The 112531-nt window shown below is 76.1% G+C and carries 114 protein-coding genes (2 of these 114 only partly in view); 61 read left to right on the top strand and 53 right to left on the bottom strand.

Annotated elements, in window-relative coordinates:
• Positions 1–195: the 3' portion of a helix-turn-helix domain-containing protein gene (locus tag ACYVOF_RS02445; RefSeq protein WP_460863919.1), read on the top strand. Its footprint begins 111 nt before the window's first position; only the last 195 of its 306 coding nucleotides appear in the window; the start codon falls outside the window, past its left edge; its stop codon occupies positions 193–195.
• Between the two features lie 9 nt (positions 196–204).
• On the opposite strand, the gene ACYVOF_RS02440 is transcribed toward ACYVOF_RS02445, so the two are convergent.
• The 7 genes from ACYVOF_RS02440 to ACYVOF_RS02410 form a co-directional block, all read right to left on the bottom strand.
• Positions 205–1761 (bottom strand): MFS transporter, encoded by a 1557-nt coding sequence (locus tag ACYVOF_RS02440; protein WP_460863918.1) that lies wholly within the window; start codon positions 1759–1761, stop codon positions 205–207.
• Between the two features lie 90 nt (positions 1762–1851).
• A complete protein-coding gene (locus ACYVOF_RS02435; RefSeq protein WP_460863917.1) occupies positions 1852–2679 on the bottom strand; it encodes an adenylate/guanylate cyclase domain-containing protein in 828 nt (275 codons plus the stop codon).
• Between the two features lie 68 nt (positions 2680–2747).
• Entirely contained in the window at positions 2748–3179 is a 432-nt protein-coding gene (locus ACYVOF_RS02430) for a GlcG/HbpS family heme-binding protein (protein ID WP_460863916.1), read from the bottom strand.
• On the bottom strand, positions 3176–5344 hold the full coding sequence (locus tag ACYVOF_RS02425) for a malate synthase G (RefSeq protein WP_460863915.1): 2169 nt from the start codon (positions 5342–5344) through the stop codon (positions 3176–3178). The genes ACYVOF_RS02430 and ACYVOF_RS02425 overlap by 4 nt, the downstream gene beginning before the upstream one ends.
• A gap of 167 nt (positions 5345–5511) precedes the next feature.
• On the bottom strand, positions 5512–5895 hold the full coding sequence (locus tag ACYVOF_RS02420) for a hypothetical protein (RefSeq protein ID WP_460863914.1): 384 nt from the start codon (positions 5893–5895) through the stop codon (positions 5512–5514).
• Between the two features lie 42 nt (positions 5896–5937).
• Positions 5938–6180: a hypothetical protein gene (locus tag ACYVOF_RS02415; protein WP_460863913.1), complete on the bottom strand. Its 243-nt coding sequence runs from the start codon at positions 6178–6180 to the stop codon at positions 5938–5940.
• Between the two features lie 173 nt (positions 6181–6353).
• The gene (locus ACYVOF_RS02410; protein WP_460863912.1) at positions 6354–6932 is read right to left on the bottom strand and encodes a TetR/AcrR family transcriptional regulator; all 579 of its coding nucleotides are present in this window, start codon (positions 6930–6932) and stop codon (positions 6354–6356) included.
• Positions 6933–7041: 109 nt separating this feature from the next.
• Here ACYVOF_RS02410 and ACYVOF_RS02405 point away from each other — a divergent pair, with 109 nt between their 5' ends.
• The 3 genes from ACYVOF_RS02405 to ACYVOF_RS02395 all read left to right on the top strand — a co-directional run bounded on the left by ACYVOF_RS02405 (position 7042) and on the right by ACYVOF_RS02395 (position 10123).
• The gene (locus tag ACYVOF_RS02405; RefSeq protein ID WP_460863911.1) at positions 7042–7923 is read left to right on the top strand and encodes an SDR family oxidoreductase; all 882 of its coding nucleotides are present in this window, start codon (positions 7042–7044) and stop codon (positions 7921–7923) included.
• Positions 7924–7952: 29 nt separating this feature from the next.
• Positions 7953–9122 (top strand): alkaline phosphatase family protein, encoded by a 1170-nt coding sequence (locus tag ACYVOF_RS02400; protein WP_460863910.1) that lies wholly within the window; start codon positions 7953–7955, stop codon positions 9120–9122.
• A gap of 62 nt (positions 9123–9184) precedes the next feature.
• A complete protein-coding gene (locus ACYVOF_RS02395) occupies positions 9185–10123 on the top strand; it encodes a DUF389 domain-containing protein (protein ID WP_460863909.1) in 939 nt (312 codons plus the stop codon).
• Between the two features lie 12 nt (positions 10124–10135).
• On the opposite strand, the gene soxR is transcribed toward ACYVOF_RS02395, so the two are convergent.
• Positions 10136–10591: a redox-sensitive transcriptional activator SoxR gene (gene soxR / locus ACYVOF_RS02390; protein ID WP_460863908.1), complete on the bottom strand. Its 456-nt coding sequence runs from the start codon at positions 10589–10591 to the stop codon at positions 10136–10138.
• A gap of 46 nt (positions 10592–10637) precedes the next feature.
• Between soxR and ACYVOF_RS02385 the strand changes: the two genes are divergently transcribed.
• Positions 10638–10877: a hypothetical protein gene (locus tag ACYVOF_RS02385; RefSeq protein WP_460863907.1), complete on the top strand. Its 240-nt coding sequence runs from the start codon at positions 10638–10640 to the stop codon at positions 10875–10877.
• 27 nt (positions 10878–10904) lie between these two features.
• Here the strand turns inward: ACYVOF_RS02385 and ACYVOF_RS02380 are convergent, their stop codons facing one another.
• The gene (locus ACYVOF_RS02380) at positions 10905–12779 is read right to left on the bottom strand and encodes an outer membrane protein assembly factor BamB family protein (protein ID WP_460863906.1); all 1875 of its coding nucleotides are present in this window, start codon (positions 12777–12779) and stop codon (positions 10905–10907) included.
• 105 nt (positions 12780–12884) lie between these two features.
• Positions 12885–14213, bottom strand: a complete 1329-nt coding sequence (locus ACYVOF_RS02375) for a glycosyltransferase family 2 protein (protein WP_460863905.1) — start codon at positions 14211–14213, stop codon at positions 12885–12887.
• 89 nt (positions 14214–14302) lie between these two features.
• Between ACYVOF_RS02375 and ACYVOF_RS02370 the strand changes: the two genes are divergently transcribed.
• The 8 genes from ACYVOF_RS02370 to ACYVOF_RS02335 all read left to right on the top strand — a co-directional run bounded on the left by ACYVOF_RS02370 (position 14303) and on the right by ACYVOF_RS02335 (position 21441).
• On the top strand, positions 14303–15067 hold the full coding sequence (locus ACYVOF_RS02370; protein ID WP_460863904.1) for a glycosyltransferase family 2 protein: 765 nt from the start codon (positions 14303–14305) through the stop codon (positions 15065–15067).
• On the top strand, positions 15064–15993 hold the full coding sequence (locus tag ACYVOF_RS02365) for an acyl-CoA dehydrogenase family protein (protein ID WP_460863903.1): 930 nt from the start codon (positions 15064–15066) through the stop codon (positions 15991–15993). Before ACYVOF_RS02370 ends, ACYVOF_RS02365 begins: the two co-directional genes overlap by 4 nt.
• Positions 15994–15997: 4 nt before the next feature.
• Complete coding sequence (locus tag ACYVOF_RS02360) at positions 15998–16744, top strand: PIG-L deacetylase family protein (RefSeq protein WP_460863902.1); 747 nt, start codon at positions 15998–16000, stop codon at positions 16742–16744.
• A gap of 10 nt (positions 16745–16754) precedes the next feature.
• Entirely contained in the window at positions 16755–17399 is a 645-nt protein-coding gene (locus ACYVOF_RS02355; protein ID WP_460863901.1) for a methyltransferase, read from the top strand.
• A gap of 296 nt (positions 17400–17695) precedes the next feature.
• Positions 17696–19054, top strand: coding sequence for a DUF2254 domain-containing protein (locus tag ACYVOF_RS02350; protein ID WP_460863900.1), 1359 nt, complete (start codon positions 17696–17698; stop codon positions 19052–19054).
• Positions 19051–20028, top strand: a complete 978-nt coding sequence (locus ACYVOF_RS02345) for a mechanosensitive ion channel family protein (protein ID WP_460863899.1) — start codon at positions 19051–19053, stop codon at positions 20026–20028. The genes ACYVOF_RS02350 and ACYVOF_RS02345 overlap by 4 nt, the downstream gene beginning before the upstream one ends.
• A 100-nt stretch (positions 20029–20128) precedes the next feature.
• On the top strand, positions 20129–20749 hold the full coding sequence (locus tag ACYVOF_RS02340; RefSeq protein ID WP_460863898.1) for a hypothetical protein: 621 nt from the start codon (positions 20129–20131) through the stop codon (positions 20747–20749).
• 29 nt (positions 20750–20778) lie between these two features.
• Positions 20779–21441 (top strand): Pr6Pr family membrane protein, encoded by a 663-nt coding sequence (locus ACYVOF_RS02335; protein WP_460863897.1) that lies wholly within the window; start codon positions 20779–20781, stop codon positions 21439–21441.
• A 56-nt stretch (positions 21442–21497) separates the two neighbouring features.
• Here the strand turns inward: ACYVOF_RS02335 and ACYVOF_RS02330 are convergent, their stop codons facing one another.
• Together ACYVOF_RS02330 and ACYVOF_RS02325 are read right to left on the bottom strand one after the other, a co-directional pair.
• The gene (locus ACYVOF_RS02330; protein WP_460863896.1) at positions 21498–22763 is read right to left on the bottom strand and encodes an MFS transporter; all 1266 of its coding nucleotides are present in this window, start codon (positions 22761–22763) and stop codon (positions 21498–21500) included.
• Positions 22760–23362, bottom strand: coding sequence for a TetR/AcrR family transcriptional regulator (locus ACYVOF_RS02325; protein ID WP_460863895.1), 603 nt, complete (start codon positions 23360–23362; stop codon positions 22760–22762). The genes ACYVOF_RS02330 and ACYVOF_RS02325 overlap by 4 nt, the downstream gene beginning before the upstream one ends.
• A 107-nt stretch (positions 23363–23469) precedes the next feature.
• Between ACYVOF_RS02325 and ACYVOF_RS02320 the strand changes: the two genes are divergently transcribed.
• Both ACYVOF_RS02320 and ACYVOF_RS02315 read left to right on the top strand, forming a co-directional pair.
• The gene (locus tag ACYVOF_RS02320; RefSeq protein ID WP_460863894.1) at positions 23470–24984 is read left to right on the top strand and encodes an MFS transporter; all 1515 of its coding nucleotides are present in this window, start codon (positions 23470–23472) and stop codon (positions 24982–24984) included.
• Between the two features lie 11 nt (positions 24985–24995).
• The gene (locus ACYVOF_RS02315) at positions 24996–26345 is read left to right on the top strand and encodes an NAD(P)/FAD-dependent oxidoreductase (RefSeq protein WP_460863893.1); all 1350 of its coding nucleotides are present in this window, start codon (positions 24996–24998) and stop codon (positions 26343–26345) included.
• 122 nt (positions 26346–26467) lie between these two features.
• Here the strand turns inward: ACYVOF_RS02315 and ACYVOF_RS02310 are convergent, their stop codons facing one another.
• Together ACYVOF_RS02310 and ACYVOF_RS02305 are read right to left on the bottom strand one after the other, a co-directional pair.
• Positions 26468–27451 carry a hypothetical protein gene (locus ACYVOF_RS02310; RefSeq protein ID WP_460863892.1) on the bottom strand — a complete coding sequence of 328 codons (984 nt, stop codon included), beginning with the start codon at positions 27449–27451 and terminating at the stop codon, positions 26468–26470.
• An 11-nt stretch (positions 27452–27462) separates the two neighbouring features.
• Positions 27463–28470: a glycosyltransferase family 1 protein gene (locus ACYVOF_RS02305; RefSeq protein ID WP_460863891.1), complete on the bottom strand. Its 1008-nt coding sequence runs from the start codon at positions 28468–28470 to the stop codon at positions 27463–27465.
• Between the two features lie 185 nt (positions 28471–28655).
• On the opposite strand from ACYVOF_RS02305, the gene ACYVOF_RS02300 reads away from it, so the two are divergent.
• From ACYVOF_RS02300 to ACYVOF_RS02270, 7 genes are all read left to right on the top strand, one after another.
• Positions 28656–29765, top strand: a complete 1110-nt coding sequence (locus ACYVOF_RS02300) for a glycosyltransferase (protein ID WP_460863890.1) — start codon at positions 28656–28658, stop codon at positions 29763–29765.
• Complete coding sequence (locus tag ACYVOF_RS02295; RefSeq protein ID WP_460863889.1) at positions 29762–30820, top strand: glycosyltransferase; 1059 nt, start codon at positions 29762–29764, stop codon at positions 30818–30820. Before ACYVOF_RS02300 ends, ACYVOF_RS02295 begins: the two co-directional genes overlap by 4 nt.
• On the top strand, positions 30817–31671 hold the full coding sequence (locus ACYVOF_RS02290; protein ID WP_460863888.1) for a glycosyltransferase family 2 protein: 855 nt from the start codon (positions 30817–30819) through the stop codon (positions 31669–31671). The genes ACYVOF_RS02295 and ACYVOF_RS02290 overlap by 4 nt, the downstream gene beginning before the upstream one ends.
• Positions 31668–32936, top strand: a complete 1269-nt coding sequence (locus ACYVOF_RS02285) for an EAL domain-containing protein (RefSeq protein WP_460863887.1) — start codon at positions 31668–31670, stop codon at positions 32934–32936. Before ACYVOF_RS02290 ends, ACYVOF_RS02285 begins: the two co-directional genes overlap by 4 nt.
• Positions 32937–32996: 60 nt before the next feature.
• On the top strand, positions 32997–33749 hold the full coding sequence (locus ACYVOF_RS02280; protein ID WP_460863886.1) for a GAF and ANTAR domain-containing protein: 753 nt from the start codon (positions 32997–32999) through the stop codon (positions 33747–33749).
• Positions 33733–34509, top strand: a complete 777-nt coding sequence (locus tag ACYVOF_RS02275) for an ANTAR domain-containing protein (RefSeq protein WP_460863885.1) — start codon at positions 33733–33735, stop codon at positions 34507–34509. Before ACYVOF_RS02280 ends, ACYVOF_RS02275 begins: the two co-directional genes overlap by 17 nt.
• 121 nt (positions 34510–34630) lie before the next feature.
• On the top strand, positions 34631–35530 hold the full coding sequence (locus tag ACYVOF_RS02270; RefSeq protein ID WP_460863883.1) for a diguanylate cyclase domain-containing protein: 900 nt from the start codon (positions 34631–34633) through the stop codon (positions 35528–35530).
• Here the strand turns inward: ACYVOF_RS02270 and ACYVOF_RS02265 are convergent.
• Positions 35502–36476 (bottom strand): WcbI family polysaccharide biosynthesis putative acetyltransferase, encoded by a 975-nt coding sequence (locus ACYVOF_RS02265; protein WP_460863881.1) that lies wholly within the window; start codon positions 36474–36476, stop codon positions 35502–35504. The genes ACYVOF_RS02270 and ACYVOF_RS02265 overlap by 29 nt on opposite strands.
• A gap of 50 nt (positions 36477–36526) precedes the next feature.
• On the opposite strand from ACYVOF_RS02265, the gene ACYVOF_RS02260 reads away from it, so the two are divergent.
• Positions 36527–37159 carry a hypothetical protein gene (locus ACYVOF_RS02260; protein WP_460863879.1) on the top strand — a complete coding sequence of 211 codons (633 nt, stop codon included), beginning with the start codon at positions 36527–36529 and terminating at the stop codon, positions 37157–37159.
• A 1-nt stretch (position 37160) separates the two neighbouring features.
• On the opposite strand, the gene ACYVOF_RS02255 is transcribed toward ACYVOF_RS02260, so the two are convergent.
• A complete protein-coding gene (locus ACYVOF_RS02255; protein WP_460863878.1) occupies positions 37161–38075 on the bottom strand; it encodes a hypothetical protein in 915 nt (304 codons plus the stop codon).
• Between the two features lie 158 nt (positions 38076–38233).
• On the opposite strand from ACYVOF_RS02255, the gene ACYVOF_RS02250 reads away from it, so the two are divergent.
• Entirely contained in the window at positions 38234–38599 is a 366-nt protein-coding gene (locus ACYVOF_RS02250) for a hypothetical protein (protein WP_460863876.1), read from the top strand.
• Between the two features lie 41 nt (positions 38600–38640).
• Here ACYVOF_RS02250 and ACYVOF_RS02245 read toward each other — a convergent pair whose 3' ends face one another.
• Both ACYVOF_RS02245 and ACYVOF_RS02240 read right to left on the bottom strand, forming a co-directional pair.
• A complete protein-coding gene (locus tag ACYVOF_RS02245; RefSeq protein WP_460863875.1) occupies positions 38641–39390 on the bottom strand; it encodes a class F sortase in 750 nt (249 codons plus the stop codon).
• Positions 39391–39405: 15 nt separating this feature from the next.
• On the bottom strand, positions 39406–40575 hold the full coding sequence (locus tag ACYVOF_RS02240; protein WP_460863873.1) for an ice-binding family protein: 1170 nt from the start codon (positions 40573–40575) through the stop codon (positions 39406–39408).
• Between the two features lie 440 nt (positions 40576–41015).
• On the opposite strand from ACYVOF_RS02240, the gene ACYVOF_RS02235 reads away from it, so the two are divergent.
• Positions 41016–42950 carry a S9 family peptidase gene (locus ACYVOF_RS02235; RefSeq protein ID WP_460863871.1) on the top strand — a complete coding sequence of 645 codons (1935 nt, stop codon included), beginning with the start codon at positions 41016–41018 and terminating at the stop codon, positions 42948–42950.
• A gap of 89 nt (positions 42951–43039) precedes the next feature.
• Here the strand turns inward: ACYVOF_RS02235 and ACYVOF_RS02230 are convergent, their stop codons facing one another.
• From ACYVOF_RS02230 to ACYVOF_RS02220, 3 genes are all read right to left on the bottom strand, one after another.
• A complete protein-coding gene (locus ACYVOF_RS02230) occupies positions 43040–44272 on the bottom strand; it encodes a lipase family protein (RefSeq protein WP_460863869.1) in 1233 nt (410 codons plus the stop codon).
• 147 nt (positions 44273–44419) lie between these two features.
• Entirely contained in the window at positions 44420–45301 is an 882-nt protein-coding gene (locus ACYVOF_RS02225) for a DUF6764 family protein (RefSeq protein WP_460863866.1), read from the bottom strand.
• 385 nt (positions 45302–45686) lie between these two features.
• Positions 45687–46715: an ATP-grasp domain-containing protein gene (locus tag ACYVOF_RS02220; RefSeq protein WP_460863864.1), complete on the bottom strand. Its 1029-nt coding sequence runs from the start codon at positions 46713–46715 to the stop codon at positions 45687–45689.
• Between the two features lie 83 nt (positions 46716–46798).
• On the opposite strand from ACYVOF_RS02220, the gene ACYVOF_RS02215 reads away from it, so the two are divergent.
• Complete coding sequence (locus tag ACYVOF_RS02215) at positions 46799–47632, top strand: HAD family hydrolase (protein ID WP_460863862.1); 834 nt, start codon at positions 46799–46801, stop codon at positions 47630–47632.
• A complete protein-coding gene (locus tag ACYVOF_RS02210; RefSeq protein ID WP_460863859.1) occupies positions 47629–48504 on the top strand; it encodes a GGDEF domain-containing protein in 876 nt (291 codons plus the stop codon). The genes ACYVOF_RS02215 and ACYVOF_RS02210 overlap by 4 nt, the downstream gene beginning before the upstream one ends.
• 23 nt (positions 48505–48527) lie before the next feature.
• Here the strand turns inward: ACYVOF_RS02210 and ACYVOF_RS02205 are convergent, their stop codons facing one another.
• Together ACYVOF_RS02205 and ACYVOF_RS02200 are read right to left on the bottom strand one after the other, a co-directional pair.
• Positions 48528–49616 carry a M23 family metallopeptidase gene (locus tag ACYVOF_RS02205; protein WP_460863857.1) on the bottom strand — a complete coding sequence of 363 codons (1089 nt, stop codon included), beginning with the start codon at positions 49614–49616 and terminating at the stop codon, positions 48528–48530.
• A gap of 72 nt (positions 49617–49688) precedes the next feature.
• A complete protein-coding gene (locus ACYVOF_RS02200) occupies positions 49689–51077 on the bottom strand; it encodes a glutamate decarboxylase (RefSeq protein ID WP_460863856.1) in 1389 nt (462 codons plus the stop codon).
• An 85-nt stretch (positions 51078–51162) separates the two neighbouring features.
• Between ACYVOF_RS02200 and ACYVOF_RS02195 the strand changes: the two genes are divergently transcribed.
• Positions 51163–51732: a YqgE/AlgH family protein gene (locus ACYVOF_RS02195; protein WP_460863854.1), complete on the top strand. Its 570-nt coding sequence runs from the start codon at positions 51163–51165 to the stop codon at positions 51730–51732.
• 40 nt (positions 51733–51772) lie between these two features.
• On the opposite strand, the gene ACYVOF_RS02190 is transcribed toward ACYVOF_RS02195, so the two are convergent.
• Entirely contained in the window at positions 51773–53293 is a 1521-nt protein-coding gene (locus tag ACYVOF_RS02190; protein ID WP_460863852.1) for a phytoene desaturase family protein, read from the bottom strand.
• Positions 53290–54030 carry a PAS domain-containing protein gene (locus ACYVOF_RS02185; protein ID WP_460863848.1) on the bottom strand — a complete coding sequence of 247 codons (741 nt, stop codon included), beginning with the start codon at positions 54028–54030 and terminating at the stop codon, positions 53290–53292. The genes ACYVOF_RS02190 and ACYVOF_RS02185 overlap by 4 nt, the downstream gene beginning before the upstream one ends.
• A 122-nt stretch (positions 54031–54152) precedes the next feature.
• Here ACYVOF_RS02185 and ACYVOF_RS02180 point away from each other — a divergent pair, with 122 nt between their 5' ends.
• The 3 genes from ACYVOF_RS02180 (at position 54153) to ACYVOF_RS02170 (ending at position 58743) form a co-directional block, all read left to right on the top strand.
• Entirely contained in the window at positions 54153–57593 is a 3441-nt protein-coding gene (locus ACYVOF_RS02180; RefSeq protein WP_460863847.1) for a proline dehydrogenase family protein, read from the top strand.
• Between the two features lie 128 nt (positions 57594–57721).
• Positions 57722–58345, top strand: coding sequence for a hypothetical protein (locus ACYVOF_RS02175; protein WP_460863846.1), 624 nt, complete (start codon positions 57722–57724; stop codon positions 58343–58345).
• The gene (locus ACYVOF_RS02170; protein WP_460863844.1) at positions 58342–58743 is read left to right on the top strand and encodes a RidA family protein; all 402 of its coding nucleotides are present in this window, start codon (positions 58342–58344) and stop codon (positions 58741–58743) included. Before ACYVOF_RS02175 ends, ACYVOF_RS02170 begins: the two co-directional genes overlap by 4 nt.
• Before the next feature lie 17 nt (positions 58744–58760).
• Here the strand turns inward: ACYVOF_RS02170 and ACYVOF_RS02165 are convergent, their stop codons facing one another.
• Genes ACYVOF_RS02165 through ACYVOF_RS02155 form a run of 3 tightly spaced genes read right to left on the bottom strand, consistent with a single transcriptional unit; the run spans position 58761 to position 59943 of the window.
• Positions 58761–59189: an SdpI family protein gene (locus tag ACYVOF_RS02165; RefSeq protein ID WP_460863843.1), complete on the bottom strand. Its 429-nt coding sequence runs from the start codon at positions 59187–59189 to the stop codon at positions 58761–58763.
• Between the two features lie 20 nt (positions 59190–59209).
• The gene (locus ACYVOF_RS02160) at positions 59210–59473 is read right to left on the bottom strand and encodes a DUF2568 domain-containing protein (RefSeq protein WP_460863841.1); all 264 of its coding nucleotides are present in this window, start codon (positions 59471–59473) and stop codon (positions 59210–59212) included.
• A gap of 26 nt (positions 59474–59499) precedes the next feature.
• Positions 59500–59943: a nitroreductase family deazaflavin-dependent oxidoreductase gene (locus ACYVOF_RS02155; RefSeq protein ID WP_460863840.1), complete on the bottom strand. Its 444-nt coding sequence runs from the start codon at positions 59941–59943 to the stop codon at positions 59500–59502.
• Between the two features lie 157 nt (positions 59944–60100).
• Between ACYVOF_RS02155 and ACYVOF_RS02150 the strand changes: the two genes are divergently transcribed.
• Positions 60101–61699 carry a phospholipase D family protein gene (locus tag ACYVOF_RS02150; protein WP_460863839.1) on the top strand — a complete coding sequence of 533 codons (1599 nt, stop codon included), beginning with the start codon at positions 60101–60103 and terminating at the stop codon, positions 61697–61699.
• 90 nt (positions 61700–61789) lie between these two features.
• Here ACYVOF_RS02150 and ACYVOF_RS02145 read toward each other — a convergent pair whose 3' ends face one another.
• Together ACYVOF_RS02145 and ACYVOF_RS02140 are read right to left on the bottom strand one after the other, a co-directional pair.
• Positions 61790–63826, bottom strand: coding sequence for a hypothetical protein (locus ACYVOF_RS02145; RefSeq protein WP_460863837.1), 2037 nt, complete (start codon positions 63824–63826; stop codon positions 61790–61792).
• Between the two features lie 302 nt (positions 63827–64128).
• Positions 64129–64674 carry a DinB family protein gene (locus ACYVOF_RS02140; protein ID WP_460863836.1) on the bottom strand — a complete coding sequence of 182 codons (546 nt, stop codon included), beginning with the start codon at positions 64672–64674 and terminating at the stop codon, positions 64129–64131.
• A gap of 249 nt (positions 64675–64923) precedes the next feature.
• Between ACYVOF_RS02140 and leuS the strand changes: the two genes are divergently transcribed.
• The 3 genes from leuS (at position 64924) to ACYVOF_RS02125 (ending at position 69381) form a co-directional block, all read left to right on the top strand.
• Complete coding sequence (gene leuS / locus ACYVOF_RS02135; RefSeq protein WP_460863835.1) at positions 64924–67791, top strand: leucine--tRNA ligase; 2868 nt, start codon at positions 64924–64926, stop codon at positions 67789–67791.
• A gap of 359 nt (positions 67792–68150) precedes the next feature.
• Positions 68151–68762, top strand: coding sequence for a hypothetical protein (locus tag ACYVOF_RS02130; RefSeq protein WP_460863833.1), 612 nt, complete (start codon positions 68151–68153; stop codon positions 68760–68762).
• A 19-nt stretch (positions 68763–68781) separates the two neighbouring features.
• Positions 68782–69381, top strand: coding sequence for an isochorismatase family protein (locus ACYVOF_RS02125; RefSeq protein ID WP_460863831.1), 600 nt, complete (start codon positions 68782–68784; stop codon positions 69379–69381).
• A gap of 28 nt (positions 69382–69409) precedes the next feature.
• Here the strand turns inward: ACYVOF_RS02125 and ACYVOF_RS02120 are convergent, their stop codons facing one another.
• The 5 genes from ACYVOF_RS02120 to cynS all read right to left on the bottom strand — a co-directional run bounded on the left by ACYVOF_RS02120 (position 69410) and on the right by cynS (position 73244).
• A complete protein-coding gene (locus ACYVOF_RS02120; protein ID WP_460863830.1) occupies positions 69410–69886 on the bottom strand; it encodes a group I truncated hemoglobin in 477 nt (158 codons plus the stop codon).
• Positions 69887–69986: 100 nt separating this feature from the next.
• Positions 69987–71351, bottom strand: coding sequence for an acetamidase/formamidase family protein (locus ACYVOF_RS02115; RefSeq protein ID WP_460864092.1), 1365 nt, complete (start codon positions 71349–71351; stop codon positions 69987–69989).
• Between the two features lie 300 nt (positions 71352–71651).
• A complete protein-coding gene (locus ACYVOF_RS02110) occupies positions 71652–72080 on the bottom strand; it encodes a type II toxin-antitoxin system Rv0910 family toxin (RefSeq protein WP_460863828.1) in 429 nt (142 codons plus the stop codon).
• A 31-nt stretch (positions 72081–72111) separates the two neighbouring features.
• Positions 72112–72795: an SDR family oxidoreductase gene (locus tag ACYVOF_RS02105; protein ID WP_460864091.1), complete on the bottom strand. Its 684-nt coding sequence runs from the start codon at positions 72793–72795 to the stop codon at positions 72112–72114.
• A 2-nt stretch (positions 72796–72797) separates the two neighbouring features.
• Positions 72798–73244, bottom strand: a complete 447-nt coding sequence (gene cynS / locus ACYVOF_RS02100) for a cyanase (RefSeq protein WP_460863826.1) — start codon at positions 73242–73244, stop codon at positions 72798–72800.
• 223 nt (positions 73245–73467) lie between these two features.
• On the opposite strand from cynS, the gene ACYVOF_RS02095 reads away from it, so the two are divergent.
• Complete coding sequence (locus tag ACYVOF_RS02095) at positions 73468–74514, top strand: NAD(P)-dependent alcohol dehydrogenase (RefSeq protein WP_460863824.1); 1047 nt, start codon at positions 73468–73470, stop codon at positions 74512–74514.
• A 194-nt stretch (positions 74515–74708) separates the two neighbouring features.
• Here ACYVOF_RS02095 and ACYVOF_RS02090 read toward each other — a convergent pair whose 3' ends face one another.
• Positions 74709–76187: a carboxyl transferase domain-containing protein gene (locus tag ACYVOF_RS02090; protein ID WP_460864090.1), complete on the bottom strand. Its 1479-nt coding sequence runs from the start codon at positions 76185–76187 to the stop codon at positions 74709–74711.
• Positions 76188–76222: 35 nt separating this feature from the next.
• Positions 76223–77002, bottom strand: coding sequence for an LLM class F420-dependent oxidoreductase (locus ACYVOF_RS02085; protein WP_460863822.1), 780 nt, complete (start codon positions 77000–77002; stop codon positions 76223–76225).
• An 87-nt stretch (positions 77003–77089) separates the two neighbouring features.
• On the opposite strand from ACYVOF_RS02085, the gene ACYVOF_RS02080 reads away from it, so the two are divergent.
• Positions 77090–77674: a beta-class carbonic anhydrase gene (locus ACYVOF_RS02080; protein WP_460863821.1), complete on the top strand. Its 585-nt coding sequence runs from the start codon at positions 77090–77092 to the stop codon at positions 77672–77674.
• Between the two features lie 88 nt (positions 77675–77762).
• Here ACYVOF_RS02080 and ACYVOF_RS02075 read toward each other — a convergent pair whose 3' ends face one another.
• Together ACYVOF_RS02075 and ACYVOF_RS02070 are read right to left on the bottom strand one after the other, a co-directional pair.
• Positions 77763–78845 (bottom strand): inositol-3-phosphate synthase, encoded by a 1083-nt coding sequence (locus tag ACYVOF_RS02075; protein ID WP_460863819.1) that lies wholly within the window; start codon positions 78843–78845, stop codon positions 77763–77765.
• Positions 78838–79512, bottom strand: a complete 675-nt coding sequence (locus ACYVOF_RS02070; RefSeq protein ID WP_460863817.1) for a PadR family transcriptional regulator — start codon at positions 79510–79512, stop codon at positions 78838–78840. Before ACYVOF_RS02070 ends, ACYVOF_RS02075 begins: the two co-directional genes overlap by 8 nt.
• A gap of 435 nt (positions 79513–79947) precedes the next feature.
• Here ACYVOF_RS02070 and ACYVOF_RS02065 point away from each other — a divergent pair, with 435 nt between their 5' ends.
• The 4 genes from ACYVOF_RS02065 to ACYVOF_RS02050 all read left to right on the top strand — a co-directional run bounded on the left by ACYVOF_RS02065 (position 79948) and on the right by ACYVOF_RS02050 (position 86763).
• Complete coding sequence (locus ACYVOF_RS02065; RefSeq protein ID WP_460864089.1) at positions 79948–82377, top strand: amino acid permease; 2430 nt, start codon at positions 79948–79950, stop codon at positions 82375–82377.
• A 44-nt stretch (positions 82378–82421) separates the two neighbouring features.
• Complete coding sequence (locus ACYVOF_RS02060; RefSeq protein ID WP_460863815.1) at positions 82422–82859, top strand: DUF5318 family protein; 438 nt, start codon at positions 82422–82424, stop codon at positions 82857–82859.
• A gap of 72 nt (positions 82860–82931) precedes the next feature.
• Positions 82932–85136: a transglycosylase domain-containing protein gene (locus ACYVOF_RS02055; protein WP_460863814.1), complete on the top strand. Its 2205-nt coding sequence runs from the start codon at positions 82932–82934 to the stop codon at positions 85134–85136.
• A gap of 7 nt (positions 85137–85143) precedes the next feature.
• Complete coding sequence (locus tag ACYVOF_RS02050; RefSeq protein WP_460863811.1) at positions 85144–86763, top strand: glycosyltransferase family 87 protein; 1620 nt, start codon at positions 85144–85146, stop codon at positions 86761–86763.
• A 32-nt stretch (positions 86764–86795) separates the two neighbouring features.
• Here ACYVOF_RS02050 and ACYVOF_RS02045 read toward each other — a convergent pair whose 3' ends face one another.
• The 5 genes from ACYVOF_RS02045 to ACYVOF_RS02025 all read right to left on the bottom strand — a co-directional run bounded on the left by ACYVOF_RS02045 (position 86796) and on the right by ACYVOF_RS02025 (position 91301).
• On the bottom strand, positions 86796–88016 hold the full coding sequence (locus tag ACYVOF_RS02045) for an O-succinylhomoserine sulfhydrylase (RefSeq protein ID WP_460864088.1): 1221 nt from the start codon (positions 88014–88016) through the stop codon (positions 86796–86798).
• Complete coding sequence (locus ACYVOF_RS02040) at positions 87980–88405, bottom strand: rhodanese-like domain-containing protein (RefSeq protein ID WP_460863810.1); 426 nt, start codon at positions 88403–88405, stop codon at positions 87980–87982. The genes ACYVOF_RS02045 and ACYVOF_RS02040 overlap by 37 nt, the downstream gene beginning before the upstream one ends.
• On the bottom strand, positions 88402–88635 hold the full coding sequence (locus ACYVOF_RS02035) for a DUF1737 domain-containing protein (RefSeq protein WP_460863808.1): 234 nt from the start codon (positions 88633–88635) through the stop codon (positions 88402–88404). Before ACYVOF_RS02035 ends, ACYVOF_RS02040 begins: the two co-directional genes overlap by 4 nt.
• Positions 88636–88735: 100 nt before the next feature.
• Complete coding sequence (locus tag ACYVOF_RS02030) at positions 88736–89512, bottom strand: deoxyribonuclease IV (protein WP_460863806.1); 777 nt, start codon at positions 89510–89512, stop codon at positions 88736–88738.
• Positions 89513–89561: 49 nt separating this feature from the next.
• Entirely contained in the window at positions 89562–91301 is a 1740-nt protein-coding gene (locus ACYVOF_RS02025) for a putative bifunctional diguanylate cyclase/phosphodiesterase (protein WP_460863804.1), read from the bottom strand.
• Positions 91302–91449: 148 nt separating this feature from the next.
• Here ACYVOF_RS02025 and rpsF point away from each other — a divergent pair, with 148 nt between their 5' ends.
• The 7 genes from rpsF (at position 91450) to ACYVOF_RS01990 (ending at position 95567) form a co-directional block, all read left to right on the top strand.
• On the top strand, positions 91450–91740 hold the full coding sequence (rpsF, locus tag ACYVOF_RS02020; protein ID WP_460863802.1) for a 30S ribosomal protein S6: 291 nt from the start codon (positions 91450–91452) through the stop codon (positions 91738–91740).
• Between the two features lie 40 nt (positions 91741–91780).
• Complete coding sequence (locus ACYVOF_RS02015) at positions 91781–92332, top strand: single-stranded DNA-binding protein (protein ID WP_460863800.1); 552 nt, start codon at positions 91781–91783, stop codon at positions 92330–92332.
• Between the two features lie 48 nt (positions 92333–92380).
• Entirely contained in the window at positions 92381–92617 is a 237-nt protein-coding gene (rpsR, locus tag ACYVOF_RS02010) for a 30S ribosomal protein S18 (RefSeq protein ID WP_460863799.1), read from the top strand.
• Positions 92618–92633: 16 nt separating this feature from the next.
• A complete protein-coding gene (gene rplI, locus ACYVOF_RS02005; RefSeq protein ID WP_460863798.1) occupies positions 92634–93092 on the top strand; it encodes a 50S ribosomal protein L9 in 459 nt (152 codons plus the stop codon).
• Positions 93093–93223: 131 nt separating this feature from the next.
• Positions 93224–93469 (top strand): DUF2630 family protein, encoded by a 246-nt coding sequence (locus ACYVOF_RS02000; RefSeq protein WP_460863796.1) that lies wholly within the window; start codon positions 93224–93226, stop codon positions 93467–93469.
• A 347-nt stretch (positions 93470–93816) separates the two neighbouring features.
• Positions 93817–95205, top strand: a complete 1389-nt coding sequence (gene dnaB, locus ACYVOF_RS01995) for a replicative DNA helicase (protein ID WP_460863794.1) — start codon at positions 93817–93819, stop codon at positions 95203–95205.
• 26 nt (positions 95206–95231) lie between these two features.
• Entirely contained in the window at positions 95232–95567 is a 336-nt protein-coding gene (locus tag ACYVOF_RS01990; protein WP_460864087.1) for a DUF2200 domain-containing protein, read from the top strand.
• A 6-nt stretch (positions 95568–95573) separates the two neighbouring features.
• On the opposite strand, the gene ACYVOF_RS01985 is transcribed toward ACYVOF_RS01990, so the two are convergent.
• A complete protein-coding gene (locus ACYVOF_RS01985) occupies positions 95574–96176 on the bottom strand; it encodes a LysE/ArgO family amino acid transporter (RefSeq protein WP_460863792.1) in 603 nt (200 codons plus the stop codon).
• An 85-nt stretch (positions 96177–96261) separates the two neighbouring features.
• Here ACYVOF_RS01985 and ACYVOF_RS01980 point away from each other — a divergent pair, with 85 nt between their 5' ends.
• Together ACYVOF_RS01980 and ACYVOF_RS01975 are read left to right on the top strand one after the other, a co-directional pair.
• Positions 96262–97164, top strand: coding sequence for a LysR family transcriptional regulator ArgP (locus tag ACYVOF_RS01980; protein WP_460863791.1), 903 nt, complete (start codon positions 96262–96264; stop codon positions 97162–97164).
• A 97-nt stretch (positions 97165–97261) separates the two neighbouring features.
• Positions 97262–97822, top strand: a complete 561-nt coding sequence (locus ACYVOF_RS01975) for a hypothetical protein (protein WP_460863789.1) — start codon at positions 97262–97264, stop codon at positions 97820–97822.
• Between the two features lie 129 nt (positions 97823–97951).
• Here ACYVOF_RS01975 and ACYVOF_RS01970 read toward each other — a convergent pair whose 3' ends face one another.
• Genes ACYVOF_RS01970 through ACYVOF_RS01960 form a run of 3 tightly spaced genes read right to left on the bottom strand, consistent with a single transcriptional unit; the run spans position 97952 to position 100526 of the window.
• Entirely contained in the window at positions 97952–99343 is a 1392-nt protein-coding gene (locus tag ACYVOF_RS01970; RefSeq protein ID WP_460863787.1) for an HNH endonuclease signature motif containing protein, read from the bottom strand.
• Between the two features lie 7 nt (positions 99344–99350).
• On the bottom strand, positions 99351–100001 hold the full coding sequence (locus tag ACYVOF_RS01965; RefSeq protein WP_460863785.1) for a class I SAM-dependent methyltransferase: 651 nt from the start codon (positions 99999–100001) through the stop codon (positions 99351–99353).
• Positions 100002–100049: 48 nt separating this feature from the next.
• On the bottom strand, positions 100050–100526 hold the full coding sequence (locus ACYVOF_RS01960) for a DUF3224 domain-containing protein (RefSeq protein WP_460863784.1): 477 nt from the start codon (positions 100524–100526) through the stop codon (positions 100050–100052).
• A gap of 19 nt (positions 100527–100545) precedes the next feature.
• Here ACYVOF_RS01960 and ACYVOF_RS01955 point away from each other — a divergent pair, with 19 nt between their 5' ends.
• A complete protein-coding gene (locus ACYVOF_RS01955; protein WP_460863782.1) occupies positions 100546–101376 on the top strand; it encodes an AraC family transcriptional regulator in 831 nt (276 codons plus the stop codon).
• Complete coding sequence (locus ACYVOF_RS01950; protein ID WP_460863780.1) at positions 101373–102020, top strand: nitroreductase family protein; 648 nt, start codon at positions 101373–101375, stop codon at positions 102018–102020. The genes ACYVOF_RS01955 and ACYVOF_RS01950 overlap by 4 nt, the downstream gene beginning before the upstream one ends.
• On the opposite strand, the gene ACYVOF_RS01945 is transcribed toward ACYVOF_RS01950, so the two are convergent.
• Positions 101965–102270: a helix-turn-helix domain-containing protein gene (locus tag ACYVOF_RS01945; RefSeq protein WP_460863778.1), complete on the bottom strand. Its 306-nt coding sequence runs from the start codon at positions 102268–102270 to the stop codon at positions 101965–101967. The genes ACYVOF_RS01950 and ACYVOF_RS01945 overlap by 56 nt on opposite strands.
• A gap of 64 nt (positions 102271–102334) precedes the next feature.
• Here ACYVOF_RS01945 and map point away from each other — a divergent pair, with 64 nt between their 5' ends.
• Positions 102335–103117, top strand: a complete 783-nt coding sequence (map, locus tag ACYVOF_RS01940; RefSeq protein WP_460863776.1) for a type I methionyl aminopeptidase — start codon at positions 102335–102337, stop codon at positions 103115–103117.
• Between the two features lie 9 nt (positions 103118–103126).
• Here map and ACYVOF_RS01935 read toward each other — a convergent pair whose 3' ends face one another.
• Positions 103127–103771, bottom strand: a complete 645-nt coding sequence (locus tag ACYVOF_RS01935) for a dihydrofolate reductase family protein (RefSeq protein ID WP_460863775.1) — start codon at positions 103769–103771, stop codon at positions 103127–103129.
• Positions 103772–103877: 106 nt separating this feature from the next.
• On the opposite strand from ACYVOF_RS01935, the gene ACYVOF_RS01930 reads away from it, so the two are divergent.
• Positions 103878–104861 carry an SMP-30/gluconolactonase/LRE family protein gene (locus ACYVOF_RS01930; protein WP_460863773.1) on the top strand — a complete coding sequence of 328 codons (984 nt, stop codon included), beginning with the start codon at positions 103878–103880 and terminating at the stop codon, positions 104859–104861.
• Between the two features lie 67 nt (positions 104862–104928).
• On the top strand, positions 104929–105282 hold the full coding sequence (locus ACYVOF_RS01925) for a VOC family protein (protein ID WP_460863772.1): 354 nt from the start codon (positions 104929–104931) through the stop codon (positions 105280–105282).
• Here ACYVOF_RS01925 and ACYVOF_RS01920 read toward each other — a convergent pair.
• Positions 105279–106046, bottom strand: a complete 768-nt coding sequence (locus tag ACYVOF_RS01920) for an SDR family NAD(P)-dependent oxidoreductase (RefSeq protein WP_460863771.1) — start codon at positions 106044–106046, stop codon at positions 105279–105281. The genes ACYVOF_RS01925 and ACYVOF_RS01920 overlap by 4 nt on opposite strands.
• A gap of 18 nt (positions 106047–106064) precedes the next feature.
• Here ACYVOF_RS01920 and ACYVOF_RS01915 point away from each other — a divergent pair, with 18 nt between their 5' ends.
• The 5 genes from ACYVOF_RS01915 (at position 106065) to dhaM (ending at position 110084) form a co-directional block, all read left to right on the top strand.
• The gene (locus tag ACYVOF_RS01915; RefSeq protein WP_460863769.1) at positions 106065–107000 is read left to right on the top strand and encodes a polysaccharide deacetylase family protein; all 936 of its coding nucleotides are present in this window, start codon (positions 106065–106067) and stop codon (positions 106998–107000) included.
• Positions 106997–107923 carry a D-2-hydroxyacid dehydrogenase gene (locus tag ACYVOF_RS01910; protein WP_460863768.1) on the top strand — a complete coding sequence of 309 codons (927 nt, stop codon included), beginning with the start codon at positions 106997–106999 and terminating at the stop codon, positions 107921–107923. The genes ACYVOF_RS01915 and ACYVOF_RS01910 overlap by 4 nt, the downstream gene beginning before the upstream one ends.
• Before the next feature lie 132 nt (positions 107924–108055).
• The gene (gene dhaK / locus ACYVOF_RS01905; RefSeq protein WP_460863766.1) at positions 108056–109054 is read left to right on the top strand and encodes a dihydroxyacetone kinase subunit DhaK; all 999 of its coding nucleotides are present in this window, start codon (positions 108056–108058) and stop codon (positions 109052–109054) included.
• A 2-nt stretch (positions 109055–109056) separates the two neighbouring features.
• Positions 109057–109680, top strand: coding sequence for a dihydroxyacetone kinase subunit DhaL (dhaL, locus tag ACYVOF_RS01900; RefSeq protein WP_460863765.1), 624 nt, complete (start codon positions 109057–109059; stop codon positions 109678–109680).
• Entirely contained in the window at positions 109677–110084 is a 408-nt protein-coding gene (gene dhaM / locus ACYVOF_RS01895) for a dihydroxyacetone kinase phosphoryl donor subunit DhaM (RefSeq protein ID WP_460863762.1), read from the top strand. Before dhaL ends, dhaM begins: the two co-directional genes overlap by 4 nt.
• A gap of 93 nt (positions 110085–110177) precedes the next feature.
• Here the strand turns inward: dhaM and ACYVOF_RS01890 are convergent, their stop codons facing one another.
• A complete protein-coding gene (locus ACYVOF_RS01890; RefSeq protein ID WP_460864086.1) occupies positions 110178–111551 on the bottom strand; it encodes a WS/DGAT/MGAT family O-acyltransferase in 1374 nt (457 codons plus the stop codon).
• 127 nt (positions 111552–111678) lie between these two features.
• Between ACYVOF_RS01890 and ACYVOF_RS01885 the strand changes: the two genes are divergently transcribed.
• Positions 111679–112491 (top strand): enoyl-CoA hydratase/isomerase family protein, encoded by an 813-nt coding sequence (locus tag ACYVOF_RS01885; protein ID WP_460863761.1) that lies wholly within the window; start codon positions 111679–111681, stop codon positions 112489–112491.
• Positions 112492–112504: 13 nt separating this feature from the next.
• Here ACYVOF_RS01885 and ACYVOF_RS01880 read toward each other — a convergent pair whose 3' ends face one another.
• Positions 112505–112531: the 3' portion of a cytochrome c oxidase assembly protein gene (locus ACYVOF_RS01880; RefSeq protein WP_460864085.1), read on the bottom strand. 975 nt of this gene lie beyond the right edge of the window; only the last 27 of its 1002 coding nucleotides appear in the window; the start codon falls outside the window, past its right edge; its stop codon occupies positions 112505–112507.

Below are 112531 nucleotides of genomic sequence, written 5' to 3'. Positions count from 1 at the left end.
GAGGTGGAGCGGGGGGTCAAGGAGCCGTCCTCGGAGGTGCTGGCCGCGGTGTGCCGCGCGCTCGACCTCGAGCTGGCCGACCTGCTCGGCGGCGTGCTGGTGCAGCTGCGACCCGTGCCCGCGGTGGTGGCGGCCCCCGCCCCGTCGCCCCTCGCCGCCCCGCGGCCCCACGAGGGGCTCGTGCGCGCCGCCTGACTCCCCGCGTCAGGCCTCGTGGCGCCCGGTCGGCTGCTCGTGGCGGCCCGGGTGGGTCTCGGGCGTGCCCGCGTGCGCCCCGGTGCGGCTGTCCTGCCACGCCTCGGCGCCCGCGAGCAGCGCGGTGAGCACGCCGAAGCCGGCCGAGAGCGCCACGCCGTACTCGAACGACCGGGCGAAGTCGCCCCGGGTGCTGGCCAGCTGGCCGTAGAACACCGAGCCGACGACGGCGATGCCGAGCGCCGTGCCGGTGCGCTGGAAGACCTGGTAGACGGCCCCGGCCGAGCCGCCCTCGGCCACCGGCACCTCGGAGACCGCGCGGGTCTGGTTGGCCGGCAGCACCAGGCCGTTGCCGAAGCCGGCGATCGCCAGCGGCAGGGCCATCCACCAGCCGACCATGGGCCCGGACTCGATGCGCACGGCGACGATGGCCAGCGCGAGGCCCAGGGAGAACAGCAGCGCCCCGGTCGCCACCAGGCCGATGGGGTGCTTCGGCCCGAGCTTGCCGGAGAGCCGGGAGCCGGGGATGGTCGCGGCCGCGAAGGCCGTCACGGTCAGCCCGGCCTGCCACGCCGCGTAGCCCTGGCCGGCCTGCAGGTAGACGGTGAGGACGAAGAAGATCGAGGTGAAGGCCCCGAAGTAGAGCAGGCCGGTGAGCGAGCCGAAGCTGAAGCTGCGCAGCGAGAACAGCCGCAGGTCGACCACCGGCGCGTCACCCCGCGAGACCACGCGGCGCTCCCAGAGCACGAACAGCACGAGGAAGACGACGGCGACGACGTAGAGCGGGTAGCGCACCGAGCCGGACCACTCGCGCTGCTCCACCAGCGGCAGCAGCAGCGAGACCACGCCGATGCCGAGCAGCACCGAGCCCACCGGGTCGAGCTGGGGGCGCGCCCCGGACCCGCGGTTGCTGGTCACCCCGGCCTGGGTGAGCAGCTTCGCGGCGAACGGGATGGCGACCAGGCCGATGGGCAGGTTGACGAAGAACACCGCCCGCCAGCCGAGGTCGGTGCCGAACGCGGCGATGAGGCCGCCGCCCAGCAGCGGGCCGACGGCGGTGGACACCCCGGCGACGGCGCCGAAGTAGCCGAACGCCTGGCCCCGCTCCGCGCCGCGGAACAGCTCCTGGATGATCCCGGTGACCTGCGGGGTGAGGAACCCGGCGAACACGCCCTGCAGCAGCCGGAACACGATGATCGCCAGCGGTGACCAGGCGAGCCCGCACGCGACGCTGGCGGCGACGAACCCGGTGATCCCGATGAGGAACATCGTCCGCCGCGAGTACGCGTCACCCAGCCGGCCGGCGGGGACGAGCACCAGGCCGAAGGTGACGGCGTAGCCGGAGAGCACCCACTGCAGGTCCGACGCGGATGCCCCCAGGCCCTCCTGCATCGAGGGCAGGGCGACGTTGACGATGCTGACGTCGAGCAGGGCCATGAAGATCGCGCCGAGGCAGACGACGAGCGCCCGCCAGCGCATCGGGTTCTGCCCCTCGGCGTGGTCCTCGGCCCCACCTCCCGGGGTGCGGTCGTCGTTGCTGGTCCGGGGGTCCGACGTGGTGCTCACGACCGACATCGTCCGGCACGGGGGGTCGCCCGGCAGCACGAGGGTTCCGTTACCTCACGAAACGGGCGAGGTCAGGCGTGGTGGGCACGGTCAGGAGCCGGCCACGCGCACGGTGTAGGCGGTCAGGCCCTCGGGCACGCCCTTGACCGCGCGCCAGTCGAAGCGGTGGTCCGCCGCGGCGTCGGTGGTGTCGAGGTCGAGGCGGTCCAGCGCGGCCGCGGAGACCAGCAGCTCGCCGTCCCCGGCCTCCTGGCAGAGCCGGGCGGCGACGTTGACGTCGACCCCCAGGTAGTCCCCGCCGAGGGTCCGCGGCCGGCCCAGGTGCAGCCCGGCGCGGGCCAGCGGGCGGTAGCCCTCGACCTCGATCGCGGCGAGCGCGGCCCACGCGTCGGTGACGGCCGCGACCCCCAGCGACGGGGCGGGCAGCACCGCCATGAGCCCGTCACCGAGCCGCTTGACCACGGTGCCGCGGTGCTCGCGCACGGGCGTCTCCCACGCGGTGGCGACCTCGCGGAGCAGCCGCAGCGCGGCCTCATCGCCGGCGCGGGCGGCCCAGGCGGAGAACTCGACGAGGTCGGTGAAGAGGATCGTGACCTCGTCGCCGGCCCCGTCGCGGCGCAGCCGCCGCGACGCGGTCTGCCACACCTGCAGCGCGGCCAGGCCGGCCTCGCGGGAGGCGCGCTGCTCGTCGCCGTAGAGCCGGTCGGCCACCCGGGCCACGACGCCCGCGCTGTCGCGGCCCGCCATCGACAGCGGGTCGCCGAACTCGGGGTCCCCGGGCAGGGCGCGACGCAGCCGGCGGGCCGCGGCGACCCAGCGGTCGTCGAGGTCGGCCTCGCGCGCCCGCCGCCGGGCACGGCCGAGCGCCGCGCGGACCCTGTCCACGCGGCGCTCGGGGTGGTTCTGCTCCAGGCTCACCGGGGGAACCGTAACGGGGCCGGTGACGGTCGCCCGCCGGCCCGGTGGTGCGGGCCCGGGTCGGTGCGCTAGTCGACCTGCGCGGTGAGGCCGGCGGCCTCGATGCCGGCCACGGCGGCGGCCTCGTCGTGGTCGGAGGTGTCCCCGGTGACCCCGACGGCCCCGAGCAGCGCACCCTCGGCGTCGCGGACCAGCACGCCCCCGGGCACGGGCACCAGCGAGCCGCCCACGGCCGCGGTGACGGCGGAGACGAAGTACGCCTGCTGCTCGGCGCGGGCCATGATCGAGCGCGAGCCCATGCCGAGCGAGAGCGCGCCGTGCGCCTTGCCGGTGGCGATCGCGACCCGGCCGATCGACGCCCCGTCCTCCCGCTCCAGGGCGACGACGTGGCCGCCCGGGTCGAGCACGACGACGGTCAGCGGCTTGAGGCCCTGCTCGCGCCCGCTCTGCCGGGTGGCGGCGATGACGGTGCGGGCGGTCTCGAGGTCGAGGGTGCTCACGCGGCGGTCTCCTTCTTCTCGGCCCTGCGGCGGTGCAGGATCGGCTCGGTGTAGCCCGACGGCTGGGTGAGGCCCTCGAAGACGAGGTCGTGCGCGGCCTGGAAGGCCTGCCCGTCGAAGGCCGGGGCCATGGGCGTGTAGCCCGCGTCGCCGCCGTTCTGCTCGTCGACCACGGCGGCCATGCGGCGCAGCGTCTCCTCGACCTGGTCGGCGGTGACGACGCCGTGGTGCATCCAGTTGGCCACGTGCTGGGCGGAGATGCGGCAGGTGGCGCGGTCCTCCATGAGCTTCTCGCCGGTGATGTCGGGGACCTTGGAGCAGCCGATGCCGGCGTCGACCCAACGCACCACGTAGCCCAGCAGGCTCTGCAGGTTGTTCTGGATCTCGTCCTGCCGGTCGTCGTCGGACCAGTCGGCCGGGGCGCCGAGCGGCACCCGCAGCAGGTCCCCGCGGTCGCGGCGACGCCCCCCGGCGGCGAGCTCCTCCTGCCGGGCCCGCACGTCGACCTGGTGGTAGTGCAGCGCGTGGACCGTGGCGGCGGTGGGCGAGGGCACCCAGGCGCAGCTCGCGCCCGCCCTCGGGTGGCCCACCTTGGCCTCGAGCATGGCGGCCATGCTGTCCGGCGCGGCCCACATGCCCTTGCCGATCTGGGCGCGGCCGAGCAGCCCGCACTCCAGGCCGATGTCGACGTTGAGGTCCTCGTAGGCGCCGATCCAGGTCTCGGACTTCATGTCGTTCTTGCGGACGACGGGCCCGGCCTGCATCGAGGTGTGGATCTCGTCGCCGGTGCGGTCGAGGAAGCCGGTGTTGATGAAGGCGAGGCGCTCGCGGGCCTCGGCGATGCAGGCCTTGAGGTTGAGCGTGGTGCGCCGCTCCTCGTCCATGATGCCGACCTTGATGGTCAGCCGGGGCAGGCCCAGGAGCTCCTCGACGCGGCCGAACAGGTCGACGGCGAGGGCGACCTCCTCGGGGCCGTGCATCTTGGGCTTGACCACGTACATCGAGCCCTGGGTGGAGTTGGTCAGCGTCGACTCCCCGCGCAGGCCCGGCACGCTCCCCAGTGCGGTCATGACGGCGTCGAGCACGCCCTCGGGCACCTCGGCGCCGGAGGGGTCGAGCACCGCGTCGGTGGTCATGAGGTGACCGACCTGGCGGATGAACAGCAGCGAGCGGCCCTTGCGGGTGACCTCCTCGCCGGACACCGTCGTGTAGGTGCGGTCGGGGTTCATCGACCGGGTGAAGGTCTTCCCGCCCTTGGTGACCTCCTCGGCGAGGGTGCCGTCCATGAGGTGCTTCCAGTTGCGGTAGCCGAGCACCTTGTCCTCGGCGTCCACGGCGGCGACGGAGTCCTCGAGGTCCATGATCGTCGACACGGCCGACTCGAGGAGCAGGTCCTTGACCCCGGCGCGGTCGGTGGAGCCGATCGGGTCCTCGGCGTCGACCTGGATCTCGACGTGCAGGTGGTGGTGGACCAGCAGGACGCCCTCGGGGTGCTCGCGGTCGCCGCGGAAGCCGACGAGCTGCGCGGGGTCGGCGAGCCGGACCGTCGCGCCGTCGACGGTGACGGCCACGCCCTCGTCGTCCACGGCGTACGCGGTCGCGTCGGCGTGCGAGCCGGACGCCAGCGGGAAGTGCTCGTCGAGGAAGGCGCGGCCGCGGCGGATGACCTCGTCGCCGCGGGTGCGGTTGTAGCTGTCCCCGGGGGCCAGGTCCCCGTCGGTGGGCACGACGTCGGTGCCGTAGAGCGCGTCGTAGAGCGAGCCCCAGCGGGCGTTGACGGCGTTGGTGGCGAAACGGGCGTTGAGCAGCGGGACGACGAGCTGCGGGCCGGCGATCTCGGCGACCTCGGGGTCGACGCCAGAAGTGGTCACGGCGACGTCGGCGGGCTCGTCGAGCAGGTAGCCCAGCTCGCGCAGGACGTCGGTGTACTTCTCGGCGTCCGGCGTGCCGGGGTTGGTCCGGTGCCAGTCGTCCAGGGCGGCCTGGATCTCCTCGCGGCGGGCCAGCAGCGCGGCGTTGCGGGGGCCGAGGTCCGCGATGATCGAGGCCAGGCCGTCCCAGAAGGCGCCCGGCTCGATGCCGGTGCCCGGCAGGGCCTCCTGCTCGACGAACCGGTGCAGCTCCTCGGCGACGCTGAGCCCGCCGACCTCGACACGCTTGCCCATGCCACTCCTCCGTGCTGTTTCACATCGTGAAATAAAAAATACTGATAGTGGAATTCTCGTGCTTCCCCCGGTGTGGTGTCAACTGTCACACCCGCCGGCCGGGGGCGCCACGGGTGATCACGGGGACGGGCGCACGACCGCGCCGCCGACCCGTCCGGCCGACGGGTCTAGCTGAGCAGGCTCGCGACCGAGGCCGCGCTGAAGGTCAGCCCGAGCCGGCCGTCCGCGGTGCGGACCACCACGTCCCCGGCCGGGCCGAGCTCGGCGGTCGCGTCGGCGGTACCGAAGGGGTCGTCCACCGCGAGGTACCGCCCACCGACGGGCACGCCGCCCTGCACGGCGAGCACCCGCACCTGCTTCAGCCCGGGGACGACCAGCAGCTCGGGCCGTTCCCACCGCTCGACGCAGACGCCGGAGCCCGTCGGCGCGAGGCACACCGAGAACGTCCGCTGCTCGGCCAGCCGGGTGCCCCCCACCACGGTCCGCGCGCCCACGACGACCACGAGCGCCGCGAGGACACCGAGCACCAGTCCGACCACCGCGCCGCGCACCGGCCGATCGTCGCACCCCGGTCGCACCGGTGGGGGCGGGGCTCAGAGGTACGTGCGTCCGTCGCGCTCGTCCCGGCGGCGCCAGCGGTCGACCACCACACCACCGCCGGCGAGCAGCAGCCCGGCCACGACGACGGGCCAGGGTGTGCCGACGCCGAGCAGCCACCCCACCACGCCGATCGCGACGAGCAGCAGGCCGCGGCGCACGGCCGTCAGCGCGGAGACCGTCCGCAGCCAGGACCACGCCGACGGCTGCGCCCCGGGGCCGGGCGTCGGGGCCGTCACCTCGCCCTCGGGACGCCGGCGCCCACCCGATCGTGCTGCGGGGCGCTGTGGTCGGTCGGGGCGCGGCGGAGTGGGCGCAGGCGTCCCGCCGCGGACGTCGGACGCAGCCAGGACCCCACCGGCCGAGCATGGCACCGCGGGCGCCGCCGCGGGCCGGGAACGAGGGGCGCCGCTCAGCCCAGCGCGGCGCTGGCCGCCCGGAGCTCCGCGAGCGCGGCCACGGCCAGCGGGGCCAGCTCGTCTCCCGCCTGCGCCCCGGCGTCGGACCACGCCGCGAACCCGCGCTTGAACGCCAGCACGCCCAGCTCGGCCGCCAGGTGCGCGGTCGCGTCGGGCACCCCCCGGGCCGCGAGGGCGTCGGTCATCGCCGCGGCCATCCCGATGTTCTTCAGCGCGTCGCGCTCCTGCAGCTCCGCGCTGGCGCCGATGGCGGCCTTGAGCCGCGGGCCGAGCTCGCGGTTCTCCGGGCCCATCGCGGTGGCGGCGCGCTCCAGCCCGGACGCGACCGCCTCGAGCGGGGTGGCCGCCGCGTCGGCGTCCCGGATGCCCTCGGCGAGCAGCCGGCTCAGCGTCTCCTGCCCCGCCACGAGCAGCTCGCGCTTGTCGGGGAAGTGCCGGAAGAAGGTGCTCTTGGTGACGCCGGCGCGCTCGGCGATCTGGGCGACGGTGGTCGCGTCGTAGCCCTGCTCGGCGTAGAGGTCCACGGCCGCGACGACGAGCCGCTCCCGCGCCCCCGGCTGCCACCGACCCATGCCTGCACCCTAACGACGGGACCTTTGTCCCATCACTCTGCTACGGTGACGGGACAACAGTCCCATCACCCGCGGCCCACCACCGCACCCACCACCGCAGGAGAGTCCCGTGCACGTCTTCGTCACCGGGGGAACCGGCACCATCGGCCGCCCCGTCGTCACCGAGCTGCTCGACCACGGCCACACCGTCCTGGCCCTCGCCCGCTCCGACCGCTCGGCCCGGGCCCTGCGCGACACGGGGGCCGACGTGCTCCCCGGCGGGCTCACCGACCTCGCCGTCCTGCGCGAGGGCGCGTCCCGGGCGGACGGCGTCGTCTCCCTCGCCTTCGGGCACGCCGACGCCACCGCCGACGGGCTGGCCCGCAGCATCGCCGAGGAGTCGGCCGCGCTGGCCACGCTGGGCGAGACCCTCCTCGGCACCGACCGGCCCGTCGTGACGGTCTCGGGGACGCCGTGGGTGGCGGGCCGGGTGGCGACGGAGGACGACCCGCTGCCCACCGACGGCCCGGTCGCGGGACGGGCCCGCTCCGTCACCGCCCTGCTCGACCTCGCCCCGCAGGGGGTGCGGGCCAGCGCGGTCCGTATGCCGCGGACGGTGCACGAGGACGGCCGGGGCGGGTTCGCCGGGCTGCTCACCGACGCTGCCCGGCGCACCGGGACCGCCGGCTACCCGGGCGACGGCACCCAGCGCTGGCCGGCCGTGCACGCCCGCGACGCCGCGGCCCTGGTCCGGCTCGCCCTCGAGAGCGCCCCCGGGGGCACGGCGTGGCACGCCGTCGCCGACGAGGGGGACGCGGTGCGCGACATCGCCGCCGTCATCGGCCGGCGCCTCGGCCTGCCCGTGGCGTCCGTCCCCGACGACACGTTCGGCCCCTTCGCCCCGATCTTCGCGATGGACCAGCCGGCCTCCAGCGCCCGCACCCGCGAGGCCCTGGGGTGGCGGCCCACCCACCCGGGGCTGCTGGCCGACCTGGAGAGCCTCGCGGCCTGAGGCGGGCGGCGGGGTGCGACAGTGGTCCGATGCCGGCCCCGCCCCCGTCCGCGCCGAGCCTGCCCGACGGTGCCGCGGGCCTGGCCGACGTCCTGCCCGCGGTCCTCGCCGGGCTGGGGGTGCCCGGGGAGCGCGCCGGGCTGGGCCTGACGGACCTGCGGCGCGTCGTCGTCCTGCTCGTCGACGGGATGGGTGAGCGGCTGCTGCGCCGCCACGCCGACGCCGCACCGTTCCTGTCGTCGCTGCGCGGCCCCGCGCTGGCCGCCGGCTTCCCGACGACCACGGCGGCGAGCCTGGCCTCGCTGGGCACGGGCACCGCCGCGGGCGCGCACGGCATCACCGGCTACACCTCCTACGTCGCCGAGGTCGGTTCGGCCGTCAACTGGCTGCGGTGGCGCCCGGTCAGCCGCCGCGACGACCTGCGCCCGACGCTGGTGCCCGAGGTGGTGCAGCCCCGCGCGACGGCGTTCGAGCGCGCGGCGGCGGACGGGGTGGCGGTCGCCAGCGCCGCGTCGTCGTCGTTCGTGGGGTCCGGGCTGACCCGGGCGGTGCTGCGCGGACCGGCCGACGCGAGCTCGATCTCGGCCGGGGACATGGTCTCCCGCGTCGCCGAGGCCGTCACCTCCGGCGACCGCAGCCTCGTCTACTGCTACCTCTCCGAGCTCGACCTCGTCGGCCACGTCCGCGGCCCCGGCACCGACGCGTGGTGCGAGCAGCTGCGGGTGGTCGACCGGGTGGCGCAGCGGCTCGCCGAGCGGCTGCCCGCCGGGACGACCCTGCTCGTCACCGCCGACCACGGGATGGTCGCGGTGCCCGGGGAGGCCAAGGTCGACCTCGACGCGCACGACGGCACGGCCGACGCGCTGCGCGCCGGGGTGGTGGCCGTGGCCGGGGAGCCGCGGGCGCGCCACGTCCACGCCCGGCCGGGCGCCGAGGCGGACGTCCTCGCGACGTGGCGGGAGCTGCTGGCCGGGCGCGCCTGGGTGGGCACCCGCGACGACGTGGTCGGCGCCGGGCTGCTGGGCCCCGTCGTCACCGAGGCCGCGGCGGCGCGCACCGGGGACGTCGTCGCCGTCGCCACCGGGTCCACCGCGCTGGTGCAGTCCCGGGTCGAGCCGGGGATGTCGCGGCTGGCCGGGCAGCACGGGGCGCTGGCCGATGACGAGCTGTGGGTGCCGCTGCTGCGGCACGACGGCTGAGCCGGGTCCCCACCTGCGGGATCGGGCCCGGCGCGGGTGTGATCCCCGCTACCCTCCGGCCCGTGATGCACGTGAGGGTCGTCTGCCCGACGCGGTGCAGCGACGCCGTGCTCGAGATGCTCCGCGAGGACCCCGGCGTCGCCCACCTCACCCGCGCCCCCGGCGCGGCGGTCAAGCCCGAGGGTGACGTCATCGGCGCCGACGTGGCCCGCGAGGCGCTCGACGACCTGCTGGCCAAGCTGTGCGAGCACGGGGTGGACGTCGACGGCGGCATCACCGTCGAGCGCGTCGACACCACCATCTCCCGGCTCGCCGACCAGGCGCAGGCCGACGCCCCCGGCGACCCCACCGACGCCGTGGTGTGGGAGGAGCTGATGGCCCACAGCGGCGACGAGTCGCGCCTCACCGCCACCTTCGTCGCGTTCCTGTGCCTCGCGCTGCTGCTGGCCGCCGTCGGCGTCGTCACCGATTCCCCGGTGACCGTGGTCGGCGCGATGGTCGTCGGCCCGGAGTTCGGCCCCCTCGCCGCCGTCGCCGTGGGGCTGGTGGCGCGCCGCTTCGACCTGGTGCGCCGGGCCGCGGGCACCGTGCTGGTGGGGTTCCCGGTGGCGATGCTGGTGTGCGCGCTGGGCTCCTTCGCCAGCGAGTCCCTGGGCCTGGTCACCGAGGCCACGCTGGGCACCATCACCCAGGTCGACTTCATCTACCAGGTGGGGCCGTTCTCCCTGGTCGTCGCGCTGCTGGCCGGGGCTGCGGGCATGCTCTCGCTGGTCAGCGACCGCTCGGCGGTGCTGGTCGGGGTGTTCATCTCCGTCACGACCGTGCCCGCGGCCGGGTTCGCCGTGGTCGCCGCGACCCTGGGCCAGTGGGGCGTGGCCTCCCAGTCCGCGCTGCAGCTGCTGGTCAACCTCGTCGGCATCGTCGTGGCGGCCACGGTCGTGCTCGCGCTGCGCCAGCGGGCCCGGGGCCCGGCCACCCACCGCGCGCTGGCCAAGGGCTGACGCGGGGCCCCGTCAGCCGCCCGAGCGGGCGTCGCGCAGCCAGCGCGAGCCGGGCCCCTCGGCTGCGGCCTCGTCACCGGGGTTGAACAGCGCGCACCGGCGCAGCGACAGGCACCCGCAGCCGATGCACCCGTCCAGCGAGCCGCGCAGCCGCTCCAGCTCGGCGATCCGCTCGTCGACCAGCCGGCGCCACGGCGCGCTGAGCCGCGTCCAGTCCCGCCGGGTGGGGGCGGCGTCGGTGGGTAGCGTGGCCAGCGCGTCGGCCACCTGGGCCAGGGTGAGCCCGACGTGCCGGGCGGCGGCGACGAACGCGAGCCGCCGCAGCACGTGGCGGGGGTAGCGGCGCTGGTTGCCCGTCGTGCGCGTGGAGCCGATCAGACCCAGCGACTCGTAGTAGCGCACGGTCGCCACCGTCAGCCCGGAGCGCGCGGCCACGTCCCCGATGGGCAGCAGGGTCGGCTCGGACACGCTGCGAGCCTGCCGCACCCGGGCCTTGACCTCAAGTGTGCTTCAGGTGGTCGGCTCTGCCCAGCCGTCGGGGCGGACCCCGCGGCTGACCCGCAGCACCGACCACCCGGAGGACCCGATGACCCACGCCCTGGCCGAGGAGCACGCCCGCGAGCGCGTCCGCACCGCGCTCGCCGACGCCGCGCACCAGCGCGAGGTGGCGGCCGCCCGCCGCGCCCGTGCCGGGCGCGGCCGGCTGCGGGTGTCGGCCCGCGCCCGGTGTCGGGCCGTGCGCCAGCTCGGCTGAACGGACGCGGTCGTGACCCCCGGCGGGTCAGAAGCCGAAGACGTGCACCGCACGGGCGAAGGCGAGGAGGAACCCGAGCAGCAGCTGCGGGAACGACGCGCCGGGCGCCACGTCGACCGTGGCGGTGCCGCTGGACGGCCCGGTCGTGGCGTCCCCGGAGTACGCCGCGGTCACGGTGTGCGCCCCGGCCGTGGCGAAGGTCGTGGCGCAGCTGGCGCGGCCGCCGACGACGGGCCGGGCCTCGCAGCCGGGCACCGCGGCGCCGTCCACGCGGAACCCGACGCTGCCCGTGGCGGACCCGGGCGTGACGTCGGCGAACAGCCCCACGGCCGCGACCCCCACGGCCGTGTTCGGCGTGGTGGAGACCGTGACCGTGCTCGCCACGGGCTCACCGGTGGGCAGCCGGTAGCCGTACAGCTTCCCGTCGTCGGTCGGGTAGTACACCGCGTCGGCGGTGACGATCGGGCTCTGCCAGTGCACCCCGGTGCTGACCCCGTCCGTCCAGAGCTGGGTGCCCGTGGTGGGGTCGAGCGCGCGCAGACCGGAGCCCGTCTCGTAGTAGAGGACGCCGCCGGCGACGACGGGGGTGGTGCCCCCGGTCGTGGACGTCCAGCGGCTGACGAGGCGCGGCTGCCCGTTCTGCAGCACCACCTCGAGCGCGGCGAGGCCGCGGCCGTTGGCCACGAACACCCAGGACCGGCCCGCACCGTCGCGCCATGCGGTGGGCTGGGTGAGCGCCACCGGGCCGCCCTGCGGGAAGGCCACCGTCTGCAGCTCGCCGCCGACGGTGCCGGCAGCGCGGGTGCCGCCCAGCCTGGCGAGGTCCAGCAGGCGCAGCACGCCGTCCTTGCCCGCCTGCACCCCGAGGTTCGCCACCGGGCTGCCCGCGGGCGGGCTGACCACGGCCGGGCTGGAGCTGCCGAGGTCCTGGTCGAGCTGGTCGAGCTGCACGTAGTTGGACGGGGTGTAGCTGTCGACCGGGTCGTTCCCCGCGCCGGCCCCGCTGCCGTCGGGGTTGATCGCGATGACGGTGTCGCCGTAGTGGTGCCGGGCCGGGTCGAAGGTGGCGTTGCCGGTGACCAGGTACACCAGGCCGGTGGCCGGGTCGTGGACCACGCCGGCCCGCGACCACACGGCCGACTGCACCTCGGAGCAGTCGGGGCCCTGCCCGGGCGCGGTGAAGTGCACGGTCTGGTTGCTGCAGACGGTGTTGAACACCTTCTGCGTGCCGGTGCCGAGGTTGATCGTCGTCACGTGGCCCTGGTAGTCACCCCGGTCGCCCGGGTAGCCCCCGTTGGCCACGTAGAGGTAGGTCTGCCCGCCCGAGGTGGCGATGGTCAGGTCCGACGAGCCCTTCTCGTCGTAGGGCTTGAGGGTGGCGACCTGCGGCCAGCCGCCCGTCGTGGTCTCCGCGCCGGTCCCGGTGGCGTACTTGTGGACCTTGCCGTCGAGGCCGTAGGCGTAGACGAACGCACCGCTGGGGTCCACCGCGGGGGCCGAGGTGGTGTAGCAGGGCTGGCTGCCGTTGTTGATGCGGCAGCCGCCCGCGCTGACGTGCTGCTGCCACACCGCGGCCCCGGTCGCGGCGTCCCGGGCCAGGACGTAGCCGTCGAGGGTGTTGAGGAACAGCAGGTCCTTCACCCCCGAGGGGGTGCTGACCCCGGAGCGGCTCACCGGTGGGGCGTCCGCGGTGTCGGGCAGGGTGACCGCGAACGAGCGCTGCAGGCTCGCGACGTTGCTTGGGCCGATCGCGGACACGTCGGGCCCGACGCCGGAGTGGGCGGCGTCGTGGCCGAACTGGGACCAGTCGGGACCCCCGGCGGCCAGGGCGGTGCCGGGGGCGAGGAGCCCGGCGACCACCACGGTCGCGAGGGCGAGCAGACGGGACGGACGACGCAGCACGGGGACCCCCCACGGATCGGACGGGCCGCTGCGGTGCGGGCCTCGTCACGCTGTGAGGCGAAGCATGCGCTCAGCGTGCACGGCTCACAAGGGGGCCGGTGGCCCTCAGGCCCAGCCGCCGAAGACCGCGTCGAGGTCGGGCTCCGGGTCGACCGGCAGCACCCCGGCCTCGGCCGGGTCGAGCTCGACGGCGCCGAACAGCTCGGCCACCACGTCGCCGGCGGCACCGGGGTGCCGGTGCGCCCGGCCGAGCGCCCGCGAGGTGGTCAGGGTCAGCGCCCCGGCGCGCACCCGCCCCACGTCGTCCAGCCGGGCCCGCAGCGCGGCCAGCGCGCCGGCGCGCAGCACCACCGGGCCGGTGAGGTGGAGCCGGTGGCGGGCGCGGGCCAGGGCGTCGGGCGGGGGCTCGCCGGCCTGCACGCGCGGGTCGTCCGGCCACAGCTCTGCCAGCGCCGGCGCACCACCGCCGCGCAGCCACACCCGGGCGTCGGTGCCCCCGGCCAGCACCGAGCGCACCGCCAGCAGCCCGGCGGTGGTCCGGTCGGCGGGCACGTCCACGGTGACCACCAGGTCCGGCACGCGGTGGACCTGGCCGGTGCCGCGCGACGCCGGGTGCGGGACGAGGCGCGCCAGGGCGAGGGTCTCGGCGTTCTTGTCCCGCCGGGCGCGCAGCGGGTCGTCGCTGCGGCCCGCCCAGTCGGGGCCGTCGTGCCAGGCCACCGCCCCGGGCACGTGGGCCAGCACCGCCCCGGCGTGCCAGGCCCGGTGCGCCCACTCCCAGTCCTCCCCGCCGTAGCCGACGAACGACGGGTCGAAGCCGCCCAGCTCGGCGAACAGCGCCGCCGGGCAGCCCAGCACCGCGGAGATGACGTAGCGGTAGGCGCGGTCGTCGGCGTCGAGCAGGCCGTGGGCGAGGCCGTCGCGCAGCCACCCGGGCTCCGCCAGCTCTGCGGGCGCCGGCGCACCGGCCGTCAGCCAGCCCCGCAGCCGGTCCGGCGTCCACCCGGCGAGGTCGGCGTGGCGACGGCGGCCCACGACCACGGCGTCCGGGCACAGCGCGGGCAGCCGCGCCAGGGCGGTGACGTAGCCGGGCTCGGGCACGGTGTCGGCGTCGAGGAAGCAGAGCACGTCCCCGTCGGCGGCGGCGGCCCCGAGCGTGCGGGCGGCCCCGGCGCGGAAGCCGCGGTCGTCCTGGCGCACCACCACCGCGTCGCGGCCCAGCGCCCCGGTGTCCGGCGGGTGCGGGGACCCGTCGTCGGCCACCACCACCTGCAGCCGGGTGGCGGGGTGGGACTGCAGGGCCAGCCCGGTGAGCACCAGGTCGAGGCGGGCCTGGTCGCGGTACCAGGGGACGACGACCGACACGGTCGGCGGCGCGGCGGGGACGAGCCCGTCGAGGGCGTCCCACGCGTTGCCCCGCACCGGCGCCGTCACGGCCGCCACCGTAGGGCCCGGCCGCCCGTTCGGCGGGCCGGGCCACCGAGGTCCACGCTGGGGTGATCACCCGGTCAGGAAGGTCGCCCGTGCCCGCTGTCCCCCCGGTGCGCCTCGCCGTCGTCGTCCCCGCCCACGACGAGGAGGAGCTGCTGCCCGCCTGCCTGGCCTCGCTGCGGGTGGCCCGGTCCCGGGTCGCCGTCGACGTGCTCGTGGTCGTGGTCCTGGACCGGTGCACCGACGGGACCGCCGCCGCCGTGGCCGCCGAGCCGGACGTGGTCGCCGTGGTCGTCGACGCGGGCAACGTCGGGGTGGCGCGCGCGGCCGGGGCCCGCGCCGCGGTGCGGGCGGGGGCGACCTGGCTGGCCTGCACCGACGCCGACGGCACGGTCGCACCGGACTGGCTCGTCGCCCACCTGCGCCACGCCCGCTCCGGGGTGGCCGCCGTGGCCGGCTCGGTGGTGGTGGACCACTTCCGCGGCCACCCGCCCGAGGTGGGGGCGCGCTGGCACGGCGCCTACCGGCCCGGGCCCGGCCACCACCACGAGCACGGCGCCAACCTCGGGGTCCGGGCCGGGGCCTACCGCGCCGTCGGCGGGTTCGCCGGGCTCGCCGAGCACGAGGACGTCGACCTGCTGGCGCGGCTGCGGGCCGCGGGGCACGCGGTGGTGGCGGTGGACGACCTGGGGGTCACCACCTCGGGGCGCGTCCGCGGGCGGGTGGGGGCCGGCTTCGCCGGGCACCTGCGCTCGCTCGCCGACGCTCCCGGTCTCGACGCTGCTGGTCTCGACGCTGCTGGTCTCGACGCTGCTGGTCTCGACGTGGCCGGGATCGACGCGCCGGTGCCGACGTGAGCCCGGCGGAGCGGCTGCGCGAGCTCGTCGCCGCGGGGGACCTGGACCTGCCGCTGCCCGGCTCCGGGGCGACGGCGCAGCGGTGGGACGCGCTCACCGCCCTGGCCCGCGACGACGTGGTGCTGGGCCGGCTCGCCGAGGCCCACCTCGACGCGGACGCGATCCTGGCCGAGCTGACCGGGCGCCGGGTGGGACCGGGCCAGGTCTGGGGGGTGTGGGCGGCCGAGCCGCCGGAGCCGGTGCTGCGCGCCGTGCCGCACGGGGACGGCTGGCGGCTGCACGGCACCAAGGCGTGGTGCTCCGGGGCGTCGTCCAGCACCCACGCCCTGCTCACCGCCCGCACCGACGACGGACCCCGCCTGCTCGATGTCGGCCTCGACCACCCCGGGGTGACGCCGGTGCCCGGCACCTGGCCCGCGGTCGGCATGGCGCGCAGCGACTCCGGGCACGTCGCGTTCGACGACGTCCCCGCCGCCACCGTCGGCGGGCCGCGGGACTACCTCGACCGGCCCGGCTTCTGGCACGGCGCCGCCGGGGTGGCCGCCTGCTGGCTCGGCGGCGCCGCGGGGGTGGCCGACGCCCTGCTGCGCCCGGGGCTGACCGAGCACGGGCTGGCCCACCTCGGTGCCGTCACCGCCGCCCTGGGCTCGGCCCGCGCCCTGCTGCTCGCCGCGGCCGCGGAGGTCGACGCCGACCCGGGCGGGGACGGCCGGGCCCGGGCGCTGGCCGTGCGCGCCGCGGTGGAGGCGGCCGCCATGACCGCCCTGGAGCGGACGGGCCGGGCGCTGGGCGCGGGCCCGCTGTGCGCCGACGCCGCCCACGCCACCCGGGTCGCGGACCTGACGGTGTACCTGCGGCAGAGCCACGCCGAGCGCGACCTGGCCACGCTGGGCACGGCCGTCCTCGACCGGGGTGCCCTGTGGTGACGCCGTGGTGACCTGGGACCACGTGCCCGACGGCGGCACGCCGGAGTCGCAGTGGCGCGGCTGGTCCCGGGACTGGCCCGCGCTCGACCTCGCCGGCTGCGCGCGCGTCGTCGTGGTCGCGCCGCACCCCGACGACGAGGTGCTCGCCGCCGGCGGGCTGCTGGCCCGCCTCGCCGCGGCGGGCGCGACCGTCGAGCTGGTCGCCGTCACCGACGGGGACGCCTCGCACCCCGGCTCCCCCACCCTGTCCCCGGCCGCGCTGGCGGAGCTCCGGCGCGCGGAGTCGGTCGCCGCCCTGGCCGAGCTCGGCCTCGCCCCGGCCACCACCCGGCTCTGCGTGCCCGACGGCCGGGTCGCCGCCCACGAGGACGCCGTCGCCGCCGCGGTCTCCCGGGTGCTGGGCACGGCCGACACCACCACCTGGGTCGTCGCCACCTGGCGCGGCGACGGCCACCCCGACCACGAGTCCGTCGGCAGGGCCGCCCACCGAGCGGCGGTGGCGGCGGGCGCACGGCTGCTGGAGGTGCCGGTGTGGACGTGGCACTGGGCGCACCCGGCCGACCCGCGCGTGCCCTGGGAGCGGGCGCACGTGGTGCCGCTCGACCCCGCGCTGATGGACGCCAAACACGCTGCGGTGCAGCAGTTCCGGACGCAGGTCGAAGCGCTCTCCGCGGACCCGGCCGACGCCCCGGTGCTGCCGGGGTTCGTGCTGGAGCGGCTGCTGCGCGACCACGAGACCGTGCTCGCGTGACGGCGGCCCGGTGAGCCTGCCGCCGGAGTACTTCGACGCCGTCTACGCCGGGGCGGCCGACCCGTGGGGGTTCACCGACCGGTGGTACGAGGCGCGCAAGCGGGCGCTGACCCTCGCGGCCCTGCCCGCCGCCCGCTACGGCCGGGCGCTCGAGCCGGGCTGCTCCATCGGCGTGCTCACCGCTGAGCTCGCGGCCCGCTGCGACGCGGTGCTGGCCACCGACGTCACCGACGCCCCGCTCGCCGCCGCCCGGGAGCGGGTCGACGCCGCCGGGGTGGGCGCCCGGGTCGAGCTGCGCCGCGCCGCGCTGGGCGAGGCGTGGCCGGCCGGCCCGTTCGACCTCGTCGTGCTCAGCGAGGTCCTCTACTACCTCGACGCGGCGACGCTGCGGGCCACGCTCGACGGGCTGCCCGCCGTCCTCGCCCCGGGGGCGACCGTGCTGGGGGTGCACTGGCGCCACCGCGTCGCGGACTACCCGCAGCGCGGCGACGAGGTCCACGCCGCGCTGCGGGCGACCCCCGGCCTGCACCGCCTCGGCGGGTGGTCCGACGAGGACGTGGTCCTCGACGTGCTGCTCGCCGGCGGCGACACGCGCTCGGTCGCCACCCGGGCCGGGCTGACCCCCCGGGGACTGACGCGTCCCGGGGGGTGTTGAGCACGGGGGCAGCGGCGGTGAGCCGGTGCCGTGGTCCTGGTCTTGGTCTTCGGCAGGGCGTCCGCTCGACGGGCCGCGGACGGTCCGCCGTGGTGTGCGCGGTGAGGTGATCATGGTGGGTCGAGCCGCACACATCGGACGATCACCGTGCGTGTGCGGGCACGGACCAGCGGTGGTCGTCGTGACGGCGCCGGCGGGGACGGGCGTCTACGTTGGCCACGTCCGGCGACCGTCGGGGCGGTGACGGGAGGGGACCACGTGGCGTCGAGCGGTGCCGGGCACGAGCGGGGCACCCGGTGAACGGGGTCGTCTCCACCGTCCGGGACACGGTCCGGACCCAGCTGTGGCCGCTGCCCCTGCTCGGGGTGGTCCTGGCGGTCGCCCTCGGCGTGGGACTGCCGCTGGTCGACGAGCAGGTGGACGGCTCGCTGCCGCTGGTGCTCTCCCAGCTCATCTTCGGCGGCGACGCCGACGCCGCACGCTCCGTGCTCTCCGGCGTCTCCGGCTCGCTCATCACCGTCACGTCGCTGACGTTCTCGCTCACGGTGGTCACCCTGCAGCTGGCCAGCAGCCAGTTCTCGCCGCGGCTCCTGCGGACGTTCACCAGCGACCTGTTCGTCCAGGTGACCCTGGCGCTCTTCCTCACCACCTTCACCTACGCGCTGACGGTGCTGCGGACGGTGCGCGGCGGGGGCGACACCTTCGTCCCGCGGATCTCGGTGACCCTGTCGTTCGTCCTCGCCGTGGCGAGCGTCGTCGGCCTGGTGCTGTTCCTGGCCCACCTGGCCGCGCAGATCCGCGTGGAGACGATGCTGCGCGACGTCCACCAGGACGCCACGGCGACCGTGACGGCCGTGCTCGAGGAGCGGCGCGAGCCGCAGGACCGTACCCCGCTGCCCGTGCCGAGCGCCGACGCGGTGTGGGTGTACGCCACGGGCTCGGGGTTCGTCACCGGGCTGCGGCTGTCCGCGCTGCGCTCCGCCGCGCAGGAGGCGGACGTGACGCTGGTGCTCGACAAACACCCCGGCTGCTCGGTGGTCGAGGGCGTGCCCATCGGGCGGGCGTGGTCGGCGCGCGGCCCGCTGGACGACGACGCCGTCGAGACGCTGCGCCGGCGGGTGGGCTCGGCCGTGGGGGTGGGCCCGGAGCGCACCGCGGCGCAGGACATCGCGTACGGGCTGCGCCAGCTGACCGACGTCACCAACAAGGCGCTCTCCCCCGGCATCAACGACCCCACGACGGCCGTCCACGCCCTGGGCCACGTCTCCACGCTGCTGTGCCAGCTCGCCGACCGCGAGACGGGCGCGCAGCTGCTGCGCGACGACGGCGTGGGCGAGCAGCCGGGCCGGGTGCGCGTGGTGGTCCACCGGCCCGAGCTGGCCGAGCTGGTCGACGTGGCGATCGCGCAGCCGCGCCGCTACGGGGCCTCGGACCCGCAGGTGCTCGACCGGCTGTTCGAGCTGCTCGGCGAGCTGGCCTGGCGCGCGCACGACGACCAGACCGACATCGTCCGCCACCAGCTGGCCCGGCTGCGGGAGACGGCCGAGGCGCAGGACTTCGACACCGCCGAGCGGGCGATGCTCCGCGCCTCGGGTCGTCGGGTGGAGGAGGCGCTGGCCCACGTGGGCCACGCGGCCCCGGACGGCCGCTCGTGAGCGTGCTGGCGCAGGTCGTCACCGGGGGGTCCGACGCCGTCCGGGTGTTCGGGGTGACCCTCGTCGGCGTCAGCTCCCGCACCGGGGTCAAGCTGCTGTTCACCGTGGCGCTCGTGCTCGGGGTGCTGCTGCTCCGCGCGGTGTTCATGGCCGGGGTGCGGCGGGCGCTGGGCGGTGACGTGGGGGACGCCCGGCGCTTCTGGGTGCGCCAGGCGGTCCAGGTGCTCATGTCGGTGGTGCTCGTCCTCGGCGTGTTCTCGATCTGGGTCACGCCGGGCACCGACCTCACCACCGGGCTCGGCCTCGTCAGCGCCGGCCTCGCCCTCGCGTTGCAGAAGGTGGTGACGTCGTTCGCCGCGTACGTCGTCATCCTGCGCGGGGACACCTTCGGCATCGGCGACCGCATCACCCTCGGCGGCGTGCGCGGCGACGTCGTCCGGCTCGGCTTCCTCAAGACCACGATCATGGAGATGGGCCAGCCGCCGTCGGTGGCCACGGCCGACCCCGCGGTGTGGGTGAACTCCCGGCAGTACACCGGCCGGCTGGTCACCGTCACCAATGGCGTGATCTTCGACGAGCCCGTCTACAACTACAGCCGCGACTTCCCCTACCTGTGGGAGGAGATCGTGCTGCCCGTGTACTTCCGCGACCGGGCGCGGGTCGAGGAGCTGCTGCTGGCCGCGGCCCGGGCGCACGCCGTCGTCGACGACCCGGCCGCGGAGGCTGCGCTGGCCCGCATGCGGCAGCAGTACGCGATGGCCGACGCATCGCTGGACCCCGCGGTGTACGTCCGCATCACCGACGACTGGCTGGAGCTCTCGCTGCGCTTCCTCGTCGAGCACCGCGGGGTGCGCGAGGTCAAGGACGCGATGAGCCGCGACATCCTGGCCGGGCTGGAGGCGGACGGTATCGAGGTCGCCTCCGCCACCTACGACGTCGTCGGTCTGCCGCCGGTGCGGGTCGTCCACGACTGACCGGGGTGCGGCGAGCGGTCGGTGTGCCCGAAACGCCCGACACGCCGGTCCTGGTCCGGCACACTGGGCGCCCCCTGACGCCCTCGAACCAGGAGCTCCCGTGCGCCACCGCCCCGCCCTGACCCTGATCGCCGCCCCGCTGCTCGCCCTGGGTCTCGCGGCCTGCGGCGGGTCCGACTCCGGGTCCGACGCGGCGGCGACGACCACCGCGGCCTCCGCGCCGTCCTCGTCGTCGGCCCCGTCCTCCTCGGCGTCGTCGTCGTCCACCGCTGCGTCGTCCACCGCCGCGTCGTCCACCGCCCCGTCGTCGGGGGCGTCGGGCTCGGGTGGTTCGTCGGCGCCCGACCCGGGACCCGCCCCGGCCGGCGCCGTCATCAAGCCCGGGGCCGCCAGCGCGCTGCCGGAGCAGGTCGGGGGGTGGACCAAGGACGCGTCCGCCTCCAGCGGCGGACCGGCCACCATCTACGACCGCGACTCGCTCAGCGCGACGGTGACGCAGCTGTCGGCGTCGTCGTCCTACGAGGGGATCTCGACGAGCGTCGCCGAGCAGCGGACCCCGGCGGGGACGGGCGTGTGCGGCACGACCACGGGCGGGAGGTCGAAGGTCTGCTACCTCGCCGGGGCCGACGGGGTCGTGAGCCTGACCGGGGACGACGACCTGCCGGTGGCCGAGCTGGTCACGTTCGCCAACCAGCTCACCGCCGCGCTGGGCACGAGCTGACGTCGCCGGGTCGGGCTGGCGTCGGCGTCGTGGAGCAGACGGCGCGGGTCTGGTCGGGGATCACCGCGCTGTGCGTCGTCGTCGGCGTCGGGATGCAGGTGGCGATCAACGCCACGACCCCGGAGTACTTCGGCGGCAGTCCCGTGGGCCGCGCGCTGAACGTGTTCGCCTTCTTCACGATCCAGTCGAACGTCCTCGTCGGGGTGACGAGCGCGGTGCTGGCGGTCCGTCTCGCGCGCACGTCGACGGTGTTCGCCGTGGCCCGGCTGGTGGGCGTCGTCGCCATCACGGTGACGATGGTGATCTACCACCTGACGCTGTCCGGGCTGGTGGCGCTTAACACCACCGGCCAGGTGGCGAACCAGCTGCAGCACACCGTGGTCCCGCTGCTGTGCCTCGTCGGGTGGCTGGTGCTCGGGCCGCGGGGGCTCACCTCGACGCGGGTGGCCGCGCTGACGGTGATCTTCCCGCTGGCGTACGTGGTGTTCACGGCCGTCCGCGGCCCGCTCGCCTCGGACTGGTACCCCTACCCGTTCGCCGACGTGGCCGAGCTCGGCTACCTGCGGGTGGCGGTGAACGCGGTCGGCATCGGTGTGCTGTTCCTGGCCTTGTCGTTCGGGGCGAGCCTGCTGGACCGCCGGCTGCCCGGGGTGCGGACGCGCGGGCGCTCGGCCGGGGCGACGGTCGGCTGACGTGGCGACGGGGTCCGACGGGAACGGCGGCGTCGGCAGCCGGACGGACCAGCAGGTCAGAGGTCGGCGGGACCCAGCTCGGCCGGCTCCGGCGCGACGTCGTCGAGCCGGACGACCGACGGGGCCCGACGCGCTGCGGCGAGGGCGAGCAGCACCGGGGCCAGCAGCGCGGCCGCCACGAGGTTGACCAGGCGGAAGCCGCCGATCGCCAGCAGCGGCCCGGCGAGGACCGCCGCAGCCGCCCCCGCGTAGCTCATCGTCGCGTCCGCGCCACCCTGCAGCGGCACCCGCACCTCGTCGGACGCGCTGGCCGACACGAGCGCCGCCCCGGAGATGGTGCACGCCGACCAGCCCAGCCCGAGCACGACGAGCGCGGCTGCGGTGAACCCGTCACCGAGGTCCAGCGCCGCCCCGGTGAAGCCGAGCGTGACCGCCGCGGCCAGCGCGCCCAGGCCGACGCCGGCGGCGCGCAGCGGGCCGATCCGGTCGGTGAGCCACCCGAACACCGGGCTCAGCGCGTACATGCCGGCGATGTGCGCGCTGATGACGACGCCCACGACCTCCAGCGTCGCGCCCTCGTGGCGCATGTGGACCGGGGTCATGGCCATGACCATCACCATCACGGCGTGCGCGGCGGCGATGAGCACCACCGCGAACCGCGCCTGCGGGTGGCCCCACGCCCAGCGCAGCGCAGCCAGCGACCCCACCGGCGCCACGGGCAGGCCCACCACCACCGGGGCCTCGGTCGGCCGGGCGCGGTAGCCCAGCCCGAGGACGATCCCGGCCAGGGCGAACGCCGCCACCGAGAACAGGTAGGGCCCGGCCAGGCCCGGCAGACCCAGGGGCTCACCCGCGGCCTGGCCCAGCCCGGTGAGGTTGGGCCCGGCCACCGAGCCGATGGTTGTGGCCCACACCACCAGGGCGATCATCCGGCCGCGGGACGCTGCGGGCACCCCGTCCCCCGCGGCGTAGCGGGCCTGCAGGTTCGTCGCCTGCGCCACCCCGAAGCCGGTGAGCCCGAGCAGCAGGACGAGCAGCATCCCGGTGGCCGCGCCCAGCAGCACCAGCCCCGCGCCCGCCACGGCCACGCCGTAGCCGACCGTGAGCGACCACCGCCGGCCGCGACGGGCGGCCAGCCCGGCCAGCGGGACGGCGGCCACCGCCGCCCCGAGCACGGAGAGGGCCTGGGCGAACCCGGCCAGCGACGTGGCCCCGAGCTGCTCGACGAGCAGCGAGCCGACGGCGATCCCGGACGCGACGCCGACCCCGCCGAGCAGGTTGCTCGTCAGCAGCACCCCGACGCGGCGCCGTTCGCCGCTCACGCCGCGCGTCCGAGGTCGCCGGTGAGGTAGCCCTGCAGCGTGGGGGCCAGGGCGGCGACGACCGCCGAGGCCGGGCGGGACGCGAGGGGCTCGACGGCGACGATGTAGCGGGCCATGGTGAGCCCGACGACCTGGCTCATCAGCAACCCCGCCCGGTACTCCGGGTCGTCCGCCCCGATGCCGGCGGCCAGCGGCAGCAGGATCTCGGCGGTCAGCCGCTCCCGCACCAGCTGCGCGGCCGCCGGCTCGCTCGTCGCCGCCCGGACCAGTCCGAGCAGCGTCGATCGGGCGGCATCGTCCTCCAGCACCCCGACGAGGAACGCCGCCAGCCGCCGGCCCAGCTCGGCCGGGTCGCCCGCCAGCAGCCGCGGCAGCACCGCGGACGGGTCGAACGGCAGCTCGACGACGGCCAGGAACAGCTTGTGCTTGCTGCCGTGGAAGTGGCTGACCAGCGCCGGGTCCACCCCCGCCTCCGCCGCGACGGCCCGCATCGACGTGCGGTCGTACCCGAGCGCGGCGAACTGCCTCCCCGCGGCGGCGAGGATCGCCCCCCGCGTCCCGCTCTCGCCCGGCCTGCGCCCGGTGTGTGCCCGCGTCACGTCGTCCCCCTCGTCGGTCTTGACGCGAGTATTCACCCCGCGTAGAAATCGGCATACGATGAACTCATCAACCGATGAGTTCAGGACCCGGCCCGACGGAGCACGCCATGACCACGACCACCCTGTCGCGGCGTCGCCGCACCGTCCTGCTCGGCGTCATCGCGCTGGCGCTGATGATGGTGGTCAGCGCGGTCAGCGGGCTGAACGTCGCGCTGCCGAGCCTGGCCGCCGACACCGGGGCCAGCCAGACCCAGGTCACGTGGATCGTCGACGCCTACACGCTGGTGTTCGTCGGGCTGCTGCTGCCTGCCGGCGCGGTGGGCGACCGGTTCGGCCGCCGGGGGGTGCTCGCGGGCGGGCTGGTCCTCTTCGGCGTCGCCGCAGGCGCGGCCACCACGGTGGACGACCCGGCCGTGCTCATCGCGCTGCGCGCGCTGATGGGTGCGGGGGCGGCCGGCGTGATGCCGGTGACGCTGTCGATCATCACCACCTCGTTCCCCGAGGACGAGCGCGACACCGCCGTCGGGCTGTGGGTGGGGGTCGCGGGCGGTGGCGCGGTCCTGGGCCTGTTCGCCTCCGGCTTCCTGCTCGAGCACTACGCGTGGAACAGCTTCTTCGCGCTCAACGTCGGTCTCGCCGCGGCGGCGCTGCTCGGCACCCTGCTCGTGGTCCCCGGTTCCCGCGACGCCGACGCCCCGCGGCTCGACCCCGTCGGGGCGCTCCTCTCCCTGGTCGGCCTGACCGGCCTGGTCTACGCGATCATCGAGGGCCCCGAGCGCGGCTGGACCGCACCGCTCACCGTCACCGCGGTGGTGCTCGCCGCCGCCGGCCTCGCCGGGTTCGTGCGGTGGGAGCTGCGGGTGGCGGCGCCGATGCTCGACCCCCGGCTGTTCCGGCTGCGCGGCTTCTCGGCGGGGACGGCCACGCTCACGGCCCAGTTCTTCGGCAGCTTCGGGCTGTTCTTCGTGCTGCTGCAGTACCTCCAGTACGTCGCCGGGTACTCCCCGCTCGGGGCGGCGGCCGCGCTGCTCCCGCTCCCGGTGGTGCTGATCCCGCTGGCGCGCAACGCTCCCCGTCTCGTCGGCACCCTGGGGCGCGCGCGGGTGCTGTCCGGGGGCCTGCTGCTGAGCGCGGCGGGCCTGGCCCTGCTCACCCGCCTGAGCGCGGACCTCGTTTACTGGCAGCTGGCGCTGGGCCTGGTGGTGTTCGCGGCGGGGATGGGCCTGGCCGCGACGCCGGCCACCGCCGCGATCGTGGGTTCGCTGCCCCCGGAGAAGCAGGGAGTCGGGTCCGCGGTCAACGACACCTCGCGCGAGCTCGGGTCCGCCCTGGGGATCGCGGTCCTCGGGTCGGTGCTGAACGCGGCCTACCGCGGCGGTCTGGGACGCGCGCTCGACGCGGTGCCCCCCGAGGTGGCCGAGCAGGTGCGCTCCTCGGTCGCGGTGGTCCGGGTGGGCGCCGACCGGCTCGCCGCGCTGGGACCCCGCGGCGAGGGCGTGCTCGACGCCGCTCGGCAGTCCTTCGTCGCGGCGACGTCGACGACCTTCGCCGTCGCCGCCTGCGTGCTCGCGGTGGCGGCGCTGCTCGTCGCTCTGCGGGCCCGGGAGTCGGCGCAGCCGTAGCCTCGGTCGCCATGGGACGCACGAGGGTTCTGGTCATCGGCGGCGGCTTCGGCGGCCTGTTCTGCGCGCGGCGGCTCGGGGGCGCCGAGGTCGACGTGACCCTGCTCGACCGCGCCGCGAGCCACGTGTTCCAGCCGCTGCTGTACCAGTGCGCCACCGGCACGCTCAGCGTCGGGCAGATCAGCCGCTCGCTGCGCGAGGAGCTGCAGGGCCACCACAACGTCACCACCCTGCTCGGCGACGCCACGCACCTCGACCCCGACGCCCGTCAGGTCACCGCACGCCGGCCCGACGAGACCACCTTCACCCTCGACTACGACGTGCTCGTGCTGGCCGCGGGGATGCGGCAGTCGTACTTCGGCAAGGAGGAGTTCGCGCACTGGGCGCCGGGGATGAAGACCCTGGACGACGCGCTGAGCATCCGGCGCCGGCTGTTCGGCGCGTTCGAGATCGCCGAGACTTTGCCCGCCGGGCCGGAGCGCGACGCCTGGTTGACGTTCGCCGTCTCCGGGGGCGGGCCGACCGGGGTCGAGCTGGCGGGGCAGATCCGCGAGATGGCCACCCGCGCGCTGGCCCACGAGTTCCACAGCATCGACCCCGGCGACGCGCGGGTGCTGCTGTTCGACGGCGGGGACCGCGTGCTGAAGAGCTTCGCGCCCGACCTCTCCGGCAAGGCGACCGCCACCCTGGAGAAGCTGGGCGTCGAGCTGCACCTGGGCGTGCACGTCACCGACGTCCGCCGCGACGGCATCACCGTCACCCCCAAGGGCGACGGCGACCCGCAGGACTGGGCGACCCGCACCGTGCTGTGGACGGCCGGGGTGGAGGCGGTGCCCTTCGCCCGCCACGTCGCCGAGCAGCTCGGGGCGAGCACGGACCACTCCGGGCGGATACCCGTCGAGGACGACCTGACGGTGGCCGGGCACCCGGAGGTGTTCGTCGTCGGAGACCTCGTCGGGCGCAAGGACCTGCCCGGGGTGGCGGAGAACGCGATGCAGGGCGGGCTGCACGCCGCGGCCTGCATCCGGCGCGACCTGTCCGGCGAGCCCCGCAAGGCCTACAAGTACCGCGACCTCGGCTCGGCCGCGTACATCAGCCGCGGGCACGCGCTGCTGCAGGCGGGCCCGGTCAAGCTGGCCGGCTTCCTCGGCTGGCTGGGCTGGGGCCTGATCCACATCGCGTTCCTGACCGGGGTGCAGAACCGGGTCTCGACGCTGGCGACGTGGCTGGGCACGATCGCGCGGGCCAACCGCACCGACCGGGCCTTCCTGCTGGGCAGCCCGACCTCGCCCGAGCAGCCCTACACGTGGAGCGCGCCCCGCTCCGGCCCGCCCGGGGGCGCGGACACCACCGCCGCGTAGCGCGCGCCCCTCCCCGCGCACCGCGGGCAGTGTGCGCACCGGGGGCCGTGCGCGAGGCGAACTGCGGGCAGTGTGCGCACCGGGGGAGGTTCCTGGGCCGAACTGCGGGCAGTGTGCGGGCGTCAGGACCAGCCCGGGCCCCCGACGGCCGCCAGCAGCTCCGCGTAGCGCGCGACGACCTCGCCGGTGGACGGCCCCAGCACGACGTCGGGCCCCAGCCATGTCCGCCCCGGCTCTGCGAGCGCCTGCGCCACCGCGGCCCCGAGCGAGGCGGTGTCGCCGTAGCGCCACAGCGCCCCCGGGCACCGCGCCTCCAGCTCGGCCGTCCACGCCTCGTCCGGCACCAGCGGCCGGCGCCCCGCCGAGAGCCACGACCCGATCGACCCCGACGCCGAGATGCCCCGGTGCGGCGCGACGGGCACGCCCGCGCCGCGCAGCCGGGCGTCGAGGCCCGCGTCGGGCAGGAACCCCGTCACGGCGAACCGTCCCCCCGCGGCCGACCGCAGCACGGCCAGCAGGTCGTCGTGCCCGTCCGCCACCCGGCCCAGCGCCACCAGCGGCACCCCCGCGGGCAGCACCTCCAGCACCTCCGCGTGCCCCTTGCCGGGGTAGACGAAGCCGAGGACGGCGACCTCGTGGCGCGGGGCGGGCCGCGGGCCGGGCGCCGGCGGGTCCACCGGCAACGGCACCACCGCCCGCGGCCGCACCAGTGCCCCCACCCCGTCCAGCAGCACCGCGTCCAGCAGCGACGCCTCGTGCACGCTGTTCACCACCACCCCGGCGGCCGCGGTGGCGACCGCGCGGTAGGTGGCGGCGCGGCGGGCGTACCGCTGCGGCCCGTCCCCGGCGTGCGGCAGGTCGTGCAGCGTCACCGTCACCGGGTGGCCCGCGGCCGCCACCGCCGCGAACCACGCCGCCGCGTCCTCCGTGCTGTCCCCGAGCAGGTGGTCGGAGAAGGGGACGTGCACCACCGCGTCCCCCGCGAGCCCCGCCACCAGGGCGGGCCCCTCGGCCACGGCCCCGCGCAGCACCGGGGCGCCCCCGGCGACGGCGAGCCCGTGGCGGACCACGCCGTGCTCGTCGGGCCCCACCACCAGGTGCGCCACGGCCGCCCGCGTCACGGCGCCGCCACCGCGGCGTAGATCGCGGCGTGCGCGGCCCGGACGTCGTCGCGCTGCGCCGCCCGCCACGCCGGGTCGGCCGGGGCCGGCGGCGGGGTGGCCAGGGCGCGCGCCACCGCGTCCGCCAGCGAGTCCGGGTCGAGGCCGTGGTCCTCGTCCTGGGTGTAGGTGAGCACGTCGTCCCACTGCTGGGCGTAGTAGCCGCAGCTCGGCGCGACCACCCGGGTGCCGAGGTCGCGGCACTGCTCCAGCCAGCCGGAGTGGGTGCCGAAGGCGTGGGGCAGCACGCTGACGTGCAGCCCGGCCAGGTGCCGGTCGAGGGCGGCGTCGTCGCGGCGCTCGTGCACCACGAGCTCCACGCCGTCGAGCGCGGCCAGCGCCCGGCCGACGTCGGTGCCCGCGGCGTCGCGGTGCAGGCTCACCCGGGCCCGGCCGCCCGCCCGGTGCGCGCCCGCGGCGACGGCCGCCGCCACCTCGACCGGGCGCAGCAGGTTGCGCCGCAGCGACTTCAGGTCCACCCCCACCAGCCCCGCCTCGCCGGGGCCGTCCGGCCGCCACGACGTCAGCGACGGGTGGGGCAGCACGACGGGGGTGCGGCCGAACCGGGCGGCCACCTCGGCGGCCGCGCCGGGGGTGAGGGTGGTCACCGCCGCGGCCGCCCCCACCAGCACCGCGAGCGCGTCGTCGTGGGCGGCGCGGTCGTCGTGGTGGGGGTTGCGCAGGTCGTGCACCGTCACCACGAGGGCCACCCCCGCCGCGGCCAGCGCCGCCGTCCACGCCTGCAGCGCAGCGGGTCCCAGGTGGTCGTAGCCGAAGTGGACGTGCACCACGTCGAGCCCCCCGGCCCGCGCGGCGACCTCGGCCGGGTCCCACAGCCGGCTGGGTGACCACGGGTGGGGGCCGTCGACGGGCACCCGGACCCTGTCGACGCTGGTCGGGCGCACGGCGGCCACGTAGGGGTGGTCGTCGGGCAGTCCTGCGAGACGGGGGTGGGGGGGTATCATCAGCACGGCCCTGGAGAGACCCGGGGTCGTACCCACCGCGCTCGCGGGGCCAGCGTCGGCCCGCCGCGAGCCCCCCACGGCGCCGGGGCCCGTCCTGCCCGGCGCACCAGCACTGTCCCCGCTCCAGCAGAGGGTCGCGGCGTGCACCACCAACGCCACGGAGGAGCTGGGTGTCTGCTGTGCCTGTGACCCACCCGGGACGCCCCCGTGCGCTCCGGGTCGCGCTCATCGCGTCGTCGCGCCACCCCATCGCCCAGCCGTTCGCGGGCGGGCTGGAGGCCCACGTCTGGCAGCTGGCCCGGGCGCTCACCGCCCGCGGGCACCACGTCACCCTGTTCGCCGCGCCGGGGTCCGACGCCGCCGTGGCCGCCGAGCTGCTCGAGGCCGCCGGGTTCGGCCCGCAGGACGGCCTCTCCGACGCCGCGGCCGCCGACGTCTCCATGCCCGCCGAGGCGTTCCTGGCCGAGCACCACGCCTACCTCCAGCTGATGATCGGCCTCGGCGGGCCGCTCGCCGAGCGCTTCGACGTGGTCCACAACCACAGCCTGCACCACCTGCCCGTGGCCATGGCCCCCTCGGTCCGGGTGCCCATGGTCTCGACGCTGCACACCCCGCCCACGCCGTGGATCGAGTCGGCCATCACCGTCGGCGGCGGCGCCGGGGTCACGTTCGTCGCCGTCAGCGACCACACCGCGGGCGAGTGGCACCACGCCACCGGCCCGGTGCAGGTGGTGCGCAACGGCGTCGACCTGGCCGACTGGCCCGTCGGCCCCGGCGGCGACGAGCTGATCTGGTCCGGCCGCCTCGTGCCCGAGAAGGGCGCGCACCTGGCCATCGCCGCCGCGCGCGCCGCGGGGATGCGGCTGCGGCTGGCCGGTCCCGTCTCCGACCGCGCCTACTTCGACGCGCAGGTGGCCCCGCTGCTGGGCGAGGACGTCCGCTACCTCGGCCACCTGGGCCGCGCCGACCTCGCCGACGCCGTGGGCCGCTCCGCCGCGGCCCTGGTGACCCCGCTGTGGAACGAGCCCTACGGCCTGGTCGTCGCCGAGGCGCTGGCCTGCGGCACCCCCGTCGCCGCCTTCGCCCGCGGGGCCATCCCCGAGATCGTGACCCCCGCGTGCAGCGCGCTGGCCGAGCCGGGCTCTGTCGCCTCCCTGGCCGCCGCGATCGGGGTGGCAGTGGGCCGCTCCCGGGCCGCGGCCCGGCTGCGCGCCGAGCGGCACTGCTCGGCCGAGCACATGGTCGACGCCTACGAGGACCTCTACGGCGACCTGGCGCAGGCGGTCGCCGCGTGATCGCGTGGTACGTCCACCACCAGGGCCGCGGCCACCGCACGCGCGCCGCGTCGATCGCCGCGCACCTCGCCGAGCCGGTGACGGTGCTCAGCTCGCTGGCCCCGGAGCCGGCCGAGGCGCACCTGGGCTGGGTGGAGCTGGCCCGGGACGACGCCGCGCTCACCGCGCCCGGCGGACCCGTCGACCCGACCGCGCGCGGGCTGCTGCACTGGGTCCCGCAGGGCGACGACGGGCTGCGCGAGCGCATGGCCGCGATCGCCGCGTGGGTCGCCCGGGAGCAGCCCCGCGCCGTGGTCGTCGACGTCTCCGCCGAGGTGACGTGGCTGCTGCGCCTGCTCGGCGTGCCCGTGGTGGTCGTGGCCATGCCGGGCGAGCGGACCGACGCCGCGCACACCGCCGCGTACACCGCGGCCACCGCCGTCGTCGCCCCGTGGGCGGGCGAGGTCTACGCCCCGTCGTGGCTGGCCCCGCACGCCGACCGGACCACGGCCGTCGGCGCCATCTCCCGCTTCGCCGGGCGCACCGACGTCCCCGCCGACCGCGGTCACGGCCTCGGGCTCGTGCTCGGCGGTGCCGGCGGCTCAGCCGTCACCCCCGCCGACCTCGCCGACCTCGCCGCGGCCGTGCCGGGCCTGGACTGGCAGGTGCTCGGTCCCGGCGGGCGCTGGGTGGCCGACCCGTGGCCGCTGCTGCGCCGCGCCGACGTCGTCGTCACCCACGCCGGGCAGAACGCGCTGGCCGACGTGGCCGCCGCGGGCACGCCCGCCGTCGTCGTCCCGCAGGACCGCCCGTTCGGCGAGCAGCACGCCACCGCCGCCGCGCTCGGCGCCGCCGGGCTGGCCGCGACGAGCCCGTCCTGGCCCGCCCGCGACGCCTGGGCCGGCCTCGTCGAGCGCGGCCGCGCGACCGGGGGCGCCGGGTGGTCGCGGTGGGCCCCCGCCGGGGCCGCCGCCCGCGCCGCCGACGTCGTGGCCGGGGTGGCCGGGACCCCTGAGACCCCTGGTACGCCCGGGACCTCGGCCCGCGGCGCGACCCCGGTCGGGGTGCCCGCGTGAGGACGGTCGTCGTCACCATCGTCGCCGGCCGCCGCGAGCACCTGCGCGCCCAGCGCCGCGGCCTGGCCCGCAGCCGGGTGCCCGTCGCCGAGCACGTCGTGGTGAGCATGGGGGACCCCGATGTGGTGGACGACCTGGCCGAGACGCTGACATCCGGGCCGGGAGCGGTCACAGTGGTGGACGTGCAGGTGCCCGGGACCCGGCTGCCGCTGGCCGAGGCCCGCAACGCGGGCGGGGCAGCGGCGCTCGCCCGTGGGGCGGAGCTGGTCGTGTTCCTCGACGTCGACTGCGTCCCCGGGCCCCACCTGGTGGAGCGCTACCAGGCGGCCGCCGCCCGGCCCGGCGCCGACGCGGCGCTGCTGTGCGGCCCGGTCACCTACCTGCCCCCGGCGCCCGACGGCGGTTACCCGTGGGACGCCGTCACCGCCGACGGCGGGCCGTGGACGCGCCCCCACGCCGCGCGGCCCGCGCCCGCCGCGGGCACGGTCGAGACGGGTGGGCGCCCCGAGCTGTTCTGGTCGCTGTCCTTCGCCGCCACCCCGGCGACGTGGCGACGCACCGGCGGCTTCTGCGAGGACTACACCGGCTACGGCGGGGAGGACACCGACTTCGGCCTGGCCGCCCGCGGCGCCGGGGTCGACCTGTGGTGGGTGGGCGGTGCGGACGCGTTCCACCAGCACCACCCGGTGTCCGACCCCCCCGTCGAGCACCTCGAGGACATCCTGGCCAACGCCGCCCTGTTCCACCGCCGGTGGGGGCGCTGGCCGATGCAGGGCTGGCTGGACGGGTTCGCCGCGCGGGGACTGGCCCGCCACGACGCCGAGGAGGACGTGTGGGTGAAGGTCTCGTGACCGGTCCCGGGACCGGGCTGGCGGGTGGGCGCCACGGCGAGCTGGCCGACCTGCTGGGCACCGACGGGCTGCGCGCCCGCTTCCGGCCCGTGGTCGACCTGGCCACCGATGTGGTCGTCGGGCACGAGGCGCTGGTCCTCGGGCCCGCGGGCACCCGGCTGGCCGACCCGCTCGCACTCGCCTCCGTGGCCCGGTCGATGAGCCTGGGCGTGGAGCTCGACGAGGCGCGGTGGGCGGCGGCCCGGGCCGTCGGCGGCGCCAGCGGCCCGCTGCTGCTGCGGGTCGACCCGGCCTCGCTGCCCGCCATGCCCGCACTGCACACCGACGCCGAGGCGCTGCACGGCGCGGTGCTGGCCGTGGACGCCGACGCGGTCGCCGCCGGCCCCGCCGAGGTGCTGCGGGCGGTCTCGCTGGCCCGGGACCTGGGCTGGGCCGTCGCGGTGTGCGGCGTGGGCCGCAGCGCGGCGTCGCTCTCCCTGCTCTCCCTGGTCGAGGCCGACGTCATCGTGCTCGACCCGTCGATGCTGCGCCGCGAGGCGGGACCGCACACCGGCGTCATCACCCACGCCGTCATCGCCCACGTCGAGCGCACCGGCGCCGCCGTCGTCGCCGAGGGGGTCGAGGCGGAGGCCGACCGCTGGGCGGCCATGGCCCTCGGCGCCACCCTGGGCACGGGCCCGCTGCTCGGCAAGGTCAAGGCCCGCCCCGGCACGGCCGCCACCGCGACCGGCGCGCTCGAGGCGCGCCCCCACCTGGCCCGACACCCCGCCATGACCCCGTTCGAGCTGGTCTCGGCCGGGCAGACCCCGCGGCGCACCACCAAGCGGGTGCTCATCGAGATGAGCAAGCACCTCGAGGCCAGCGCGCTCGACGCCACCGGCACCGCCGTCGTGCTGGGCACGTTCCAGGACGCGCACCAGATGACGCCGCGCACCCGGGAGCGGTGGAGCCGGCTGGCCGCCACCGTCGCCCACGCCGGCGCCCTCGCCGTCGGGCTGGACACCGAGCCCGCCCCCGGGGTGCGCGGGGTGTCGCTCGCCGCGGACGACCCGCTGCACCTGGAGTGGGACGTCGCCGTGCTGACCCCCCACGTCGCGGTGGTGCTGTGCGCGCTGGACCTGGGGATGCTCGAGGGCAAGCCGCCGTTCCAGGGCCCGGACTCCGCCCGTGTCTTCGACTACGTCATCTCCCACGACCGCGACCTCGTGGTCCGCACGGTCGGCGTGCTGCTCGAGCGGATGGCCGGTCCGCCACCGCGCCGGTAGGGCCCGCCGCGTTAGGCTGCGCGCAGGCCGTCCACCCCGGTCGTGGACGTGGAGGACGCCGTGACCAGCAGCAGCCCGAGCGGGTCGGTGCGCGACCTGTTCCTCGGCGCGCTCGCCGGTGGTGACTTCCCCACCCCGCTGCAGCTGTGCTGCGCGTGCCTCGACGACCTGCCGGTGGACCGGGCCGCGATCGTGGTCAGCACCGGCACGGGACCGATGCTAGCCGCGGCGTCCGACGCCGACGCCGCGCGCGTCGAGCAGGAGCAGATCACCCTCGGCGCGGGTCCGGCCGTGGACGCCGTGGACCGGGCCGGGCCCGTCCTGGTGCCCGACCTGGCGCGGGAGACGGCGGCCCGCTGGCCCGCGCTGGCCTCGGCCGCCGCCCTGGGCGGGGCCCTGGTGGTGCTGCCCCTGCAGCTCGGTGCCATCCGGCTCGGCGTGCTGGACCTCTACCGCGCCCGGACCGGGTCGTTGGAGCCCGCGGAGCTGGGGCTGGCCCTGGGCGTCGCCGAGCTGGTCACCACCACCCTGCTGCTCTCCAGCGCGGGGTACCTGGCCACCTCGGCCGGCGCGGTCGACGGGGCCGCTTGGCCCGGTGCCGACGACGGGCCGGACGACCGCGAGGTGCACCAGGCCACGGGCATGGTGTCGGTGCAGCTGGCGTGCTCGGCCGCGGAGGCGTACGTGCGGCTGCGGGCCCGGGCCTTCGCCGAGGGCAGGCCCGTGGCGGAGCTGGCGGAGGACGTGGTGTCCCGACGGGTGAGGTTCGGGACCGACCGGAGTGAGGGGATCAATGATGTCGACGCCTCGTGAGGGACTGCTGATCGACGCGTTCGTGCGCGCCGCGGACACCCTCGTCGCCGAGTACGACGTGGTCGACCTGCTGCAGCAGCTGGTGGAGGACTGCACGGCGCTGCTGCCGGTCGACGCGGCCGGGCTGCTGCTGGGCGACGAGCCCGGCGGTGCGCGCCTGGTCGCGGCCACCTCGGAGGACGCCCGGCTGCTCGAGCTGTTCGCCGTCCAGGCCGACGAGGGCCCCTGCCTGGAGGCGATGGCCGGCGCGACCCGGGTGGGGTCGGCCGACCTCGCGGGCGAGCTCGAGCGCTGGCCCCGCTTCGCCCCCGCGGCGCTCGAGGCCGGCTTCGGTGCTGTGCACGCCGTGCCGCTGCGGCTGCGGTCGCAGGTCATCGGGGTGCTCGGCCTGTTCGGCAGCACCGACCGTGCACCGGCCGACGCGCCCACCGGGGGTGACCTCGCCGTCGCCCAGGGCCTGGCCGACGTCGCCACCATCGGGGTGCTGCACCACCAGGTGGTGGCGCGCAGCGAGGCCCTCAACGAGCAGCTGCAGACCGCGCTGAACACCCGCGTCGTCATCGAGCAGGCCAAGGGCGTCCTCGCCGAGCGGGGAGCGATCGGCATGGACGAGGCGTTCCAGCGGCTGCGCCGCCACGCCCGGGGCCAGCAGCTCAAGCTCAGCGAGGTCGCCCGGGGCGTGGTGGACGGCACGGTCGACCGCGGGGCGGTGCTCGACGGCGGCGGGGACGGCCCCGGGCGCGCTCGTCCGCGCTCCTAGCCCACCCCGTCGCGTGCCCGTCGCGTTCCTCCCCACGCGGTGGTGCCCGCCGCTAGCATGATCCCTTCGCCCACCCCGGACCCCGGTGGCGCCGTCCGTGCTGCGCGCCGAGGGGGTCGCCGTGACCAGGGAGCCGGACGACGCCGGGACCACCGCCCGGGCGGCGCGGGCCGCGCTGGACGCCGCCGGCGAGCAGCTGGCGGTGGGGCTGGTCGTCGACGGCCGGTGGGTGCTCGCGACCGCGGCGGTGGCCGACCTGCTGGGCGCCGACCCGGTCGAGCAGCCGGGACGCGTGGGCGACGGGGGCCCGGACCTGCGCCCGCACCTCGACGGCGTGCTCGCGACCGGGCTGGCGGCCGTGGACGTCGACCTCACCGGGGCGGACGGTCGGCGGTGGCGCACCGCGTTCCGGCCCACCGACGTCGACGGGGCCCCGGCCGTGGCGGTGGCGGCGACCGACGTCACCCGGCTGGTCGAGACGGTGGCCGAGCTGCGCCACGACGTGGCCCACGACCCGCTGACCGGGCTGCTGAACCGCCGCGAGCTGGTGGACCGGCTGAGCGCGGCGCTGGCGCGCCGCGACCGCGGCGTGGTCGGCGTCGTGTTCGCCGACATCGACGGGTTCAAGCTCGTCAACGACCGGCTCGGCCACCGGGTGGGGGACGCCGTGCTCGTCGCCGTGGCCCGTCGGCTGCAGGCCGTGGTGCGAAGCAACGACATCCTCGGTCGGCTCGGCGGCGACGAGTTCGTCCTCGTCCGGGAGGACGCCGGGGGTGACGCCGACCTGGCCGGCCTCGTCGACCGGCTGGGGTCGGCGCTGGCGCTGCCCGTCGTCGTCGACGGCCACCGGGTCCCGGTCACCCTCTCCCTCGGGCTGGCCGTGGCGGCCGCGGGCCAGGACGCCCTGCAGACCCTCGAGGTGGCCGACCTGGCCATGTACGAGGGGCGCAGGCGACCGGCGCGCGCGGTGGCGCCGGCGGGCAGCCCGCGGCTCAGCCCAGTCCCAGCGTCTCCATCGTGACGCGGTGGCGCGCGGTCGCCGCGGTGAGCCAGCCCGGGTCGTCCCGGTAGGCCTGCGCCTGCACCGCGTGCACGTGCGCCGGGTCCACGTCCTGCCCGCCGACCACCCAGGTCGGGCGCGGCGGCCCGGGCAGCCCGCGGGCGGCGAGCACCGCGGCCTCGAGCGGGGCCCGGACCCCGCCGAGCAGCACGCGCCCGGGGTCGGTCGTGCCCACGGGGGCGCCCAGCCCGGCCTGGACCCGCTGCGCGAGCACGGCGAGCACGGCGTTGCCCGGGTGGTTCAGGGTGTGGGCGGCGGCGGTCCCGAGGCCGTCGAGCACGTCGGACACCCCGACGTCGGCGTGCGCGGTCTCGCGCCGGGCGAGCTCGGCGACGGCGGCGTCGCCCACCGTCCGGATCCCCTCGGCCGTGGCCGGGAACGCCGCCAGCGGGGCGAGCGCCCCCGGGGTCAGCGCCGCCGCCACGGTGCGCAGGTCGTGGTACGGGACCACCGGCGGGTCCAGGGACCGGTTCGCGGGGTTGCGGATGATGGCCTGCCACGGGTGCAGCCCGGTGAAGCGGACCACCGGCCAGCGCAGCACCCGGGCGCCGGCGGGCAGCAGGGCGGCGAGCTGGTCGGTGCCCAGCGGCAGGTCCCGGTAGTCGTCCCGCACCGGCTGCGAGAGCAGGACGCCGGTGCGGCCGAGCAGCGCGGCGAGGTGGGGCACGTCGTCCGCGGTGAGCTCGTGCACCGGGGGGATGCGGACGGTGCGGTACGGCGCGTCCGGGGCGGTGGCCAGGACCACCCGCAGGGCCTCGGCCTGGCAGTTGCCGTGCACCAGCCACAGCGGCCGGTCGTCGGCGGGGTCGACCCCGTCGGTGCGCAGCGCGGCGGGCACGTCGTAGAAGGTGCCGTAGTGACGGGTCCGCCCGTCCGGGTCGGGGCTGTGACGGGGCTCGGTGGTCACCGGCGTGACGCTAGCGCGCGCCGGCGCCCCGGGCCGGACAGTCTGTCGCGGTGACCCACGAGACCTCGTCCGCCCTGCTCACCGCCCGGATCGGGGCCGTCCGGGCGCGCATCCTGACCGCCGACGTCCTCGTCGTCGTCTGGTGCCTGGTGTGGTGGCGGGTGGCCACGGCGCTGCGGGACGGGGTGGCCGCGCTGGCCGGCCCGGGCGCCCAGGCCGTCGCGGCCGGCGAGCGGTTCAGCGGGACCCTGGGCAGCGCCGGCGGCGCGGCGGCCCGGGTGCCGCTGGTGGGGGACTCGCTGGCCTCCCCGCTGCGGGGCGCGGCCGGCGCGGGCACCGACCTGGCCGACGCGGGGCGCAGCTACCAGGAGGGTGTGGGCACCGTCGCCCACGGCGTGTTCTGGCTGGTGCTGGCGGTCGCGGTCGGCCTGGTCCTGGCGCGCTACCTGCTCTGGCGGGTCGGCCGGGTGCGCACGGTGCTCGCCGCCCGGCGGCTGCGCTCGAGCCCGGACGGGCTGGCCCTGCTCGGGCTGCGGACCGCGGCGGGCGCCCCGCTGCCCCGGCTGGCGCGGCTCACCGCCGGCGCCGCACCCGGTGACCGGGTGGTGCTGGACGAGGTGCTGCTGCGCCGGCTGGGCGAGGCCGAGCTGGTGCGGCTCGGCCTCTCCCCGCGCGGGCGGTAGGTCAGGGCAGCGTCGCCCCGGCCGGGAGGTCGAAGGTGATGACCCGGAACCCGAGGCTGACGCACCCCGTGCCGGTGTCGGTGCTGGCCGCGGCGCTGAGCCCGCCGAGGGCGCAGCTGACCGACCCCGCACCCAGGACGGCGGTGCTGGCGCTGGACGTGCCGCCCGGCCCGGCGAGGGCCACGGCGCCCCCGAGCACGCTCGAGTCGGCGGTGGCGCTGGCCCCGGGCCCGACGGCCCCGGCGACGGCGACGCCCGCGGTCGCGGACGCCTCGGCCGTCCCGCCGAAGGCCGCGGTGGACCGCGCCTGCCCGCCGAGCGAGGCCTCGGCCGTGGCGGAGCCGGAGGTGTAGGTGGTGGCCTGCGCGGTGCCTCCGGTGTCGGTGGTCGCCTCCGCGGTGCCGCCCCGGTTGGTGGTGGCGGTGGCGTCCCCGCCGGTGTTGGTCGACGCGGTCGCGCTGCCGCCGCCGTTGGCCGTGCTCGTCGCGGTGCCACCCAGGACGGCGCTGGACGACGCGGTGCCGGCGTCGGCCGTCGCCGTCGCGGTCCCGGTGGTGAAGACGTAGGCCTCGGCGGTCCCGCCGCCGGTCGCGGTGGCCGAGCCGTCGCCGTTGACGTCGGTGTCCGACGTCGCCGACGAGCCCGCCCCCGTGGCGGTGGCCACCGACGACCCGCCGGTGAGGCCGCGGTCGGCGGAGCACGTGGCCCCGTCGGGGTCGGTCCCCGTCACCGGGTCGCCGTCGGGGTTGATCACGGGGATGGCGGGGAGCCCCGTCCCGACGCAGGTGACCGCGTCCGCCGTCGGGGCGAACGGCCCGGCGAGGGCCGCGGTGGTGACGACGACGCCACCCAGCGAGGCCAGGGCCTGGCGGCGGCGGTCCGGGGCGCGGTGGCGGCCGCGGGCGAGGGTCGACATGGAGCGCTCCTGTGTGAGGTCCGGGTGAGGATGCGCGGAGGGTAACCGGGAAGTGATCTGCATCACCAGACCCGTCCGGGTGGCGTGACCGACCCGGGGACGACACGCTGGGCGGGCGCGTCCGGACGGGTGCGCACCCCCTGAGCGAGGAGCTCCCCGTGGCCGTGCCCCTGCCCCAGATCCTGGGCGGCCTCACCGCCGCCTACAGCGCCGCCGTGCTCGTCAGCCCCAAGGTGCTCGCCGGACCGACCGAGCTCGCACCGGGCGGCAAGGTCACCCGCGGGGTGGGCGCGCTGAGCCGTGGCGTCGCCGCGCGGGACCTGGCGTCCGGCCTGGCCATGGTGCTGGCGCCCACCCCGGAGGCGCTGCGCACGGCCATCGCGGTGCGCGTGCTCTCCGACCTGGGCGACACGCTCGTGTTCGGGACGTCGCTGCCGTCGAAGTCGGCGCGCCGCAAGGCCGCGGCCGTCGGCATCCTGTGGGGCGGGCTGTGCGCCGCGAGCGCGCTGACCATCGAGGACTGAGCCGGACCGAGGACTGAGCCGGGTCGGGGACCGGGCCCGGCTCAGCCCGTCGCGACCTCGTCGGCGAACACCACCACGTCGTCGACGTAGCTGCGGGCCCGCGGGTCGAAGTCGCCGCCGCAGGTGACGAGCCGCAGCGCGGGGTGGTCGACGTCGCCGTACACCGCCGCGGTGGGGAACGCCGTCTTCGGGTAGTGGCCGACCGAGCTGACCCGGAAGGTGCTCACCCGGCCCGCGTCGTCCGTCACGGTGACGACGTCACCGACCGCGGTGCGGGCCAGGCGGGAGAACACCCCGGGCTCGCCGGCCCAGTCGACGTGGCCGGCGAGCACCGCCGGGCCGACGGCGCCCGGCACGGGGCCGCCGGTGTACCACCCGGCGGGGAACCCGGTCGCGGGGACCTCCAGCGTCCCGTCGTCCTGCAGCCCGAGCGGCTGCAGGGCGCTGTCGACCCCGATCGAGGCGACGCCCACCCGCACCGGCGTGCCCGGGCCGGTGGCCGACCGCGCGGGCGCGGGTGCGGACCCGGTGGTCGGCGGTCCCGGGACCGTCTGCGGGACCGGCTGCGCGGCCGGCGCCGGGATGGCCGGGGACGCTGCGGGGGTCGTGTCGGCCCGGCCGTCGGCGGTCGGGACGGGTGTCGACGCCGCGGCCGTGATCTCCGGGGACTGCTGCCCGGCGCGGGCCGCGACGACCAGGGCGAGCACCACGACGCCGCCGGCCACCCACCGGGCCCGCCGCCGGGCGGGCCGCACGGCCGCGTGCCGGGCCCCGGTGCCGTGCCTGCTCACCGGCGGCCCCGTCCGTCAGGACGTGCTGCCGTCACCGGTGTCCACCCCGCCCACGGGTACCTGGCGGACCTGGGTGCCGAGACCGCCGCCCGAGCCGGTGGAGCCGCCCGGGGTGCCCGGGGTGCCGGGTGCCGACGGGCCGGCGGGGGACCCGGGTGTGCCGGACCCGGGTGTGCCGGAGCCGGCGGGCGTCCCGGGGGCTGCGGGTTGGCCGGGGTTCCCGGGCGCGCCCGGGCCGACGGGCGCCTGGGGCCCACCCGGCGTGCCGGGAGCGCCCGGGCTGCCCGGTGTGGTCGTGGCCGGTCCGCCCGCTCCCGGCGCTCCCGGTGCGGAGGCGCCGGGGGTCGTGGTGCCGGCCGGCGCAGAGGTCGTGGTCGTGGGCGCGGTCGTCGTGGTGCCCGTCGGGACGGTCGTGGTCGTCGTGCCCGTCGTGCCCGTCGGGGCGGTCGTGGTGCTGGGCGTGGTGCACGTCGGGGTGGTGATCGTGTCGTGGATGAGGGTGACCGCCCCGGCCCCGGAGTCCTGCTCCCCGCCCAGCAGCCGGCCCTCGACGGTGACGGAGTCGCCGAGCGAGATGTCGTCGTGGGCGAGGACGGTGCCGCGCAGCGTCGACCCGGCGCCGAGGGTCGCGGCCGTGCCGACCTGCCAGAAGATGTTGCAGGCGGAGGCTCCTCGGACCAGGCTCACGTTCGCGGTGCCCGCGGTGATGAGCGTCGTCGAGGTCTGGAAGACGAACACCGAGCTGGGGTCGTCCGCGCCGTCGAGCACCAGCGTGCCGGTCATGCCGAAGGTGCCCGAGGCCGAGCCGTAGACGCCGGCGACGAGGGTCTGCCCGCCCAGCTCGGTGGGGACCTCGGTGGTCGGGCCCTGCCCGGCGGCGTTTGTGTACGCCGTGGTCAGCGCGGCCTTCGCCTGCACCGTCACCGCGTCGTTGGGGTCCGGTGCCGCGTGGTGGGTGCCGGTCTGGGTCACGCAGTCGGCGGCCCCCGGGCACGCGACGAACCCGGTGGCCGACGCGGTGGGCGAGGACCCCGTGTCGCCGGTGATCGTGGTCGCGCCGGTGTTGGTGATGCCCGATCCGGCGAGGACGGCGAACTGGGCGGCCGTGCCGAGCGGGACGGCCGTGGCGGCGGCGGAGGCGTTCCCGGCCCCCGCGACGACCACGCCCCCGGCGACGGCGAGCACGAGGGCACCGGCCCCCGCGGCGAGCGACGCCCGACTCGGACCGCGGCGGCGGTGAGGGGGCTGGACGGGGTGCTGGTGGTGGTGACCCATGGGTGGTCCTCGCTGCTGGTGGTCGGAAGCCCGTCAGCGAGGTCGCCCGGCCCGTACCCGCCGCAGCGTCACGTGGTGGGAACCATCCCGGTCCGCAGCGCCGTACGCCGATCAATGTCCTGCGCCGCCAGGCCGGTGACGCATCGTCACACCCGGCCCCTGCGCGGCGCGCTCGTGCGTGATGGATCGCGTCCCGACGGCCAGGACGGGCCCGAGGACGGCGCGGCGGGGGTCGGTGGACGGCGTGAAGTTCACCCGATCGGCACGACCACCCGGCCCGGACGACCGAGAGTGACACACCCGTCCGGGTGGCGGTCGCGCACCGGCCGCACGCGCCTACGGTCGGGTCCATGACGCGCACGCTCCCGCACGGCAGCTGGCCCACCCCGATCACCTCGGCGCTCGTCGTGCAGGCGGCGGCGACGCTCGGCGAGGTGCACCTCGACGGGGACGACACCTGGTGGTCGGAGGCGCGGCCCGCCGAGGCCGGGCGCAGCGTGCTCGTGCGGCGCGACGCGGCCGGCCGCACCACCGACCTGCTGCCGCCGCCCTGGAACGCGCGCACCCGGGTCCACGAGTACGGCGGCGGTGCCTGGTGCGTCGCCGGCGGCACCGTGTGGTTCGCCGAGTACACCGGGCAGCGGCTGCACCGGGTCGACCCCGGGGGCGAGCCGGTGGCGGTGACGCCGGAGCCGGCGCTCCCGGCCGGGGTGCGCTTCGGCGACCTGGTGCCCGACGGTGACGGGGTGCTCGCGGTGCGGGAGACCCACGCCGCGTCGAGGTCGTCGGCCCAGGTGGTCCACGAGGTGGTGCGCGTCGGGCCCGATGGCGCCGTCGAGGTGCTCGCCGCCGGCTCGGACTTCGTCTCCGACCCGCGCCGCGGGCCCGACGGGTCGCTGGCGTGGCTGCGGTGGGACCACCCGCACATGCCGTGGGACGCCGCCCAGCTCGTGGTCCGGGCCCCCGACGCCACCGAGTCGGTCGTCGCCGGTGGTGACGGCGAGTCGGTCGTGCAGCCGGAGTGGGCCGCCGACGGGACGCTGTGGTTCCTCGCCGACCGCACCGACACCTGGGCGCTGCACCGCCGCACCTCCGACGGCGCCGTCGAGCTGGTCCACGACGCGGGGGTCGACATCGGCGGGCCGGCGTGGCAGCTGGGGAACAGCCGCTACGCCCTGCTCGACGACGGCCGCGTCGTCCTCGCCCGGCCGCGCGACGGTGCCGACCGGCTCGTGGTGCTGGACCCGGACGGCAGCACCCGCGAGCTCGACACCCCCTTCGCCGCGTTCCGCCAGCTCCGTTCCCGCGGCGCCGAGGTCGTCTGCGTCGCCGGCGGTCCGGCGTCGGAGCCCGTCGTCCTGCGGGTCGGGGTGGATGACGGGGCCGTGCGCGTGCTGCGGCCCGCCCGCGAGCTCGGGGTCGACCCGGGGTGGTTCTCCCGGCCGGAGCACGTCACGTTCCCCACCCCCGACGGCGGCAGCGGGGTGGACCACGCGCACGCGAACGTCTACCCGCCCACCAACCCCGACGTCACCGGCCCCGAGGGCGCGCTGCCGCCGCTGGTCGTCGTCGTCCACGGTGGACCGACGGGGGCGGCGTCGCCCGTGCTGAACCTGGCCGTGCAGTACTGGACGTCACGCGGGTTCGCGGTGGCCGACGTGGACTACCGCGGGTCCACCGGTTACGGCCGCCGCTACCGCGACGCGCTGCAGGGCCGCTGGGGCATCGCCGACGTCGACGACGTGGTGGCCTGCGTGCGGTGGCTGGCCGAGCAGGGCCGGGTCGACCCGCGGCGGGCCGTGATCCGGGGCGGGTCCGCGGGTGGGTACACCACCCTGGCCGCGCTCGCGTTCCGGCCCGGGGTGTTCGCCGCCGGGGCCAGCCACTACGGCGTGGCCGACCTCGCCGCGCTCGCGGAGGACACCCACTCCTTCGAGTCGCGCTACCTCGACGGGCTCGTCGCGCCGTGGCCGTCGGGGCGCGCGGTCTACGACGAGCGCTCCCCCATCCACCACGTCGAGGCGATCGACACCCCGCTCGCGGTGTTCCAGGGCGACGAGGACGCGGTGGTGCCGCCCGCGCAGGCGGAGATGATCGTGGCCGCGCTGCGCGAGCGCGGGGTGCCGCACGCGTACCTGCTGTTCCCCGGTGAGCAGCACGGCTTCCGCAAGGCGGAGAACATCCGGGCCGCGCTGGACGGCGAGCTCAGCTTCTACGCCCAGGTGCTCGGCTTCGCCCTGCCCGCGGCCGAGGCCATCACCCCGATCGACGTCGTCCGCCCCTGACGGCCCAGCCCCTGCCTGCATCCCGCGGGCGCGATGCACCGATCCGGGGTCGTGGACGGCATCGAGCCCGCGGGATGCACGGGCTGGGCCTAGGTGGTCGGGGGCAGGGCGGCGCAGCCGTCGGTGGCCGGGGTGCCCAGGTAGCGCTGGTAGAGCCACGCCTGCGCCTCGGGCAGCCCGACGATCGCCGGCAGCGCGTGGCCGAAGCCGTAGCCGGGGAACGTCGGCGCGATGTCGTACCGGCGGAAGGTGACGTCCGCGCCCTTCCCGCACCAGTCCGCGGCGAGCTGCCGGGACTGGGCGTAGGGCACCACGTCGTCGTTGCGGCCCTGCCAGATGTACACCGGCGCAGTGGGGGTCAGGGTCCCGATCTGCTGCGCGGCCACGGCGGAGGCGAACGGCTCCTGCCCGAGGAACGCCGTCAACGGCTGCCCGCTGACCGTGTACTGCGAGGTGCGGTTGAACGCGTAGCGCAGCGCGGTCGCGGCCACGCACTGGGTCGCGGTCTCAGCCAGCACCTGCTGCCCGCGCGCGTTGAGCAGCGGCGGCAGCGCCGTGGCCACCGCGGGGTAGGACGCGGCCAGGCTGTTCACGGCGTAGCCGAGCAGGCCGGTCAGCGCGGTGCCGTCGAGCTGGGCGGCGGTGGCCGCGAGGTCGGCCGGGGGTGCACCCGCTGCGGCGCCGACCAGGTCGAGCTCCGGGGCGTAGGTGGGGGCGAGCTCGGCCGCCGCGGCCACGGCGCCGCCGCCCTGGGAGTAGCCGTAGAGCCCGACGGGGCCGTCGGCGGCCACGTCGACCGCGGGGTCGCGGGTGCCGAGCTGCTGTGCCGCGCGCGCCGCGTCGAGCACGGCGTGGCCCTCGTCGACCCGGTTGACGTAGGTGTGCACGCCCGGCGTGCCGAGGCCGATGTAGTCGGTGACCACCACGGTCTCCCCGGCCAGCAGCAGCGGGGCGATGGTGGCGGCCTCGTACTCCAGGCCCTGCTGGAACAGCGTCGACGGGGCGCACTGGTCGCCCTGGCCGATGGTGCCGACGGCGAACGACGTCAGCGGGCGCGGGCCCGGACCGCGCCACGGGGAGCGGGGGCTCAGCACGGTGCCGGTGACCACCCGGGACGCCCCGGTGGAGTCCGTCGTCGCGTAGCCGATCTTCTGCGCGGCGGCGCCGAGGTAGGCCACCTGGATGGGGGCGGCGCTGAGCAGGGTGCCGTCCGCGGGGGCGGTGGCCTGGGTGGCGACCGGCGCGGCGAGGGCGGGGGCCGCGGCCACGACGGCGGCCGTGGCGGCGAGGACGGCGGTGACGGACAGGCGGCGCAGGCGCACGAGGACCCCTCTTCCCGGTGTGCCCCGGTGCACACCTGTGCCCGGGAGGATGCCACGTCCGGACGCCGGGCAGGCGGGGTTGGACGACACCGGGCCCCGCACGCGGGGCGGCGTGCGGGGCCCGGTGAGCGGTGGTGCGGGGGAGGACTACTGGATGACGACGTCGATCGGCGGCGTCGGCACGGTGCCGGGCGCGGGCAGGGTGAGCCGGAACTGGTAGGTGCGCTCGCCGATGCTGACGCAGCCGCTGTCCGACGCGGTGTCGTAGGCGCCGGACAGGCCTCCGCTGCAGGTGTTGTCCGCCGTCGTGTCGGCGTAGGCCTCGCCGCCGAAGCCGGCAGCGGCGTACGCGCCCTCGCCGTCGTACGCGTAGGCCGTCGCCGACGAGTCGGCGCCGGTGGCGTAGCTGGACGCGACGCCGCCGGTGTCGGCGTCGCTGTAGGCGACCCCCCCGCCCGCTGCCGTGGCCGTGGCCGAGCCGCCGTCGTAGCCGTAGGCCTGGGCGTCGGAGAACCCGTTGACGTCGGCCCGGGCGGTCCCGCCGTCACTGGCGTAGGCGTGGGCGTGGAAGGGGCTGTCGGGGTCGATGTAGCCGTTCGAGGTCGCCGACGCGGTCCCCCCGTCCTCGACCGTGGCGTCCGCGTAGCCCCCGCCCGTCGCTCGCGCCGAGGCGTCGCCCGACCCGTAGCTGTCGGCGGTGGCGTAGCTGCCGAGGGGGTCGGACCCGGGGACGGAACCCTGACCCACCGCCGTCGCCCTCGCGGTGCCGGTGGAGTCCGACGCGTCGGCGGAGCAGTAGGGGTCGGGGTTGGGGAAGCTGGACGAGCCGACCTCCACCGACTCGCCGGCCGCGGCGGTGCACGCGGCGGGGGCGGGTGCGGCGGCGCCGGCCGGGGTCGCCAGGGCGCCGGTCAGGCCGGCGGCGGCGAGGACGGAACCACCAGCACCGAGGACCATGCGGCGGCGCTGGGGGCTCAGGGCGCGGTGGCGGCCGGTGCGGCGGGGCAGCGGCAACGAGGACTGGGACATCGGCGTCTCCTGGGAACGAGGTGCGTGGCGCCCTGGACCGGGCGGACGAAACGTAAGGCAGTCCCGCGAATGGGACACCATTTCGGTAAAAGTGGTGTCGCGTGCACCCGAGTGGGTGAACATGGTGTTCTGCTAACGAATGGTCGAGTCGGTCGTACGGCGGACACGACCATTTCCCGTCACGGCTCCCGACGGCCAGGTCGGGCCTCGTCCGCCGTGTCGGACCCGCCGTGCCGCGGTCAGGACGGCCACGTGCCCCTGGACTCGGTGGTCCACGTCAGCAGCGTCGCGCCGCCCGACCGTGCGGGCGCCGCCGCAGGCACGTCCCGCAGCAGCCGGTCCGCGCCACGGTGCCGCCGTGCTGCTCTGTCCCGCCGGCGAGCCGTCAGAACGGCAGGGTGACCTCGGCCGCCTCGGTCCACGTCAGCACCGTCGCACCGACCCGCGGTGCCGGCACCGGGACCTCCCCGTCGAGCAGCAGCCGCAGCGCCAGGTGCGGCAGGTTGAGCCCGCTGGCCGCGGAGTGGAACAGCCCCGACGCCGCCCGGGTGTTCACCTCGAGCAGCGTCGCCCCCCGTGCCCCGTGGCGGACCTGCACGTTGGACAGGTACCGCAGCCCGAACCCCTCGCTCATCGTCCGGGCGATCGCGACCGCACCGGGATCGTCGACGAGCTGCCGGGTCCACTGCGGGCCGCCCTTGGACCGGGGCACCGCGGCGAGCAGCGCGCCGTCGTGGGAGAGGGTGTCCACGCTGACCTCGTCACCGGTGAGCAGCTCGCACACCAGCACCGGGGCCACCGTGCCGCGCGCGGCGATCCGGGCCTCGACGTCGTCGGGGTGGATGCGCGGGCCGGGCAGCTCCAGCAGGTCGTCGTAGCCGCCCACCGTCTCGTCGAGCACCCGGAACCCCTTCGCGCCGTGGTCGACCGCCGGCTTGAGGCACACCTGGTGCCCGGCCCCGCGCAGCGCCGCGTAGGCAGCCCGGAACCCGCCGGCGTCGGTCACGACGTGCGTCTCCGCCACCGGCACGCCCAGGGCGCGGGCGGCCTCGTGGGCGGCGGCCTTGTCCCCCAGGGTCCGCACCGCGTCACCCGGGGAGACCATCAGCCGGACCCCCGCGGCGGTGAACGCGGCCTCGGCGTCGGCCACCGCGGCGCGCTCCCGGCCCGGGACGAACACGTCGATCCCCCGGTCCCGGCACGTCCGCAGCGCGAGCTCGACCCAGTCGTCCCCGGTGACGTGCTCGGGCTCGCGGAAAGCGACGTCGCACGCCTGCAGGAACGGCGTCGACCGGGCGGTGTGGCTGCCCGTGACGTGCAGCTGCGTGCCGTCGGCGGCCGCGCCCTCGCGCAGCATGCCGATCAGCTGGTAGGTGCCGCGGTAGGCCTGGTTGAACCACAGGCGCAGCGGCACGCACGCTCCTCGGGGGCTGGGTCGCGTCGGGTCGGGTCGGGTCGTCCGGGCGCGGCAGCACCCGTTGCGCGAGGATAACGGGCATGTCGGACGGTGCCGTGACGGCGACGCGGGCCCGGACCGCCGCGCCCCGGCTCGTCGCGACCGACCTCGACGGCACCCTGCTGCGCTCCGACGGCACCATCAGCGCCCGCACCCGGGCCGTGCTGGACGCGGTCGTCGCCGCCGGCGTGCCGCTGGTGCTCGTCACCGGCCGGGCCCCCCGCTCGCTGGGACCCGTCGTGGCGGCCACCGGGCACCGGGCGGTGGCGGTGTGCGCCAACGGCGCCGTGCGGTGGGACCCGGCCGCGGAGCGGGCGCTGCACCAGCAGCTGCTGCCCGCCGCCGTGGCCCGCGCCGTCACCGACGACCTGCGCGCCGCCCTGCCCGGGCTGGTCTTCGCCGTGGAGCGGCCCGACCGCGGGTTCGGCCACGAGCCCGGCTACACCCCGTCGCGGCCGTGGCCCCACCCCCCGCGCCCCGTCGGCGAGCTGGTGGCGGACGGGGCCGTGACCGTGCTGGGCCACCACCCGACGCTGCCGCCCGACGAGCTGCTGGCGCGTGCGCTGCCCGTCGTGGCCGGGCGCGCCGCCGTGACGGCGAGCAGCAGCCGCAGCTTCGTCGAGCTCAACGCCCCCGGGGTGGACAAGGCGACCGGGCTGGCGTCGCTGGCCGCCGAGCTCGGGGTGCCCGCGGCGGACGTGGTGGCCTTCGGTGACATGCCCAACGACCTGCCCATGCTGCGGTGGGCGGGCCGCGCCGTGGCGGTGGCGGGGGCGCACCGCGACGTGCTGGCGGTGGCCGACGAGGTGGCGGCGGGCCACGACGAGGACGGCGTCGCCGAGGTGCTGGCCCGCTGGTTCCCGGCCGCGCCGTGACGACCGGGGACACCGGGGGGACCGCCGGGGACCCGCTGGGCGCCGTGCTGCGCCAGCTGGTGGAGGCCAGCCCGCTGGGCGTGGCGATCGCCGACGATCAGGGTCTGCTGCTGCACGCCAACGACGCCTACTGCGCCCTGGTCGGCCGCCCGCTGGCCGCGCTGGTGGGCCGCTCGTCGCGGGAGTGGACCCACCCGGACCGCCTCGCCGCCCACGCCTCGATGGCGCGCCTGGAGGTCGAGGCCGAGGCGCGGGGCGAGCGGCCGTGGGTGGAGACCTGCTACGTCCGGCCCGACGGGTCGGCCCGGTGGGCGTGGGTGACCACGGCGCGGCTCACCGGCCCCGGCGGGGTGCGGTGGACGGCGGGCTACGTGCAGGACATCACCGTGCGCCGGGACGCCGAGGAGGCGCTGCGCCGGGGCGCGACGACCGACCCGCTGACGGGCCTGCTGAACCGGCGGGGCTGGCGGGAGCGCACCGACGCCCTGCTCGGGGCCGCGACGGGTCCGCTGACGGTGGCGGTGCTCGACCTGGACCACTTCAAGGACTTCAACGACCGGCACGGGCACACGGCCGGTGACGAGCTGCTGCGCGCCTTCGGGACCGCCCTGGCCTCGGTGGTGGACGAGGCGGTGCCGGTGGCGCGCTGGGGCGGCGAGGAGTTCGCGGTCGCCCTGCCCGACGCCCCGTCGGGTCGGGCGGCGGACCTGCTGCAGGCCATCGCCGCGCTGCTGCCGGCGGGGCAGACGCTCTCCGGCGGGCACACCCGGCGCCGGCCGGGCGAGCCGCTCGAGCAGACCCTGGCCCGGGCGGACCAGCTGCTCTACCGGGCCAAGGCCGCCGGCCGGGACCGGCTGGCGACCGACGGCTGACGCGTCACCGAAGGCGGGGGGCCTCAGACGCTGACGCCGCGCTCCGCGAGCCACGCGCGCGGGTCGACCTTGCCGCCGCCGGGCGTCTCGATCTCCAGGTGCAGGTGGGGGCCGGTGGACTGGCCCCGGTTGCCCATGGTCGCGATGAGCTGGCCCGCGGAGACCCGGGCACCCACGCTGGTCTCGAGGGACTCGACGTGGCCGTAGGTGCTGATGGTGCCGTCGTCGTGGCGCACCCGCACCCACTGGCCGAAGCCCTGGGCGGGCCCGGCGTCGACGACGACCCCGTCGGCCACGGCGACGATCGGGGTGCCGACGGCGTTGGCGATGTCGATGCCGTTGTGCGCCGCACCGCCGCGCGGGCCGAAGCCGGAGGTGTACGTGCCGACGGTGGGCTGCGCGACCAGCGCGCTGCGGCCCAGGGCGCGCGAGGCGCGCAGCGCCTGCGCCGAGCGGCTGGCGGACGCCGCGGGGGTGTTGCCGAGGGTGGCGAGCAGGGCGTTCGCCTCGTCGGACTGGCTCTGCAGGGCGGCGCGGCGGGCGACGAGGTCGTCCTGCACGGCCTGCGCGTCGACCTGCGCGGCCTCGGCGGCGGTGCGGGAGGCCTCGGCGCCGGCGAGGACGAGCTGGGCGACCTCCTGCGCGGTGGCGGCGGCGGTGAGCCGGGCGGCGCTGTCGGCCCCCAGCAGGTCCAGCGCCGTCATCCGGTCGAGCAGGTCCTGCGGCCCGTCGGCGGTGAGCATGCCGGAGAGCCGGTTGGTGCGGGCGCCGCCGTGCAGCGCGACGACGAGCCCGTCGACCTGGCTGCGCAGCACCTCGGCGCGCCCGGCCTCGGCCTCGGCGGCCTGCCGGGCGCGGTCGCGCTCCGCGGTGGCGTCCGCGACCTCGGCGCGGCGGGCGGCCAGCGCCTGCTCCGCGGCGGCGAGCCGACCCTCCAGCTCGACGGTGCTGCGGTCGATCTCGGCGAGCCGGCCGAGCGCCCCGGCCTGGTCGGTCGGTGCCGCGGGCTGCGCGGGCGCGGGCTGCGCCGTGGCGGGCGCGACCGCCCCCACCAGCGGGGCTGCGGCGAGCAGGACGACGAGGACGCCGCGGCGCCAGGAGGAGGAAGACATCGGGGCCCAAGGTAACAACGAGGTCAAGGTGCGGTCACGGAAGGGTGGTCGACGTCTCCCCCGCCGGACCGCTCAGTGCGCGAACGACTGCGCCTGCGACCCGGTCGAGCCGTGCCGGCGCAGCACGGTGACCACGGAGCGCAGGTCGTCGAGCAGCAGCCGGCCCAGGTTGCCGGAGAAGCCCTCGCGCACCACCACCCGCAGCACCGCGACCTCGGTGGCGTCCTCCGGCATCGTGTACGCGGGCACCTGCCAGCCGCGGGCCCGCAGCTCGTGGGAGACGTCGAACACGGTGAACCCCGGCTCGCCGACCACCCGGAACGCGAAGACGGGGATGGCGGAGCCGTCGGAGAGCAGCTCGAAGCAGTCCATCGCGCCGATCTCCGCGGAGAGCCGGGTGGCGATCTCCCGCAGCGAGCCCATCACCTGCGTGTAGCCCTCGCGGCCGAGGCGAAGGAAGTTGTAGTACTGCCCGACGACCTGGTTGCCGGGCCGGGAGAAGTTCAGCGTGAACGTGGGCATGTCCCCGCCCAGGTAGTTCACGTGGAACACCAGGTCCTCGGGCAGGTCGTCCGGGGTCCGCCACACCACGAAGCCGATGCCCGGGTAGGTCAGCCCGTACTTGTGGCCGCTGACGTTGATCGAGACCACCCGGGGCAGCCGGAAGTCCCACTCCAGGTCGGGGTCGAGGAACGGCACGACGAACCCGCCGCTGGCCGCGTCGACGTGCACGGGGACGTCCGGCCCGCCGCCCGCGGCCAGCGCGTCGAGGGCGGCGACGACCTCGGCGACGGGCTCGAGCTCGCCGGTGAACGTGGTGCCGAGGATGGCGACCACGCCGATGGTGTCCTCGTCGACGGCGGCGGTGACCTGCTCGGGGGTGATGACGTAGCGGCCGGGCTCGACGGGCAGGTAGCGCGGCTCCACCTCGAAGTAGCGGCAGAACTTCTCCCACACCACCTGCACGTTCGAGCCCAGCACCAGGTTCGGCCGGGGCCGCCCCGTCTGGTCGCGGCGCGCCCGCCACCGCCACTTCAGCGCCAGCCCGGCGAGCATCACCGCCTCGCTGGAGCCGATCGTCGAGACGCCCGTCGCGTCACCGGGGTCGCCCGGGGCGTGGAACAGGTCGGCCACCATCGACACGCAGCGCGACTCGATGGCCGCGGTCTGCGGGTACTCGTCCTTGTCGATCATGTTCTTGTCGAACGTCTCCGCCATGAGCCGGTCGGCCTCGGGCTCCATCCAGGTGGTGACGAACGTGGCCAGGTTCAGCCGCGAGCTGCCGTCGAGCATCAGCTCGTCGTGGATGAACTGGTACGTCGGCGCGGCGGGCATCCCCTGCTCCGGCAGCGTCGTCGCCGGCTGCGCCTGCACCCCCAGCCGCCCGGTGTAGGCCGGGGTCACCTCGTCGTACTCGCCGCGGCGCCGTGCGCCCCCGGGCTGGCTGCTGGGCTCGACCACGGGGTTCCTCCTGGGGTGCGGGGCTGGTCCGGACCCATCCCACCACCGCTGGGGCGAGGAGGGCGTGTGGTGACAGGATCGGCCGGTGGCCGCCGATGCGCCCCGGGTCGCGCCGGGGGACCTGCTCGTCTCCTCGACCGAGCTGGTCGAGCCGACGTTCCGGCGCACCGTGGTCTACCTGGTGGAGCACTCGGGCACGGGCAGCCTCGGGGTGGTGCTGAACCGGCCCAGCGAGGCGCCGGTGTCCGACGTGGTGCCCGCGTGGGGCGGGAAGGCCGCGGACCCGGCCACGATCTTCGTCGGCGGCCCGGTGCGGCGGGACGCGGCGCTGTGCCTGGGCGTGCTGCGGGACTTCGCGCCGCTGCGGGTGGGGCTGCGGCCGGTCGAGGGACGGGTGGTCCTGGTCGACCTCGACGCGGAGCCCGACGAGCTCGTGCCGCGGCTGCGGGGCATCCGGCTGTTCGCGGGCTACTCGGGGTGGTCGGCCGGGCAGCTGGACACCGAGCTGGACCGGCAGGACTGGATCGTCGTGCCGTCGCTGCCCGACGACGTGCTCACCCCGCCCGGGGTCGACCTCTGGGCCCGGGTGCTGCGCCGCCAGCCGATGCCACTGGCCCTGCTGGCCACGCACCCGCTGGAGCTCGACCGCAACTAGCTCCGTGTGTGATTTCTGCAGCCAGGAGGCGAGGTCCCGTTCACAGCTCGCGCAGCGCCCCCACCGCAGCCGCCCCGCCGAGCCCGGACACCGCCCCGCCGCGGTGCGACCCCGCTCCGGCCAGCAGCACCCGCCGCGAGCCCGCCACCTCGACCCCCCACCGCTGCGCGACCGTCGCGGGCTCCTCGTCGAGCCAGGGCCAGCTCAGGTCGCCGTGGAAGATGTGCCCGCCCGGCATCCCCAGGCTCGCCTCCAGGTCCAGCGGGGTGGCCACCTCGACGCAGGGCCGGCCGTCCGCGTCACGGGCCAGGCAGTCCTCGAGCGGCTCGGCCAGGTGCTGCTGCAGCGCGGCCAGCGCGGCGTCGCGGGCGCGGTCACGCAGGCCGTCCGGGTCCGCGCGGAACAGCGACGCCGGGGCGTGCAGGCCGAACAGCGTCAGCGTTGCCCCGCCGTCGGCCCCGAGGATCGACGGGTCGGTCAGCGAGTGGCAGTACACCTCGCCGGGCAGCACCGCGGGCAGCTCCCCCGCGGCCGTGCGGGCGTACGCGTCCTCCAGGGTGGTCAGCTCCTCGGCCAGGTGCGTCGTCCCCGCGAACGCCACCGCCGGGTCCACCCCGCTGCGCAGCCGCGGCAAGCGGGTCAGCAGCAGGTTCTCCTTGAGCTGGGAGCCCTCCGGGGCGGTGGCGTCCCCGCCCAGCCAGCCGCGCACCAGCGACGGGGCCACCGCGGCCAGCACGTGCTCGGCCCGCCAGCTGCGGTCCCCCGCACCGACGTCCACCCCGCGGCCGTCCTCGGCCAGCGCGTCGACCTCGACCCCGGTGTGCACCCGGACCCCGAGGGCGGCCGCGCGGGCGACGAGCGCGTCCGCCAGCGCCCCCATCCCGCCGACGGGCACCAGCCACTCCCCCGTGCCGCGCCCGACGACGTGGTAGAGCAGGCACCGGTTGGCGCGCAACGACTCCGAGTCGACGCTGGCGTGGGTGCCGATGAGGCCGTCGGTGGCGACGACGCCGCGAACGGTGTCGCGGGCGAAGCGTCGGCGCACCGCCGTCCCCAGCGGGGCCTCGACGACGTCCTCCCACACCTGCTCGCCCGCCGCGTCGACCACGGCGCGGCGCACCGCGTCCCGGGTCCACATCGGACCCTGCAGCGCGGGGGCGACGGCGCGCGCCAGCCCCGACAGCTCGGCGCCCCAGGCCAGGTAGGCGGCGTGCTCGTCGTCGGACCCGGTCAGGGCGCGGAAGGACGCGGCCGTCGCGGGCCCGGGCTGCTGCTCGACGAGCAGGCCGCCGTCGCCCACCGGGGTGTACGACGCGACGGCCCGCCGTCGCAGCGCGAGCCGGACGCCCACGCGGCGCAGCAGGTCCTCGGGCAGCAGCGAGACGAGGTAGGAGTAGCGGCTCAGCCGGGCGGTGCGGCCGGCGAAGACCCGGGCCCCGGCGGTGGCGCCGCCCGGGTGCGCTCCCCGCTCCAGCAGCGTGACGTCGTGCCCGTCCTGCGCGGCGAGGATGGCGGCGACGAGCCCGTTGTGGCCGCCGCCGACCACGACGACGCGGCTCACGTGCGCTCCCGAGCGCGGCGGCGGTGCTGCCCGGGTGTCTCCCCGGCGAGGCGGGCGAACTGCCGGGTGAAGGCGGGCTGGTCGTAGAAGCCGGTGGCCGTGGCGATGTCGGCGATGGGCCGGTCGGTGCCGGTGAGCAGGGCGCGGGCGGCGTCGATGCGGGCGCGGAGCACGAACTGGGTGGGGGACAGGCCGTGCACCCGGCGCACCCGGCGCTCCAGCGACGACGTCGAGCAGCCCGCGGCCTCGGCCAGGTCGGCGAGCCGCAGCGGCTCGGCCAGCCGGGCGTGGACCAGCTCGGCCACCCGCGCCAGCGAGACCATGGCGGGGTCGGACTCGTCCGCGCTGCGCAGGTCCTCCGAGACGATCGCGACGCCGGTGACCGCGCCGGCCCCGTCGCGCACCGGCAGCTTCGTCGTCAGGTACCACCCCGGCTCGCCGCCCTCGCCGCGGATCAGCTCGAGCTCGTGGCGCAGCGGCCGGCCGGTGGCGAGCACCTCGGCGTCCTGCTCCTCGTAGCGCTCGGCCAGCTCGGCGACGAAGAGCTCGCGCGCGCGGCGGCCGACGACGGCGTCGCGGCGGGTCTCGCGGGTGCGGCGGACGAACGCGTCGTTGACCTCGGTGTAGCGGCCGTCGACGCCCTTGAGGCAGAACATCACCCCGGAGAGCTCGTCGAACAGGTCGACGAGCACGGCGGCGTCCGGCAGCGCGGGGCCGCGCGCCGGGTCGGGGACCATGCGCCCAGTCTGCTGGGCCGTGGGCCTGTGAACGAAACCTCGCCTTCTGGGTGCAGTTATCACGCACAGACCGGGGGATCCGTACAAGACCGGGCCGGGGGCGGGCGGGCAGGCTCGGGACCATGACCTCCCCGTCGACGCAGACCCCGCCGCCCGCGGTCGCCGCCCCCGACGACCTCACCCCCCTCGTCGAGCGCGCCGTCGCCCAGGCCCGGCGCTGGGTCGAGGCCACCGCGGCCGGGGAGTCGCGTGCCGAGGCCCGCAGCACCGGCCGGCTCGCCGCGCTGGTCCACGACCCCGACGGCGTCGAGTTCACGATGCGCTTCGTCGACCTCGTCGCCCGCCCCGAGGACGACGCCGTCGCCGCCCGCGAGCTGGTCCGCCTCGCCCGGCCCGGCGGACGGGAGGGCACCGTGCCCGTGCCCGCGTTCCTCGGCGGGATCGACAAGGCCCTCATGCTGGCCGGGTCCGTGGCCGCCCCGCTCGCCCCGCCGCTGGTGATGCCCCTGGCCCGGCGCCGCCTGCGCCAGCTCGTCGGCCACCTCGTGCTCGACGCGGCCGACCGCCCGTTGCGCCGCCGCCTGGTCGCGGCCCGGGAGGACGGCTTCCGGCTGAACCTCAACCTGCTCGGCGAGGCCGTGCTCGGCGAGGACGAGGCGCGCCGTCGCTTCCAGCGCACGCTGGACCTGGTGCAGCGCCCGGACGTCGACTACGTCTCGGTGAAGGCCTCCTCGGTGTGCAGCCAGCTCAACCCGTGGGACGTCGAGGGCAGCACCGAGCGCCTCGTCGAGCGGCTGCTGCCGCTCTACCGCGCCGCCGCGGCCCGCTCCCCCCAGGTCTTCGTCAACCTCGACATGGAGGAGTACAAGGACCTGCACCTGACCGTCGAGGTGTTCCGCCGCCTCATGCGCCACCCCGACCTGGCCGGGCTGCAGGCCGGGATCGTGCTGCAGGCCTACCTGCCCGACGCCCTCGGGGCGCTGACCGAGCTGGCCGACCTGGCCGCCGAGCGCGCCGCGGCCGGGGCCGCCCCGGTCAAGGTGCGGATCGTCAAGGGCGCCAACCTCGCCATGGAGCAGGTCGACGCCGAGGTCCACGACTGGCCCCAGGCGCCGTACACCACCAAGGCCGACGTCGACGCCAGCTACGTGCGGCTGCTCGACCGGGGGCTGCGCCCGGCGACGGCCGGGGCGCTGCGCATCGGGGTGGCCAGCCACAACCTGTTCGACGTGGCCCTGGCCCACGAGATCGCCACCGCCCGTGGGGTCACCGGCTCGCTCGACGTGGAGATGCTGCAGGGCATGGCCCCCGCCCAGGCCCGCGCGGTGCGCGACGTCGTCGGCGACCTCATCCTCTACACCCCCGTGGTGCACCCCGGGGACTTCGACGTCGCCGTGAGCTACCTGGTGCGTCGGCTGGAGGAGAACGCCGCCCCGCAGAACTACCTGCACGCCTTGTTCTCCCCCGACGGCGAGACCGCGCTGGCCGGCCAGGAGCGGCGCTTCCGGGACTCCGTGCGCGACGCCGCCGCCGTGCCCGCCACCCCGCGCCGCACCCAGGACCGGGCGGCCGACGCCACCCGGCACGGCGGCGACGTCTTCACCAACGAGCCCGACACCGACCCGTCGCTGCCCGCCAACCGGGCGTGGGCCCGGGCCGCGATCAGCGCTGCGCCGCACCAGGTCTCGTACCCCGAGCTCACCGCGGTCGCCGACGTCGACGCCGTGCTCGACACCGCCGCCGCGGCCGCGCAGGGCTGGGCCGCCACCCCCGCGGCGGAGCGGGCCCGGCTGCTGCGCCGCGCCGCCGACGAGCTCTCCCTGGTCCGCGGCGAGCTGCTCACCACGATGGTCCACGAGGCGGGCAAGACGCCCGCCGAGGCCGACCCGGAGATCAGCGAGGCCATCGACTTCGCCACCTACTACGCCGACCGCGCCCTCGAGCTGGACGAGCGCTTCACCCCGCACCGCGTCGTCGTCGTCACCCCGCCGTGGAACTTCCCCGTCGCCATCCCGATGGGCGGGGTGCTGGCCGCGCTCGCCGCCGGGTCGGCCGTCGTCATCAAGCCGGCCCCGCAGACCCGGGCGTGCGCCGAGGTCGGCACCGCCGCGCTGCAGCGGGCCGGCTTCCCCGCCGGCGTGCTGCAGCTGGTGCACACCGACGAGTCCGACGCCGGGCGCCGGCTCGTCACCCACCCGAGCGTCGACGCCGTCGTCCTCACCGGGGCCAGCGACACCGCCCGGCTGTTCCGCTCCTGGCGGCCCGACCTGCCGCTGCTGGCGGAGACGTCCGGCAAGAACGCGCTGGTCGTCACCCCGTCGGCCGACCCCGACCTGGCCGTGGCCGACCTGCTGCGCTCCGCCTTCGGCCACGCCGGGCAGAAGTGCTCGGCCGCGTCGCTGGTGATCTGCGTGGGCACCGTGGCGGAGTCGGAGCGCTTCCGCCGCCAGCTCGTCGACGCGGTCGGCTCGCTGCGGGTCGGCTGGGGCACCGACGTCGCCACCACGATGGGCCCGCTGCAGGAGGCCCCGGGGGACAAGCTGCGCCGCGGCCTGACCACCCTCGAGCCGGGCGAGACCTGGCTGGTCGAGCCGCGCCAGCTCGACGACTCGGGCCGGCTGTGGTCCCCGGGCGTGCGCGACGGGGTCCGCCCGGGCTCGTGGTTCCACACCACCGAGTGCTTCGGCCCCGTGCTCGGCATCATGCGGGCGGACACCCTCGACGAGGCCGTCGAGCTGCAGAACGCCACCGGCTACGGCCTCACCGGGGGCATCCACTCCCTGGACACCGACGAGGTGGAGCACTGGCTGGCCCGGGTCGAGGTGGGCAACGCCTACGTCAACCGCCACATCACCGGGGCGATCGTGCAGCGCCAGTCCTTCGGCGGCTGGAAGGGCTCGGTCGTGGGCCCGGGCGCCAAGGCGGGCGGGCCGAACTACGTGGCGCAGCTCGGGACGTGGACCGACGGTGACCTCGGCGCGCTGGCCACGGCCACCCCGAGCGCGGCGGCGGTGGCCCTGCACCGGGTGGGCACCGTGCTCGACGAGACCGACCACGCGTGGCTCACCACGGCCGCCGGGTCCGACGAGGCCGCCTGGGCAGCCGTCTTCTCCCGGGAGGTCGACCCGACGGGGCTGCGCGCCGAGGCCAACGTGTTCCGGTACCGGCCGCTGGCGCAGCTCGCGGTGCGGGTCGAGGCCGCGGCCCCGGCCCGGGACGTCGCCCGCGTCGTCGTCGCCGCGGCCCGCACCGGCACCGCGCTGGTGCTTTCGGCCGACGCGACGAGCCCCGTGCTCGAGGCGGCTGCCGCCGTCGCCGGGGTGACGGTGCGCACCGAGGACGCCGCCGCGTTCGCCGCCCGGGTGCAGCCCGGGGAGCGGCTGCGGCTGCTGGCCGGTGGTGCGCCGGCGCCCGCAGAGCTGGCGGACGCGGTCGTCGAGGCCGGGGCGAGCCTGCTCACGGCCGCGCCGCTGGCCGACGGGCGGCGCGAGCTGCTGACCCTCCTGCGCGAGCAGGCCATCAGCCGCACCCTGCACCGGTTCGGCCACGTCACCGAGCGCTGACCGCACCGCTCGAGCGCCGGTGTGTGGCGGCTCAGGACCCCGTGCGGCCGCCACACACCGGCGCTCGGTGGCTACCGTCGTGGCCCCCGACCCCGGCCCGTCCGGGCCGCCACCTGCAAGGAGTCACCGTGACCGACCTGCCCCCGTCCCCGGACGACCCCCGCCCCGGCGGGAGCGATCGGGTGCGCAGCGGGTCGTGGGACGACGACCCCCGCGCGTTCCCCGGCTGGGCCGCCCCGGCGCCGGCCCCCGCACACCCACCGGCCCCCTCACCGGCACGCGCACCCGCAGCGCGCCGCGGGCCGGACCCCGCGCCCGCCGAGGTCGTGCTGTCGGCCCAGCTGTGGTGGGCGAGCATCGCGCTCGGCCTCGTCGCCGGGCTGCTCAGCATCCTGCTCGTCGACCGGGACGCGCTCGTTACGGCCGTCCTCGACGCCGACACCTCCGGGCTGACCCGCAGCCAGGCCGAGTCCGCCGTCGGCGCCGGCCTCGTCGGGGGGCTCGTGCTGACGGTGGTGCTCCTGGCGGTGGAGGGCCTGCTGGTCCGCCGGATGCGGCAGGGTCGCCGGTGGGCCCGCACCACGCTGACGGTGCTGGGGGTCGTCTCCGTGCTGTTCTCGCTGCTCGGCGTCAGCGCCGGGCTGACCCTGAGCGGGCTGGCGAACCTGGTGTCGTTGCTGCTCGTCGCGTCCGCGGTGTGGCTCATGCACCGCCCGGCGGCCGCGGACCACTTCGCCCGCCCCGCGCCGTGACGGCCAAGGAGACGTTCTCGTTCTCCCCGGACGACGGCGTGCCCCCGCCGGTGGGCCCGTTCGCCCACGCGACGCGCTGGGGTGACCTGGTCTTCTGCACCGGGCAGATGCCGACGGACCCCGCCACCGGCGAGCTGGTCGCCGGGGGTCTGCTCGCCCAGGCCGAGCAGGTGCGGGCCAACCTGGCTGCCGTGCTCGCCGGGATGGGTCTGACGTGGGACGACGCGCTGCAGGTGCGGGTCTACCTCACGGACTTCACCGACTTCACTGCGTTCAACAAGGCCTACCGGACGTGGTTTACCGGCCCGCTGCCCGCGCGCACCTGCGTCGGGGTCACGGGCCTGGCCGTGGGCGCGGTCGTCGAGGTCGACGTGATCGCCGCCGGACCGCCCGCCTAGGGGCGGGGAGCCCGGGGTCAGGCGGAGGCGGCCGGGGCGTCGTGCGCGCCGACCAGCGAGCAGCCGGTGCACGACGCGCAGGCGGTCGGGGCGCACTGCGCCGGCGCGGGCACCGCCGCGGCGGCCCGGGTACCGGCGGACCCGCCGGCGGCGACGGCGACCAGCCCCACCACCAGCGCGAGCACTCCGACGACCGTGCCGGCGAGCGCGCCGAACGCGGCCGGCGCGAAGGCACCCAGCAGCAGCGCGACCGCCCCGGCCAGGACGCCGGGGGCCGCCACGCGGTTGGCCACGCCGAAGGCGTCGACCGACGCCAGCGAGGCGGGGGTGCGGACGCCCACGAAGCGGTTGCGGGGCAGGCGGCCGAGCAGCCCGGCCACGCCGATCCCGGCGAGCGCCACCGCGCCCACGCCCAGCAGCACCGTCACCACGACTCCCACGACCATGCCCCCAGGGTACGGCGGGCTCAGCCCTGCAGCAGCAGCGCCAGCAGGGCCGCGGCGCCCAGACCGAACCAGCCCACCCGGAACGCGACGGACGCTGCCCCGGTCAGCGGCCACGGGGCCCTCGGCGAGGCCAGGAGCCCCCAGGCGGCCGCGAGCGTGACCACGAGGACGGTCGCCAGCAGCGCCCGGAGCGGCACCGGGAGAACCCGCGTCGCTCCCCACCACCCCGCAGCGACGTAGACCCCGAGCTCGGCGGTGAAGGCGAGGACGTCGACCGGCCGCACCGCCGTCTCCCTCCCGGCCGGGCCCGTCACGACAGCCGGAACACGGGGACGCCGGGCGCAGCCGCGGCGACCACGTCGTCGGGGGAGTCGGCGTCCAGCCCGTCGAAGAACTGCCCCACCTCGAACGCCCAGCGCCGCAGGTAGGCCCGCAGCACCGGGGTCTTGTCGGCGTCGGCCAGCTCGGTGGCGCTGAACGACTCGGTCCGCCGCCCGACCCGCAGCTCCCCGGTGCCGGCGACCCGCAGGTTGCGCACCCACTGGGTGTGCCCGCGGGGGGAGACGAGGTAGCGCTCGCCGTCGAGGGGCAGCACGTTGACCGGGGTGGCGCGCCACTCCCCGCTGCGGCGGCCGCGCACCCGCAGCTCGCGGCTGCCCCACACGCTCACCCCGCGGCGCGTCAGGAACGTCACCGCCGGGTTCATGACGGTGCGGGTGAACCGGTCGGGGGCGAGGTAGCGGGTGGCGGTCATGGCGGGCTCCCAGGTCTCGACGAGAGCGGTGCTCTCGTTCTGGGGACGACGGTCCGCTCTCGACGCCCCGATGTCAAGAGCACTGCTCTCATCAGCGAGCACTGCTCCGGTCGAACCGGACGCGCCCCCCGCCCCCCGGGCTGCCACCATGACCGCCATGCCCCCCCGCGAGTCGTCCGACGACCACCTCTGGCTGCTCACCGCCACCGAGCGCGCGAACGACGACACCCGGCTGCCGGCCTGGTCGGAGGGCAACCGCGCCGAGGTCCTCGCCCACGGTCGGCCGTACTTCGCGGCGCTGGCCGAGGCGCTGGCGGACGTGGGCGAGGGCGACCACGTGTTCTTCAGCCAGTGGCGCGGGGACGACGACCAGCTCGTCGACGACGACGGCACCACGGTGTCGGACGCGCTGACCGGCGCCGCCGAGCGGGGCGCCGTCGTCAAGGGCCTGGTCTGGCGGTCCCACGGCGACGTCATGGGCTTCCAGGGCGAGCAGAACCGCACCCTGGCCCACACCCTCGAGGAGGCCGGCGGCGAGGTGCTGCTCGACCAGCGGGTCCGCTCCACCGGCAGCCACCACCAGAAGTTCGTCGTCGTCCGCCACCCGGACGACCCGTCGGCCGACGTCGCCTTCGTCGGGGGCATCGACCTCGCCCGCGGCCGCCGCGACGACGCCGAGCACCACGGCGACCCGCTGACCCGTGAGTTCCCCGAGGCCTACGGCGAGACCCCCGCCTGGCACGACGTGCAGCTGCGCATCACCGGCCCCGCCGTGGGCCAGGTCGACGACACGTTCCGCGAGCGGTGGGAGGACCCGGCCGGCTCGTCGCGGCTGCCGTGGCGGGTGGTGGCCGACGCGCTGCACCCCGTCACCCGCACCCCGCAGGAGCTGCCCGAGCGGCTGCCCGACCCGCCGGCGGCCGGGGACGCGGCGGTGCAGCTGCTGCGCACCTACCCGCGGCGCCACCCCACCTACCCGTTCGCGCGGCGCGGCGAGCGCAGCGTGGCGCTCGGCTACCGCAAGGCGCTGCGCCGGGCGCGGCGGCTGGTCTACGTCGAGGACCAGTACCTGTGGTCCACCGACGTCGCCGCCGTGTTCGCCGAGGCCCTGGAGCGGGAGCCGCAGCTGCACCTCGTCGTCGTGGTGCCCCGGCTGCCCGACGACGACGCCGCGCTGACCAAGGCCGCGTCGGACTCGGGGCAGGTCGGCGCCATCAACCTGCTGCACCGGGCGGGGGAGGACCGGGTGCACGTGCTCGACATCGAGAACGAGGCCGGGCTGCCCATCTACGTCCACGCCAAGGTGTGCGTAGTCGACGACGTGTGGGCCGCGGTCGGCAGCGCGAACCTCAACCGCCGCAGCTGGACCCACGACTCGGAGCTCACCGCCGCCGTGCTCGACGGCGCGCGCGACCCCCGCGAGCCCACCGACCCGTCCGGACGCGGGGACGGGGCCCGGGTGTTCGCCCGGGAGCTGCGCCTCGAGCTGCTGCGCGAGCACCTCGGCCGCGCCGAGGGCGACGACGCCGACCTGCTCGACCCGATGGACGCCGTCGCGGCGATCACCGCGCAGGTGACGGCCCTGGAGCGGTGGCACGACGACGGCGAGCAGGGGCCGCGGCCGACCGGGCGGCTGCGCCGGCACCGCACACCGTCCCCCGCGGCGTGGCTGCGCCACCTGCTCGACCCGGTGCGCCGCGAGGCCGTCGACCCCGACGGCCGGCCCTACCCGCTGCGGGCCCGCAGCCGCTTCTGAGCGCGGCACCCCCACCGACGGGGCCGCCCCGCCCACCCCGCACGGTGCGGAGGTGGACGGGGCGGCCCTGGTGCTGGCGCTGCCCGGGAGCTACGGCGTGGCCGTCGGCCCCACGAGGGTGGCCGAGATGGCCGTGGGCGTGCCGGAGACCGCGGAGCTCAGGAACGGCTGGAGCGCGAACCCGAACGGACCGCACCCGCTGAAGTCGGCCGCTCTGTAGGAACCCGTCAGGGTGCCCCCGGCGGTCAGCGTCGTCGCGGGCCCGGTCAGGGTCACCGCCGACGGGGTGGTCGTCCGGCAGCTGCCGCCCGGGGCGAGCAGCGGGAAGCGTCCGGCGACCAGGATCTGGTCGACGACCAGGTTGATCGAGCCCGCCACCGCGAGCGAGCTCCCGGTCACCGTGCCGGTGACGGGGCCGGTGGTCTCGACGTGCGCCGTCACCGTGACGGGCACGACGCCGAGCAGCCGGCCCGTGTAGGTCATGCCCGGCAAGGTCAGCACCCCGTCGGTGAAGCCGGTCGCACCCACCGTCGCCTTCAGCGAGCCGGGGCCGAAGGGCATCGATGCGCCGCCGGGCCGCGTGGCCGTGCCCGAGACCCCGTAGGTGTTGACCGTGGTGGAGGCGACGACGGTCGCGGTCGAGGTCGCCGTGACGGCCCCGGACGGGGTGGCCGTCGGGGTGATCGTGGTCGTCACCGTGAAGGCACCGGGCGTGGCGTAGGTGTGCGTGCCCGAGACGCTGAACGAGCCGGAGCCCCCGGTGATCGTCCCGGCCGACGCCGTGGTCCCGTCGCCCCAGCTGATGCTGGCGGTGAAGGCGGCCGCGGTGACCGAGGTGTCCGGGTCGGTGAAGGTCGCGACCGGGGCGGTGACCGGGACGCCGGTCGACGCGGTCACGGCGACACCCGTGGCGGTGATGGGTGCAGCGGTCCACGTCTCCGCCGCGGTGGCCTGCTGCTTGGTCCCGGAGGCGGCGTCGGTGAAGCTGACGTTGATCGTGTCGTCCCCGGGGCTCGTGCCGGTGTAGGTGAAGCTGACCTGGCCGTTGGCGTCGGTGGTGCACGGCGCGGGGCTGCACGTCCCCGTCGCACCGTCGTTCTGCCCGGTCACGGTGAACACCACGAGCTGGCCCGCGACGGGGCTGCCGCCGCGGGTCACGGAGGCGGTGACGGTGTGCGGCGACCCGACCGGGTCGGAACCGGTCGTCGGGGTCAGCGCGAGGTCCGGCGAGGTCACGACGACGCCGGAGCCGGCGACGAGAACGTACGGCTCACCGCAGGCCGTAGCGCCGGTGTCGGCGTCGGTCCCGCACACGGGCGTGCTCGCCGTGTCGGTGGCGACGGCGAGCGGGAGCCAGTCGTCAGCGAACGTGGGGAACGACTCGTGCACCGAGCATCCCCAGCCCGCGAGGTCGCTGCTGCTCAGCGAGTCGAACTGCGGGTTCGACGCGACCTTGGCGACGTTGCCCCCGCACGGCGGGCTGTCGTTCTCGGTCCACGTCCCGGTCCCGCTGCTCAACGACTGGAGGATGGGCGCGACCCCGCCCTGGGCGAATGCACCCTCCGACGCCGTGAAGTACAGGCCGGTGCGTCCGGGCTGCGCGCCGGCAAAGGCGATGCCGTCGGCGATGAGGACGTTCGCACCGGGGTGGGAGCCCGCGTGGTCGGTCGGGTCGGTCCCGAGGACGACGCGGTTCCCCGCGCGGGTGTTCACGGCGGTGCCCATGACGACAGGTCCCCAGGTCGCCTCGTTGGCGGAGAACGACGTCGGGACCTGGCCGTTCGGGTCACCGGCGATGAGGAGCTGGTACGAGGCGAAGTCCGCCTGGGTCAGGGTCGACCACTCCGCGCCCGTGACCACCGTGACGTCGAACCCCGCGGCGGTGGCGGCGACGGCTTCGGAGCTGCTGGCCCCGTCCGGCGCTGTGTCGAGGTTGAGCAGTGCCTTCGGCGCCGCCGCCGGAGCGGTGGACACCCCCTGGGCGGCGGCGGACGGTGCCAGGCCGACCACCGCGATCGCGGTGGTCAGACCGAGCAGGCCGGCGGTGAGCCGGCGCCGTGCGTCCCGGCGGCGTGGCGGCCGGGCGGGCTCCGACGAGCCCGGGTCGTGGTGGTGGGACTGTGACACGTCGACTCCAAGAGGTGCGGTGGGACGGGGCAGGAGCGGGGCGGCCACTCGCACCCCAGCTCTAGTGACGTCTCCCCGGACGCGACGACGTGTGCTGGCTCGTGAGCGGACCGCGCGAAAGGTCGCAGTCCCGTACGGGTCATCGGAATGGTTACGGCACCATTCACTCGAACAGGTGAGCCACATCGGCAGCAACCGGGCAAACCCCCTCGGACCAGCGCGGTCGCGAGGACGAGGTCACCAGTACTCAGCTCGAGGTCCGGACCGCGTCAGGCCAGCTCGTCGTCCTGCAACCCCGCCGGTCAGTAACCGGTGCGACCGTCCACGGCCTCGCGCAGCAGGTCGACGTGGCCGAGGTGGCGCGCGTACTCCTCGACCAGGTGGGTCAGGATCCACCGGAGGTTGACCGGGTTGCCGTGGCGCCGACCTCGCACGGGCCCGTCGAGATCGGTCCAGGCGGCGGCGTTCGCGCGGGTGGTCACCAGCTCGGCCCGGTAGGTGGCGACGTCGGCGTCCGCGGTCGCCGCGGTGGCGTCGTCGAAGTCCCCGTCGCGGCTCGTGGAGGTGCAGTAGTGGTCGGGCACGTCCGCCTCGTCGAGCAGCACCACCCGCAGCCAGTAGGCCTCGACCTCGGTGAGGTGGCGCAGGACGCCGAGCAGGCTCAGCGTCGACGGCGGCAGCGGGCGGCGGGCCAGCTGCTCGGCGTCGAGGCCGGCGATCTTGTGCAGCAGCGTTCTCCGGTAGAAGTCGACCCAGTGGTCGAGGACCGCGCGCTCACCGCCGGTCATGGGCCCGCCGTCGCGGGTGTCGGGCTCGTCGGGCACGACGATCTCGCCGGGGTCCACCACGGCCGCAGTCTCGCAGCCGGCCGGTCCGGGGTCCGCGGCGTGGTCACCAGGACACCAGGTGGGTCCCGGGGCCACCCGACCGCGCTGACGTCCTGGTGATCACCGCAGCGGGGCCCCCGCGCGTGGACCCGGACGCCTGCTGCGGGCGCCCGCGGGGGCGACGGCCCGGCCCCCGCACCCCGCCTAGGCTGGAGCGGCACCCGGGGACGTCCTCGCCGGGTGGACGCCGAGCCCAGGAGACCCACCCGCATGACCACCCCGGAGACGACCGTCGCCAGCACCGGCGACGCCCCGGCCCACCGCTACACCGCGGCCCTGGCCGGGGAGGTCGAGGCCCGCTGGCAGCAGCGCTGGGCCGAGCAGCGCACGTTCGCCGCGGCCAACCCCGTCGGCCCGCTCGCGCCCACCGACGGCACGGCCGTCCCCGAGGACAAGCTCTTCGTGATGGACATGTTCCCGTACCCCTCGGGCGCGGGCCTGCACGTCGGGCACCCGCTCGGCTTCATCGCCACCGACGTCTACGCCCGCTACCACCGCATGACCGGGCGCAACGTCCTGCACACCATGGGGTTCGACTCCTTCGGCCTGCCCGCCGAGCAGTACGCCGTGCAGACGGGCACGCACCCGCGCACCACCACCGAGGCCAACATCGAGCGCTACCTGGCGCAGATCCGCCGCCTGGGCCTGGGCCACGACGAGCAGCGCCGCGTGGCCACCACCGACGTCGACTTCTACCGCTGGACGCAGTGGATCTTCCTGCAGATCCACGGGGCCTGGTTCGACGCCGAGGCCGGCCGCGCCCGGCCCGTCGCCGAGCTCGAGGCGGAGTACGCCGCCGGCACGCGCGCGACCCCCGACGGCCGGGACTGGGCCGCGCTGACCCGCGCCGAGCAGCGCGCCGCCGTCGACGCCCAGCGGCTGGTCTACCTCTCGGAGTCCCCGGTCAACTGGTGCCCGGGCCTGGGCACGGTGCTGGCCAACGAGGAGGTCACCGCCGACGGCCGCAGCGACCGCGGCAACTTCCCCGTCTTCCGACGCACGTTGCGGCAGTGGATGATGCGGATCACCGCCTACAACGACCGCCTCGTCGACGACCTCGACCTGCTGGACTGGCCCGAGAAGGTCAAGACCATGCAGCGCAACTGGATCGGGCGCTCGCGCGGCGCGCAGGTGAGCTTCGGCCCCGTCGAGGTGTTCACCACCCGGCCCGACACCCTCTTCGGCGCCACCTACGTGGTGCTGGCCCCCGAGCACGGCCTCGTCGAGCAGCTCACCGCCGACGCCTGGCCCGAGGGGACCGACGAGCGCTGGACCGGCGGTGCCGCCACCCCGGCCGAGGCCGTGGCCGCCTACCGGGCGCAGGTCGCCCGCAAGTCCGACCTGGAGCGGCAGGAGAACAAGGAGAAGACGGGCGTCTTCACCGGCGCCACCGTGGTCAACCCCGTCTCCGGCGAGGCCGTCCCGGTGTTCCTGGCCGACTACGTCCTCACCGGGTACGGCACCGGCGCGATCATGGCCGTGCCCGCGCACGACCAGCGCGACTGGGAGTTCGCCCGGGTGTTCGGCCTGCCGGTCGTCGAGGTCGTCTCCGGCGGCGATGTCACCCAGGCGGCGTGGACGGGGGACGGGGTGGCCGTGTCCTCGAGCGTGCCCGGGGGACTCAGCCTGGACGGGATGGGGGTCACCGAGGCGAAGGCCGCCGTCATCGCCCACCTCGAGGCCCAGGGCACGGGTACGGGCACCACCACCTACAAGCTGCGCGACTGGCTCTTCGCCCGGCAGCGCTACTGGGGCGAGCCGTTCCCGGTGGTCTTCGACGACGACGGCGCCCCGCACGCGCTGCCCGACTCCGCGCTGCCCGTGGAGCTGCCCGAGGTGGCCGACTACCAGGTGGTCAGCTTCGACCCCGACGACGCCGACTCCGAGCCCAGCCCGCCGCTGGCCAAGGCGAGCGAGTGGATCGACGTCGAGCTCGACCTGGGCGACGGCCTGCAGCACTACCGCCGCGACGCCAACGTCATGCCGCAGTGGGCGGGCAGCTCCTGGTACGAGCTGCGCTACCTCGACCCCACCAACACCGAGCGCTTCGTCGACCCCGCCAACGAGGCCTACTGGATGGGCCCGCGGGAGGACTTGCACGGCGCGTCCGACCCGGGCGGGGTGGACCTCTACGTCGGCGGCGTCGAGCACGCTGTGCTGCACCTGCTCTACGCCCGCTTCTGGCACAAGGTGCTCCACGACCTGGGCCACGTCAGCTCCTCGGAGCCGTTCCGCCGGCTGTACAACCAGGGCTACATCCAGGCCTACGCGTTCACCGACGCTCGCGGCGTGCACGTGCCCGCGGAGGAGGTCGTCGAGCGTGACGGCGCCTTCTTCTTCGAGGGCGCCGAGGTCACCCGCGAGTACGGCAAGATGGGGAAGAGCCTGCGCAACAGCGTCTCCCCCGACGAGATGTGCGCGCTCTACGGCGCGGACACCCTGCGCGTCTACGAGATGGCCATGGGCCCGCTCGACACCTCACGGCCGTGGGCGACCAAGGACGTCGTCGGCGCGCACCGCTTCCTGCAACGCCTCTGGCGCCTGGTCGTCGACGAGGCGACGGGCGCGCTGCGGGTGACCGACGACGAGCCCGACGACGCGACGCAGCGGGCCCTGCACCGCGCGATCGCGGGGGTGCACGCCGACTACGCGGCGCTGCGCGACAACACCGCGGTGGCCAAGCTCATCGAGCTGACCAACCACCTCACCAAGACCTGCCCGGACGGGGCGCCGCGGTCGGTCGTCGAGCCGCTCGTGCTCATGCTCGCCCCGCTGGCCCCCCACGTCGCCGAGGAGCTGTGGGCGCGGCTGGGCCACGGCGACGCCGACGGACGGGGCTCGCTGGCCCACGGCCCGTTCCCCACGGCCGACGAGCGCTGGCTGGTCGAGGAGACCGTCACCTACCCGGTGCAGGTGGGCGGCAAGGTCCGCGGCCGGGTGGACGTGGCGGCCGACGCGGACGCCGCCGCGGTGGAGGCCGCCGCCCTGGCCGACCCGGCGGTGGTGGCGTTCCTCGCCGGCCGCGAGCCCCGCAAGGTGATCGTCGTCCCGGGCCGGATGGTCAACCTGGTCGTGTAGACCCGGCCGGGACGCCTCCCCCGGGCGGGGCCGGTCTGGCAGCATCGTCGGCCACGTCGTGTCGTCGACCACGGGAGCCGGACGTGCGCTACAACCCACCCCCGACGTGGCCGCAGCCCCCGGCGGGCTGGCAGCCCCCGCCCGGCTGGGCACCCGACCCCTCCTGGGGGCCGCCGCCCCCGGGCTGGGCGCTCTGGGTCCCCGACGACGCAGCGCCGGCGGCGGGCCCGGGTGGGTACCCACCGCCCGCCGCGGCGCGGGGCGGGTACCCACCCCCCGGCCCCGGTGCCCCACCGCCACCGCCACCGCCACCGCCGCCGGGAACCGGGAAGGCCGTCGCGCTGGCGGCCGCGCTCGTCGTGGCCCTGCTCGTCGTCGTGGGGGGCCTGGTCCTGTACAGCCGCAGCGGGTCCGGGCCGTCGGTGGCGGGCAGCACCTCGGCCACCGCGACCAGCACCGCGCGCGCCACGACGCCGTCGCGCACCCGCTCCAGCAGCACCCCGCCCCCCACGACCACCACGACCTCGACGGGTGGGTCCGGCGCGCCGGACACCCTGGAGGGCGCGTTCCCCATGATCACCGCGGGCACGGAGACGTGCGGCGAGGTCCCGGTGGACCCGACCGAGCTGCAGGCGGGCACCGAGACCCCGCCGCAGCGGGCCGTCCGGTGCGCCTACGCCGGCTCGCCGGTGGACGGGGCGCTGTACCTCGTCTTCCCCACCGTCACCGACGCCACCGCGTTCCAGCTGCGGTCGCTGCCGGGCAGCAGCACCCGCACCTGGGGCCTCACCGAGGGCACGGAGGGGACCGAGGTCGACCACACCTCCCCGACGGGCGTGGTCGAGCAGGAGCTGTACTACGACGGCAGCCGCTACCTCGCCGTGGTGCGGGCGGGCCCGGGCACCGACGTCGAGCAGGTGTTCCAGTGGACGGTGCGGCAGAGCCGTGCCGCCGCGGACATGCCCGGCTGACTCGGGCAGGCTGACCCCCGTGACCGCTGCCGCGCGCCCGACCTACTCGCCGACCACCGCGCTCGTCGTCGTCGACGTCCAGCACGACTTCGCCGACCCCACCGGGGGCCTGAGCGTCACCGGGGGCGAGGACACCGTGCCCGCGGTCAACGCCGAGGTCGAGGCGGCCCGCGCCGCCGGCGCCCCCGTGCTCTACACCCAGGACTGGCACCCGGCCAGCACCCCGCACTTCGCCAAGGACGGCGGCACCTGGCCCGTGCACTGCGTGGCGGGCACGCCCGGGGCGGAGCTGCACCCCGACCTCGTGGTCGCCGGGCCGGTGGTGCGCAAGGGGACCGGCGGGGAGGACGGCTACTCCGGGTTCTCCCAGCGCGACCCCGGCACGGGCGAGGTCGCCCCCACCGGGCTCGACGACCTGCTTCGCGAGGCCGGGGCGACCGACGTCGTCGTGGTCGGCCTCGCGCTCGACGTGTGCGTCCTCGAGACGGCCCTCGACGCCCGCCGCCTCGGCTACGGCACCACGGTGCTGCGCGACGCGACCCGTCCCGTCGAGCTCACCGCGGGCGACGGGGAGCGCGCCGTGGCCCGGATGCAGGAGGCGGGCGTCGCGGTCGTCTGACGGGTCCGCCCGACGCGGCCGAGACGTCTCAGCGCAGGCCGGGCTGGTCCTCGGTGACGCGAACCCCGTCGACGACCTCCGGGCGGAACCGCTCGATGATCGCCATGAACTCGGTGCGCTCCGGTCCGGGCACGCCGAGGAAGGCCAGGGTGGCGTCGATCTCGGTCCACACCGCGTCGAACCCGGCGGTGTCGATGTGCAGGTGCTCGTGCCCGACGAGCATGTCGCGGCCCGGGTAGCACTTCGGCCCCCCGGCGGCCTCGATCGACCAGGCCGTGACCAGGAACTTGTACCCGGGGGCGTTGGCCGGGTCGCCGTGGTGGGCGTGGACGGCCTCGTTGGCGTTGACCCCGACGTTGGCGAACAGCCGGTCGACGAGCACGTCGACCGCGCCCGCGATGGCGTAGGTGCCGCCGAGCCGGTCGTAGAGGGAGCCGGGCGTGGCGTCGGCCGCGCCCTGGTCGTGGATCTCGGTCGCGGTCGGGTGCAGCTGGGTGTCGGTCACGGGTCCCCCTCCTCGGCGGCGGGCGGGCCCGCCACGGCGTGTGGTCCCCATCACAGTGCAGCCCGGCCGGGTGCGAGTCAAGAGTGCACAACCGATCACCTCAGCCGAAGTGCGCCTTGCTGATCGAGCCGTGCACCCCGACGGTCTTGTCCACCACCTGCGAGACGTGGAAGTCGGCCGCGGCGGAGAGGTAGGCGTAGGCCACCGCGCGGTCCATGCCGCGGTCGGTCTCGAGGAAGTCCAGCGCGTTGACCACCGCCCGGCGCAGGGAGACGCCCAGGTCGGACTGCTGGCCGCCGACGGAGCCGTCGGGGTCGGACAGCCCGATCGGCACCCACAGGTCGGCGGTCTCCGCGAACGGGTAGCGGTAGGCGACCGACGGGGCGTCCCCCGAGCCCGCCTTGCACACTGTCAGCCGGAACGTGCCGCGCAGCGAGCCCTCCATGGCCGTCAGCGCCACCTCGCCGTCGCCCATGCCCATGTGGGGGTCGCCGACGTAGAACAGCGCGCCCTCGGCGAAGACCGGCAGGTAGAAGGTGCTGCCCGGGCCGAGCAGGCCGATGTCGATGTTGCCGCCGCCCAGCGTCGGCGGCACCGAGTTCGCCTCCGGCGACGTCAGCCCCGGGGCGCTGGCGTAGGCCACGCCCATCATCCCGAGGAAGGGCTTGAGCGGGAAGCGCACCGACGCCTGCCCGTAGCGCATCACGCCCATCCCGTCCTCGACGGCGGTGAAGGTGCTGACGTTGCCGTAGCGCAGCGGGTCGCCCGTGCTGCGGCCGTCGGTGGTCACCGGGGGCATCACCTCGGCCAGGGTGAGGCCGTCCGGGGCGCCGCCGTCCTTCGTCCGGGCCAGGGCGCCCTTGCCGTGCCGGCTGGAGACGACCCCGTAGGGCACGCGGGGCACGGCTGCGAGGGTCTCGATCTTGAGCACGTCGCCGGGCTGCGCCCCCTCGACGAACACCGGTCCGGTGACCACGTGGGGGCCGTCGACGTCGAAGCTGCGCGGGGTGCGGGTGTACTCGGCGGCCACCGCGACCGCGTCGTCGAGGACGTCACCGCGGGCCACCCCCTGGCCGCCGAACCAGGCGACGGGGTCGCGGCCCTGGTCCTCGAGGATGCCCTCGTGGGAGAGGGCGTCGATGGTGATCGTCTCCCCCGAGCGCATCCGGGCCACGGGGGTGGCCGAGGTCGTCGGGACGTAGCCCCACAGCACCTCGTCGGGGTTCGAGGCCAGGTAGTGGTCGGCCGTCAGCTCCCCCGAGCCGGGCTGCAGGACGGCCCCGGACGTGCCCGCCGCCGCGGTCGACGCGGCCGTGGCCGAGGCCGTCGTGGTGGACCCGGAGGTGCCGGAGGAGCACGCGGCGACGCCCGCGCCCGCCCCCACCAGGGCGACGGCCCGCAGGAAGCTGCGCCGGGCGACGCCGCCGGGCGCGAGCGCGCCGGCAGGCAGGTCGCGGGCGAGCAGGGCGGCGGTGGCAGCGGTCGTGTCGCGGTCGCTCACGGGGGCTCCTCGGGTCGGCGGCGCGCCGCGGGGCGGCGCCGTCGGACCGTAGGGAGCCGGTGTGACGGAGGTGTGTCGGTGCCGTGTCGTGCGTCGGCGACCACGGTGGGTGACGAGGTGTGACCGCGGTCATGGCGGTCGTGAGCCCGGCTAGGTACTTTGGCCCGCGTGCTGCCGTCGCCCCGGGAGGGGTGGGGCGAGGGCACCGGGGCGCGCAGCCCGGTCGTGCACACCGCGACCGGGCGCCGCCGCCCAGGACGGTGGTCAGGACACCTTGGCCAGGTTGCGCACCGAGCGGTGCATGTCGCCCCGCAGCGCCCGGCGGACGACCGAGCTGACCGGCCCGCGCAGGATCCCGCCGCCGAACTCCGCGGCCATCGTCACGCTGCAGGAGTCCCCGGAGCCGCTCACCGTCATGTCCAGCGCGATCCTGACCCCGCCGCGGCCGCGGCCCGTGAGGCTGATGCGGGTGGGCTCGTCGTAGCGGGTGACGGTCCAGTCGATGCGGTTGCTGACGCCCACCATGGTGACCTTGGACGACACCTGCGTGCCCTGCTCGAGGTGGTCGGGCAGGGGTGAGAGCCAGCCGGCGTGGATCGTCATCCACTGCTCGAACCGGCCCAGGTCCGACGCTGCCGCCCACGCCTGCGCCGGGCTCATGGGCAGCTCCTCGGTGACGGTCAGCGACGCCACGTCGGCCTCCTGCGGGTCGTGGTCGGTGCCCTCATCGGGCCAGCGGCCGCAGGACGACCTCCGTCGGCTGCGCGTCGCGCGGCGTCTGCACGGCGGCCAGCACGGCGGCCGCCACCGTCTGGGGCGTGAGGAAGTCCTCGGCCCGGTAGGTGCCGCCCTCGTGCTCGACGACGGCCCGCTGCATGTCGGTGTCGATCCGGCCCGGGTGCACCGAGGTGACGCGCACGCCGTGGCCCACCTCCTCCTCGCGCAGCGCGTCCGTCAGCGCCCGCAGCGCGAACTTGCTCGCCGCGTAGGCGCCCCAGCCCGGCTTCGCGGACAGCCCGGCGCCCGAGTTGATCGCGACGACGTGCCCGCGCGCGGCGCGCAGCGCCGGCAGCAGCAGCCGGGTCAGCTCGGCGACGGCGACGACGTTGACCTCGAGGGTGCGGCGCCACAGGTCGGCCCCGCTCTCCTCGACCGTGCCCAGGTCGCCGACCCCGGCGCTGTGTACCAGCACGTCGAGGGACCCGATGCCCGCGCACGCCTGCGCCAGCGCGGCATCGTCGGTCAGCGGGGCCACGAACGCCCGGGCACCGGGGAGCCCGGCGCAGACCGCGTCCACCGCGTCCGCGTCGCGGCCGCCGACGAGCACGTCGTGGGTCGGGGCCAGCGCCTGCGCGACGGCCAGGCCCAGCCCGCGGGTCGCGCCGGTCACCAGCGCGGTGGGCCGCACGCTCACTCCCACTGGTAGGGGAGGAACTTGCCGTCGAACGTGACCACCACGCGGTCGCCCGCCGGGTCCGCGCGCCGCGCCACGTCAAGCCGGAAGTTGATGGCGCTCATGATGCCGTCGCCGAACTGCTCGTGGATCAGCTCCTTGATGGTGGGGCCGTAGACCGAGAGCGCCTCGTGGAAGCGGTACTCGGTGGGGTCCGTCGGCAGGCCCGGGGTGCCGCTGCCGCGCGAGGGCTGCTCGCGCAGCGCGGTGACGACGTCGCCCCCCAGCTCCAGCAGGTCCGCCGCGCGCCGCGCCTCGTCCTCGCTCATCGGGTGCTGGCCCAGCAGTGCGGCCGTCGTCCACGCGACGGGTCGGCCCACCGCCTCGGCGATGCTCGCCCAGGTCAGTCCGAGCTCGGTCCGGGCCGTCCGCACCTGGGCGGCGGCCTCCTGCTTCGTCGTCATGGGCCCATCGTGGTCGAGCGACCGTCGCCGCGCACCCCGCCGGGACGATCCGGGCACGGGGGCCTATTCCCGATCGGGGCACTTCCCACTCGCGGGCCCCTCGACGTGCGGACCCGGGGCGGGTCGAGAACTATCGGACGTGGACCGATGCACGGGTGCGCACGTCGCTGCGCCTCCCGCCGGTCCGACGACGTGTCCGACCCCCTGATCAGAAGGAGAGCCAGTGCCCACCACGGTCAACGCCTACGCCACCCCGGGCCCCAAGGAGCCGTTCGAGAAGACGACGATCGAGCGTCGCGACCTCAACCCCGAGGACGTCCGCATCGACATCGCCTTCGCCGGCATCTGCCACTCCGACATCCACACCGGTCGTGACGAGTGGGGCCAGGCGAACTACCCGCTGGTCCCCGGCCACGAGATCGCCGGCACCGTGTCCGAGGTCGGCAGCGCCGTGAAGAAGTACCAGGTCGGCGACCGCGTCGGCGTCGGCTGCATGGTGTCCTCCTGCGGCAAGTGCGAGTACTGCAAGGCCGGCGAGGAGCAGTTCTGCCTCGAGGGCAACGTCGGCACCTACGGCGGCATGCTCGACGGCAAGCCCACCGACGGCGGCTACTCCCAGCAGATCGTCGTCGACGAGAACTACGTGCTCGGCATCCCCGAGGGCATCGAGCTCGACGTGGCCGCCCCGCTGCTGTGCGCCGGGATCACCCTGTACTCGCCCCTGAACCACTGGGGTGCGGGCCCGGGCAAGAACGTCGCCATCGTCGGCATGGGCGGGCTCGGCCACATGGGCGTGCAGATCGCCGCCGCCATGGGCGCCGAGGTCACCGTGCTCTCGCAGACGCTCTCGAAGGAGGAGGACGGCAAGAAGTTCGGCGCCGACCACTACTACGCGACGTCGGACGACGAGACCTTCGAGAAGCTCGCCGGCACCTTCGACCTCATCGTCAACACGGTCTCCGCGACCCTGCCGATGGAGAAGTACCTGGGCCTGCTCAAGGCCCGCGGCGCGCTGGTCAGCGTGGGCGCCCCGGCCGACCCGCTCGAGGTGCCCGCCTTCGGCCTCATCGGTGGCGGCAAGATCTGGGCCGGCTCCATGATCGGGGGCATCCCCGAGACCCAGGAGATGCTGAACTTCTGCGCCGAGCACCACATCGGCGCGCAGATCGAGAAGATCGGCGCCGACGAGATCACCGACGCCTGGGACCGCGTCGTCGACTCCGACGTGCGCTACCGCTTCGTCATCGACACTGCGACGATGTCTGACTAGTCGCCGCTGCTCACGACGCCCCCGGCCTGCTGGCCGGGGGCGTCGTGGCGTCCGGGGCCCGGTGCGCCGCGCGGGACGCCTGCACCCACTCGATCGTCGCGACGGCCCCCTGGGGGCCCGGACGCACGATCGAGTGGGCCGGGACGACGCACGACCCCGTTCTGCGAGCCCGCGGGATGCGGTGAGCGGGCCGGTCAGGCCAGACCGATCGAGCGGTAGCGGGCGGCGCGGCGGGCCACGCGCGTCGCCGGGTCGGCCGCCAGCACCCAGGCCAGCTCGGCGGCGAGCGCCGTGCCCACCCGGCCGCAGAAGGCGCGCGGCTCGGCGGCGGCATCGGGGTGCTCGGGCAGCCGGCGGTCGACGATGCCGGCCGCGGCCAGCGACGCGGAGTCGATGCCCTGGGCCCGCGCCATCTCCGGGGCCCGGTCCGGCGTGCGGTGCACGATCGCGCTGGCCCCCTCGGGCGGCAACGGCGAGAGCCAGGCGTGCTGCGCGGCCAGCACCCGGTCGGCCGGGAGCAGCGCCAGCGCCGCACCCCCGCTGCCCTGGCCTAGCAGCAACGACACCGACGGTGCCCGCAGGGTGATGAGGTCGGCCAGGCAGCGCGCGATCTCCCCGGCCAGCCCGCCCTCCTCGGCCGCGGCCGAGAGCGCCGCCCCCGCCGTGTCGACCACCGTGAGCAGCGGCAGCCCCAGCTCCTCGGCCAGCCGCATCCCGCGGCGCGCGGTGCGCAGCGCGGCCGGGCCGAGGGGCTCGCGGGACTCCCGGGAGCGGTCCTGGCCCAGCACCACGCAGGGCACCCCGGTGCCGTCCGCACCCGTGAACCGGGCCAGGGCGAGCAGCAGCGTCGGGTCGGTCTCGCCCTGGGCGGTGCCGTTGAGCGGGGTCACCTCCGTCGCGGCGGTGCGGAGCAGCTCGCGCACCCCCGGGCGGGCCTCGTCCCGCGAGCGCAGCACGCACTCCCACGCGTCGACGGCCGGGACCTCCTCGGCGACCGGGGCCGCGGCGGGGCGGGGCACGGCGTCGACCCCCGTGAGCACGGCCAGCGCGCGGTCGAGGATCTCCGGGAGCTTGTCCGCGGGCAGCACCGCGTCGAGCAGGCCGTGGCGGCGCAGGTTCTCCGCCGTCTGCACCCCGGTGGGGAACGGCTCGTCGTAGAGCGCCTCGAACACCCGGGGCCCCAGGAAGCCGACGAGGGCCTTCGGCTCGGCCACGGTGACGTGCCCCAGCGAGCCCCAGGACGCGAACACCCCGCCGGTCGTGGGGTGGCGCAGGTGCACCAGGTAGGCGAGCCCGGCCGCCTTGTGCGCGGTGACGGCCGCGGAGATCTTCACCATCTGCAGGAACGCGACGGTGCCCTCGAACATGCGCGTGCCGCCGGAGGCGGTGGACGCGAGCAGCGGCAGCCGCTCGGCCGTCGCGCGCTCCACGGCGGTGACGAGCCGCTCGGCCGCGGCCACGCCGATGGAGCCGCCGAGGAACCCGAACTCGCACCCCACCACGGCGACGGGCCGGCCGCGCACGGTGCCCCGACCGGTGCGGACGGCCTCGTCGGTGCCGGTGCGCTCCCGGGCCCGGGCCAGCGCGGCGGCGTGGTCCTCGGTGGCGGGCACCGCCACGAGCGGGCCGTCCCAGGACTCGAACGAGCCCGGGTCGAGCACCGTGGCCAGCATGTCGGCCAGGTCGGGGTGGTCGGTCACGGAGCGGCTCAGCGCGAGTCGCGCCAGCGCACGGCCGCGGCGACCTCGTCGAGGTCGTAGTCGGGGCCCCCGGTGCCGACGGTGAACAGCGACGCCCCCGCGGCCACGAGCTCCTCGGCCGCGGCCGCCCCCTCCTTCGGGAACGCCACCGAGCGGGCGATGGTGGCCGGGTCGCGGCCCACGTCCGCGCAGTGCCCGGCGAGGATCTCCGACTTGCGCCGCAGCGTCTCCAGGTCGGCGAAGCAGTGCCAGACGTGCGCGTGCTGCGCGACCAGCCGCAGCGTCTTGCGCTCCCCGCCGCCGCCGATGAGGACGGGGATCTCGCGGGTCGGCGCCGGGTTGAGCGCGGCCAGGCGCGACTCGATGCGCGCCAGGTTCTCCCCCAGCAGGCGCAGCCGGGAGCCGGGGGTGCCGAAGTCGTAGCCGTACTGCTGGTAGTCCTTCTCGAACCAGCCGCCGCCGATGCCGAGGATGAGCCGGCCGCCGGAGATGTGGTCGACGGTGCGGGCCATGTCCGCGAGCAGGTCCGGGTTGCGGTAGCCGCCCCCGGAGACCAGGGCGCCGAGCTCCACCCGCTCGGTCTGCTCGGCCCAGGCGGCGAGCATCGTCCAGCACTCGAAGTGGGCGCCGTCGGCGTCGCCGTAGAGGGGGTAGAAGTGGTCCCAGTTGAAGACGACGTCGACCCCGAGGTCCTCGGCGCGGAGCACCGCGTCGCGGATCAGGCCGTAGTCCGGCGCGTGCTGGGGCTGGAGCTGGACGCCGATCTTCACGGGGTGCTCGAGGGCCATGGCCGGACGCTACCGCCTCCCCCGGGTGCGCCACGCGGCGTGACCCGGGCCTCGCCCCCGGCCCGCCCGCGTGCCTACGATCGCGCCGTGACCGAGGACAGCGCCGCGCCCCAGACCGACTCGACCACCGCCTTCGACTCCACCGGGGGCCCGCGGGAACGCTCGGGGTTCGACGAGCTGCTCGCCGACAACGAGCGCTACGCCGCCCGGTTCCACCTGCAGGGCCTGGCCGGCTTCGCCACCAGCGGTTTCGCCCTGGTCACCTGCATGGACAGCCGCATCGAGCCGCTGAGCATGCTCGGCCTCGTCCCGGGCGACGCGAAGATCATGCGCAACGCCGGGGGGCGGGTCACCGAGGACACGCTGCGCTCGCTGACCCTGGCCGCGCACAGCCTCGGGGTGCGGCGCATCGCGGTCATGCAGCACACCGACTGCGCGATGATGAAGTCGACCGACACGGAGGTGGGTGCCCGCATCGGCACCGCGCTGGGCCGCGACCCGGTCGACTTCACCTTCCGCACCATCGCCGACCCGGACGCCGACCTGGCCGCGGACGTCGCGCTGGTCCGGGACTTCGACCTGCTGCCCGCGGGCGTCGAGGTGGCCGGCTGGCGCTACGACGTCGAGACGGGCCGGGTGCTCGTCGTCGTGGACCCGACCACCACCGGCTAGGCCCCCGCCCGGACCCGCACCGCCCGGACCCGACGACGACGGCCCGCCCACCGCGCGGGTGGACGGGCCGTCGTCGTGCTGGGGGCGGTCAGCCGTTGATGAAGCCCTCGAGCTCGGTGCGGGCCTCGTCGTCGGGCAGCTGGCGCGGCGGGCTCTTCATCAGGTAGCTCGACGCGGCGAACACCGGGCCGCCGACGCCGCGGTCCTTGGCGATCTTGGCCGCGCGGACGGCGTCGATGATGATGCCGGCCGAGTTGGGGGAGTCCCAGACCTCGAGCTTGTACTCCAGGTTCAGCGGGACGTCGCCGAAGGCGCGACCCTCGAGGCGGACGTAGGCCCACTTGCGGTCGTCGAGCCACGCCACGTAGTCCGAGGGACCGATGTGGACGTTCTTGGCGCCCAGCTCGCGGTGCAGGTTCGAGGTGACGGCCTGGGTCTTGGAGATCTTCTTCGACTCCAGGCGGGTGCGCTCGAGCATGTTCTTGAAGTCCATGTTGCCGCCGACGTTGAGCTGCATGGTGCGGTCGAGCTGCACGCCGCGCTCCTCGAACAGCCGGGCCAGCACGCGGTGGGTGATGGTCGCGCCGACCTGGCTCTTGATGTCGTCGCCGACGATCGGCAGGCCCGCGTCCTCGAACTTCTTCGCCCAGACCGGGTCGGAGGCGATGAAGACGGGCAGCGCGTTGACGAAGGCGCAGCCCGCGTCGATGGCGCACTGGGCGTAGAACTTGGCCGCGTCCTCGGAGCCGACGGGCAGGTAGCAGACCACGACGTCGGCGCGGGCGTCCTTGAGCGCCTTGACCACGTCGACCGGGTCGGTGTCGTCCTCGGTGATCGTGTCGCGGTAGTAGGACCCGAGACCGTCGAGGGTGTTGCCGCGCTGGACGGTCACGCCGGTGGGCGGCACGTCGGCGATCTTGATGGTGTTGTTCTCGCTCGACCCGATCGCCTCGTTGAGGTCGAAGCCGACCTTCTTGGCGTCGACGTCGAAGGCGGCGACGAACTCGACGTCCTTGACGTGGTACGGGCCGAACTTGACGTGCATGAGCCCCGGCACGCGGGCCTCCGGGTCGGCGTCGGCGTAGTACACGACACCCTGCACGAGGGACGAGGCGCAGTTGCCCACGCCCACGATCGCCACGCGCACTGTGCCGCTGCTGTTCTCAGCCATTGCGGGCTTCTCCTTCATCTCCGGTGACGTCCGCGGGGGCGTCGGTGGCCGGTGTGGTGGTGGGTGGGGTGTCGACGTCGGTGTCGACGGGGACCCCGTCACCTCCCGGGGGCGGGGTGCTCCCGGGGGGTGGTGCCGTGTCGGGTGCGTCACCCTCGGCGGCGATGAGCTCGTTGAGCCAGCGGACCTCGCGCTCGCTGGTCTCGAGTCCGAGCCGGTGGAGCTGGTGGGTGTAGCGGTCGAGCGACTTGCTGGCCTTCGCCACCTGGGACCGCAGCCCCTCGCGTCGCTCCTCGACCTGGCGCCGCCTGCCCTCGAGGATGCGCATGCGCACCTCCGCGGGCGTGCGGCTGAAGAACGCCAGGTGCACGCCGAAGCCGTCGTCGGTGAAGGTCTGCGGGCCGGTGTCGGCCAGCAGGTCGACGAAGCGCTCCTTGCCCTCGACGGTGAGGTGGTAGACCCGCCGCGCGCGGCGACGGGTCCCGGTGCCCTCCGGGTCGGCGTCCTCGGAGATGAGGCCGTCGGCCTGCAGGCGCCGGAGCGTGGGGTAGAGCGAGCCGTACGAGAACGCGCGGAACGCGCCGAGGAGCCCGGTGAGCCGCTTGCGCAGCTCGTAGCCGTGCATCGGTGCCTCGTGCAGGAGCCCGAGGATGGCCATCTCCAGCACGGTCCACCTCCCCGACACCTGCGGGGCACCCGGACGGCACCCCACGCTCACCTGCGTGATGCAGAACGCCACTGTATCGCACCGATAGGTGTGCGCTACCTGGTGCCGTGCCACCCCGCCGGCGTGGCCCGCGGGGCCGGGGGTGGACGGGTCCCCGGCGCCCTGGACCGGGCCGAGGACCAAGCCGTGGTCAAGCGCAGACCAAGACCTGTACTACCGCAGCATCTTTGCGCGATCCTTGCGGGCGCGGTGGGCCACCGGGGGACGAGGATGGGGCGGCTGCGGACCCCGCGGCCCGCCACCCGCGTCCGCCGTGACGCCCGCACCGAGAGGCCCGCCGTGCCGGACGCCACCACCCCCCGCGAGACGGCGGCGACGCCCGGGTGCGACCTCGACCTCGCGCCCCGCGGGCCCGCGCCCCAGGTTCCCGAGCCGGTGGGCTACCGCATCAAGCGCCGCCTGCTGGGCCCAGCGCTGACCAACGACCAGCTGCACTCCGAGCGGCTGAACAAGACCGTCGCCCTGGGCGTGCTCGCCCCGGACTGCATCTCGAGCTCGGCCTACGGCTCCGAGCAGATCCTCATCGAGCTGCTGCCCTACGCGGCCATCGGCGCCTTCACCCTGCTGCTGCCGATCACCGGGGTGATCCTGGCCATCCTCGTGCTGCTCACCCTGTCCTACCGCCAGGTGGTCATGGTCTACACCCGCGCGGGCGGGTCCTACGTCGTCGCCCGGGAGAACTTCGGGCCCAAGGTCGCGCAGGTCGCGGCCGTGGCCCTGCTCATCGACTACGTGGTCACGGTGGCGGTGCAGTCGGCCGCAGGCACGGTCGCCGTGGTCTCCGCCGTCCCCGCGCTCGGCCCGTACAGCCTCGAGATCACCATCGGGGTGGTGCTGCTGCTGGCCTACGGCAACCTGCGCGGCATCAAGGAGGCGGGCAAGGCGTTCGCGCTGCCCACGTACCTCTTCGTCGCCGCCATGGCCGCCGTCATCGTCACCGGCGTGGTGCGGGCGCTGCTCGGCACGCTGCCCCAGGTCGACCCGGCCTCGCTCGAGGGCACGGTCCCGCTCGGGCAGGGCGGCGGGCTGGTCATGGGTGCGACCGTGCTGGTGCTGCTGCGGGCCTTCGCCAACGGCGGCAGCTCGCTGACGGGCCTGGAGGCCATCAGCAACGGCGTGGGCGCGTTCGAGAAGCCCGAGGGCCCGAACGCCCGCCGCGCGATGACGATCATGTCGCTGACCCTGGCGTTCCTCGTCGGCGGCGTCTCGCTGCTGGCCTACCTCACCCACGCCACGCCGTACGAGGCCGGCTACCCGTCGGTGATCAGCCAGGAGGCGCAGCTCGTCTTCGGTGACGGCGCCCTCGGCCACGTCCTGTTCATCGTGGTGCAGGCGGCGACCGCGCTGATCCTGTTCACCGGGGCCAACACCAGCTTCAACGGCTTCCCGTTCCTGGCCAGCTTCGTGGCCGAGGACGCGTTCCTGCCCCGCCAGCTGCGCCGCCGGGGGCACCGCCTGGTGTTCAGCAACGCCATCGTCCTGCTCACCGGCATCGCCGTCGTGCTGCTGCTCGTCACCGACGCGCAGGTCAACGCGCTCGTGCCGTTCTACGCGATCGGGGTCTTCACCGGCTTCACCATGGCCGGGCTCGGCATGGCCCGTCACCACCAGACCCGTCGGGAGGGCCGCTGGCGGGCGGGCATCGCGGTGAACGGCGCCGCGGGCCTCATCTCGGCGGTCGTCGTGGCCATCTTCGCGGTGGCCAAGTTCACCGAGGGGGCCTGGGCGGTCGTGGTCGTCTTCCCGGTGCTGGTCTACGCGCTGATCCGGCTCAACCGCGAGTACCGGGAGGAGGCGGCGGTGCTGCGCGACGAGACCGACGGCGACGCCGCGCGTGGCACCTACTCCCACCACGTGGCGCTGGTGTTCGTCGACACCCTCGACCTGGCCACCCTGGAGGCCATCCGGTACGGCCGCAGCCTGCGGCCGAGCAGCCTGCGCGCCGTGCACTTCGTGCTCGACTCCGCCCGGGCGCGGCTCATCGAGCAGGCGTGGGAGCGCAGCAACCTGCCGGTGCCGCTCGAGCTGGTCGACACCCCGGACCGCCGCCTGGGAGCGCGCGCGGTGGAGCTGGTGACCCGCGCCGGCGGCCCGCGGACCGAGGTCAGCGTGCTGCTGCCGCGGCGCACCTACGCCGGGGTGCTGGCCCGGGTGCTGCACGACCGGACCGCGGACCGCATCGCCCGGGTGGTCTCCCAGCTGCCGCACGCGGTCGCCATCATCGTGCCGTTCGACACCGAGCGGCGGCTCGCCACCTCCGCGGGCCGGGTGGCGCCGCTGGTGCCCGCCACCCGCGGCGACGGTGGCGACGGGGCTCCGCGGCGGGCCGGGGCCACCGCGGCGGGAGCGACGCTCGACCCCGACGTCGCCGAGCACGACGCCCCCGCGTCGCCGCCCGGGTCGTCGCCGGCGGGCCGGGTGCGCCGCGGCGTGGTCACCGTCACGGGCCGGGTGCGCACCACCCAGGTGGGCGTGGACCGTGACGCCCCCGTGTTCACCTGCGAGGTGGCCGACGACAGCGGCTCGGTCACCGCGCTGTTCCGGGGCCGCCGTGGCGTGCCGGGCCTGGAGCCGGGCGCCCTGGTGCGGCTGCGGGGCCGGGTCGGGGACCACGACGGCCGGGCGGTGATGGGCTCGCCGTCGGTGGAGCTGCTCGCCGACCCCGACACCGACCCCGACGACCCCGACACCGGCCCCGACGATCCCGACACCGGCCCCGCCGACCCCGACACCGACCCCGGCGCCGACCCCGGCACCGGCGGCGCGGGGGCCGACGCCGGGCCGGGCCGCACCCCCGCCGGCTAGCAGCCCCACCCGCCCGTCACGGGCCCGCACGTACCCTGTCGGTCGTGCAGCAGCAGCGTCAGGAGGTCGGCAGGCACGTCGTCGACCACGCCCTGCAGCGCCGCGCGCTCCTGGCCGAGGTGCACTCCGGGCGCCGCGGCGTCACCGAGGTGTGCGACGCCAGCCCCTACCTGCTGCGGGCGGCGACGTTCCACGGCCGGCCCAGCGCGGTCACCTGCCCGGTGTGCCGCAAGGAGCAGCTGACCCTGGTGTCGTGGGTGTTCGGCGAGCACCTGGGCCCGGTCGCGGGCTCCGCGCGCAGCCCGGAGGAGCTGGCCCGGCTGGCCGCGGTGCACGACGAGTTCGCGGTGCACACCGTCGAGGTCTGCCGCACCTGCAGCTGGAACCACCTCGTCCTGTCCTACGTCCTCGGCGCCCCCGTGGAGCCGGGAGGCCGGCCGCGCCGGCCCCGCGCCGCCGACCGCCGCACCGCAGGCGAGTGACACCGGGCGCCCCGCGCCCCACCCCGAGACCCTCCCGACCGAGCAGTCCCCGAACACCCAGGAGATCCCCCCGTGAGCGAGCCCACCCCGAGGACCCGCGCCGAGAGCCGTCGGGCGCGACGCACGCCCTCCCGTTGGCGCACCGTCCGCCGGAGCCTCTACGGCGTCGTCGCGTTCGTCATCATCTTCCCGGTGCTGGCCTTCGCGGTCGCCTACGTCTCGGTGGACGTCCCGCGCCCGGAGGACCTGCGCACCAACCAGGTGGCCACCATCCTCGCCGCCGACGGCACCAGCGTCATCGGCAAGGTCGTCCCGCCGGAGGGCAACCGCACCGACGTCCCCATCACGGCCATCCCCGAGCACGTGCGCAACGCGGTGCTCGCCGCCGAGGACCGCTCGTTCTACACCAACCCCGGCTTCTCGCTGACCGGCACCGCGCGCGCGACCCTGAACAACCTGCGCGGCCGCGACACCCAGGGCGGCTCGACCATCACCCAGCAGTACGTGAAGAACGCGCTCGTCGGCAGCGAGCAGACCCTGCTGCGCAAGATGGAGGAGCTGGTCGTCTCCACCAAGATGGCCCGCCAGTCCAGCAAGGACGAGATCCTCTCCGCCTACCTCAACACCATCTACTTCGGCCGCGGCGCGTACGGCATCGCCGCCGCCGCGCAGACCTACTTCGGCAAGCCCGTCGAGCAGCTGACCGTCGCCGAGGGCGCCGTGCTCGCCTCGTCCATCCAGAGCCCCAGCTACAACGACCCGGAGAACAACCCGCAGGTGGCGCTGGACCGCTGGGGGTTCGTCCTCGACGGGATGGTGAGCCAGGGGTGGCTGCCCGCCGCCGAGCGGGCCACCGAGACCTACCCGACGGTGCTGCCGCGCGCCGCGGCCAACGACGGCAGCGACGCGACGGGGCCGGAGGGCCTCATCCGCACCCAGGTGCTGCAGGAGCTGAGCACCTCGGGGATCAGCGAGCAGCAGCTCAACACCGAGGGCCTGCAGATCACCACCACGATCGACCCGAAGGCGCAGGCGGCCGCGGTCTCCTCGGCGCAGGAGGTGCTCACCGGCGAGCCGGGCAACCTCCGCAGCGCGGTCGTCTCGGTGGACCCGCGCTCCGGGGCGGTGCGCGCCTACTACGGCGGCAACGACGGCAACGGCTTCGACTACGCGTCCTCGACCAACCTGCAGCCCGGCTCGTCGTTCAAGGTGTTCGTCCTCGCCGCGGCCCTCCAGAAGGGGGTCGCGCTCAGCGACGTCTACGACGGGTCGTCCGGGCAGACCATCCAGGGCCAGCTGGTCAACAACTCCGACGGCGAGTCCTGCGGCAGCTGCACCGTCTCCCGCGCGCTGCTGCTCTCGATCAACACGATCTTCTACCAGATCACCGCCGACATCGGCCCCGACGCGGTGGCCGCGGCCGCGCACGCCGCCGGGGTGCCGACGACGTTCCCGGGCACGAACACCCCGACCCTGGTCAACCCGGACGGGTCGGGCCCGAACAACGGGATCGCGCTCGGCGCCTACGAGACCCGGCCGATCGACATGGCCGCGGCCTACTCGACCTTCGCCGCGCAGGGCCAGCAGCACCCGCCGTACTTCGTGCAGAAGGTCGTCACCGCCGACGGCACCGTCCTGCTCGACCGCGGCACGCCCGCGGGCACCCAGGCCTTCGAGCCGAACATCGCCAACAACGTCACCAAGGCGATGCAGCCCATCGCGTCCGCCTCGCGCAGCCACGGCCTGGCCGGGGGCCGGCCGTCGGCGGCGAAGACCGGCACCACCCAGCTCGGCGACACCGGCGAGAACCGCGACGCCTGGATGGTCGGCTTCACCCCGTCGCTGTCCACCGCGGTGTGGGTCGGCTCGCCCGACGGCACGGCCATCACCAACTCCTCGGGCTCGATCATCTACGGCTCGGGGCTGCCCGCGGACATCTGGAAGTCGACGATGGACGGTGCGCTCGACGGGACGCCGGACGAGGACTTCCCCGAGGCCGCCGCCATCGAGAGCACGCAGACCTACGTGCCGCAGACCACCCAGGCCCCGCGACGCACCACGCAGGCCCCGGTGACCACGCAGGCGCCCACCACGACGACGACGCAGGCCCCGCCGACGACCACCACCGAGGCCCCGCCCACGACGACGGAGCCGCCGGTGACGACGACCGCCCCGGGTGCCGGCGGGGGCGGCGGTGGCCGGCCCACGACCACCGCGCCGACCACCACGGCCCCGGCGGGCCCGGCGGGGCTCGTCCCCCCGATCCGGATCGGCTAGACGGGCCGTGGCACCCGGCGGCCCCGGGGCCGAGACCGAGGTGGTGTCCCCGGCGCGGCCGGCGCGCGACCGGCGCAGCCTGCGCCCCGGCGTGGACCGGGTCGCGCCCAGCCTCGCCGACCCCACCGTCGGGCAGGCAAGCTCGGTGGTGGGCGGACCGGTCGGGGCGCACGCCGTGGTGGGCCGCAGCCGGTTCCTGACGCCGCTGCGGGTCGTCCTCGCCCTCGCCGTGGTGTTCCTCGCGCTGGGCTGGTTCGGCAAGGCCGCCTGCCTGCAGCAGCAGCCGGGGCCCGGCGGGGTGCCCACCCTGGACTGGTCGAACGGCCGGCCCTACGTCGCGATGTGCTACTCCGACACCGTCCCGCTCTACTCCGCCGAGCGCCTCGACCAGGGCTCCCTGCCCTACAAGACGGCGTGGGTGGACGGCGTGGGCACGGCCGCGGAGCAGGTGCGCCACATGGAGTACCCGGTCGTCACCGGCTTCTACCAGTACGGCGCCATGCTGGTGGCCAAGGCCTGGTACGCCGGGGCGCAGGCCGGCCTGCTGCCCGGCGCGCTCGAGGTGGTCCTCTACTTCACGGTGGCCGCGCTGGGGCTCTCCGTGGCCTGGCTCGTCACGGTGTGGGCGGTGAGCCGGCTCTCGGGACGGCGGGTGTGGGACGCCGCGCTGGTCGCGGTCTCCCCGCTGGTGGCCGTGCACGTGTTCACCAACTTCGACGCCCTGGCCACCGCGGCCGCGACGGCCGGGATGCTGGCCTGGGCGCGCCGGCGGCCGGTGCTGGCCGGCGTGCTGCTGGGCCTGGGGGGCGCGGCCAAGCTGTACCCGCTGCTGCTGCTCGGACCGCTGCTGGTGCTGTGCCTGCGGACGGGGACGGTGCGCCCCTGGGTGCGGTCCGCCGTCGCGGCCGCGGCGGCGTGGCTGGTGGTGAACCTGCCGGTGGCGCTGGCCTTCCCGGCCGGGTGGGCGGAGTTCTTCCGGCTCAACTCCACCCGCGGGGCCGACCCGGACTCGCTCTACAACGTCGTCACCTCCTTCACCGGGTGGTCGGGCTTCGACGGCCCGCTGGCGGCCGGGCAGCCGCCGGCGGTGCTCAACGCGGTGACCCTGGTGCTGTTCGCGCTGGTGTGCGCGGCCGTCGCCTGGCTGGGGCTGCGGGCCCCCGTCCGGCCGCGGCTGGCGCAGCTGGCGTTCCTCGTGGTGGCCGGGTTCCTGCTCACCAACAAGGTGTGGAGCCCCCAGTACTCGCTGTGGCTGGTGCCGCTGGCGGTGCTGGCCGTGCCCCGGGTGCGGCTGCTGCTGGGGTGGATGTTCCTCGACGCCCTGGTGTGGGTGCCGCGGATGTTCTACTACCTGGGCGTGGACCGGAAGGGCCTGCCGGAGCAGTGGTTCACCGGCGCGGTGGTGCTGCGCGACCTCGCCGTCGTCGCGATCTGCGTGGTCGTGGTGCGCGAGGTGTGGCGGCCCGCGCGGGACCTGGTGCGCAGCGAGGGGGGCACCGCCGGCCCGGTGGACGACCCGGCGGGCGGCGTGCTCGACGGCGCTCCCGACGCACCCCCGTCGTGGCTGCCCGCGGCGCTGCGGCCCACCCCCGCCGGCCGGGCCCCGGACCCCGTGCCCGTCGGCTGAGCACCTCCTGAGCCGAGGGGGATCGACCCGGCTCAGCGCTGCAGGGCGGTGGCGAGGTCCTCGCGCAGGTCCTCGACGTCCTCGAGCCCCACCGAGAGCCGCACCACCGCGTCGGTCAGGCCGATGGCCGCGCGGCCCTCGGCGCCGAGCTTGCGGTGCGTCGTGGTGGCGGGGTGGGTGATGAGCGACTTCGCGTCGCCCAGGTTGTTGGAGATGTCGATGACCTCGAGCCGGTCGAGCACCTCGAACGCGCGGTCGCGGCCCGCGCCCGGCCCGCCGAGGGCGAACGTGAGGACCGTGCCGCCGCCGGACATCTGGGACCGGGCCAGCTCCACCTGCGGGTGGGAGTCGAGGAAGGGGTGCCGCACCCAGGCCACCTCGTCCTGCTGCTCCAGCCAGCGGCCCAGCTCGAGCGCGCCGGCGCAGGCGTGGCGCACCCGCATGGCCATCGTCTCCAGGCCCTTGAGCAGCACCCAGGCGCTGAACGGGCTCATCGCGGGCCCGGTGTGGCGCATCATCTCCTCCACCTGCCCGCGGATGAGCTCGCGGCGGCCCAGGACGGCCCCGCCCAGCACGCGGCCCTGCCCGTCGATGTGCTTGGTGGCGGAGTAGACCACCACGTCCACCCCGAGGTCGGTGGCCCGCTGCAGCACGGGGGTGGCGAAGACGTTGTCCAGCACCACCTGTGCGCCGGCGGCGTGGGCCAGCGCGGCGACGGCCGCGATGTCGACGACCTCCTGCATGGGGTTCGACGGCGTCTCGAAGAACACCGCGGCCGCGGGGGTGGCCAGGGCCCGCTCCCACTGCGCGAGGTCGGTGCCGTCGACGAACTCGGTGGTGACGCCGTAGCGGGGCAGGATCTCGTTGAGGATGGCGAAGCAGGAGCCGAACAGGCTGCGCGCGGCCACGATCCGGTCCCCCGCCCGCACCAGCGAGGCCAGCGCGGTCCACACCGCGGACATGCCGCTGGCGGTGGCGAAGCAGTCCTCGGTGCCCTCGAGCAGGCGCAGCCGCTCCTCGAACACGGCGACCGTCGGGTTGCCGTAGCGGGAGTAGACGAAGCGGTCGACGTCACCGGCGAACGCGGCCTCGGCGTCGGCGGCGCTGCCGTAGACGAAGCCGGAGGTGAGGAACAGCGCCTCGGAGTTCTCCTCGAACCCGGTGCGGTCCAGGCCACCCCGGACGGCGAGGGTGTCGGGCCGCAGCTCCCGGCGGCTCACGACTGGCGCCACGGCAGGCCGGCGGCCCGCCAGCCGGACCCGCCGCGGTGGTGCTGGGCGTCCAGCGCGCCCTCGAACCCGTCGGAGACGTTGTGCGCCCGCGGCATGCCCGCCTCGGTGGCGGCCCGCGCCGCGGCGACGGAGCGCTGCCCGGAGCGGCACAGGAACAGCACCGGGTGCTCGGTGTCGGTGGGCACCCCGGCCGCGGCCAGGTCGTCGAGGAAGCCCTCGTTGGGGCCGTCGGCGGTGTTCCACTCCACCAGCACGGGGTTGCGGCCCACCGGGGAGGTGTCGGGCACCCCGACGAACTGCCACTCCGCCTCGGTGCGGACGTCGACGAGCACCGCGTCGGGGTCGGACTCGAGCAGCGCCCACGCCTGCTGCGGGGTCAGGTCGCCCGCGTGGCCCCCGGACGCGCTCACCGCAGCTCCCCGCGCTCGTCGACGGCGGCCGCCAGCACCACGGCCTGCACCACCAGGGCGGTGCCGTCGGGGCCGGTGGTGACGGCCGGGTCGCCGTGCAGCCGGTACCCCTGGGCGAGCGCGGTGCTGACCTTCTCGCAGAAGGCGCTGTCGTCGGTGCCCGACAGCAGCCGGTAGGGCAGCGTCTCGGGCAGCGGCACCGCGGGGGTGCTCGTCGGCTGGTCGGTCACGGCGGGGCTCCTGGTGCGGCGCGGGTGGTGGTGGCGACCAGTGTGGCAACCCCGCCGACCGGGGTCGACGGCGAGGTGGGTGCCGGGCCGGGCGGGGCCCTCAGGCCGGGCGTAGCGCGGAGCGCAGGTGGGCGAGGTCGGCGGCCAGGCCCTCCGCGGGGGTCTCGCACACCACGGGGGCGTCGGCGGCCGCGCACACCGCGACCAGCGTCGCGGGGTCGATGGTCCCGTCGGCGAGGTTGGCGTGGCGGTCGCGGGCGGAGTCGAACTCGTCGCGCGAGCTGTTCAGGTGCACCAGGTCGACGCGGCCGGTGATCGCGCGCACCCGGTCCACCACGCCGACGAGGTCCTCGCCGCCCGCCCACGCGTGGCAGGTGTCGAGGACGAAGCCGACGTCGAACTCCCCGATCGCGTCCCACAGCCGGGCGAGGGCGTCGAAGCGGCGGGCCATGGCGTGCTCCCCGCCCGCGGTGTTCTCGACCCACACCGGCACCGCAAAGCCGCCGTCGGCGGCCTGGCGCTGGAACATCTTGCGCCAGTTCGCGACCCCCTCGGCCACGTCCTCGCCCTCGCGGACGTGGCCGCCGTGCACGACGAGCCCGCGGGCCCCCAGCTCGGCCGCGGCCTGCGCCTGCTGCAGCACCAGCTTGCGGCTGGGGATGCGGATGCGGTTGTTCAGGCTGGCGACGTTGATGACGTAGGAGGAGTGGACGACGACCTCGACGTCGGCGGCGCGCAGCTCGGCGGCCTGCGGGTGCGGCGCCGGCTTCGCCCACTTCTGCGGGTCGGTGACGAAGAGCTGGACCACCTCGGCCCCGAGCTCGGCGGCCGTGCCGACCGGGTCGGTGTCGTCACGGACGTGGGCACCGATGAGCATGGGCCCCAGGGTAGGGCCGGGTGGCGCCCGTGGTCCGGCCCGGCCCCGCTCAGCCGTCCGCGGGGGGCGCCACGCGGACGGGCAGCTCGTCCGGCGGCACGGGGTGGCTCATCAGGTAGCCCTGGGCGTGCCGGCAGCCGAGCGCCAGCAGCGCCCGGGCCTGCTCCGGGGTCTCCACCCCCTCGGCGAGGACCTGCAGGTCGAACGCGTCGGCGAGCGCGACGATCGCGGTGATGACGGGGGAGCGACCGTCGGCGCCGAGGCGGGCGACGAAGGCGCGGTCGACCTTGAGGAAGTCCACCGGCAGCTCGTCGAGCCGGCTCAGCGTCGACCACCCGGTGCCGAAGTCGTCGATGGCCAGCTGCACGCCGCAGGCGCGGACGCGGTGCACGGCGTCGAGCAGCGCGCCCCCGTCGGTCAGCGCCGTCTCGGTGATCTCCAGGCAGACCGACCGCGGCGGGGTCCCCGTCTCGGCGAGCGCCGCGCGCAGCCGGTCGGGCAGGTCCGGGCGCAGCAGGCTCGCCCCGGCCGTGTTGACGGTGACCAGCAGCGGCCGGCCGTGGGTGCGGGAGAAGCGGTCCGCGGCCGCGAGGGCCGCCCGCAGCACCCAGTCGTCGAGGTCGGCCACCGAGCCGTCGAGCTCGGCGGCCGGGATGAAGGCGTCGGGGTCGAGCAGGCCCAGCTGCGGGTGCGCCCACCGCACCAGGGCCTCGGCGGCCACGACCTCGCCGGAGCGCAGGTCGACCACCGGCTGCAGCAGCAGCCGCAGCTCGCCCGCCGCCACCGCGGCGCGCAGCGCGTCCCCGCCGTCGGCCCGGGGGTGGGTCAGGGTGCGCCCCCGGCCGCCGCGCTTGGCCCGGTAGAGCGAGACGTCGGCCCGGCCGAGCAGCAGCGAGCCCGTGTCCCCCGGCTCCCAGCCGGAGACCCCGGCCGACGCGGTGGCCGGGGCGGGCACGGCCGCCCGCGCCGCCTCGACCACGGTGCTGGCCCCGCTCCCGTCGCTGCCGGGGAGCACCACGGCGAACTCGTCGCCCCCGAGGCGCGCGGCCCACGCCCCCGCCGGCAGCAGGCGCGCCAGCCGCGCGGCCACCTCGCGCAGCAGCTCGTCGCCCGCCGGGGCGCCGGCCGTCTCGTTGACCCGGCGGAAGTGGTCGAGGTCGAGCAGCCCCACGCTCACCGGGGGCCCGCCCGCCGCGGCCGCGCCCACCAGGGCGTCCAGCCGGCGGTCGAGCCCGCGGCGGTTGAGCAGCCCGGTCAGCGGGTCGACCTCGGCGGCCCCGCGGCCCCGCACGAAGTAGGCGTAGACGGCCCCCGCGGTGACGGTGGTGCACAGGGCGACGGCCGACGCGGCCGACCGCTCCGGGTGCCCCACGGTCAGCGAGAGGTGCAGCAGGACCAGGGAGGCCCCGACGTAGCCCGCCGCGACGGGGGCCTCGAACAGCAGCAGCGGCGGCAGCGCGGAGACGGCGAAGAAGCCGGTGGTGGCCACGGCGCGGGCGTCGTCGGGCCCGACGGCCACCACGGCCCCGGCCAGCGCCAGGTAGCCGACGACGACGAAGGTGTGCAGGAACCAGGTGGGGCGCCGCCGTCCCACCCCGACGAACGCCACGGACCCCGCGAGGCCGAGCAGGCACAGGGCGAGCAGCGGCCCCCGGTGCATGCCCGGGCTCGGCCTGCTGACGCTGAGCAGGCCGGTTGCACTGGTCGCCGCCCACAGCAGGGCGCACAACCGCAACGGGACGGGACCGGGCACCGGCTCGGTCGCGCGCTCGGTCCACCGCCACGTCATGAGTCGACTCCCGGGATCAGGGGGCGTCACCAGGCACGACGCGGTCCCGCGGTGCCCGTGGCTGGTACGATAGCCCGGTTGCTGACGCAACGACCCTCCTGCCGCGGAACGTCCGCGGCCGACCCAGCCCACAGGAGGTGGTGGTCCCATGCGTCGATACGAACTGATGGTCATCCTCGACCCGAGCCTGGACGAGCGCACCGTCGCACCGTCGCTCGACACGTTCCTCAACGTCGTCCGCACCGACGGCGGCAGCGTCACCAAGGTCGACGTCTGGGGACGTCGTCGCCTCGCCTACGAGATCGCCAAGCACGCCGAGGGCATCTACGCCGTCATCGACATCTCGTGCGAGCCGGCGACCGTGAGCGAGCTCGACCGGCAGCTGTCGCTGAACGAGTCGGTGCTCCGCACCAAGGTGATCCGGAACGACTCGAAGTAGGCCCGCCCCGGCGGACCGCACCGACACCTGAGGAGACCCCGTGGCAGGCGAGACAGTCATCACCGTGGTCGGCAACCTGACGGCCGACCCCGAGCTGCGCTTCACCCCGTCGGGTGCGGCGGTGGCGACCTTCACGGTCGCCTCCACCCCCCGCACCATGGACCGGCAGACCAACGAGTGGAAGGACGGCGACCCGCTGTTCCTCCGCTGCAACATCTGGCGGCAGGCGGCCGAGAACGTCGCGGAGTCCCTCACCCGGGGTGCCCGGGTCGTCGTCCAGGGCCGGCTGCGGCAGCGCTCCTTCGAGACCCGCGAGGGTGAGAAGCGCACCGTGGTCGAGCTCGAGGTCGACGAGGTGGGCCCCTCGCTGCGCTACGCGACCGCCAAGGTCAACAAGGTCAGCCGCGGTGGCGGCGACTTTGGTGGCGGTGGCGGCGGCGGGTACGGCGGTGGCTCGCAGGGCGGGCAGCCCGGCGGCCAGCGCTCCGGCGGCGGCGCCCCGGCCGACGACCCCTGGGGCTCCGCGCCCGCGCAGGGCTCGTCGTCCTTCGGTGGCGGCCGCGGCGGCTCCGACGACGAGCCGCCCTTCTGATCCAGCTCGACCTCCCCTAACGACCACTTGCTCCGAGGAGAACACGTCATGGCCAAGCCCCCACCCCGCAAGGTGAAGAAGAAGGTGTGCACCTTCTGCAAGGAGCGCACCGAGCACATCGACTACAAGGACACCCCGCTGCTGCGCAAGTACATCAGCGACCGGGGCAAGATCCGCGCCCGCCGGGTGACCGGCAACTGCACCCAGCACCAGCGGGACATCGCCATCGCGGTCAAAAACAGCCGCGAGGTCGCCCTGCTGCCGTACACGTCGACCGCACGCTGACCGGGAGGAGACGACGATGAAGCTCATCCTCACCGCCGACGTCGACAACCTCGGCGCCCCCGGCGACCTGGTCGAGGTCAAGGACGGCTACGGCCGCAACTACCTGCTGCCCCGCGGCCTGGCCATCCAGGCCACCCGCGGCGCCGAGAAGCAGGTGGCCGGCATCCGCCGCGCGCAGGAGGCCCGGGCCATCCGCGGCCTCGACCACGCCCAGGAGGTCAAGGCCACGCTCGAGGGCCTGGAGTCCGTCACCCTGCCGGTGCGCACCGCGGGCGGCTCCGGCCGGCTGTTCGGCTCCGTCACCGCCGGTGACGTCGCCGGTGCGCTCAAGGCCGCCGGCGGCCCGACGCTGGACAAGCGCACCATCGAGCTGCCCCGCGAGCACATCAAGGCCACGGGTCAGCACCCGGTCCTGGTGCGCCTGCACCCGGAGGTCACCGCGTCGGTCACCGTCGAGGTCGTCCCCGCGAGCTGACTGCTCCCGCTCCGCCCACCACGGGCCCGCTCCCACCCCGGGAGCGGGCCCGTGGTGCGTCCGGACCCGGGCCGGGGGCAGGGTGGGTGCAGGAGCGACCGCTCCCACCAGCCCACAGCCGAGGAGCCCCCGTGGCCGACGACGACCTGCACGCCCGCATCGACGAGATGGTGGCCGAGGAGCACGCCCTGCGCGGCGCCGCCGCCGGGGGCAACGGCCTCACCGACGCCGAGCGTGACCGCCTGCGCGAGCTCGAGCAGGGCCTCGACCGGGTGTGGGACCTGGTCCGCCAGCGCCAGGCCCGCCGCGACGCCGACCAGGACCCGGGTGAGGCCCGCGAGCGTCCCACGGGCACCGTCGAGGGCTACCTGAGCTGAGCCCGGCGGGGGTGGGACAACACGCCCGGGCTGTCAAGCCCCGGGACACGCCGAGCCGCGATCGCTCCACAGCCCGCCCCACCCCCACCGGCCCGCCCACCTGCGGCGACGGTGCGGTGATCGCGATCGGTGCACAGGTTGTCCCCAGGGCGTGCACAACGCCGCGCGCAGCCGTCCCCACCCGCTCAACAGGGTCGTCCACAACGGTGGTTGGAGGGGCTCCCGGACGGGGCTAGCGTCGCCGCGACCGAGCCGGGTCCGCCGGGTTGTCGGGGGTCCCGGGTAGACCTCGGGGCACGGCGGTGGGCCGGTGACGGGCGGGTCCGAGGAACAGGAAGAGGTGGCGCGTGGCGCTGGTCGACGATCGCGGTGCGGCCCCGGTGCGCATCGACCAGGGGGTCGAGCCGGCCACCGACTACGGCCGCCAGCCGCCGCAGGACATGGCCGCGGAGCAGGCCGTGCTCGGCGGCATGCTGCTGAGCAAGGACGCGATCGCCGACGTGCTCGAGGTGCTCAGCCCGGGCGACTTCTACCGCCCCGCGCACCAGGACGTCTACGACTGCGTGCTCGACCTCTACGCCCGGGGTGAGCCCGCGGACGCGGTGACCGTCTCCGCCGAGCTCGACCGTCGCGGCCAGCTGCGCCGCATCGGGGGCGGGCCGTACCTGCACACGCTCATCGCGACGGTGCCCACGGCCGCCAACGCCGGCTACTACGCCCAGATCGTCGCCGAGAAGGCGATCCTGCGGCGCCTGGTCGAGGCGGGCACCCGCATCGTGCAGTTCGGCTACGCCGGGGCCGACGGGCAGGACGTGGCCGAGGTCGTCGACCGCGCCCAGGCCGAGGTCTACGAGGTGACCGAGCGCCGCACCACCGAGGACTACGTGCCCCTCGAGGCGCTGCTGCAGCCGACGATGGACGAGATGGATGCCATCGCCAGCCGGGGCGGGCTCTCCCTCGGCGTGCCGACGGGGTTCGTCGAGTTCGACGAGCTGACCAACGGCCTGCACCCCGGTCAGATGATCATCGTCGCGGCGCGGCCCGGCGTGGGGAAGTCGACCCTCGGGCTGGACTGGATCCGTTCCTGCTCGATCAAGCACGGCATGGGCAGCGTCATCTTCTCGCTGGAGATGAGCCGCACCGAGCTGACCATGCGGCTGCTCTCCGCCGAGGCGGACATCCCGCTGGCCCGGATGCGCTCGGGCAGCATGTCCGACGCGGACTGGTCGAAGCTGGCGCGGCGGATGGGGGAGATCAGCGAGGCGCCGTTGTTCATCGACGACTCCCCGAACATGACCATGATGGAGATCCGGGCCAAGGCGCGGCGGCTCAAGCAGCGCCACGAGCTCAAGCTGATCATGGTCGACTACCTGCAGCTGATGACGTCGGGCAAGAAGGTCGAGTCCCGGCAGCAGGAGGTCAGCGAGTTCTCCCGCCAGCTCAAGCTGCTGGCCAAGGAGCTGGAGGTCCCCGTGATCGCGATCAGCCAGCTCAACCGCGGTCCCGAGCAGCGCACCGACAAGAAGCCGCAGCTCTCCGACCTCCGCGAGTCGGGGTCGCTGGAGCAGGACGCCGACATGGTGCTGCTCATCAACCGGCCCGACGCGTTCGACTCCGACGACCCCCGCGGCGGCGAGGCCGACCTGATCCTGGCCAAGCACCGCAACGGCCCGACGAAGACCATCACGGTCGCCCACCGGCTCCACCTGTCCAAGTTCGCGAACATGGCGCAGTAGCCGTGGCACCGCACCGGGTCTCCGCCATGCCGTTCGCCACGGTCTACCCGCTCTACGTGACCAAGGTCGAGCGCAAGGGCCGCAGCCGGGACGACGTGGACACCGTCATCGCCTGGCTGACGGGCTACGACGACGCGGGCCTGCGCCGGGTCCTGGACGACGGGGTCGACCTGGCCACGTTCTTCGCCGAGGCCCCGGCCATGAACCCCGACGCCGCGCTCATCACCGGGATGATCTGCGGGCACCGCGTGGAGGAGATCGAGGACCCGCTGATGCAGCGGGTGCGCCAGCTCGACAAGCTCGTCGACGAGGTGGCCCGGGGCAAGAAGATGACGTCCATCCTGCGGGGCAGCCGCAGCTGAGGCGGCTCAGGACCCGAGCAGCAGCGTCACCGCCGCGACCACCATGACGGTGGCGACGAGGACGTCGAGCGTGCGCCACGCCCCGGGGCGGGCGAACAGGGGGCGGGCGACCCGGGCGCCGAAGCCGAGGCCGGTGAACCACAGCAGGCTGCCCAGGGCAGCACCGGCGCCGAAGGCCCACCGCTGGTCACCGTGGGTGGCCGAGACGCTGCCGAGCAGGACCACGGTGTCGAGGTAGACGTGCGGGTTCAGCCACGTCAGCGCCGCGGCGGTGCCCAGGGTCGCGGCCAGCCCCGCCCCGGTCCCGCCCGCGGGGGCCAGCGTGCCCGGGCGGGCCGCCCGCCGGGCCGCGAGCGCGGCGTACCCGAGCAGGACGGCGGCGCCGGCCACCCGCACCACGGCCAGCACGGTCGGCCGCGCGGCGACCAGGGCCCCCGCCCCGCCGACCCCGGCGGCGATGAGCACCGCGTCGGACGCGGCGCACAGCGCGACCACGGGCACCACGTGCCGCCCGGCGACACCCTGGCGCAGCACGAACGCGTTCTGCGCGCCGATGGCGACGATGAGCGAGAGCCCCAGGCCGAGCCCGGCGAGTGCTGCGGTGGTCACGACCAGGACGCTAGGCACCGCGTGGTGCCGGCGCCGCTCATGTTCCTGCGGTACCTGAAGCACCGCTTCACCTAGCCTGGCCCCGGTGGACCTCGACCCCGGCCAGCTGCGGGCCCTCTCGGTGGCGGTGGCCGAGGGGAGCCTCGAGGGCGCGGCGCGCGTCCTGCACGTCACCCCGTCCGCGGTGAGCCAGCGGCTGCGCGCGCTGGAGGCGGCCACGGGCCGGGTCCTGCTGGTGCGCAGCCGACCCGTCCGGGTCACGGCGGCGGGTGAGGTGGTGCTCCGGCTCGCGCGGCAGGTGGAGCAGCTGACGGCGGAGGCCGCCGCCGGGCTGGGGGTGGCCGAGCCGGGCCGGGTGCCGCGGGTGGCGGTCGCGGTCAACGCCGACTCGCTCGCGACGTGGGTGCTGCCGGCACTGGCCCCGCTGGCCGCCGAGGTGTCCCTCGAGCTGCACCGCGCCGACCAGGAGCGGACCGCGGCGCTGCTGCGCGACGGGTCGGTGGTGGGTGCGGTGACGGCCGAGGCCGCGCCGGTACCCGGGTGCCGCACCGTCGCGCTCGGGGCGATGCGGTACCGCGCGGTGGCGACGCGCGCGGTCCTCGCCCGGTGGTTCCCGGACGGCCCGACCCCCGCGGCGCTCGCCCGCGCCCCCGTCGTGGTGTTCGACCGCGACGACGACCTGCAGCACGCGTTCCTGCGCCGCCACGGTGCCGGGGCCGCGGCGCCACCGACCCACCGCGTCCCGTCGTCGGCCGACTTCGTGGACGCGGTCCGGCTGGGATGGGGGTGGGGCATGGTGCCGGACCTGCAGGCGGGGGACGACCTCGACCGGGGCCGGCTGGTCGAGCTGGTGCCCGGCGACGCGGCGGACGTGGTGCTGCACTGGCAGCGGTGGCGCGACGGGGGCGCAGCCCTGGACCGGGTGACGGAGGCGCTCACGACGAGCGCCGCGGCGGCGCTGGTGCGCGGGGGCCCGGCCGGGCGCTGACCGGCCGGGTCCCGCGCCGGGCCGGATCCTGGGACCATGGCGGGAGGACCGGTGCACGGCCGGTCGGACCGCACCGCACGTCGACCAGCGAGGACCCATGAGCCCCACGAAGAAGAAGCGCACGAAGTCCGGCTCGTCGGCCGGGGCGGGCACGAAGGAGCTGCGGCGCAGCCTCGCGGCCGCGGAGGACCGCCTCGCCCGCGCGGAGAAGAAGCTGGCCAGGGCCACGGACCGCGCCGAGAAGGAGCTGGCCAAGGCCGTGGACCGCGCGGAGCGGTGGAAGGCCGAGGCCAAGACCCAGCGGGCCGCGGCCAAGGCGCACCGCGGGGAGGTCAAGGCCCAGCAGGCGGAGACGACCAAGCACCGGCGTGCGGCGTCGCGGGCCGACGCGAAGGTCGCCAAGCTGCAGCGGCGGCTGACCCGCGCGACGGCCGAGCCCCGTCGGGAGTCGGCTGCGGTGGAGCCCGCTGCGGTCGAGGCGGACGCCGTCGAGCCCGCCGTGGAGCCTGCCGTCGGCGAGCCGGCCACCGCGGTCGCCGCCGAGCGCACACCGGACTCCTCGTGGACCGTCGTCGAGCTGCGCGCCGAGGCCCGCGACCGGGGCCTCACCGGCCTCTCGGGCAAGTCCAAGGCGCAGCTGCTCGAGGCGCTGGCCTGACCGGCGCACCACGGAGCACCCCGCCACACGGGCACGGGGCTGGGGCGACCATCGCGGTCGTAGGGCGCGACCCCGGGACGACGGTGCTGTGACGGCCGTGGTCCGACCCGACCGCGGGGGAAAGGCCCGTCAGGGCGGTTCGGCTGCCTCGGGCGCCGTGCTCGGGCGCGTCCGCCGGACGGCGCCGGCCCGGCCCGGTCGCGTGCTCAGTCGTGGCCGACCTCGTGGCGTGCGGGACGGCCGGCGCAGCTGGTTGACCCGCGGGGTCCGCGTCGGGTCGAGCCACGGCGGCGGGGTCCACTCGACGGTGGCGGTGGCCGGGTCCAGCGTGATGGTCCAGCCCTCGTCGGCCAGCCGGTGGTCGAACTCGCAGACCGTGACCATGGCGTCGACGTCGGTGCGCCCGCCCTCGGCCCAGGGCACCAGGTGGTGGGCCTGGCACCACGCGGCGGGGATGTCGCAGCCGGGCCGGGTGCACCCGCCGTCGCGTGCGGCGAGGGCGCGGCGCTGGGCCGGCGAGGCCAGTCGTTGCCCGCGGCCCAGCCACAGCGGGTGGCCCTCGCCGGACATCACGGCCAGCGCCCACGACCCGTCGCGGGCCAGGTCGAGCAGCTCGGGGACCGTCAGCCGCACCCCGGTCGCCGTGGTCGCGCGCCCGGCCCGCCGCTCCAGGTCGTCGAGGCCGACGGTGACGACGACCTCGGCCGGCGAGCCGTGGGCCGAGCCGACGGTGTCCGCGCCCAGGGCGAGCTCGCAGACGGCGGCGAGCGCGTCGTGCTGGCGCTGACCCGCCGAGCGGGGGTCGCGCACGGATCCGGCCGGGGTCGGCTTCGCCAGGCTGACGAAGGCGGCGTCGAGCAGGGCACGGCACGCGGGGTCGAGCTGGCCGCTCACCCGGGACATCCCGTCGGCCCCCTGCGGGCCCACCGTGAACGACCGGCGCCGGGCGCGGTCGGCGTCGTCGGTGAGCGACCCGTCCGGGTCGAGGTGGGCGGCGATGCGCTCGGCCAGGGCCCGCAGCTCGGTCGGGAGCAGCTGGGCGCCGCGCTCGGCGAGCTCGGCCTCCACCGCGGACCGCACCTCGGGCTCGACGAAGCGGGGCAGGTCCCGCACGGCGCGGGAGATGACCGCGGCGTGGCGGTCCGACAGCTCGCCGCGGGACTGCGCGGCCGCGGTCGCCGGGAGCACGGGCTCGACCGGGTCGCCGTTCATCGCAGTGCGCGGACCGAGCTCGGCGGCGCGGCGCACCCGCTCCCGGGCCTCCGCGAGGTCGATGCCCAGGACCTCGGTGAGGACCCCGGCGGCGCTGCGGTGGCGGAACCGTGCGGGCACGGAGCGGACCTCGAGCTCGGTGACCGTCGCGTGGTCCACCGAGGACAGCCGGCGGCGCGCGAGCTCGCACTCCCGGACGACCTCGAGCACCTCGTCGTCGTCGAGCCCCGTCAGCGCGTCCGTCCGCAGCAGCGCGTCGAGGCCCGCGCGCAGCTGCGCGAGCCCCTCGGACGTGCCGGTCGAACGCATGTTCGCATCATGGCAAGGGGGTCCGACAGTTCTCACGATCCGGCGGCACGTCCTGCGTCCGGGCCTCGCCCAGGAACAGCCGCCCCGAGAGCTCCGGGCCCTCGACGAACGTCCGCAACCCGTCGACCTCGAACCCCGCCGCCCGCAGCAGGTCCGGCACGGGCCGGTCGAGGTGGCACCCGCCCGCCAGCCGCCCCCACACCGGCCCGAGGCGGTGCTGCCACGCCGCGACCCCGGGCCGCGGTGAGCGGCCGTGCTCCAGGACGTGCAGCGTCCCCCCGGGCCGCAGCACCCGGCGCACCTCGGCCAGGGCGGTCGCCACGTCGGGGATGGTGCACAGCGTCCAGGTGCTCAGCACCGCGTCGGCGGAGCCGGCGGCCAGCGGCAGCCGCTGCCCGTCGAGGCCCACCCACTCGACCGGCACCGGTGACGCCGCGATGCGGTCCGCCGCCAGCGCCCGGCCGCCCGGCGAGGGATCCACCGCCAGCACCCGGCTCACCGCGGCGGGGTAGTGCGCCACGTTGCGCCCGGAGCCGAAGCCGACCTCCACCACGGTGCCGTGCAGCCCGGCACACACCTCGGCCCGCAGCGCCTCGACCCCGCGGCCGAGCGCGACGTCGATCAGCCGGGGGAGCACCCGGTCGGTGTAGAGGCCCACCCCACCAGGAAACACCCCGCCGGCCGACACCCCGCCGGGCGGCTCCTCTCACCCACCCACGGACCACCGGCTCCGGTGGTCGGCACCGCCGCCGAACTCCAGCAAACCGGCCCCGGTCCACCCCTGCAGCGACCCGGTGCCCGACCCCTCGACCACGGCGGACGCCGACCGCACACCACCGTCGCGGTAGGCCCCGCGGTGGGTCAGCGCGACGCTGCACGGCCGTCCGTCGTACGTGCCGATCACGGTCTCCAGGCCGACGAACTCCGCGTGGTCGTCCGACAGGTACGTCATCAGCCAGCGCTGCTCCCCGTCGCCCGTCACGTCCCCGGTCCACCGGGTCCGCACCACCGCGGTCGTCTGCTTGGGCCCGGACACCGCGGTGTGGTCCTCCCCGGCCCACGTGGTCTCGCTCCACTCCACCGTCTCCATCTCGCCGTCGAGCCGCACGTCGTCCTCCTGGGTCGTGGTCGTCGCACCACCCTGATCGCCGCGACGGGCGGGGGTCTTGAACGAACGCGACACCGCGGCCAGGCTCGGGGCCGTGAGCACCGGCGCCGACCCCGCCGACCGCGGCCTGCTGCTGCCCGAGGAGTCCCGGCAGGCCTACCGGCTGGTGCGCCTCGACCCGCCCGCCGACCTCGCCCGCCACGTCGCGTTCGTCTGGCTGCTGGAGTGGGACCTGCGCGGTGCGCCGCCGCGGACGACCGGGGTGCTGCCGTTCCCGGCGGTGAACCTGACGCTGGAGACCGCGCGGCCGTCGCGCGTGACGGGGGTGTCGACGGGCCGCTACGACTACACGCTCGAGGGGGCGGGCCGGGTGCTCGGCGCCCGCTTCCGACCCGGCGGGTTCGCGTGCCTGCTCGACGGCCCGGTCGTGTCCCTCACCGGCCGGGAGGTCCCCGTCCCCGACGTCTTCCCGGGTGTCGACGCCGACGCCCTGGCCCGCGACGCCGCCGGGCGGCCCGACGACGACGCCGCGGCGGTGCTGGTGACCCTGCTGCGGCTGCGGCTGCCCGCCGGGGCGCCGGACCCGGTGCTGGACCTGGTCAACCACCTCGTCGACGACGTCGCGGTCCGGCCCGACGTGACCCGCGTCGAGCAACTCGCCGCGCACGCCGGCACCTCGGTCCGCGGGCTGCAGCGGATGTTCCGCGCCCACGTCGGCGTCAGCCCCAAGTGGGTGCTGCTGCGCCACCGGCTGCACGACGCGACCCAGGCGCTGCACCCGGGCCAGCCGCTCGACGTCGCCGCCCTGGCCGCGCAGCTGGGCTACGCCGACCAGGCCCACCTCACCCGCGACGTCCGCTCCGTGGTCGGGATGACCCCGGCCGCCTACTCCGCCCGTCGTGCGGCTGCCACGATGGCCCGGTGACCCGACCCGCGCTGAGCACCGACGAGCTGCTCACCACCACCCGCACCGTCCGCCGCCGGCTCGACATGACCCGCCCCGTGCCGCTGGAGCTGGTGCGGGAGTGCGTCGAGGTGGCGCTGCAGGCCCCGTCGGGCGGCAACGCGCAGGGCTGGCACTGGCTCGTCGTCACCGACGCGGCGCAGCGCGCCGCGATCGGCGAGGTCTACCGCGACTGCTTCGCCCGCTACCAGGCGTCGAAGGGCTTCGCGGGCAACCTGCACGCCGACGACCCCGAGCGGGCCGCCGTGCAGCAGCGGGTGGGTGACAGCGCCTCCTGGCTGGGCGAGCACCTGGGGGAGGCGCCGGTGCTGCTGGTGCCGTGCCTGCAGACCGGCCGTCCGCTGCCGGCAGGCAACCAGGCCGGGCTGTGGGGCTCGCTGCTGCCCGCCGCGTGGAGCTACGCGCTGGCCGCGCGGGACCGCGGGCTGGGCACGGCGTGGACCACGGTGCACCTGCAGCGGGAGGCCGACGTGGCCGAGATCCTCGGCCTGCCCGACGGGGTGCACCAGGGCGCGCTGCTGCCCACGGCGTACTACACGGGGGAGACGTTCAAGCCCGCGCGGCGCCAGCCGCTGGACGAGGTGCTGCACCTCGACCGCTGGTGAGCCCGGCCTGCTCGCGGCAGGCCCGGACCAGCACGTCCAGCTCGAGGTCCAGCGTCTCGGCCAGCGCCGCGACGGCGAAGAGGCTCGGCGTGGGCACCGCGCCGCGCTCGATCTTGCGCACGGTCTCCTCCGCCAGGCCCGCGCACGCGGCCACGTCGCGCACCGGCCGCTCGCCGCGGGCCTCGCGCAGCAACGCCCCCAGCGCGGCGCCGCGCTCACGCTCGAACGAGCTCAGGGGGATGCGGACCACGACGACACCCTACGGGACACCTATCCCGGGATAGTTGTACCGGGATAGTTGTACAGTGGCGGCCATGGCAGATGAGCACGTCCTCCCCGTCCGCTCCGCCGGCGAGCTCGCCGCGATGCGCGAGGCCGGCCGCGTCGTGGCCGAGTGCCTCGCCGCCGTCTCGGCCGCCGCGGTCCCGGGCGCCAAGCTCAAGGACCTCGACGCGCTCGCCCAGACGATCATGCGCGACGCCGGGGCGCTGCCGTCCTTCCTGGGCTACACCCCGACGTGGGCGCCGACCCCGTTCAACGGGGTGCTGTGCCTCTCGCCCAACGAGGCCGTCGTCCACGGCCGGCCCAGCGGGCGGCGGCTGCACGAGGGCGACCTGCTCAGCATCGACTGCGGCGCGATCGTCGACGGCTGGCACGGCGACGCGGCCGTCACCGTCGAGGTCGGGCCCGTCGAGGAGGCCGACACCGCGCTCGTCGCCGCCACCCAGGAGGCGCTCGACGCGGGCATCGCCGCCGCCGTCCCCGGCGCGACGTTCCTCGACGTCTCGACGGCCATCGACGCCGTCGCCCGGCGCCACGGCTACTCCCACCTGCCCGACCACGGCGGGCACGGCATCGGCACCGCCATGCACGAGTGGCCGTTCGTCCCCAACCAGCCCACGGCCGACGCCGGGCAGTACCGCCTCCGGGCGGGCAACACCATCGCGATCGAGCCGATGCTGCACCAGGGCGGCAGCGCCTACCGGACCAAGAAGGACGGCTGGACCATCGTCACCGCCGACGGCCGTCGCGCCGCGCACGTCGAGCACACCGTGGCCGTCACCGACGACGGGCCGCAGCGGCTGACCGTCCGCTGACCCGCGGGGCTAGCCGCCGACCGTGACCTGCTCGGCCCCGTCCACGACGCTCACCGTGCCCACGGCCGCCTCGGCGGGCACGAGCGCGGCGTAGGTGACCCCGGCCGGGGTGACGCGCGAGTCCACCACGCGGAACCCGGTCAGCGGGGCGTCCGGGGTGAACAGCCGCCGGCCCGCGCCCACGGTGACGGGGAACGTGAGCAGCCGGTACTCGTCGACGAGCCCGGCGGCGTGCAGCGAGGCGGCCAGCGCGGTGCAGCCGTGCACCTGCAGCTCCCCGTCGCCCGGCGCGGCCTTGAGCCGGCGCACCGCGTCGAGCACGTCGGCGGCGACCACCGTGGTGTCACCCCAGCCCGGGTCGGTCACCGTCGACGAGACCAGGTGCTTGGGCAGGGTGTTGAGCAGCCGGGCGGTCGTGTCGTCCGGGTCGGTGACCTGGGGCCAGAACGCGCGCATCATCTCGAAGGTCACCCGGCCGAACAGGAACGCCCCCGCGCGGGCGAACCAGGAGTCGACGACCTCGCCGAACCCGTCGTCGACGTGCGGCACCACCCAACCGCCCGCGGTGAACCCGTCGCGTGGGTCCTCCTCCGGCGAGCCGGGGCCCTGGGCGACGCCGTCGAGGGTGAGGAAGCTGTGGACGGTCAGACGCACGGCGGCGCTCCCGGGGTTGGTGGGCTGGAACGGTCACGGTGGCAGACCACCCGCGGCCGTCGGACTCATCGCGCCGCGCCGTCGGCCGTTCGGGCAGCATGACCGGGTGACCACCGCCGCCCGCACCCTGCACACCGGACTCGTGTTCCCCGAGGGGCTGCGGTGGCACCAGCAGGCCCTGTGGTTCTCCGACCAGCACGACGGCCGGGTCTGGCGGGCCGCCGCCGACGGCCCGCCCGAGGTGGTCTGCGAGGTCCCCGCCGGCCCGTCCGGGCTGGGCTGGCTGCCCGACGGCCGGCTGCTCGTGGTCTCCATGCGGGACAACCGGCTGCTGCGCCGCGAGCCCGACGGTGAGCTCGTCGAGCACGCCGACCTCCGCGGCTACCAGGGGTTCCGGGCCAACGACATGGTCGTCGACGCCCACGGCCGGGCCTACGTCGGCTTCTTCGGCTTCGACCTCGACGCCGTGACCGCGCGGCGCGGCCGGGTGGCGCTGCTGGAGCGCCCGGGGCCGCCGAGCACGGTGCTGGTCCGCGTCGACCCCGATGGCAGCCACCGCGCCGTGGCCGACGACCTCGCCTTCCCCAACGGCACCGTGCTGCTCGACGACGGGGCGGTGCTCGTGGTGGCCGAGACGATCGGCTCCCGGCTGACCGCGTTCGACGTCCTGCCCGACGGCGGCCTCACCCGGCGCCGCACCTGGGCCGCGCTCACCCCACCGGCCGTCGCGGCCGTCACCGGGTCTCCCGGGCTCGTGGGGACGGGCGTGCGCGCGCTGCTGCGCCGGCTCGACGAGACCCGGGTGCGGCCCGCGCTGGACCGCTCCGGGATCTCCCCCGACGGCACCTGCGCCGACGCCGAGGGTGCGATCTGGGTGGCCAACGCGCGGCACCCCGAGTGCGTGCGCCTCGCCCCGGGCGGGCAGGTGCTGGAGCGGGTGCGCACCTCGCAGCCCGCGTTCGCCTGCGTGCTCGGCGGGCACGACCTGTTCGTCGCCACCGCGCCGACGTTCACCGAGGCCGAGCTGGTGGGCCGCCGGGACGGCCGCATCGAGACCGCGCGGGTCACCGTCCCCGGCCCCCCGGCCTGACCCGGGGCCTCGACACCCGGCGTCGTCGGGTCGATCCTGACGGGACCCGAGAGCACCTGGAGGGCCCGTGCGCACCACCCGCGTCATCGCCGACCTGCCCGTCGCCGACCTCGAGGAGGCCGAGGCCTTCTACCGCGGCTTCCTCGGCCTGAGCACCCAGGAGTTCAGCCTCGGCTGGGTGGCCCGGTACACCTCGCCGGAGACCGGGGCGTCGCTGCAGCTGCTCACCCGCGACGCGACCGCGGCCGCGCTGCCCGCCATCTCGGTGATGACCGACGACGTCGACGCGGCCCACGCCGAGGCCGTCGCGCTGGGCCTGGAGGTCGTGCACCCGCTCACCACCGAGGCCTGGGGCGTGCGGCGCTTCTTCGTCCGCGCCCCGGACGGCACGGTGGTCAACGTCGTCGCCCACCACGACTAGCTGGCGCTCCACCCGCCGTCGACCACGAGCACCGCGCCCGAGGTGTAGCGCGCCTCGTCCGAGGCCAGGAACACCACCGCCGCCGCGACGTCGTCGGGCCGGCCCAGGCGCGGGTACGGGGTGCGGGACTGCCAGCGCGCCACCCACTCCGGGTCGTCCTCGCGCCCACCCTTGCCGGTCATGACCTTGCCCGGCGCCACGGCGTTGCAGACCACGCCGTCGGGGCCGTGGTCGGTGGCGGTCTGGCGGGTCAGCTGCACCACCGCGCCCTTGCTGACCCCGTAGGCGGCGTCGGCGGGCGCCCCGACCAGGCCGTGCTGGCTGGCCAGGTTGACGATGCGGCCGCGCACCCCGTGGGCGTCGGGCTCGCGGCCCCGCCAGTGCCGGACCGCGTCGCGGGAGAGCAGGAACGGGGCGGTGACGTTGACGGCCATGACGTGCTCCCACCCGGCAAGGGTGGTGTCGGCCAGCGGCTGGGAGACGTAGGTGGCGGCGTTGTTGACCAGCACGTCGAGGCGGCCGTGCTCGGCGACGACGCGCGGCACCAGCGCCTGCACGGCCTCGGCGTCGGCCAGGTCGAGCAGCACCTCGTGCCCGCCGACCAGCGACGACGTCGGCTCGCCGCCCTCCACCGGGTCGGCGCGGACGTCGGCGCACACCACCACCGCGCCCTCGGCGTGGCAGGCCAGCGCGACCGCGCGGCCGATCCCCGACGACGAGCCCGTCACCAGGCACACCCGCCCCGCCAGCCGCTGCGTCGTCACGACGTCCATGATGGGGGCATGGAGCCGGACGCGGGCGCGGGGGACACCGGGGGCCGCGACTTCGTCGGGCACGGCCGTGACACCCCGCTGGAGCGCTGGCCCGACGGGTCGCTGCTCGCGGTGAACGTGGTGATCAACGTGGAGGAGGGCGCCGAGGCGTCCTGGGCCGACGGGGAGGGCAACGACTCCTGGGGCGAGTACACGATCCCGATCGACGCGGGTGTGCGCGACCTGGGCACCGAGGGCCACTTCGAGTTCGGCAGCCGGGTCGGCATCTGGCGGCTGGTGCGCCTGGTCGAGCGGTTCGACGTGCCGGTGACCTTCGGGGTGTGCGCGCGGTCGCTGGAGCGCAACCCGCCGTTCGCCGCCTGGCTGCGCGACTCCGGGCACGACGTGCTGGGCCACGGCTACCGGTGGGCCGAGGTGTCCACGATGGACGAGGCGGAGGAGACCGAGGACGTGTGGCGGGGCGCGGCCGTGCTCCGCGAGCTGCTGGGCCGGCCGGTGCGCGGTTGGTACGTGCGCTCGTTCCCCTCGGTGCGCACCCGGGCCATCCTCGCCGCGCACCCCGACCTGACCTACGACTCCGACTCGGTCAACGACGAGCTGCCGTACTGGACCTCGGTGGACGGCTGGCCCTGGCTGGTGGTGCCGTACTCCAAGGTGCACAACGATACCCGCTACTTCCTGGCCCCGACCTACGCCACCCCGCGCCACTTCGCCGAGACGGTGTGCGCCGCTGCGGACTTCCTGCTCGAGGAGGCCCGGGAGACGGGCCGGGCCCGGCTGATGACGATCGGGCTGCACGCGCGCTGGAGCGGGCAGGCGGCCCGGGCGACCGCGGTGCGCGACATCCTCGCCCACGTCTCGGGGCTGGACGGCGCGTCGTTCGTCCACCGTGGACAGGTGGCCGACTGGTGGCGCGAGCAGTGCCCGCCCGAGGTGCCCACGTGACCACGCGGGTGGTGCTGCACCCGGACCGCCCGCCCGGGGTGCTCGACGAGGTGCGCGCCCTGCAGCAGCGCGGGCTGGTCGAGCTGGTGGACTGCGCGGACGACGACGCGGTGGCCGCGGCGCTGGCGACCCCGGGCAGCGTCTACGTCGGGTTCCGCTGGCGGGAGGACTTCCTCACCGACGGCCTGGCCTGGGTGCAGGTGACCGCGGCGGGGGTGGACGCGTTCCCGCTCGAGGCGCTCGCCGCCCGGGACGTGGTGGTGTGCAACGCCCGCGGCGTGCTGGCCGACTGCGTGGCCGAGCACGCCTTCGCCACCCTGCTCGCCATGACCCGCGGGGTGCTGGCCTCCCACGACGACCAGCGCGCCCACCGCTGGGTGCGGCGCACCAGCCCGGAGCTCTCGCAGCTGACGATGGGGGTGCTGGGCCTGGGCGCGATCGGCCAGGAGGTGGCGGTGCGGGCCCGGGCGTTCGGCATGGCCGTGCTCGGGGTGCGCCGCTCCGGCGAGCCCGTGGCCGGGGTCGAGGTGCTCACCCCGGACCGGCTCGACGAGGTGTGCGCCCGCTCCGACGTGCTGGTGTGCGTGCTGCCCGGCGGCGAGGGCACCCGCGGCGTCGTCGGGGCCCCACAGCTCGACGCCCTGGGCGAGGGCTGGCTGGTCAACGTCGGCCGCGGCAGCACGGTCGACGAGGACGCCGTGGTGGCCGCGCTGACCGGGGGCGCGCTGCGGGGCGCGGCGCTCGACGTGGTGGCCACCGAGCCGCTGCCCGCCGACAGCCCGCTCTGGGACGTCCCCGGCCTGCTGCTCACCGGGCACAGCGCGGCCCTGAGCCCGCGGTGGGGCTCGGCGTGGGCGGGGCTGTTCGAGGCGAACCTGGCGGCCGGGCGCGGGGAGCAGGACTGGACCAGCCGGGTCGTCTGACCCCGGCGGCGGTGCATCGCGCCCGCGGGACGCACCCGGACGGGCCCGGGAGGTGCGTCGAGCCCGCGCGATGCCGCACCCGGCCGGGCGGTAGCGTGATCACGGTCACAGCCGCGCGCACGAGGAGGCCCCGTGAAGAAGCTGATCAACGACCCGTCGACCGTGGTGGCCGACGCGCTGCGCGGCATCGAGCTCGCGCACCCCGAGCTGCGGGTCGACCACGAGCACCGCCTCGTCGTCCGCGGCGACGCCCCGGTGCGGGGCAAGGTCGGGATCGTCTCCGGCGGCGGGTCCGGCCACGAGCCGCTGCACGGCGGGTTCGTCGGACCCGGCATGCTCGACGCCGCCTGCGCCGGGGAGGTGTTCACCTCCCCGGTGCCCGACCAGGTGGAGGCCGCCACGAGGGCCGTCGACGGCGGGGCCGGCGTGCTGCACGTGGTGAAGAACTACACCGGCGACGTCATGAACTTCGAGATGGCCGCCGAGATGGTGGCCGCCGACACCGGCACCCAGGTCGAGGTGGTCGTCACCGACGACGACGTCGCCGTGACCGACAGCCTGTTCACCGCCGGCCGGCGCGGGGTGGGGGTGACCGTGCTGCTGGAGAAGCTCGTCGGCGCCGCCGCCGAGGAGGGCCGCGACCTGGCCGGGTGCGCCGAGCTGGCCCGCCGCGTCAACGGCCAGGGCCGCAGCATGGGTGTCGCGCTCACCTCGTGCACCGTGCCCGCCGCCGGCAAGCCCACCTTCGACCTGCCCGAGGGGGAGATGGAGGTCGGGGTCGGCATCCACGGCGAGCCGGGACGCCGCCGCGTGCCGCTCGCGCCCGCCCGGGAGATCGCCGAGATGCTCGTCGAGCCCGTCCTCGCCGACCGCGACGCCACCGGCAGCCCGGCCATCGTCCTGCTCAACGGCCTCGGCGGCTCCCCGCTGCTCGAGCTGTACCTGATGTACGGCGAGGTCGCGGCCCTGCTCGACAAGGCCGGGGTCACCGTGGCGCGCAGCCTCGTCGGCAACTACATGACGAGCCTCGACATGGCCGGCTGCACCCTCACCGTGCTCTCCGCCGACGACGAGCTGGTGCGGCTGTGGGACGCCCCGGTGCGCACCTCCGGCCTGCGGTGGGGGGTCTGAGGATGGTCGGGTCCGCCGAGCTCGCCGCCTGGCTGCGCGAGACCGCCCGGGTGGTGCACGAGCAGCGCGACCACCTCACCGAGCTCGACTCCGCCATCGGCGACGCCGACCACGGGGCCAACCTCGACCGTGGCTTCACCGCGGTGCTGGAGTCGCTGGACGAGTCGGCGGACCCCGCCGCGCTGCTCAAGGCGGCCGGGATGACCCTGGTGCGCAGCGTCGGCGGGGCCAGCGGCCCGCTCTACGGCACGTTCTTCCTCCGCACGGCCGCCGCGGCGGGCACCGATCCGCTGGACGACGCCGCCGTGGCCGCAGCGCTGCGGGCCGGGGTCGAGGGCGTGGTGGCGCGCGGCAAGGCCGAGGCCGGGGACAAGACGATGCTCGACGCGCTGCTGCCCGCCGTGGACGCCCTCGACGCGGCGCTCGCGGACGGCCGCGACCTGGCCGGTGCGCTGCGGGCCGCGGCCGACGCCGCGGGCGCCGGGCGCGACGCCACGACCGCGCTGGTCGCCCGCAAGGGCCGGGCCAGCTACCTCGGGGAGCGCAGCGCCGGGCACCAGGACCCGGGGGCGACGTCGGCGACGCTGCTGCTCGAGGCCGCGGCCACCACCCTGGTGCCGTCGTGACCGTCGGCGTCGTCGTGGTCAGCCACTCCCGGGCGCTGGCCGACGCCGCGGTGGAGCTGGCCCACGCCGTGCTGCCCCCGGCCGGGGTGCGCGTCGAGGTGGCCGCGGGCGGGCCCGACGGCGGGTTCGGCACCGACGCGGTGGCGGTGTCCGAGGCGGTCGCGGCCGCCGACGACGGCGACGGGGTGGTCGTCCTGATGGACCTCGGCAGCGCCGTGCTCTCGGCGGAGACCGCGCTCGAGCTGCTCGACGACGACGTGCGCGCCCGGGTCGTGCTCAGCGCGGCCCCGCTCGTCGAGGGCCTCGTCGGCGCGGTCGCCCTGGCCGGCGGCGGGGCCGACCGGGACGCAGTGGCCGCGGAGGCCCTGCGCGGCCTGCTGCCGAAGCAGACCCACCTCGCCTGAGCCCCGCACCCCGCTGACTGCCCGCACTGTGCGGATCTGCCCCGCCTGGGTCCGGGCCAACTGCCCGCAGTGTGCGGTGGTGACGGGTCGCGGTCAGGCGACGCCGACGGCCTTCTCCAGGTCGACCAGGGCGTTCTCGGTGTGCACCAGCAGCCGCTGCAGGTGGGGCACGGCGTCGCGGTCCCCGATGTAGCCGAACCCCAGGTTGCCCGCGTAGCTGGTCAGCGTGATGTTCAGCGCCATGTCGTCGCTGACGATCGACACCGGGTAGATGTCGGTCATCCGGTTGCCGTTCCAGTACAGCGGCTCGTGCGGCCCGGGCACGTTGGAGATGACGAGGTTGAACCCGCGCACCCCCGCCTGGGTGGGCACGTACGGGGCGGCCAGCAGCGGCAGGATGCTCGGCGCACCCATGGCCATGGCCGCGGCCTGCCCGATGCCCTTCATCCGGGCCTTGGCCTCGTCCAGCGACGCCCGGGTCAGCGCGAAGCGGTCGCCCGCGTCGGGCAGGTGGGTGGCCAGGTTGGCCAGGATCAGCCCCAGCTTGTTGCCGCTGTCGCCGTCCCCGTCGCTGTCGTCGCGCAGCGAGAGCGGCACGAACGCCACCAGCGGGTGCTCGGGCAGGCTGTCCTCCTCGAGGAGGTAGGCGCGCAGCGCCCCGCCGCACACCGCGGTGACGACGTCGTTCATCGTCGCGCCCGTCGCGTCCTGCACCGCGGCGATGCGCGCCACCGGCCAGGAGTCGGCCGCGAACCGGCGGGCCGCGCCGATCTTGCGGTTGAGGATGGTGGTCGGCGCCCCCACCGGCATGACGGTGCCGTCGGTGGTCAGGCCGTCGCGCAGCGCGGAGAACCCGGCCTGCGCGGTCTGGGTGACCAGGCTGGTGGTGCCGCCGACGGTGGAGCGGACCAGCGACACCGGGTTGGGGATGCCGCCGCCGCCGCGCTTGCGCCGGGCCGACGGGGTGGCCGCGTGGAACGGGGGCATCCCGCGCTCCTCCGGGTCCGGGGAGAGCGCCTTCTGGATCATCCGCATCCCGGAGATGCCGTCGACCAGGGAGTGGTGGACCTTGGTGTAGATCGCGAAGCGGCCGTCGGACAGGCCCTCGATGAGGTGGGCCTCCCACAGCGGCCGGGACCGGTCGAGCAGCTGGGCGTGCAGCCGGGAGACCAGCACCAGCAGCTCCTTGATGGTGCCGGGCCGGGGCAGCGCGGAGTGGCGGAAGTGGTAGCCCAGGTCGATGTCGTCGACGTGCTCCCAGACGAACAGCCCCCCGGTCGACGGCCCGCGCCGCGGGCGACGGGCCAGGCGCGGGTGGATGTCGGTGTACTCCAGGGCCTCCTGGTAGATGTGCGCGACCTCGTCGGCGTCGACGTCCGAGCGCGGCTCGAACAGCTGCAGCGAGCCGACGTGCATCGGCCGGGTGCGCGTCTCCGCCAGCAGGAAACCCTGGTCCAGCACCGACATGACGTCCACGCGCGCCACCCTCCTCCAGCGCGGGGGTGGTCCCCCGACCGTGTGACGAGCGTCATGGGGTCCAGGATGGTTGTCAAACCGGCCCCGGGTGCCCCGGGGGACGACGAGGGGACGGCACGTGAGCACACCCACCGACGAGCGCCGCATCGACACCGAGCTGGCCGACGGGGTGCTCGCCCTCCGGTTCGTCAGGCCCGCGGCGGGCAACGTCATCGACACCGCCTTCGGCGACGAGCTGCTGGCCGCGGTGCGGTCGGCCGCGGACCGGGTCGACGAGATCAGCGTCGTCACCCTGACCAGCACGGGGAGGAACTTCTGCGTCGGCGGGGACGTGGGCAGCTTCGCCGCCGCCGCGGACCGGGGCGCGCACGTCGGGTCGCTCGCCGAGGCGCTGCACGAGTCCGTCCTCGGCCTCGTCGACCTCGGGGTGCCGCTGGTCGCCGGCGTGCAGGGGTGGGCGGCGGGGGCCGGGCTCAGCCTGGCCCTGCTCGCGGACCTCCTCGTCCTGGAGCGCTCGGCCGGGCTGCGCGCCGCGTACGGCGGCATCGGGCTGAGCCCCGACGGCGGGATGAGCCACTCCCTGCCCCGCGCCGTCGGCCCCGCGCTCGCGGCGGACATGATCCTGACCAACCGCGGCCTGACCGCCGACGAGGCGCTCGCCCACGGGGTCGCCGCCCGCGTCGTCGAGGACGGCGAGGCCGCCGTGGCCGCGACGCGGCTGGCCCAGGAGATCGCCCGCGGCTCGCGGCAGGGCGCCCGCCAGGCCGTCGCGCTGCTGCGGGCGAGCGACGGCCGGACCCTGCCCGAGCAGCTGCGGGCGGAGGCCGCCGGCATCGCCGCCTGCGCGGGCGGGCCGGAGGGCACCGAGGGCGTCGACGCGTTCCTCGCCAAGCGCCGCCCGGACTACGCCACCGCCCGCGCCCGGGGCTGAGCGCGGGGCGGGCTCAGTTCGACGTGCTGCTGCGGCCGTG

The organism is Rhodococcus aerolatus, from assembly GCF_054783215.1.
The sequence above is the reverse complement of the archived record's forward strand: the minus strand, read 5'-3'. Positions and strand labels throughout refer to the sequence as shown.

Coding starts and splice junctions, on each gene's coding strand:
- ACYVOF_RS02425 (WP_460863915.1), bottom strand. CDS start 5,344: ATGGGCAAGCGTGTCGAGGTCGGCGGGCTCAGCGTCGCCGAGGAGCTG.
- ACYVOF_RS02410 (WP_460863912.1), bottom strand. CDS start 6,932: ATGGGTCGGTGGCAGCCGGGGGCGCGGGAGCGGCTCGTCGTCGCGGCC.
- ACYVOF_RS02400 (WP_460863910.1), top strand. CDS start 7,953: ATGCCGGCCCCGCCCCCGTCCGCGCCGAGCCTGCCCGACGGTGCCGCG.
- ACYVOF_RS02320 (WP_460863894.1), top strand. CDS start 23,470: ATGACCACGACCACCCTGTCGCGGCGTCGCCGCACCGTCCTGCTCGGC.
- ACYVOF_RS02315 (WP_460863893.1), top strand. CDS start 24,996: ATGGGACGCACGAGGGTTCTGGTCATCGGCGGCGGCTTCGGCGGCCTG.
- ACYVOF_RS02305 (WP_460863891.1), bottom strand. CDS start 28,470: ATGATACCCCCCCACCCCCGTCTCGCAGGACTGCCCGACGACCACCCC.
- ACYVOF_RS02275 (WP_460863885.1), top strand. CDS start 33,733: ATGTCGACGCCTCGTGAGGGACTGCTGATCGACGCGTTCGTGCGCGCC.
- ACYVOF_RS02255 (WP_460863878.1), bottom strand. CDS start 38,075: ATGTCGACCCTCGCCCGCGGCCGCCACCGCGCCCCGGACCGCCGCCGC.
- ACYVOF_RS02235 (WP_460863871.1), top strand. CDS start 41,016: ATGACGCGCACGCTCCCGCACGGCAGCTGGCCCACCCCGATCACCTCG.
- ACYVOF_RS02225 (WP_460863866.1), bottom strand. CDS start 45,301: ATGTCCCAGTCCTCGTTGCCGCTGCCCCGCCGCACCGGCCGCCACCGC.
- ACYVOF_RS02215 (WP_460863862.1), top strand. CDS start 46,799: ATGTCGGACGGTGCCGTGACGGCGACGCGGGCCCGGACCGCCGCGCCC.
- ACYVOF_RS02205 (WP_460863857.1), bottom strand. CDS start 49,616: ATGTCTTCCTCCTCCTGGCGCCGCGGCGTCCTCGTCGTCCTGCTCGCC.
- ACYVOF_RS02185 (WP_460863848.1), bottom strand. CDS start 54,030: ATGGTCCCCGACCCGGCGCGCGGCCCCGCGCTGCCGGACGCCGCCGTG.
- ACYVOF_RS02180 (WP_460863847.1), top strand. CDS start 54,153: ATGACCTCCCCGTCGACGCAGACCCCGCCGCCCGCGGTCGCCGCCCCC.
- ACYVOF_RS02165 (WP_460863843.1), bottom strand. CDS start 59,189: ATGGTCGTGGGAGTCGTGGTGACGGTGCTGCTGGGCGTGGGCGCGGTG.
- ACYVOF_RS02155 (WP_460863840.1), bottom strand. CDS start 59,943: ATGACCGCCACCCGCTACCTCGCCCCCGACCGGTTCACCCGCACCGTC.
- ACYVOF_RS02150 (WP_460863839.1), top strand. CDS start 60,101: ATGCCCCCCCGCGAGTCGTCCGACGACCACCTCTGGCTGCTCACCGCC.
- leuS (WP_460863835.1), top strand. CDS start 64,924: ATGACCACCCCGGAGACGACCGTCGCCAGCACCGGCGACGCCCCGGCC.
- cynS (WP_460863826.1), bottom strand. CDS start 73,244: ATGACGACGAAGCAGGAGGCCGCCGCCCAGGTGCGGACGGCCCGGACC.
- ACYVOF_RS02090 (WP_460864090.1), bottom strand. CDS start 76,187: ATGCTGGCCACGGTGCTCGACCCGGGCTCGTTCGAGTCCTGGGACGGC.
- ACYVOF_RS02085 (WP_460863822.1), bottom strand. CDS start 77,002: ATGGCCCTCGAGCACCCCGTGAAGATCGGCGTCCAGCTCCAGCCCCAG.
- ACYVOF_RS02075 (WP_460863819.1), bottom strand. CDS start 78,845: ATGGCTGAGAACAGCAGCGGCACAGTGCGCGTGGCGATCGTGGGCGTG.
- ACYVOF_RS02030 (WP_460863806.1), bottom strand. CDS start 89,512: ATGCTCATCGGTGCCCACGTCCGTGACGACACCGACCCGGTCGGCACG.
- ACYVOF_RS02025 (WP_460863804.1), bottom strand. CDS start 91,301: ATGACGTGGCGGTGGACCGAGCGCGCGACCGAGCCGGTGCCCGGTCCC.
- rpsF (WP_460863802.1), top strand. CDS start 91,450: ATGCGTCGATACGAACTGATGGTCATCCTCGACCCGAGCCTGGACGAG.
- rpsR (WP_460863799.1), top strand. CDS start 92,381: ATGGCCAAGCCCCCACCCCGCAAGGTGAAGAAGAAGGTGTGCACCTTC.
- rplI (WP_460863798.1), top strand. CDS start 92,634: ATGAAGCTCATCCTCACCGCCGACGTCGACAACCTCGGCGCCCCCGGC.
- ACYVOF_RS01990 (WP_460864087.1), top strand. CDS start 95,232: ATGCCGTTCGCCACGGTCTACCCGCTCTACGTGACCAAGGTCGAGCGC.
- ACYVOF_RS01975 (WP_460863789.1), top strand. CDS start 97,262: ATGAGCCCCACGAAGAAGAAGCGCACGAAGTCCGGCTCGTCGGCCGGG.
- ACYVOF_RS01970 (WP_460863787.1), bottom strand. CDS start 99,343: ATGCGTTCGACCGGCACGTCCGAGGGGCTCGCGCAGCTGCGCGCGGGC.
- map (WP_460863776.1), top strand. CDS start 102,335: ATGGCAGATGAGCACGTCCTCCCCGTCCGCTCCGCCGGCGAGCTCGCC.
- ACYVOF_RS01915 (WP_460863769.1), top strand. CDS start 106,065: ATGGAGCCGGACGCGGGCGCGGGGGACACCGGGGGCCGCGACTTCGTC.
- dhaL (WP_460863765.1), top strand. CDS start 109,057: ATGGTCGGGTCCGCCGAGCTCGCCGCCTGGCTGCGCGAGACCGCCCGG.
- ACYVOF_RS01890 (WP_460864086.1), bottom strand. CDS start 111,551: ATGTCGGTGCTGGACCAGGGTTTCCTGCTGGCGGAGACGCGCACCCGG.